110 protein-coding genes (1 of these 110 cut by a window edge) are annotated in these 111,705 nt (G+C 63.1%); 54 read left to right on the top strand and 56 right to left on the bottom strand.

The annotated features are described in order from the left end of the window. The 3 genes in view from AC0L2D_RS01490 to cobO are tightly spaced (at most 1 nt apart) and all read left to right on the top strand, a layout consistent with a single transcriptional unit that may run on beyond the window. Positions 1-311: the 3' portion of a CbtA family protein gene (locus tag AC0L2D_RS01490; protein WP_024501349.1), read on the top strand. 460 nt of this gene lie to the left of the window's left edge; only the last 311 of its 771 coding nucleotides appear in the window; its start codon lies off the left edge, out of view; the stop codon is at positions 309-311. Continuing rightward, positions 304-819 carry a bifunctional adenosylcobinamide kinase/adenosylcobinamide-phosphate guanylyltransferase gene (gene cobU, locus AC0L2D_RS01485; protein WP_473540185.1) on the top strand — a complete coding sequence of 172 codons (516 nt, stop codon included), beginning with the start codon at positions 304-306 and terminating at the stop codon, positions 817-819. The genes AC0L2D_RS01490 and cobU overlap by 8 nt, the downstream gene beginning before the upstream one ends. Position 820: 1 nt before the next feature. Further along, positions 821-1,435: a cob(I)yrinic acid a,c-diamide adenosyltransferase gene (gene cobO / locus AC0L2D_RS01480; protein WP_473540184.1), complete on the top strand. Its 615-nt coding sequence runs from the start codon at positions 821-823 to the stop codon at positions 1,433-1,435. Positions 1,436-1,471: 36 nt separating this feature from the next. Here cobO and cbiB read toward each other — a convergent pair whose 3' ends face one another. After that, a complete protein-coding gene (gene cbiB / locus AC0L2D_RS01475; protein ID WP_473540183.1) occupies positions 1,472-2,443 on the bottom strand; it encodes an adenosylcobinamide-phosphate synthase CbiB in 972 nt (323 codons plus the stop codon). On the opposite strand from cbiB, the gene cobD reads away from it, so the two are divergent. Continuing rightward, on the top strand, positions 2,442-3,491 hold the full coding sequence (gene cobD / locus AC0L2D_RS01470) for a threonine-phosphate decarboxylase CobD (RefSeq protein WP_473540182.1): 1,050 nt from the start codon (positions 2,442-2,444) through the stop codon (positions 3,489-3,491). The two genes, cbiB and cobD, sit on opposite strands and share 2 nt — an antisense overlap. After that, positions 3,488-3,997 (top strand): tyrosine phosphatase family protein, encoded by a 510-nt coding sequence (locus tag AC0L2D_RS01465; protein ID WP_063172408.1) that lies wholly within the window; start codon positions 3,488-3,490, stop codon positions 3,995-3,997. The genes cobD and AC0L2D_RS01465 overlap by 4 nt, the downstream gene beginning before the upstream one ends. A gap of 103 nt (positions 3,998-4,100) precedes the next feature. On the opposite strand, the gene AC0L2D_RS01460 is transcribed toward AC0L2D_RS01465, so the two are convergent. Then, complete coding sequence (locus AC0L2D_RS01460; RefSeq protein WP_063168225.1) at positions 4,101-4,904, bottom strand: creatininase family protein; 804 nt, start codon at positions 4,902-4,904, stop codon at positions 4,101-4,103. Between the two features lie 54 nt (positions 4,905-4,958). Next, positions 4,959-5,342, bottom strand: a complete 384-nt coding sequence (locus AC0L2D_RS01455; RefSeq protein WP_024501344.1) for a RidA family protein — start codon at positions 5,340-5,342, stop codon at positions 4,959-4,961. Between the two features lie 264 nt (positions 5,343-5,606). Here AC0L2D_RS01455 and AC0L2D_RS01450 point away from each other — a divergent pair, with 264 nt between their 5' ends. The 7 genes from AC0L2D_RS01450 (at position 5,607) to AC0L2D_RS01420 (ending at position 12,347) form a co-directional block, all read left to right on the top strand. Beyond that, a complete protein-coding gene (locus tag AC0L2D_RS01450) occupies positions 5,607-6,611 on the top strand; it encodes an ABC transporter substrate-binding protein (RefSeq protein WP_063172407.1) in 1,005 nt (334 codons plus the stop codon). 11 nt (positions 6,612-6,622) lie between these two features. After that, positions 6,623-7,450: an ABC transporter ATP-binding protein gene (locus AC0L2D_RS01445; RefSeq protein ID WP_064993741.1), complete on the top strand. Its 828-nt coding sequence runs from the start codon at positions 6,623-6,625 to the stop codon at positions 7,448-7,450. After that, positions 7,437-8,288: an ABC transporter permease gene (locus AC0L2D_RS01440; protein WP_063172405.1), complete on the top strand. Its 852-nt coding sequence runs from the start codon at positions 7,437-7,439 to the stop codon at positions 8,286-8,288. The genes AC0L2D_RS01445 and AC0L2D_RS01440 overlap by 14 nt, the downstream gene beginning before the upstream one ends. A 195-nt stretch (positions 8,289-8,483) precedes the next feature. Beyond that, positions 8,484-9,776 (top strand): cytosine deaminase, encoded by a 1,293-nt coding sequence (locus tag AC0L2D_RS01435; RefSeq protein ID WP_473540181.1) that lies wholly within the window; start codon positions 8,484-8,486, stop codon positions 9,774-9,776. Beyond that, positions 9,776-11,179, top strand: coding sequence for an FAD-binding oxidoreductase (locus AC0L2D_RS01430; RefSeq protein ID WP_473540328.1), 1,404 nt, complete (start codon positions 9,776-9,778; stop codon positions 11,177-11,179). The genes AC0L2D_RS01435 and AC0L2D_RS01430 overlap by 1 nt, the downstream gene beginning before the upstream one ends. Beyond that, the gene (locus AC0L2D_RS01425; protein WP_473540180.1) at positions 11,179-11,760 is read left to right on the top strand and encodes an NAD(P)H-dependent oxidoreductase; all 582 of its coding nucleotides are present in this window, start codon (positions 11,179-11,181) and stop codon (positions 11,758-11,760) included. Before AC0L2D_RS01430 ends, AC0L2D_RS01425 begins: the two co-directional genes overlap by 1 nt. Continuing rightward, entirely contained in the window at positions 11,760-12,347 is a 588-nt protein-coding gene (locus AC0L2D_RS01420) for an NAD(P)H-dependent oxidoreductase (protein ID WP_064993738.1), read from the top strand. The genes AC0L2D_RS01425 and AC0L2D_RS01420 overlap by 1 nt, the downstream gene beginning before the upstream one ends. 48 nt (positions 12,348-12,395) lie before the next feature. Here AC0L2D_RS01420 and AC0L2D_RS01415 read toward each other — a convergent pair whose 3' ends face one another. From AC0L2D_RS01415 to AC0L2D_RS01395, 5 genes are read right to left on the bottom strand one after another with little or no spacing between them, the layout of a single operon-like run. Beyond that, on the bottom strand, positions 12,396-14,846 hold the full coding sequence (locus tag AC0L2D_RS01415; RefSeq protein WP_473540179.1) for a GcvT family protein: 2,451 nt from the start codon (positions 14,844-14,846) through the stop codon (positions 12,396-12,398). Further along, positions 14,843-16,024 carry a pyridoxal phosphate-dependent aminotransferase gene (locus tag AC0L2D_RS01410; protein ID WP_473540178.1) on the bottom strand — a complete coding sequence of 394 codons (1,182 nt, stop codon included), beginning with the start codon at positions 16,022-16,024 and terminating at the stop codon, positions 14,843-14,845. The genes AC0L2D_RS01415 and AC0L2D_RS01410 overlap by 4 nt, the downstream gene beginning before the upstream one ends. Continuing rightward, entirely contained in the window at positions 16,017-16,922 is a 906-nt protein-coding gene (locus AC0L2D_RS01405) for a homocysteine S-methyltransferase family protein (protein WP_473540176.1), read from the bottom strand. Before AC0L2D_RS01405 ends, AC0L2D_RS01410 begins: the two co-directional genes overlap by 8 nt. Next, positions 16,919-19,372, bottom strand: a complete 2,454-nt coding sequence (locus AC0L2D_RS01400; RefSeq protein ID WP_473540175.1) for a GcvT family protein — start codon at positions 19,370-19,372, stop codon at positions 16,919-16,921. Before AC0L2D_RS01400 ends, AC0L2D_RS01405 begins: the two co-directional genes overlap by 4 nt. A 20-nt stretch (positions 19,373-19,392) precedes the next feature. Continuing rightward, positions 19,393-19,935 carry a helix-turn-helix domain-containing protein gene (locus AC0L2D_RS01395; protein ID WP_032807957.1) on the bottom strand — a complete coding sequence of 181 codons (543 nt, stop codon included), beginning with the start codon at positions 19,933-19,935 and terminating at the stop codon, positions 19,393-19,395. Positions 19,936-20,160: 225 nt separating this feature from the next. Here AC0L2D_RS01395 and AC0L2D_RS01390 point away from each other — a divergent pair, with 225 nt between their 5' ends. Further along, on the top strand, positions 20,161-20,865 hold the full coding sequence (locus AC0L2D_RS01390) for a nitroreductase (protein ID WP_063170259.1): 705 nt from the start codon (positions 20,161-20,163) through the stop codon (positions 20,863-20,865). Positions 20,866-20,876: 11 nt separating this feature from the next. Here the strand turns inward: AC0L2D_RS01390 and AC0L2D_RS01385 are convergent, their stop codons facing one another. The 5 genes from AC0L2D_RS01385 to AC0L2D_RS01365 form a co-directional block, all read right to left on the bottom strand. Beyond that, positions 20,877-22,319 carry an MFS transporter gene (locus AC0L2D_RS01385; protein WP_027160524.1) on the bottom strand — a complete coding sequence of 481 codons (1,443 nt, stop codon included), beginning with the start codon at positions 22,317-22,319 and terminating at the stop codon, positions 20,877-20,879. 173 nt (positions 22,320-22,492) lie between these two features. Continuing rightward, positions 22,493-23,080, bottom strand: a complete 588-nt coding sequence (locus tag AC0L2D_RS01380) for a sarcosine oxidase subunit gamma (RefSeq protein WP_473540174.1) — start codon at positions 23,078-23,080, stop codon at positions 22,493-22,495. Further along, a complete protein-coding gene (locus AC0L2D_RS01375) occupies positions 23,073-26,066 on the bottom strand; it encodes a sarcosine oxidase subunit alpha (RefSeq protein WP_473540173.1) in 2,994 nt (997 codons plus the stop codon). Before AC0L2D_RS01375 ends, AC0L2D_RS01380 begins: the two co-directional genes overlap by 8 nt. Next, a complete protein-coding gene (locus AC0L2D_RS01370; protein ID WP_013531142.1) occupies positions 26,063-26,359 on the bottom strand; it encodes a sarcosine oxidase subunit delta in 297 nt (98 codons plus the stop codon). The genes AC0L2D_RS01375 and AC0L2D_RS01370 overlap by 4 nt, the downstream gene beginning before the upstream one ends. Positions 26,360-26,376: 17 nt before the next feature. After that, positions 26,377-27,636: a sarcosine oxidase subunit beta gene (locus AC0L2D_RS01365; RefSeq protein WP_063170258.1), complete on the bottom strand. Its 1,260-nt coding sequence runs from the start codon at positions 27,634-27,636 to the stop codon at positions 26,377-26,379. Positions 27,637-27,859: 223 nt separating this feature from the next. Here AC0L2D_RS01365 and AC0L2D_RS01360 point away from each other — a divergent pair, with 223 nt between their 5' ends. From AC0L2D_RS01360 to AC0L2D_RS01290, 15 genes are all read left to right on the top strand, one after another. Next, positions 27,860-30,346: a mechanosensitive ion channel family protein gene (locus AC0L2D_RS01360; protein WP_275952808.1), complete on the top strand. Its 2,487-nt coding sequence runs from the start codon at positions 27,860-27,862 to the stop codon at positions 30,344-30,346. A gap of 156 nt (positions 30,347-30,502) precedes the next feature. Then, the gene (locus AC0L2D_RS01355) at positions 30,503-30,766 is read left to right on the top strand and encodes a hypothetical protein (protein WP_023812335.1); all 264 of its coding nucleotides are present in this window, start codon (positions 30,503-30,505) and stop codon (positions 30,764-30,766) included. A 206-nt stretch (positions 30,767-30,972) separates the two neighbouring features. After that, a complete protein-coding gene (locus tag AC0L2D_RS01350; protein ID WP_013531146.1) occupies positions 30,973-32,406 on the top strand; it encodes a UbiA family prenyltransferase in 1,434 nt (477 codons plus the stop codon). Positions 32,407-32,408: 2 nt separating this feature from the next. Continuing rightward, complete coding sequence (locus tag AC0L2D_RS01345) at positions 32,409-33,761, top strand: FAD-binding oxidoreductase (RefSeq protein ID WP_027160519.1); 1,353 nt, start codon at positions 32,409-32,411, stop codon at positions 33,759-33,761. 124 nt (positions 33,762-33,885) lie between these two features. Beyond that, on the top strand, positions 33,886-34,335 hold the full coding sequence (locus AC0L2D_RS01340) for an EamA family transporter (protein WP_024501326.1): 450 nt from the start codon (positions 33,886-33,888) through the stop codon (positions 34,333-34,335). Beyond that, the gene (locus AC0L2D_RS01335) at positions 34,332-35,339 is read left to right on the top strand and encodes an NAD-dependent epimerase/dehydratase family protein (protein ID WP_027160518.1); all 1,008 of its coding nucleotides are present in this window, start codon (positions 34,332-34,334) and stop codon (positions 35,337-35,339) included. The genes AC0L2D_RS01340 and AC0L2D_RS01335 overlap by 4 nt, the downstream gene beginning before the upstream one ends. A 104-nt stretch (positions 35,340-35,443) precedes the next feature. Next, the gene (locus AC0L2D_RS01330; protein ID WP_473540327.1) at positions 35,444-36,874 is read left to right on the top strand and encodes an aspartate aminotransferase family protein; all 1,431 of its coding nucleotides are present in this window, start codon (positions 35,444-35,446) and stop codon (positions 36,872-36,874) included. A gap of 21 nt (positions 36,875-36,895) precedes the next feature. Next, entirely contained in the window at positions 36,896-38,128 is a 1,233-nt protein-coding gene (locus tag AC0L2D_RS01325; protein ID WP_473540170.1) for a hypothetical protein, read from the top strand. After that, positions 38,125-38,883, top strand: coding sequence for an FkbM family methyltransferase (locus tag AC0L2D_RS01320; protein WP_473540169.1), 759 nt, complete (start codon positions 38,125-38,127; stop codon positions 38,881-38,883). The genes AC0L2D_RS01325 and AC0L2D_RS01320 overlap by 4 nt, the downstream gene beginning before the upstream one ends. A gap of 154 nt (positions 38,884-39,037) precedes the next feature. After that, positions 39,038-41,599 carry a GcvT family protein gene (locus AC0L2D_RS01315; protein WP_473540168.1) on the top strand — a complete coding sequence of 854 codons (2,562 nt, stop codon included), beginning with the start codon at positions 39,038-39,040 and terminating at the stop codon, positions 41,597-41,599. Positions 41,600-41,693: 94 nt separating this feature from the next. Beyond that, entirely contained in the window at positions 41,694-42,542 is an 849-nt protein-coding gene (locus tag AC0L2D_RS01310; protein WP_473540167.1) for a DUF1194 domain-containing protein, read from the top strand. A gap of 78 nt (positions 42,543-42,620) precedes the next feature. Beyond that, a complete protein-coding gene (locus AC0L2D_RS01305; RefSeq protein ID WP_024501320.1) occupies positions 42,621-42,965 on the top strand; it encodes a peptidase inhibitor family I36 protein in 345 nt (114 codons plus the stop codon). Between the two features lie 154 nt (positions 42,966-43,119). Beyond that, the gene (locus AC0L2D_RS01300; protein WP_473540166.1) at positions 43,120-44,070 is read left to right on the top strand and encodes an ABC transporter substrate-binding protein; all 951 of its coding nucleotides are present in this window, start codon (positions 43,120-43,122) and stop codon (positions 44,068-44,070) included. A 107-nt stretch (positions 44,071-44,177) separates the two neighbouring features. Then, on the top strand, positions 44,178-44,951 hold the full coding sequence (locus tag AC0L2D_RS01295; RefSeq protein WP_013531157.1) for an ABC transporter permease: 774 nt from the start codon (positions 44,178-44,180) through the stop codon (positions 44,949-44,951). Next, positions 44,948-45,730: an ABC transporter ATP-binding protein gene (locus AC0L2D_RS01290; RefSeq protein WP_013531158.1), complete on the top strand. Its 783-nt coding sequence runs from the start codon at positions 44,948-44,950 to the stop codon at positions 45,728-45,730. Before AC0L2D_RS01295 ends, AC0L2D_RS01290 begins: the two co-directional genes overlap by 4 nt. Here the strand turns inward: AC0L2D_RS01290 and AC0L2D_RS01285 are convergent, their stop codons facing one another. The 4 genes from AC0L2D_RS01285 to AC0L2D_RS01270 all read right to left on the bottom strand — a co-directional run bounded on the left by AC0L2D_RS01285 (position 45,731) and on the right by AC0L2D_RS01270 (position 47,867). Beyond that, on the bottom strand, positions 45,731-45,910 hold the full coding sequence (locus AC0L2D_RS01285; RefSeq protein ID WP_473540165.1) for a type II toxin -antitoxin system TacA 1-like antitoxin: 180 nt from the start codon (positions 45,908-45,910) through the stop codon (positions 45,731-45,733). Positions 45,911-45,923: 13 nt separating this feature from the next. Further along, positions 45,924-46,862: a GlxA family transcriptional regulator gene (locus AC0L2D_RS01280; protein WP_348625597.1), complete on the bottom strand. Its 939-nt coding sequence runs from the start codon at positions 46,860-46,862 to the stop codon at positions 45,924-45,926. Between the two features lie 345 nt (positions 46,863-47,207). Further along, positions 47,208-47,342, bottom strand: coding sequence for a hypothetical protein (locus AC0L2D_RS01275; RefSeq protein WP_013531161.1), 135 nt, complete (start codon positions 47,340-47,342; stop codon positions 47,208-47,210). Between the two features lie 339 nt (positions 47,343-47,681). Beyond that, positions 47,682-47,867 (bottom strand): hypothetical protein, encoded by a 186-nt coding sequence (locus AC0L2D_RS01270; protein WP_013531162.1) that lies wholly within the window; start codon positions 47,865-47,867, stop codon positions 47,682-47,684. 221 nt (positions 47,868-48,088) lie between these two features. Between AC0L2D_RS01270 and AC0L2D_RS01265 the strand changes: the two genes are divergently transcribed. After that, on the top strand, positions 48,089-48,988 hold the full coding sequence (locus AC0L2D_RS01265; protein ID WP_013531163.1) for a LysR substrate-binding domain-containing protein: 900 nt from the start codon (positions 48,089-48,091) through the stop codon (positions 48,986-48,988). Positions 48,989-49,015: 27 nt separating this feature from the next. On the opposite strand, the gene AC0L2D_RS01260 is transcribed toward AC0L2D_RS01265, so the two are convergent. The 10 genes from AC0L2D_RS01260 to AC0L2D_RS01215 all read right to left on the bottom strand — a co-directional run bounded on the left by AC0L2D_RS01260 (position 49,016) and on the right by AC0L2D_RS01215 (position 58,125). Continuing rightward, complete coding sequence (locus tag AC0L2D_RS01260; protein ID WP_473540164.1) at positions 49,016-49,963, bottom strand: alpha/beta hydrolase fold domain-containing protein; 948 nt, start codon at positions 49,961-49,963, stop codon at positions 49,016-49,018. Positions 49,964-50,193: 230 nt separating this feature from the next. After that, positions 50,194-50,379 (bottom strand): hypothetical protein, encoded by a 186-nt coding sequence (locus AC0L2D_RS01255; protein WP_027160508.1) that lies wholly within the window; start codon positions 50,377-50,379, stop codon positions 50,194-50,196. A gap of 186 nt (positions 50,380-50,565) precedes the next feature. Beyond that, complete coding sequence (locus AC0L2D_RS01250) at positions 50,566-52,719, bottom strand: ASKHA domain-containing protein (protein ID WP_063168205.1); 2,154 nt, start codon at positions 52,717-52,719, stop codon at positions 50,566-50,568. After that, positions 52,670-53,644, bottom strand: a complete 975-nt coding sequence (locus tag AC0L2D_RS01245) for a methyltetrahydrofolate cobalamin methyltransferase (RefSeq protein WP_013531167.1) — start codon at positions 53,642-53,644, stop codon at positions 52,670-52,672. Before AC0L2D_RS01245 ends, AC0L2D_RS01250 begins: the two co-directional genes overlap by 50 nt. Positions 53,645-53,725: 81 nt before the next feature. Beyond that, entirely contained in the window at positions 53,726-54,817 is a 1,092-nt protein-coding gene (locus AC0L2D_RS01240; RefSeq protein WP_013531168.1) for a methylenetetrahydrofolate reductase, read from the bottom strand. Beyond that, entirely contained in the window at positions 54,814-55,440 is a 627-nt protein-coding gene (locus AC0L2D_RS01235) for a methylenetetrahydrofolate reductase C-terminal domain-containing protein (protein WP_013531169.1), read from the bottom strand. The genes AC0L2D_RS01240 and AC0L2D_RS01235 overlap by 4 nt, the downstream gene beginning before the upstream one ends. Beyond that, a complete protein-coding gene (locus AC0L2D_RS01230) occupies positions 55,433-55,735 on the bottom strand; it encodes a virulence factor (RefSeq protein WP_473540163.1) in 303 nt (100 codons plus the stop codon). Before AC0L2D_RS01230 ends, AC0L2D_RS01235 begins: the two co-directional genes overlap by 8 nt. A 204-nt stretch (positions 55,736-55,939) precedes the next feature. Then, positions 55,940-56,722 carry a formyl transferase gene (locus AC0L2D_RS01225; protein WP_024501312.1) on the bottom strand — a complete coding sequence of 261 codons (783 nt, stop codon included), beginning with the start codon at positions 56,720-56,722 and terminating at the stop codon, positions 55,940-55,942. A 93-nt stretch (positions 56,723-56,815) separates the two neighbouring features. Then, positions 56,816-57,391, bottom strand: coding sequence for a DUF4893 domain-containing protein (locus AC0L2D_RS01220; protein WP_013531172.1), 576 nt, complete (start codon positions 57,389-57,391; stop codon positions 56,816-56,818). A 104-nt stretch (positions 57,392-57,495) separates the two neighbouring features. Continuing rightward, positions 57,496-58,125, bottom strand: coding sequence for a DUF1638 domain-containing protein (locus AC0L2D_RS01215; RefSeq protein ID WP_013531173.1), 630 nt, complete (start codon positions 58,123-58,125; stop codon positions 57,496-57,498). 63 nt (positions 58,126-58,188) lie between these two features. Between AC0L2D_RS01215 and AC0L2D_RS01210 the strand changes: the two genes are divergently transcribed. Further along, the gene (locus AC0L2D_RS01210; protein WP_013531174.1) at positions 58,189-58,329 is read left to right on the top strand and encodes an entericidin A/B family lipoprotein; all 141 of its coding nucleotides are present in this window, start codon (positions 58,189-58,191) and stop codon (positions 58,327-58,329) included. 88 nt (positions 58,330-58,417) lie between these two features. Here the strand turns inward: AC0L2D_RS01210 and AC0L2D_RS01205 are convergent, their stop codons facing one another. Continuing rightward, on the bottom strand, positions 58,418-59,116 hold the full coding sequence (locus AC0L2D_RS01205; RefSeq protein ID WP_013531175.1) for a corrinoid protein: 699 nt from the start codon (positions 59,114-59,116) through the stop codon (positions 58,418-58,420). 272 nt (positions 59,117-59,388) lie between these two features. Here AC0L2D_RS01205 and AC0L2D_RS01200 point away from each other — a divergent pair, with 272 nt between their 5' ends. From AC0L2D_RS01200 to AC0L2D_RS01175, 6 genes are all read left to right on the top strand, one after another. Next, positions 59,389-60,963, top strand: coding sequence for a trimethylamine methyltransferase family protein (locus AC0L2D_RS01200; protein ID WP_024501311.1), 1,575 nt, complete (start codon positions 59,389-59,391; stop codon positions 60,961-60,963). A gap of 89 nt (positions 60,964-61,052) precedes the next feature. After that, positions 61,053-61,748 carry a hypothetical protein gene (locus tag AC0L2D_RS01195; protein ID WP_473540162.1) on the top strand — a complete coding sequence of 232 codons (696 nt, stop codon included), beginning with the start codon at positions 61,053-61,055 and terminating at the stop codon, positions 61,746-61,748. A gap of 102 nt (positions 61,749-61,850) precedes the next feature. Beyond that, entirely contained in the window at positions 61,851-62,528 is a 678-nt protein-coding gene (locus AC0L2D_RS01190; protein ID WP_013531178.1) for a FadR/GntR family transcriptional regulator, read from the top strand. Further along, the gene (locus tag AC0L2D_RS01185) at positions 62,525-63,823 is read left to right on the top strand and encodes a CynX/NimT family MFS transporter (RefSeq protein WP_473540161.1); all 1,299 of its coding nucleotides are present in this window, start codon (positions 62,525-62,527) and stop codon (positions 63,821-63,823) included. Before AC0L2D_RS01190 ends, AC0L2D_RS01185 begins: the two co-directional genes overlap by 4 nt. A gap of 110 nt (positions 63,824-63,933) precedes the next feature. Beyond that, positions 63,934-64,671 carry a dienelactone hydrolase family protein gene (locus tag AC0L2D_RS01180; protein ID WP_473540160.1) on the top strand — a complete coding sequence of 246 codons (738 nt, stop codon included), beginning with the start codon at positions 63,934-63,936 and terminating at the stop codon, positions 64,669-64,671. A 108-nt stretch (positions 64,672-64,779) separates the two neighbouring features. Further along, positions 64,780-65,958, top strand: coding sequence for a BaiN/RdsA family NAD(P)/FAD-dependent oxidoreductase (locus tag AC0L2D_RS01175; RefSeq protein ID WP_473540159.1), 1,179 nt, complete (start codon positions 64,780-64,782; stop codon positions 65,956-65,958). A gap of 2 nt (positions 65,959-65,960) precedes the next feature. Here the strand turns inward: AC0L2D_RS01175 and AC0L2D_RS01170 are convergent, their stop codons facing one another. The 6 genes from AC0L2D_RS01170 to AC0L2D_RS01145 are packed head-to-tail and all read right to left on the bottom strand — an operon-like array spanning position 65,961 to position 68,315. Then, complete coding sequence (locus AC0L2D_RS01170) at positions 65,961-66,368, bottom strand: DUF1801 domain-containing protein (RefSeq protein WP_013531182.1); 408 nt, start codon at positions 66,366-66,368, stop codon at positions 65,961-65,963. Positions 66,369-66,408: 40 nt separating this feature from the next. Then, positions 66,409-66,801 carry a VOC family protein gene (locus AC0L2D_RS01165; protein ID WP_013531183.1) on the bottom strand — a complete coding sequence of 131 codons (393 nt, stop codon included), beginning with the start codon at positions 66,799-66,801 and terminating at the stop codon, positions 66,409-66,411. Between the two features lie 39 nt (positions 66,802-66,840). Continuing rightward, entirely contained in the window at positions 66,841-67,281 is a 441-nt protein-coding gene (locus tag AC0L2D_RS01160; protein WP_473540157.1) for a DUF1801 domain-containing protein, read from the bottom strand. Positions 67,282-67,293: 12 nt separating this feature from the next. Beyond that, positions 67,294-67,515 (bottom strand): hypothetical protein, encoded by a 222-nt coding sequence (locus AC0L2D_RS01155; protein ID WP_473540156.1) that lies wholly within the window; start codon positions 67,513-67,515, stop codon positions 67,294-67,296. A 54-nt stretch (positions 67,516-67,569) separates the two neighbouring features. Then, positions 67,570-67,995 (bottom strand): SRPBCC family protein, encoded by a 426-nt coding sequence (locus AC0L2D_RS01150; protein WP_473540154.1) that lies wholly within the window; start codon positions 67,993-67,995, stop codon positions 67,570-67,572. Then, positions 67,992-68,315 (bottom strand): ArsR/SmtB family transcription factor, encoded by a 324-nt coding sequence (locus AC0L2D_RS01145; protein ID WP_013531187.1) that lies wholly within the window; start codon positions 68,313-68,315, stop codon positions 67,992-67,994. The genes AC0L2D_RS01150 and AC0L2D_RS01145 overlap by 4 nt, the downstream gene beginning before the upstream one ends. 156 nt (positions 68,316-68,471) lie before the next feature. Here AC0L2D_RS01145 and AC0L2D_RS01140 point away from each other — a divergent pair, with 156 nt between their 5' ends. The 3 genes from AC0L2D_RS01140 to AC0L2D_RS01130 all read left to right on the top strand — a co-directional run bounded on the left by AC0L2D_RS01140 (position 68,472) and on the right by AC0L2D_RS01130 (position 71,631). Beyond that, entirely contained in the window at positions 68,472-69,032 is a 561-nt protein-coding gene (locus AC0L2D_RS01140; protein WP_013531188.1) for an RNA polymerase sigma factor, read from the top strand. A 2-nt stretch (positions 69,033-69,034) separates the two neighbouring features. Then, the gene (locus AC0L2D_RS01135) at positions 69,035-71,149 is read left to right on the top strand and encodes a vWA domain-containing protein (RefSeq protein WP_473540153.1); all 2,115 of its coding nucleotides are present in this window, start codon (positions 69,035-69,037) and stop codon (positions 71,147-71,149) included. 212 nt (positions 71,150-71,361) lie between these two features. Next, entirely contained in the window at positions 71,362-71,631 is a 270-nt protein-coding gene (locus AC0L2D_RS01130; protein WP_024501300.1) for a hypothetical protein, read from the top strand. 15 nt (positions 71,632-71,646) lie between these two features. On the opposite strand, the gene bmt is transcribed toward AC0L2D_RS01130, so the two are convergent. Both bmt and AC0L2D_RS01120 read right to left on the bottom strand, forming a co-directional pair. After that, complete coding sequence (gene bmt / locus AC0L2D_RS01125; protein WP_063173709.1) at positions 71,647-72,669, bottom strand: betaine--homocysteine S-methyltransferase; 1,023 nt, start codon at positions 72,667-72,669, stop codon at positions 71,647-71,649. A gap of 132 nt (positions 72,670-72,801) precedes the next feature. Then, a complete protein-coding gene (locus tag AC0L2D_RS01120) occupies positions 72,802-73,659 on the bottom strand; it encodes a helix-turn-helix domain-containing protein (RefSeq protein ID WP_013531192.1) in 858 nt (285 codons plus the stop codon). 230 nt (positions 73,660-73,889) lie between these two features. On the opposite strand from AC0L2D_RS01120, the gene AC0L2D_RS01115 reads away from it, so the two are divergent. Together AC0L2D_RS01115 and AC0L2D_RS01110 are read left to right on the top strand one after the other, a co-directional pair. Then, on the top strand, positions 73,890-74,900 hold the full coding sequence (locus tag AC0L2D_RS01115; protein ID WP_024501297.1) for a fatty acid desaturase: 1,011 nt from the start codon (positions 73,890-73,892) through the stop codon (positions 74,898-74,900). 92 nt (positions 74,901-74,992) lie between these two features. Continuing rightward, a complete protein-coding gene (locus AC0L2D_RS01110; RefSeq protein ID WP_473540152.1) occupies positions 74,993-75,820 on the top strand; it encodes a phosphate/phosphite/phosphonate ABC transporter substrate-binding protein in 828 nt (275 codons plus the stop codon). Here AC0L2D_RS01110 and AC0L2D_RS01105 read toward each other — a convergent pair. The 4 genes from AC0L2D_RS01105 to AC0L2D_RS01090 all read right to left on the bottom strand — a co-directional run bounded on the left by AC0L2D_RS01105 (position 75,785) and on the right by AC0L2D_RS01090 (position 81,918). Continuing rightward, on the bottom strand, positions 75,785-77,140 hold the full coding sequence (locus tag AC0L2D_RS01105) for a M24 family metallopeptidase (RefSeq protein WP_027160491.1): 1,356 nt from the start codon (positions 77,138-77,140) through the stop codon (positions 75,785-75,787). The genes AC0L2D_RS01110 and AC0L2D_RS01105 overlap by 36 nt on opposite strands. 9 nt (positions 77,141-77,149) lie before the next feature. Then, positions 77,150-79,720, bottom strand: a complete 2,571-nt coding sequence (locus AC0L2D_RS01100; RefSeq protein ID WP_473540151.1) for a GcvT family protein — start codon at positions 79,718-79,720, stop codon at positions 77,150-77,152. Beyond that, a complete protein-coding gene (locus AC0L2D_RS01095; protein WP_473540150.1) occupies positions 79,717-80,202 on the bottom strand; it encodes an endonuclease domain-containing protein in 486 nt (161 codons plus the stop codon). The genes AC0L2D_RS01100 and AC0L2D_RS01095 overlap by 4 nt, the downstream gene beginning before the upstream one ends. A 138-nt stretch (positions 80,203-80,340) precedes the next feature. Then, positions 80,341-81,918 carry a trimethylamine methyltransferase family protein gene (locus AC0L2D_RS01090; protein ID WP_473540149.1) on the bottom strand — a complete coding sequence of 526 codons (1,578 nt, stop codon included), beginning with the start codon at positions 81,916-81,918 and terminating at the stop codon, positions 80,341-80,343. Between the two features lie 252 nt (positions 81,919-82,170). Here AC0L2D_RS01090 and AC0L2D_RS01085 point away from each other — a divergent pair, with 252 nt between their 5' ends. From AC0L2D_RS01085 to AC0L2D_RS01050, 8 genes are all read left to right on the top strand, one after another. Further along, the gene (locus tag AC0L2D_RS01085; RefSeq protein WP_473540148.1) at positions 82,171-83,346 is read left to right on the top strand and encodes an MFS transporter; all 1,176 of its coding nucleotides are present in this window, start codon (positions 82,171-82,173) and stop codon (positions 83,344-83,346) included. 110 nt (positions 83,347-83,456) lie between these two features. Next, positions 83,457-84,629: an MFS transporter gene (locus AC0L2D_RS01080; RefSeq protein WP_024501292.1), complete on the top strand. Its 1,173-nt coding sequence runs from the start codon at positions 83,457-83,459 to the stop codon at positions 84,627-84,629. 66 nt (positions 84,630-84,695) lie between these two features. Beyond that, a complete protein-coding gene (locus AC0L2D_RS01075) occupies positions 84,696-86,768 on the top strand; it encodes a prolyl oligopeptidase family serine peptidase (protein WP_473540147.1) in 2,073 nt (690 codons plus the stop codon). A 68-nt stretch (positions 86,769-86,836) separates the two neighbouring features. Continuing rightward, positions 86,837-86,977, top strand: a complete 141-nt coding sequence (locus AC0L2D_RS01070) for a hypothetical protein (protein WP_063172368.1) — start codon at positions 86,837-86,839, stop codon at positions 86,975-86,977. A 48-nt stretch (positions 86,978-87,025) separates the two neighbouring features. Continuing rightward, entirely contained in the window at positions 87,026-88,405 is a 1,380-nt protein-coding gene (locus AC0L2D_RS01065) for an aspartate aminotransferase family protein (RefSeq protein WP_473540146.1), read from the top strand. Between the two features lie 142 nt (positions 88,406-88,547). Beyond that, complete coding sequence (locus AC0L2D_RS01060; RefSeq protein ID WP_473540145.1) at positions 88,548-88,913, top strand: hypothetical protein; 366 nt, start codon at positions 88,548-88,550, stop codon at positions 88,911-88,913. Positions 88,914-88,919: 6 nt separating this feature from the next. Further along, positions 88,920-89,165, top strand: coding sequence for a cytochrome c oxidase assembly factor Coa1 family protein (locus AC0L2D_RS01055; protein WP_275953161.1), 246 nt, complete (start codon positions 88,920-88,922; stop codon positions 89,163-89,165). Between the two features lie 193 nt (positions 89,166-89,358). Further along, positions 89,359-91,794, top strand: coding sequence for a GcvT family protein (locus AC0L2D_RS01050; RefSeq protein WP_473540144.1), 2,436 nt, complete (start codon positions 89,359-89,361; stop codon positions 91,792-91,794). 327 nt (positions 91,795-92,121) lie between these two features. Here the strand turns inward: AC0L2D_RS01050 and mmsB are convergent, their stop codons facing one another. Together mmsB and AC0L2D_RS01040 are read right to left on the bottom strand one after the other, a co-directional pair. Continuing rightward, the gene (mmsB, locus tag AC0L2D_RS01045) at positions 92,122-93,006 is read right to left on the bottom strand and encodes a 3-hydroxyisobutyrate dehydrogenase (protein ID WP_473540143.1); all 885 of its coding nucleotides are present in this window, start codon (positions 93,004-93,006) and stop codon (positions 92,122-92,124) included. A gap of 25 nt (positions 93,007-93,031) precedes the next feature. Further along, positions 93,032-94,198: an isobutyryl-CoA dehydrogenase gene (locus AC0L2D_RS01040; protein ID WP_013531207.1), complete on the bottom strand. Its 1,167-nt coding sequence runs from the start codon at positions 94,196-94,198 to the stop codon at positions 93,032-93,034. 144 nt (positions 94,199-94,342) lie between these two features. Between AC0L2D_RS01040 and AC0L2D_RS01035 the strand changes: the two genes are divergently transcribed. Both AC0L2D_RS01035 and AC0L2D_RS01030 read left to right on the top strand, forming a co-directional pair. Further along, entirely contained in the window at positions 94,343-94,957 is a 615-nt protein-coding gene (locus AC0L2D_RS01035; protein WP_127365795.1) for a dimethylsulfonioproprionate lyase family protein, read from the top strand. Then, positions 94,957-96,429 (top strand): cobyric acid synthase, encoded by a 1,473-nt coding sequence (locus tag AC0L2D_RS01030; protein ID WP_473540142.1) that lies wholly within the window; start codon positions 94,957-94,959, stop codon positions 96,427-96,429. The genes AC0L2D_RS01035 and AC0L2D_RS01030 overlap by 1 nt, the downstream gene beginning before the upstream one ends. Before the next feature lie 12 nt (positions 96,430-96,441). On the opposite strand, the gene AC0L2D_RS01025 is transcribed toward AC0L2D_RS01030, so the two are convergent. The 4 genes from AC0L2D_RS01025 to AC0L2D_RS01010 form a co-directional block, all read right to left on the bottom strand. After that, complete coding sequence (locus AC0L2D_RS01025; protein ID WP_473540141.1) at positions 96,442-96,861, bottom strand: VOC family protein; 420 nt, start codon at positions 96,859-96,861, stop codon at positions 96,442-96,444. A 72-nt stretch (positions 96,862-96,933) separates the two neighbouring features. Further along, entirely contained in the window at positions 96,934-97,764 is an 831-nt protein-coding gene (locus AC0L2D_RS01020; protein WP_473540140.1) for a helix-turn-helix domain-containing protein, read from the bottom strand. 101 nt (positions 97,765-97,865) lie between these two features. Next, the gene (locus AC0L2D_RS01015; protein WP_013531212.1) at positions 97,866-98,036 is read right to left on the bottom strand and encodes a hypothetical protein; all 171 of its coding nucleotides are present in this window, start codon (positions 98,034-98,036) and stop codon (positions 97,866-97,868) included. 51 nt (positions 98,037-98,087) lie between these two features. Next, positions 98,088-98,873, bottom strand: coding sequence for a TSUP family transporter (locus AC0L2D_RS01010; RefSeq protein WP_013531213.1), 786 nt, complete (start codon positions 98,871-98,873; stop codon positions 98,088-98,090). Positions 98,874-99,018: 145 nt separating this feature from the next. Here AC0L2D_RS01010 and AC0L2D_RS01005 point away from each other — a divergent pair, with 145 nt between their 5' ends. Then, on the top strand, positions 99,019-99,450 hold the full coding sequence (locus AC0L2D_RS01005) for a TerB family tellurite resistance protein (protein WP_064993702.1): 432 nt from the start codon (positions 99,019-99,021) through the stop codon (positions 99,448-99,450). A gap of 21 nt (positions 99,451-99,471) precedes the next feature. Here AC0L2D_RS01005 and AC0L2D_RS01000 read toward each other — a convergent pair whose 3' ends face one another. From AC0L2D_RS01000 to AC0L2D_RS00980, 5 genes are all read right to left on the bottom strand, one after another. Continuing rightward, positions 99,472-101,094 carry an ABC transporter ATP-binding protein gene (locus AC0L2D_RS01000; RefSeq protein ID WP_473540139.1) on the bottom strand — a complete coding sequence of 541 codons (1,623 nt, stop codon included), beginning with the start codon at positions 101,092-101,094 and terminating at the stop codon, positions 99,472-99,474. Then, positions 101,091-101,960, bottom strand: a complete 870-nt coding sequence (locus AC0L2D_RS00995; RefSeq protein WP_473540138.1) for an ABC transporter permease — start codon at positions 101,958-101,960, stop codon at positions 101,091-101,093. Before AC0L2D_RS00995 ends, AC0L2D_RS01000 begins: the two co-directional genes overlap by 4 nt. Beyond that, complete coding sequence (locus AC0L2D_RS00990) at positions 101,957-102,904, bottom strand: ABC transporter permease (protein WP_027160478.1); 948 nt, start codon at positions 102,902-102,904, stop codon at positions 101,957-101,959. The genes AC0L2D_RS00995 and AC0L2D_RS00990 overlap by 4 nt, the downstream gene beginning before the upstream one ends. A 13-nt stretch (positions 102,905-102,917) precedes the next feature. Then, the gene (locus tag AC0L2D_RS00985) at positions 102,918-104,396 is read right to left on the bottom strand and encodes an ABC transporter substrate-binding protein (RefSeq protein WP_224621881.1); all 1,479 of its coding nucleotides are present in this window, start codon (positions 104,394-104,396) and stop codon (positions 102,918-102,920) included. 161 nt (positions 104,397-104,557) lie between these two features. Next, positions 104,558-105,838, bottom strand: a complete 1,281-nt coding sequence (locus tag AC0L2D_RS00980; protein ID WP_063168179.1) for an acetylornithine deacetylase/succinyl-diaminopimelate desuccinylase family protein — start codon at positions 105,836-105,838, stop codon at positions 104,558-104,560. 8 nt (positions 105,839-105,846) lie between these two features. On the opposite strand from AC0L2D_RS00980, the gene AC0L2D_RS00975 reads away from it, so the two are divergent. Both AC0L2D_RS00975 and AC0L2D_RS00970 read left to right on the top strand, forming a co-directional pair. After that, the gene (locus AC0L2D_RS00975; protein ID WP_127224121.1) at positions 105,847-106,053 is read left to right on the top strand and encodes a hypothetical protein; all 207 of its coding nucleotides are present in this window, start codon (positions 105,847-105,849) and stop codon (positions 106,051-106,053) included. A gap of 4 nt (positions 106,054-106,057) precedes the next feature. After that, a complete protein-coding gene (locus tag AC0L2D_RS00970) occupies positions 106,058-106,486 on the top strand; it encodes a L,D-transpeptidase (RefSeq protein ID WP_013531220.1) in 429 nt (142 codons plus the stop codon). Between the two features lie 60 nt (positions 106,487-106,546). Here the strand turns inward: AC0L2D_RS00970 and AC0L2D_RS00965 are convergent, their stop codons facing one another. The 5 genes from AC0L2D_RS00965 to AC0L2D_RS00945 are packed head-to-tail and all read right to left on the bottom strand — an operon-like array spanning position 106,547 to position 111,455. Further along, a complete protein-coding gene (locus tag AC0L2D_RS00965) occupies positions 106,547-107,536 on the bottom strand; it encodes a lipid A biosynthesis lauroyl acyltransferase (RefSeq protein WP_473540137.1) in 990 nt (329 codons plus the stop codon). A 4-nt stretch (positions 107,537-107,540) separates the two neighbouring features. Then, on the bottom strand, positions 107,541-108,569 hold the full coding sequence (locus AC0L2D_RS00960) for a zinc-binding dehydrogenase (RefSeq protein ID WP_013531222.1): 1,029 nt from the start codon (positions 108,567-108,569) through the stop codon (positions 107,541-107,543). Positions 108,570-108,605: 36 nt separating this feature from the next. Further along, on the bottom strand, positions 108,606-109,883 hold the full coding sequence (locus AC0L2D_RS00955) for a beta-ketoacyl-ACP synthase (RefSeq protein ID WP_473540136.1): 1,278 nt from the start codon (positions 109,881-109,883) through the stop codon (positions 108,606-108,608). 43 nt (positions 109,884-109,926) lie between these two features. Next, the gene (locus tag AC0L2D_RS00950) at positions 109,927-111,117 is read right to left on the bottom strand and encodes a beta-ketoacyl-ACP synthase (protein ID WP_064993697.1); all 1,191 of its coding nucleotides are present in this window, start codon (positions 111,115-111,117) and stop codon (positions 109,927-109,929) included. A 56-nt stretch (positions 111,118-111,173) separates the two neighbouring features. Then, positions 111,174-111,455, bottom strand: coding sequence for an acyl carrier protein (locus tag AC0L2D_RS00945; protein WP_010909964.1), 282 nt, complete (start codon positions 111,453-111,455; stop codon positions 111,174-111,176). Between the last annotated feature and the right edge of the window lie 250 nt (positions 111,456-111,705).

The following is a 111,705-nucleotide window of genomic DNA, read 5'->3' as shown; positions in this document are numbered from 1 at the left end:
ATCTCACCCAGCGCCAGATCTGGTGGTGGGCAACGGTGGCGGCAACCGCTGCCGGTCTCGGCCTGATCGCGTTCCGCAAGTCGCTGCCGCTGGCGATCCTTGCCGTCCTTTTGATCGTCGCACCGCATGTTGTCGGGGCACCGCAGCCCGACAGTTACGAGACGGCGATTCCGGAAGGGCTGCATCACCAGTTCGTGGTGGCGGTGACCGTGACCAATCTGGTGTTCTGGCTGGTGCTCGGCGCGGTTGTCGGCGTGGTGCGCGGCCGCTTCACCGGCACCGCGACCAGCCTGCGCGACAGCTTTGCCTGATCGCAAGACACTGACCTTCCTCATCGGCGGTGCGCGCTCCGGCAAGAGCGCGCGCGCCGAAATTTTGGCGACCGCCTTGCCGCCGCCCTGGACCTATATCGCCACGGCGCAAGCCTATGATGACGAGATGCGTGAGCGCATCGCGTTGCACCGGTCGCGGCGCGGCGAAGGCTGGACGACCATCGACGCACCGCTCGACCTCGCCGACGCGCTTGCCGCCTTGCCGGACGATCGGCCGGTGCTTGTCGACTGCCTGACGCTGTGGCTGACCAACCATATGCTGGCCGAACACGATTTCGAGCTGGAATGCCGGCGGTTGGCGCAGGTGCTGTCGCGGCCGCGCGGACCCTGGTTCGTGGTGTCCAATGAAGTCGGCCAAGGCATCGTGCCGGACAATGCACTGGCGCGCCGCTTTCGCGATGCCGCCGGCCGGCTCAACCAGCAGGTCGCGGCGATTGCCGATACGGTGCTGCTGATGGTGGCGGGGCTGCCGCTCAAGGTGAAATGATATGACCGATATCGACAATAAGGACGAAGAGCGCCACCGCGCCAAGATGGCCAAGCGCAAGGCGGTGCAGGATGCCGAGGTGGCGAGCAAGACGGTCGAGAAGGGATTGCTCATCGTCAACACCGGCCCGGGCAAAGGCAAGACCACGGCCGCCTTCGGGCTGGCGCTGCGGATGCTCGGCTACGGCAAGCGCGTCGGTGTCGTCCAGTTCATCAAGGGCAAGTGGCACACCGGCGAGAAGGACGCCTTCGCCGCCTTCGGCGACCGTGTCGTGTGGCACGCGATGGGCGAGGGGTTCACCTGGGAAACCCAGGATCTGAAGCGCGACATCGCTGCCGCCGAAGCCGCCTGGGCCAAGGTGCTCGAACTGATGGCCGATCCGTCGATCAGCCTGCTGGTGCTCGACGAATTGAACATTGCGCTGCGCTACGACTATCTCGATCTCGACAGAGTGGTTGGCGCGCTAAAAGCGCGGCGCGAGGGCCTGCATGTCGCTGTCACCGGCCGCAACGCCAAGCCGGCGCTGGTCGAGGCCGCAGACCTCGTCACCGAAATGAGCGTGACCAAGCATCATTTTTCCGCCGGCGTGAAAGCGCAGCAGGGGATCGAGTTCTGAGTGTTCCTCAACCTCCCCAGACGGGGGAGGGTGAGGTTAGGTCACAACGATGACAACGACCGAAACCAACCCGAACAGAGCGATCAGCAGATAGTCGGCGACGCGATAGAGTTTCAGCGCCTGCCTGATGTCGAGGCTGTCGGCTTCACGCCGCCCACCTTCGCCCATGAAGACGTCGTCGACCAGCACGCCGCCATAGAAGCGCGGGCCGGCGAGCGCCAGGCCGAGCGCACCGGCCATCGCCGCTTCCGGCCAGCCGGCATTGGGTGAGCGGTGTTTTTTCGCGTCGCGCCGCACCGCATGCCAGGCTTTTTTCGCATCAGCGCCTTTGACGAAGAACGCCGCCAGCACGATCAGAAGCGCCGTCAGCCGCGACGCCGGCAGGTTGATCCAGTCGTCGAAGCGCGCCGCCGCCCAGCCGAACGCCTCGTGGCGCGGGGTGCGGTGGCCGATCATCGAATCGGCGGTGTTGGCGGCCTTGTAGGCGGCGCCGCCGGCCAGGCCGCCGACGCCGGTCCAGAAGGCAGGGGCGACGATGCCGTCGGAAAAGTTCTCGGCCAGGCTCTCGATCGCCGCGCGGCAGACACCGGCCCTGTCGAGCGTTTCAGGGTCGCGACCGACGATCCGCGAAACGGCAAGGCGGGCCAAGGCGAGGCCGCCGGTGTCGAGGGCGTCAGCCACCGCCTCGACATGCTCATAGAGGCTCTTCTGCGACAGCAGCGACGTTGCCAGAAGGGCCGTGATGACCAGGCCCATGGGAACGAACCAGAACAGGATCTGTACGCTGAAGCCGATCACCGCCGGCACCAGCACGATGACCAGCAGCGCCTGGACACCGCGCTTGCGACGCAGCGCGTCGGGATCAGTGGCGCGGTTGAGCCTGCGGTCGAGAAAGGATATCAGCCTGCCGAACCACGTCACCGGATGGCCGATGGCGCGAAACAGCCAGTCGGGGTAACCGAGGGCGAATTCGACGACCAATGACAGGAAAGCGATCAGGACTGACATGAAGCTTCTTAATGGGGCGGTTGTGGACCATGGTGGAAGTCTTGGCCGCGCGAGGGTGCTTTTCCCCAACGCCCTTCTGCCTTTCGTCGACCTCTCGACCGGTATCAATCCGCACTCCTATCCGCTTTTCGACCTGCCCGCCACCTCGCTGTCGCGGTTGCCGGAAGCCGCGCGCACACGCGACCTGACAGAGATCGCGGCCAGCACCTACGGCGCGCCGTCGCCAGCCAACGTCGTGGCGGCGCCGGGCACACAGATCCTGTTGCCGCGCGTTGCGTCGCTCATTTCGCCCGGCAAGGCGTTGGTGCTGGGTCCGACCTACGCCGAACATGCCCGCGCTGCCGCGATCGCCGGGCATCAGGTGACCGAGGTCGATAATTTCGAAGCGTTGGCGGACGCCGACCTCGTCATCATCGTCAATCCGAACAATCCGGATGGACGTGTCATAGAGCGCGACCGGTTGCTGGCTCTGGCCGCCGGATTGCGCGCCAAGGGCGGACTGCTGGTCGTCGACGAGGCGTTCATGGATGTCGGCCCGCGTCAGCACAGCCTCGCGGGCGATGTCGGTCAGGGCGGCCTCGTCGTGCTGCGCTCGTTCGGCAAGTTCTTTGGCCTGGCCGGGCTGCGGCTCGGCTTTGCACTTTCCGATACTGCGACGGTCGACCGGCTGGATACGCAGTTCGGACCATGGGCCGTCGCCGGCCCGGCGCTGGAATATGGCGTCTGCGCGCTTGCCGACATCGGCTGGCAGGACCAGATGCGGGCATCTCTAACCGATGCATCGGCGCGTCTCGATGCGCTTTTCGGCCGCTTCGGCGTTCCTGTTGCGGGCGGAACCACACTGTATCGTTTCCTCAGTCTGACCAATGCCGCCGATTTGTTTGCAGCGCTCGGCGAGCGCGGCATCCTGCTTCGCCATTTTGCCGACCGGCCTGACGTTCTGCGCGCCGGCCTGCCGGGCAGTGAGGAGGAATGGCAGCGGCTCGAATCCGCACTTGCCGAATGGGCGTCGCGGCGCAAGCATCAATCGAAGGGTTCCAAACAATGATCCATGTCTGCTCGCTGGCAAAGATCGAGGAAACGGTGGCCAGGACCGGCGCCGACCGCATGCTTTCGCTGCTCGCCGCCGGAACGGAGGTGGTGCGGCCGGCCTCGATCTCGAGGGAAAACCACCTGCATCTGGTCATGCACGACATCGCGGTGGCGCAGGACGGCATGACCATGCCGGGCGAAGACCATGTCCGCAATCTGCTCGATTTCGCGCGCCGGTGGGACCGGGCAAGGCCGATGCTCGTGCATTGCTATGCCGGCATCAGCCGCTCGACGGCTTCGGCCTTTATCATCGCGGCAGCACTGGCGCCGAAGCGTGACGAGGCCGAATTGGCGCGGACGCTGCGGGCGCTGTCGCCTTCGGCAACGCCCAATCCGCGACTGATCGCCGTGGCCGATGCGTTGCTTGAGCGCAACGGCCGCATGGTCGAGGCGATCGAATCGATCGGGCGCGGCGCGGACGCCTTTGAAGGCACGCCCTTTGCGCTGAGGATCGACAGCTAGCTTTGCCCCCATATCGTTGTTCGTCTGATCCGCCTCCTCCATCGCCTCGTTTGTTCAAGAGGACCTGGAATAGCGATGACAGCGCTTGCCACTGGTTTGGAGGCTACGTCAACCACTCCGCGAGCTTCGCCTTGCGCACATCTTGCAGCAGGCTGATGAAGCCGTCGGCCTGATATTCTGCCGTCAGCCGGCCCTTCTCCGCCGTCGCGATGCTGGCGTCGCCGACGACGCCGTTCGGGTTGAGATCGCTGGCGATCCAGGCGAAGGCGTGGGTGCCGGTGTGGCGCAGCAGCGAAAATTCCTTTTCGGCCTTGGCGACATTGGAAACGAAATTGTCTGATTTGCCCATGTCCACGAGGTCCGGCCGGAAATGCAGCATCAGCGAGGTCTCGACATCGCCGCCATGGATGCCGTGACGGTCCTCCAGTTCGGTATACATGCCGGCCGGACGGCCAAAACGCTGCCAGCTGGTCTTCACCGCCAGCATCTTTTCGCGCACGCGCAATTCGCGCGTGACGATGCCCATGATCTCCTCGTTGCCGCCATGCGAATTGACCACGATCAGCTTGCGCACACCGGCGCGCGCGATCGACAGGCCAAGCTCGGTCCAGGCTTCGATCAGCGTGGTTGCCGGCAGAGTGAGGGTGCCCGGCGCATGCAGGTGTTCGTTGGACTTGCCCACGGCCTGCACCGGCAGGATGCGGATGTCGAGATCGTCGGGCAGGCGCGAAATGACCGTGTCGAGCATGCCGTTCATGATCGACGTGTCGGTCGAAACAGGCAGATGCGGCCCATGCTGCTCGATCGCCGCCACTGGCAGCACGGCGATGGTCGCCTCGGGATCGATCGAGGCGTATTCGGTGGTCCGGTAGTCGCCCCACCACACGCGTCTTTTGGGTACGGTCATGTCATGCCTCTTCAATGCTCAGGCAGACCTAGCGCGGGACGGGCGGCCTGTCGATCACCCCGCCGCGATGGCCTCGATTTCGACCTTGAATTCGGGCCGGGCAAAGCCGGAAACAATCATCAATGTCGACGCTGGCGCGGGGCTCGAAAACAGCCGGTCGCGGACGTCCATATAGGGCCGCAGATGCGCGCGGTCGGTGACATAGGCGTTGATGCGCACGATATCCCTGAGACCCAGGCCGGCTTCGCCGAGAATCGCCGCGATGTTTTGAAAGCAGAGTTCGGCCTGCGCTCCGGCGTCTTCGGGAATCAGGTCGTCGGCGGTGATGGCGACCTGGCCCGAGCACAGCACAAGCCGCTTGCCGGCCGGCACCTCGACGCCGTGACTATAGCGGGCAAAGGGCGGCTTGATGGACTTCGGGGTGAGGAATTTGAACATGGCAATCTCCTGGATGCCGCCACCTAAAGCCGGACTCATTACACCTTCAAGATGGCGGTGCATGTTGCCCGGGCGATTGTGGACAGCCGTTCAAAAAATAGGCACGATGCCTTCCGTACAGCATGACCCGTTCGCGCTTGGCATGGCAACGTCTTTCAAGCGGGCGGTCCCGGCGCCAGACGCCGGTGGCATGTGTCTTGCTTCTTGAATCTTTGGTGTCGAGCCTGGCGCGTGGCGCGCCGGAGCAAACAGAGGGTGGTGTCGATGTACGGAAAACAGAAGATCTCGGTGGCGGTTGTGGCCCTGCTTACAGCCAGCACGCTGGGTGCGGCTGCGAATGAGAAAGTCACCTTCGGCACCAACTGGTTGGCCGAGCCGGAACATGGCGGATATTACCAGTCCGTGGCGGACGGCACCTACGCCGCCTGTGGCCTCGACGTCACCATCATGCAGGGCGGTCCGCAAGTCAGCGGCCGGCCGATGCTGCTGGCCGGCAAGATCGATTTCTACATGGGCGGCAATCTGCTGTCGGCCTTCGATGCGGTCCAGCAAGGCATACCGATGCGCGTGGTGGCGGCGGATTTCCAGAAGGACCCGCAGGTCATCATGTCCCACCCCGGCGAGGGGCTCGACAAATGGGAGGACCTGAAGAACGCCGACCAGTACATATTGGGCGACGAGGGCGTGCAGACCTTCTTCCAGTGGATGGTCATCGAACTCGGCTTCGACGCCTCCAAACGCGCGCCCTACACCTACAACACCGCTCCCTTCCTCGCCAACAAGAAGTCGATCCAGCAGGGCTACGTCACCTCAGAGCCGTTCGCGGTCCAGAAGGAAGGCGGCTTCGTGCCGAACCAGTTCCTGCTCGCCGACTATGGCTGGGACACTTATTCGACGACGATCGAGGTGATGCAGGACACGATCGACAAGAAGCCGGAGGTGGTCCAGTGCTTCGTCGATGGCTCGGCCAAGGGCTGGTACAAATATCTCTACGGCGACAACAAAGCCGCCAACGACATGATCAAGAAAGACAATCCCGACATGAGCGACGAGCAGATCGCGTTCTCGATCGAGCAGATGAAGAAGTTCGGCCTGGCCGATTCCGGCGACACCGAAAAGCTCGGCATCGGCGCCATGACCGACGCGCGGATCAAGAGTTTCTACGACAAGATGGTCAAGGCCAAGGTCACGCCAGCCGGCATCGACATCAAGAAGGCCTACACGCTGACCTTCATCAACAAAGGCGTCGGGCTCGAGCTGAAGAAATAGGCCGCCCCGGAATGATAAGGGAAAAAGTGGCGCAAGCGCCGGCTGCGTCGGGTGCGGCCCCGACGCTCCTGGCGCTGAAGGGCGTCGGCAAGGTGTTCTCCAACGGCGTGACGGCGCTCAGCGACGTCGACCTGACCATCCGGGAAGGCGATTTCGTCAGCCTGCTCGGGCCGTCGGGTTGCGGCAAGTCGACGGCGCTGCGGCTGATCGCCGGCCTGTCGACGCCAACTTCCGGCGTGCTCGATTGGCGCGGTGGCGGCTCGCTCGACCGCTCGAACATCGGCTTCGTCTTCCAGGAGCCGACGCTGCTGCCCTGGGCCAATGTTTTCGACAATGTCTGGCTACCGCTTCGGCTGAAAGGCATTTCGCGCGCCAAGGCGACACCGGCGGTAACGGAGATGTTGGCGCGGGTTCACCTGACCGGCTTCGAAAACGCGGTGCCGCGCGAACTGTCAGGCGGCATGAAGATGCGCGTATCCATAGCGCGCGCCATGGTGACCAAACCGCGCGTGCTGCTGATGGACGAACCGTTCGCGGCACTCGACGAGATCACCCGCTTCAAGCTCAACAACGATCTCCTGGAACTGTGGCAGGACGAACGGTTCACCGTCGTCTTCGTCACCCACAGTGTCTTCGAAAGCGTGTTCCTGTCCAACCGCGTCGTCGTCATGGCGGCGCGGCCGGGCAGGGTGTTCGACGAACTCGCCATCGAGGCCTCCTATCCGCGTGACGAGGCGTTTCGCACCTCGCCAGACTATGCGGCACTGTGCCGTCAGGCCTCCGACGTGCTGGTCAAGGCCATCAACTCAACAGCAGGCGCGCATTATGACGGTCATTGACGAGCGGATGCTCCAACTCGATCCCGAGGAAGCACGCCGCGTGCGCCAGGCGCGGTTCGAACGGATCGGCCGCTGGGTGCTGCCGCTGGCGATCATGATCCTGGCGATCTGGCTGTGGGATCGCATCTGCGTGTGGAACGAGATCCCGCAATATATCCTGCCGCGTCCCGGCGTGGTGCTGTGGACGCTCTACAACGATGCCGGCCTGCTGTTTTCCTCGCTGCTGGTCACCTTGCGCATCACCTTTCTCAGCTTGGCTCTGGCGGTCATAGGCGGGGTCGGGCTGGCGGTGCTGTTCGCGCAGTCGAAATGGGTCGAGATGTCGTTCTTCCCCTTCGCCATCGTGCTGCAGGTGACGCCGATCGTGGCGATCTTTCCGCTGATCAACATCTATGTGAACGACCAGACGACCAAGCTTCTGCTGTGCGCCTGGATCGTCGCCTTCTTTCCGATCCTGTCCAACACCACGCTTGGCCTCAACTCCGTCGACCGCAATCTGCGCGACATGTTCAAGCTCAACGGCGCGACGCGATGGCAGCAATTGCGCTATCTCAGGCTGCCGGCGGCGATGCCCTATTTCCTCGGCGGGTTGAAGATCGCCGGCGGCCTGTCGCTGATCGGCGCCGTGGTGGCCGAGTTCGTCGCCGGTACCACCGGCCAGTCGTCCGGCCTTGCCTCGCGCATCATCGAGGCCGGCTACCGGCTCAACGCGCCGCGGCTGTTCGCGGCGCTGTTCCTGATCTCGCTGACCGGCATTTTAATCTTCCTCGTGCTGTCGCTGATATCGCATCTCATCTTGCGGCGCTGGCATGAAAGCGCGCTGAAGCAGGAGCGCTAGGGTGTGTGACGTGATTGATATGTTGGTGCGAGGCGCCCCCCTCTGTCCTGCCGGACATCTCCCCCTCAAGTGGGGAGATTGGCCGCTGTCACGATCTTCGCCAATCTCCAACATTGAAAAAAATGAGCCGGCACGGACGCTGCCAATCTCCCCCCTTGAGGGGGAGATGCCCGGCAGGGCAGAGGAGGGCAACGCTTGATACCAACCTCCGGCTCTTACCATCTCGCCAATGTTCGCCTTCATCGCTCACTGACGCCAGGCCTTTCCGCGCCCTTCGATGCTGACGGCTTCGGGCTTGCCGACATCGCTGTGGCCGACGGGAAGATTTCCAGCATCACCGCGCATGGCCGATCCGCTGATGCGGTCGACCTGGGCGGCCGTATAATCCTACCGTGCTTCGTCGACTGCCACACGCATATCGACAAGGGCCATATCTGGCCGCGAAAGCCCAATCCCGACGGCACGTTCATGGGCGCGCTGAATGCCGCCGGTGCCGATCGTGTGGCACGCTGGAGCGCCGAGGATTTGGCGCGGCGGATGGATTTCTCGCTGCGCTGCGCCTACGCCCATGGCACAAGGGCGCTGCGCACCCACATCGACAGCGTCGCGCCGCAGGAGGAAATCTCCTGGCCGGTGTTCGAGGCGATGCGCGAGGAATGGCGCGGCCGCATCGAGTTGCAGGGCGCCTGCCTGCTCGGCATCGAAGGCGTGCGCGACAAAAAGTGGTTCGACAGGCTGGCAAAGAGGGTTGCCGCGGCAAAGGGCGTGCTCGGTGTCGTCACCTATATGGCGCCGGACCTCGAAGAGCTGCTCGACCACGTCTTCGCGCAGGCCATCAAGCATGGCCTCGATCTCGATTTCCATGCCGACGAGACCAACGACATTTCCGCCATATCGCTGAAGAAGATCGCCGAGGCCGCTCTGTGGAACGGTTTCGAAGGAAAGATCCTCGTCGGCCATTGCTGCTCGCTGGCGCGCCAGCCGGATCTCGACGTGCTCGACACGCTGGACAAGGTGGCGAGAGCGGGGCTCGCCGTCGTCTCGCTGCCGATGTGCAATCTCTATCTGCAGGACCGGCGCGCCGACGGCACCACGCCACGCTGGCGTGGCGTGACGCTGCTGCACGAGATGAATGCGAGGGGCATTCCGGTGGCGGTTGCTTCCGACAACACGCGTGATCCCTTCTATGCCTATGGCGATCTCGACATGCTGGAGGTCTACCGCATGGCGACGCGCATCCTGCATTTCGATCATCCGGTCGCCGACTGGCCGCAAGCGGTCACCGCGACGCCGGCCAAGGTGATGCGGTTTGATGGCTTCGGCACGCTGGCTGCCGGCGGTGATGCCGATTTCATCGTGTTCAAAGGCCGAAGCTGGACGGAATTGCTGTCGCGGCCCGAATCGGATCGCATCGTGGTGCGCGGCGGCAAGGTGATCGACCGCCAATTGCCAGATTATGCCGAACTCGACGAACTGATGGTGGAATGATGGATGTTTCGGCGCTCAAACGCGATCTCGAAGGCCTGAAGGTCGACGACAATCCGGCCATCGTCCAGCAGAAGAGCCGTGACTTCTACTGGTACAGCCCGGTGCTGAAGCAGCAGCTCGACCATGTCACCGGCGACCTGATCGTGACGCCGAAGAACGAGGCCGAACTGATCCGCGTGCTTGCCGCCTGTCATCGTCATGGCGTGCCGGTGACACCGCGCGGCAGCGGCACCGGTAATTACGGCCAGGCGATGCCGCTCTCCGGCGGCGTCGTGCTCAACCTTGCCGAGATGAACGAGATCAAGTCGATCGCTCCGGGTCGCGTCGTGACCGGGCCGGGGGCGATCCTGGCCGATATCGACAAGGCAACGCGGGCGCATTCCGGGCAGGAACTGCGGCTATCGCCCTCCACCTACAACACAGCCTCGATTGGCGGCTTCATCGCTGGCGGTTCGGGCGGCGTCGGCTCGATCAATTTCGGCGGGTTGCGCGATTTCGGCAATGTGCTTCGGCTGCGCGTGGTGACCATGGAGGCCGAGCCGAAAGCGCTCGAGCTCACCGGCGCGGATCTGCACAAGGTGACCCATGCCTACGGCACCAACGGCATCATATCGGAAGTCGAGATGCCGCTGACCGCGGCTTATGACTGGATCGACGTCATTGTCGGCTTCGACGCTTTCATGGATGCGGCCCGCTATGGCAATGCGCTGGCGTGTCAGGACGGCATCCTGACCAAGCTGATCACGCCGATAGCGGCACCCGTGCCGCAGCTCTATTTCAAGCGGCACCAGAATTTCCTGAGCGACGGGCAGAGCATTTGCGTCGTCATGGTGGCGCAGCATGGGCTGGACGCTTTTCTTGCCTTCACCCGGCGTGCCGGCGGCGAGGTGATCTACAATGCGGCCACGGCGACGCCGGATGAGAAAAAAGGCCTGCCGCCGGCCTATGAATTGGCTTGGAACCACACCACGCTGAGGGCGCTGCGCGTCGACCCTTCGATCACCTATCTGCAGTCGCTCTATCCCTTTCCCAACCAGCTGGCGCTTGTCGAGAAGATGGATGCGATGTTTCCGGGCGAGGTTTTCTCGCATCTCGAATTCGTGCGGCTGGACGGCAACATTACCTGCTTCGGCCTGCCGCTGGTCAAGTTCACGACCGAGGCGCGGCTCGACGAGATCGTGCGCCTGCATGAAGCGAACGGTTGCCCGATCTTCAACCCGCATCGCTACACGCTGGAAGAGGGCGGCATGAAGCAGACCGACGCGGTGCAACTCGCCTTCAAGCGCCAGACCGATCCGCAAGGGCTCCTCAACCCCGGCAAGATGATCGCCTGGGAAAACCCCGACTACGACTACCGTTCCGGGCGGACTTTTTTGTTCAAGGGGCTGCAGAAGGTAGGATGATGAACATCCTCGTCCTCTACGCCCATCCGGTCGAGACCAGCTTCAATGCCGGCCTGCACCGGATGATCGTCGAGCGCCTGACGGTGGCGGGCCATACGGTCGACGACTGCGATCTCTATGCCGAGGGTTTCGATCCGCGACTGACGCGCCAGGAGCGGCTGGACTACCACAACCCACGTGGCCCCGCCGACGCTGTCGCGCCTTATGTCGAGCGCCTGCTGCGCGCCGATGCGCTGGTGCTTTCCTATCCCGTCTGGAATTATGGCTTTCTAGCGATCCTGAAAGGCTTTTTCGATCGCGTGTTCTTGCCCGGCGTGTCGTTCAAATTGGTCGACGGCAAGGCGCAGCCGTCGCTGCACAACATTCGCAAGGTTGCGGCGGTGACCACCTACGGCGGCAGCCGGTTCCGCGCCCTGCTGATGGGCGATCCGCCGCGCAGGCTGATCAAGCGGATGCTGCGCGCCACCGTCAAACCGGGCGCGCCGGTGACCTACCTCGCGCACTACGCGATGAACCTGTCTACCGACGGCTCGCGCAAGGCTTTCACGACCAAGGTCGCGGCCAGCATGGATGCCTTCTGATGCGCGCGCTGGTGGTCTACTGCCATCCGGTACCCGAGAGCTTTTGCGCCGCCATCCGCGACACTGCCATCGACGTGCTGATGCGACGAGGCTGGGAGGTGCGGCTGCTCGACCTCTATGCGGAGAAATTCGACCCGGTGATGGGCTGCGGCGAGCGGCGCTCCTACAATGACCAGGCGCCGCAGGACCCGGCACTGAAGCCGCATTTCGAACTGCTCAACTGGGCCGAAGCGATCCTGTTCGTCTATCCGACCTGGTGGTACGGACTGCCGGCGATGCTGAAGGGCTGGCTCGACCGGGTGTGGGCAACGGACGTCGCCTTCAAGCTGCCGGCCGGCAAGGGACGGATCAAGTCGCTGATGACGCATGTAACCAAGGTCGGCGTCATCACCACCTGCGGCGCCCCGACCTGGTGGAGCGTGGTCGTCGGCCAGCCGGGACGCAAGACCCTGCTGCGCGGCATGCGGGCGCTGTGTGCCACGCGCTGCCGGACCTTTTTCTTGGCGCACTATTTGATGGATGCCTCGACACCGGCGACAAGGGCGGCGTTTCTGGCGAAGGTGCGAGGGAAGCTGGAAAGGTTTTGAGAGGGCGACTTTCCTTCCTTCCCCCACAAAGGGGGAGGCGAAAAGGCACTACATCCTCGTCCGCTCCGATTTCGGATCGTACATCGGCTTCAGCGAGGCTTCCGCCGCAAAACGCTCGCCGGCGATTTCGATCTCATAGGACGACGCCAGCACATCCGCCTCGCTCTCGCCCTCGCAAGGCACATAGCCCAGCCCGACTGCGCCGCCGAGGTGATGGCCGTAATTGCCAGACGTTATCGGACCAACGATCTTACCGTCGCGCAGGATCGCCTCGTTATGGAAGAGCAGGGGTTCCGGATCCTTCAGCCGGAACTGTACGAGCCGGCGTGACAGGCCGGCTTCCTTCTTGCGCAGCACCGCATCACGGCCGATGAAGTCGCCCTTGGCGGTCTTCACTGCGAAGCCGAGGCCGGCTTCCAGCACATTGTCCTCGTCGGTGATGTCATGGCCGAAATGCCGGAACGCTTTTTCGATGCGGCAGGAATCCAGCGTGTGCAGGCCGCAGAGTTTCAGGCCGACATCCACACCTGCCTCCTCGACCACCTCGAAGACATGGGCCGCCTGGTCGGTCGAGACATAGAGCTCCCAGCCGAGTTCGCCGACATAGGTGACGCGGTGGGCGCGGGCCAGGCCCATGCCGATTTCGATCTCCTGGAACGTGCCGAACGGATTTTTCTCATTGGAGAAATCGTTCGGGCTGACCTTCTGGATCAGCTTTCTCGCGTCCGGGCCCATCAGGCAGAGCACGCTTTCGGCCGCCGTTACGTCGGTGACGACGACGAACTCGTCGGCGACGTGCTTGCGCAGCCAAGCCAGATCGCGCTGCAGCGTGGCGCCTGGGACGACGAGAAAGAACGCCGTCTCGGACAACCGCGAGACCGTCAGGTCACTCTCGATGCCGCCGCGCTGGTTGAGCATCTGGGTGTAGACGATCTTGCCCGGCGCGACATCCATGTCATTGGCGCATAGTCTTTGCAGGAAAGCACAGGCGTCGCGGCCCTCGACACGGATCTTGCCGAACGAGGTCATGTCGAACAGGCCGACGCCATTCCTGACCGCAAGGTGTTCCTCGCGCTGGTTGTCGAACCAGTTCTGGCGCTTCCAGGAATAGCGGTATTCGCGCTCCTGGCCCTCGCGGGCGAACCAGTTGGCGCGCTCCCAGCCGGCGACTTCGCCGAAGACAGCGCCGCGCGCCTTCAGATGCTCGTGCAGCGGCGAGCGCCTGACATTGCGCGACGTCGCCATCTGACGATAGGGGAAATGATCGGCATAGAGCAGGCCAAGCGTTTCAGAGACGCGCTCCTTCAAATAGCGGCGGTTCTTCTGGAACGGCTGGGCGCGGCGGATGTCTACTTCCCACAGGTCGAAGGGCGCTTCGCCGTCATTGATCCACTGCGCCAGCGCCATGCCGGCGCCGCCGGAGGAGACGATGCCGATCGAGTTGTAGCCGGTCGCCATCCAGTAGCCGGACAGTTCCGGCGCCTCGCCGAGATAGTAGCGGTCGTCGGGCGTAAAACTCTCGGGACCATTGAAGAAGGTGTGGATGCCGGCGGTCGCCAGCATCGGCATGCGGTTGACGCCCATTTCGAGGATCGGCTCGAAATGCTCCATATCCTCCGGCAGTTGGTCGAAGCAGAAATCTTCACGGATGCCGTCCATGCCCCAGGGCTTTGCCACCGGCTCGAAAGCGCCCAGCATCATCTTGCCGGCGTCCTCCTTGTAGTAGGCACACTCGTCGGGCACACGCAGCACCGGCAGGCGGGTGAGGCCGGGGATCGGCTCGGTGACGAGGTAAAAATGCTCGCAGGCGTGCAGCGGGATGGTGACGCCGTTCTGCGCTCCCAGTTCGCGCGCCCACATGCCGGCGCAGTTGACGACGATGTCGGCCTCGATCGTGCCTTGCTCTTCGCCTTGTGTCCAGGACACGCCCGTGACGCGGCCGGCCTTGCTGTGGACCTTGGTGACCTTGACGTTCTCGACGATGGTCGCACCGCGCTGGCGCGCGCCCTTGGCCAGTGCCATGGCGATGTTGGCGGGGTCGCACTGGCCGTCGAGCGGCAGATGCACGGCGCCGACGACATCGGAAACATTGAGATGCGGGTACATCTCGCTGACTTCCCTGGGCGAAATCTCGCGCACGTCGACATCGAAGGCACGCGCCAGCGACGCTTGCCTGTAGATCTCGTGCTTGCGCTCCTCGGTCAGCGCCACGGTGATCGAACCGACCTGGCGCATGCCGGTGCCGACTTCGGTCTCTGCTTCCAGCTTGACGTAGAGGTCGGCGGAATATTTCGCCAGCCGCGTCATGTTCTGCGAACCGCGCAGCTGGCCGATCAGGCCGGCAGCATGCCATGTCGTGCCCGACGTCAGCCGCTTGCGTTCGAGAAGCACGATGTCGGTCCAGCCAAGCTTGGCCAGGTGATAGGCGACCGAACAGCCGGAAACGCCGCCGCCGACGATGACCGCTCTTGCTTTGGCGGGAACTGCCTTGGCGATCATGCTGCCTCGCGACGGTAGCTGGAAGCAAAGCGGCGCAGCCGACGTGCTGCCTCCTGCAGCACGGGTTCGGGTTGGCAGAGGCTGATGCGAATGTGGCCGGCGGCCGCCTCGCCGAAGCTGGAGCCGGGCATCACGCCGACCTTTTCCTTGTCGAGCAGGGCCCAGGCGAATTTCTCGTCGTCCGGCTCGACGACCGAGATGTCGAGCATGATATACATGCCGCCCTCCGAACCGCGCACGGTGACATCGTTCATGCCCCGCACGGCGTCGAGCAAGACGGTGCGGCGTGCCGCGTAGCGTTCGGCGATCTCCTTGACGCCGTAACGGTTCTCCAGCGCCTCGGAACAAGCGATCGAGATGAAGGCCGGCAGGCCGTAGGTCGTCACCAGATTGAGATTGATCATGAGCGTGATCATCTGCTCCGGTCCCGTCAGCCAGCCCATGCGCCAGCCGGTCATGCCGTGGCTCTTGGACATCGAATTGATGACCAGCGTGCGCTCGGCCATTCCTGGCAGCGAGCGCGGCGAGACGTGCTCGCCGCCGCCGAGCGTCCAGTAGACTTCGTCCGACAGCAGCCAGAGGTCGTGCTCCCGGCAGACTTCTGCCAACCGTTCCAGCCGCTCGCGCGAATAGACCGCGCCGGTCGGATTGTTCGGCGTGTTGATCAGGATGGCGCGCGTGTTCGGCCGGATTGCCGCGCGGATCATGTCGGCACGCGGCTGGAAGCCATCCTCGGCCGGTGTCTCGACGACGGTGAAATCAGCGCCAGCGGCGCTGAACGTGTTGGGATAGGTGGCATAATAGGGCGCCACGACGATGGCGTGATCGCCTTGGTCGAGCACGCCCTGCACGGCCGCGTAGAGTGCGGCCTGGCCGCCCGGCGTGGCGATCACCTGATCCGGCGATGTCTCGACGCCGGTGCAGGCGCTCGAGGCCGCGGCCATCGCCTTGCGCAGGCGCGGCAAGCCGGGAAGCGGGGTGTAATGATGATTGCTGCCGCGAACCGCGGTCACACAGGCTTCGATGGTCTGCGAAGGCGTGTCGAAATCATGGTCGCCAACCGACAGCATGATGATGTCTTCGCCGGCCTCCTTGCGCGTCCAGGCGGCGAAATGGACTTCCCAGCCGTCCTTGCCCGAAGGCACGATGCCGGAAATGCGCGATGATGGTCTAGGCATGCAAAACTCCCGAAATTTCGTAGCCGGCCTGTTCGAGCCGGTCGCGCAGGGCGGCGATGTGCGGTGGTCCGACTTCGCAGCAGCCGCCAACGATGCTTGCGCCAGCCTCCACCCAGCCGATCGCCTGGTCGGCATAGGCATCCGGGCCAAGGTCGTGACGAGCGTGCAGCACATCGACGGTGCCGCCGTGCTTAAGTGCTTCGGTTGACGTGAAGCCATTGGCATATGCGCCGACCGGGCCGCCGAGGCCGATCATTTCAGGCAAAGCCGCGGCGATTGCTTCCGGCCGGCAGCAATTGACCAGCCGCGCGGCGACTGCCAGGCCGTCGAGCGCGCTTGCCGCGGTGGCAATGGCTTCGCCGCTGCGCAGCCGCGGCTTGCCGTGGTCAGCCAGCGTCCACGATACCCATACCGGCTTGCCGCTTTCCGATGCAGCGGTGACCGCTGCGCGGGCTTCGTCCGCCGACGCCATGGTTTCACACAGGAACAGGTCAACGCCATCGGCCTGCTCGGCAACGATGCGGCGGTAAATATCGAGCGTCTCCTCGAAGGAAATGGTCAGTGCCGGTGCATAGCTGCCGAAAAGCGGCGACAGGCAACCGGCGATGGCTGCATCGCCGGCCTCGTCGCGGGCCTGCCTGGCCAATTCGATGCCGCGCTTCTGCAATGGCTTGAAGAGGTCTTCCGCACCTTCGCGCGCCAGGCGTTCGGGTGTCGCAGAATAGGTGTTGATGGTGATGACACGAGCGCCGGCACGGATGAATTCCGCGTGCAGGTCGCGCACCAGATCCGGTTCGTCGATCAGCACCCTGGCCGACCATAGCGGCGTCGGCTCGGATTGGCTGCGGCGGACCAGTTCCTGGCCCATGCCGCCATCGGTGAGGATGATTTTCTTCATGCGCGCAGCCTTTCGTTCTTCGGATCCCACAGCGGTTCATCCTTCTGCACGATTGCCTGAAAGCGGTCACCGAAGATTTCGACCTCGACTGATGTACCTGGTTCGGCCAGGTCGGCGCGCAGCATGCCGAGCGCGATCGACTTGTCGATGCGATGGCCCCAGCCGCCGGACGTCGTCTCGCCGACGATCTTGCCGTCATGCCAGAGTGTAGAAACTGACGGAGCGTCGCAATCGCCGGGGTTTTCCACCACCAGCGTGACGAAGCGCTTCTTCACGCCTTGCTGCTTTTCCTTCAGCAGTGCCGCCTTGCCACGGAAGTCGGGCTTGTCCCATTTGACGAAGCGTTCGAGCCCGCCCTGCAGGATCGAATAGTCGGTCGACAGGTCGCCCTTCCAGGTGCGGTAGCCTTTCTCAAGCCGGAGCGAATCCAGCGCGTACATGCCGAAAGGCTTCAGCCCGTGCTGCTGGCCTGCGGCGCAGACGGCATCGAAGATGGCGGCGGTGTCGTCGATCCTGGTGTGGATTTCCCAGCCGAGTTCGCCGGCGAAGGAGACGCGCACGAGTTTGGCCCAGCGGCCGGCGATCTTCGTCTCCTGATGCGTCAGCCATGGCAGAGTGAGGTCGGCTTCGCAGACATCGGCGAGGATTTTTCGCGAGTTCGGGCCTGCCAGGATCTGGGTCGAGAATTCCTCGGTCCGGTCGATCAGCTTGAACGGTGCGTCCTTGGGCATGCGCGACTTCAGCCATTCGAAATCATGCCACTGCGCGACCGCCGCGGTGATCAGCGTCATCAGGTTCTCGTCGTGACGCACGACGGACATTTCAGTGACGATGCGGCCCTTGTCGTCGGCGAAATAGACGAGACCGATGCGGCCTGGCTTCGGCACCAGTCCGGTGACCTGCAGGCTCAGCCATTCGGCGGCACCTGGACCATCGAGATTGAAGCGCGAGAACCCAGGCAGGTCCAAAATGCCGGCAGCGTCACGCACGGCCAGGCATTCTTCGCGCACACGATGCTGCCATGGCCCGTCGCGGCGAAAGGTCAGCGTGGCTTCCTCGGAAATGTCATCGCCGTCCTGCGCGTACCAGGTGGCGCGCTCCCAGCCATTATAGGCATCGAAGCGGCCACCGAGCGCCTTGATGCGATCGTGGATCGGCGACAGCTTGCGGTCGCGGCCTTCCGGCCAGGCATGGCGCGGGAACTGGATGGCGTATTCGTTGCCGTAGATCTCCATGCCCTTGGCGACGCAATAGTCCGGCGCCGCGGCATAGGAAGTGAAGCGGCGCGGGTCGCACGACCACATGTCCCATTCGGTCCGGCCCTCGGTCACCCATTCGGCCAGCACCTTGCCGGCGCCGCCACCCTGGGCGATGCCGAAGGTGAAGACGCAGGCCTCGAAGGCATTGGGAACGCCAGGCATCGGGCCGATCAGCGGATTGCCGTCCGGCGTGTAGGGGATCGGCCCGTTGATCACCTTGGACAGGCCGGCCGTGCCAAGGATCGGCACGCGGGCGACGGCGTCGGCCAGATAATGTTCCAGCCGGTCGAGATCGTCGGGGAACAGCTGGAAGGAAAAGTCCTCCGGCATCGGGTCATTGTGGCTGGCCCAATGCGCGCGGCAATTGCGCTCATAGGGGCCGAGATTCATGCCGTTCTTCTCCTGACGCAGATAGTAGGAGGTGTCGACGTCGCGCAGCAACGGCAGTTTCTTGCCTTGTTCCTTCGACCATGCCGCGAGTTCGGGGATCTCCTCGAACAGGATGTACTGATGGCTCATCACCATCATCGGCACGTCGCGGCCGAACATCCGGCCGACTTCGGCGGCGCGGTAGCCGGCGGCATTGACGACGATCTCGCAGCGGATCTCGCCCTGTGCCGTCTCGACCACCCAGTCGTCGTTCTCGCGGCGCACGCCTGTGACCGGGCAGAAGCGGATGATCTTTGCGCCCATGTCGCGCGCACCCTTGGCCAGCGCCTGGGTGAGTTGCGCCGGATCGATGTCGCCGTCGCTCGGGTCGTAGAGCGCGCCTTTCAGCTCATGCGTCTCGATGAAGGGATAGCGACGCTGGATCTCGTCGACACCGACAATGTCTATGTCCATACCCTGGTAGAGGCCCATGCCCTTGGCGCGCTGGAATTCCTGCATGCGCTCGACCGAGTGGGCAAGGCGAAGCGAGCCGGTGACGTGATAGTTCATGGGGTAGTCGACCGCGTCGGCCAGCCCGCGATAAAGCTCGGTCGAATAGCGCTGCATGTTCATCAGCGACCAGGACGAGGAGAAGGTCGGCACGTTGCCGGCGGCATGCCAGGTCGAGCCGGAGGTCAGCTCGTTCTTCTCAAGCAGCACACAGTCGGTCCAGCCCGCCTTGGCGAGATGATAGAGCGCGGAGGTGCCGACGGCGCCGCCTCCGATGATCACCACGTGCGCCGTGCTCGGCAAACCCGCCATATTCTTCTCCAAACTTGAACTCAATAGACGGGTGGTGAAACCACCCAGATGACAATTGCCGGCTCGGCACCCGGATTGCGCCAGCGGTAGGGCTTGCCTTCGAAGCGAAAGGAGTCGCCCTCGCCAAGCCGATGCCAGACACCTCCGATCTCGATGTCGAACAGTCCGGACGCGACGTATCCGGCTTCCTCGGTCGGCCGCTGCGCCTCGGCCTTCAGTTCCGCGCCCGGCGCGAAGACCGAACGCACCATCTCGAAGCTACCGCCGAGATCGGGCGACAGAAGCTCCTCCACCAGGCCGGATTCGCTTGTGCCAAGCGTGCGGCGCCTGCCGGCGCGCACGACCACGCCGCGCTCGCTTTCGACAGGTACGTCATGGCTGAAGAACAGGCTGATCGGCACGCCGAACAGTTCGGCGAAGGCCCTGAGGTCACCGAGCGACGGCGTCGACAGGCCACGCTCGACCTGGCTGACCCAGCCGACCGAACGGCCTAGCTTCAGGCCGATCTCGGCGAGCGTCAGCCCGCGCGCCTTGCGCAGGGCCCTGATGTCGCCGGCCAGCACGCGTTCGTCAGGTCCCTGCAATGTTCTTGCGGTAGTCAAAGGCAAAACGCTCTCTTTATGAAAAATCACCGGCAAATTTCATGAGAAATCAAACTCATGAAAAAATCAAGCAGATTTTCACGGATGCACAAGATTTGCTTGCGCGATTTTGACGGTTCATGCAAAGGCTCCGCCGAGAGCGGCGAGTGGGGACGTCCGATCGAGACAAAGGGTAAGGGACGGCCCATGCTGGAAAATAACCCCCGAATCGAGGGCGATGCCGAGATTGTCGACGAGGCGATCCTGTCGCGCCGTTCGGTGCGCGCATTCCTGCCCGACATGGTCGAAGACGACACCATCCGCGCCATTCTGGCGGTTGCGGCGCGCGCCCCATCCGGCACCAACATGCAGCCATGGAAGGTCTATGTCACCAAGGGCGAGAGCAAGCAGCGGATATCGGACGCCATTCTCAATTCCGGCATTCGCGCCGAAAAAGCCGATTGGGACGAGTACCGGTATTATCCCACGCAGTTCTTCGAGCCGTACCTGACGCGACGTCGCGCCAACGGTTTCGGCCTCTATGGCGCGCTCGGCATCGGTCGCCGCGAGGTCGACAAGATGCGCGCCCAGCACGACCGCAACTTCGTCTTCTTCGACGCGCCGGTCGGCATGATCTTCACCATCGATCGCCGCCTCAACCAGGGCTCATGGATCGACTACGGCATGTTCCTGCAGAACATCATGGTGGCGGCGCGGGGCAGGGGTTTGCATACCTGCCCGCAAGCGGCGTTCGCGCCCTATCACCGGCAGATCAGGCCGGTGCTCGACATTCCCGACGAAGAGATCGTCGTCTGCGGCATGGCGCTTGGTTATGAAGATACGTCAAAACCTGAAAACGCCTTCCGCACCGACCGCGTGCCGCTGCAAGAGTGGGTGACGTTCAGCGAATAAGCCAGCCAGCCTCATTCCGTGTTCATCTGTGCGCCGTGGCCGCTGACATGGGCGCCGTCCTGGGGCGTCAGCTTGAGATAGGCGAGCAGCGCGCAGAGCGTGATGACGCCCTCGATCACGAACAGGATGCGGAAATCGTCGGCGACGGCGGGGCCGCCGCCCGCCAGAAACGACAATGCCGCGGCGGCCAGGCCGACGCTGATCGCCACCGCCAGCTGCCATAATATGTAATAGAGCGCGCTGAAACGGGCGAGCTGCTCGGGCGCGATGTCGGAATAGGCGAGGTTGCCGGTCGAGGCCCATTGCGCGGAGCGGAAGACGCCGAAGACGAAGATGTAAGTGAGCACGATCCACACCGGCGTCGTCGCCTGCATCAGCGCGAAGCCGGCAACCAGGGCGGCGACGATGGGCGTGTTGTAGACCAGCACGCGGCGAAAGCCGAAACGGTTGAGGACACGCGGCATGAAGAACCGCATGGCCACCGAGCCGACCGCGGCGACGAAGGTCAGCGATCCCGCCTGCACCGCGCTCATGCCGAAGCCGAGCTGGAACATCAGCGGCAGCAGGAAGACGACCGAGCTAAGGCCGATCGTGTCCAGCCCGCCGCCGGTGAGGAACGAAATGCGGAAGGTACGGATGCGCAACAGCTTGAGATCGAGCAGCGGATTGCGCACGCGCAGGCAGTAGAACGAGGCGATGGTCAGGATGACGAGCGCCAGCGCCAGTTCGCCGGCGATGATGCCGCCCGCGGCGTCCTTGGCGGCAAGCGAATCCATGCCGAAGACCAGCAGGACCATGCCGCTGCCGACCAGCAGGAAGCCCGGAAAATCGAACGGCGTGCGCACGGGCTTGGTCATCGTCGGAAACAGCGAGGCGGCAAGAATTGCCGCCGCCAGCGCGAACGGCACGTTGATGAAGAAGATCCAGCGCCAGGAAATGTAGGTGGTCAGCGCACCGCCGACGAGCGGACCGACCAGCGGGCCGGACTGGCCGGCCAGCGAGATGTACATGTTGATCTTGAGCGTTCGGCTGCGCGGAAAAGTCGACAGGATGACGACCTGGCCGAGTGTGCCCATCAAGGCGCCGCCGAAGCCTTGCAACGCACGCGCACCAACCAGCGTCCAGATGTTGTCGGACAGCCCGCAAAGCGCCGACGAGGCGGCGAACACCAGCAAGGCAAAGCAGTAGACGTTGCGCAGGCCGAAGCGGTCGGCAGCCCAGCCGCCAAGCGGCATCGAGATGATCAGGCTGGCGACATAGACGGTGATCAGCAGGCCGAGCTGGCTGGGCGGACGGCCGAGGCTTTCGCTGATGCCCGGCAGCGCGGTCACCACGACATTCTGGTCGAGGCTGGTCATGAACACGCCGCAGGCGACCGTCAGCGGCAGCAGGAGCAAGGCTCTGGCCGGCACATCGGCGCGGTCCGTGGCGCCGGCGGATAGTTCTGCGGTCATGGAGATGTTCGAACCAAACGAATGTGCCGACTCTTGAAGAAGGGATTTCATATCCCTGGGCCGGTTGGGCGGCCGCGTTTTCGCACCATGGGCGCCTGCGGCCTGATTCTCTAGCGGCAGAAACGGCTGGCGTTGATGCCAGAAGCAGGAGCGATGCGACCGTTCGGCGCCGCCTATTGCACCTCGTAGCCGACTTCCTTGCTGGCGTGGCAGAGCGCCTTCCAGAACGAGCGTGCAAACGAGCGGAAGACATAGATGTCGAACTGGTCGGCGCCGGTGCGCTGGATCTGGGCGAAGACGTCGTGATGAGCGGTCGAGCGGCCGGCGCCATTGGGAAAGGCCGGCAGCGAAAAGTCGATGGCGAAGAATTTCGCCAGCACCCATTCGGCCTTCGGCCCGGCAATGCGGATGGCGGTGCGGCCGTGCGAGAGATCGGTCACCGTGCCGATGGCCGAGGTCACCACCTTGGCAAAGGCAGCGGCCAGCCCTTCGGCCTCGTCGGCAACGGTGAACTTCCCCGGCGCGAAGCCGAACACTGACTTGACCCCGTCGCTCACTCCGCCGCCGGCGCCATCGGGAAGCGCCAGCCCGGTGACGGTGCGGATGGCTGCGATCAGCCTCTTCTCCTCGCCCGGCCAGGCGGCGAGTTGCACGATCGAGCCCGGCCTCGTCTCGGTCAGGATGATCTCGACGCCATGCTCGAAATTGCCGTGCGAGCCGACGTGAAATTCCGGCTCAAGCGGGGATTGGTGCTCAACCATGCATGCGGCTCCCGTCCGGATCGAAGAAGTGGTTGGAGACGATCTCGACCGGTCCGAACCGGTTGCGCAAGGGATCGGAGACGTGGGCGCGCGTGCCGTGCCGTGCCTTGCCGCCCTCGATCAGCGCCAGCGCGATATGTCTGCCGAGCGCCGGCGAATAGCAGCAGGCGGTGATATGGCCGATGGAGTCGTGCGGATTGGCTTCGTCAACCTCCTCGACGATGTGGGCGCCACCGTTGAGCGGCCGGTTATCGAGGGCGATCAGGCCGACCAGTTCGAGGCGGTCCGATGCGATCAAGCCTTCGCGGTCCATCATCGCCGAGCCGATGAACGGCTTCTTCTTCGACAGCATCCAGTCGAGATGCAGGTCGCGCGCCGTGGTGCGGCCGTCGATCTCGGCGCCGGTGACATGGCCCTTTTCGATGCGCATGGTGCCCAATGCCTCAAGACCGTAGGTGACCAGCCCGAACGGCTTGCCGGCTTCGACAAGCGCTTCCCAGACATGGGTGCCATGGCCGGCGCCGGAATAGACCTCGAAGGCCATTTCACCGGAGAAGGACAGCCGGCAGATCATCACCGGCACGCCTGATATTTCGCCGCGCACGATGCCCATGAAGGGCAAGGTGGCGTTGTCGACCGACGTGCCGGTGACACAGGCGGCGAGGATCTGCCTGGCCTTCGGGCCGCCGATCGCGGCACCTGCCCATTCGTCTGTCACCGAGGTGACGTGGACTTTCAGCTCCGGCCAGATCACGTCGAGGAAATATTCCAGATGCTGCATCACCTTGCCGGCGTTGGCCGTGGTGGTGGTCATCAGAAAATCCTGCTCGCCGAGCCGCCAGGTGGTGCCATCGTCGAAGGCGAGGCCGTCCTCACGCAGCATCAGCCCGTAGCGGGCCTTGCCGACGGCCAGCGTCGAAAACATGTTGGTGTAGACGCGGTCGAGGAATGCGGCGGCATCAGGGCCTTGCACCGCGATCTTACCCAGTGTCGAGACATCGACGATGCCGGCGCTTTCGCGCGTCGCCTTGGCTTCGCGCACATAGGCCTGCTCGACCGTTTCGCCTGAAAGCCCATAGATCATCGGCCGGTACCAGAGGCCGGCGGAATACATCGTCGCGCCATTGGCCAGATGCCAGTCATGCATCGGCGTCAATCGTTCTGGCTTCAGGTCGCCAAAACGCTCGGCAGCCAGCGAGCCGATCGACACCGGAGCAAAGGGCGGCCGGAAGCGTGTCGTGCCGACCTCGGGGATCGGCTTGCCCAGCGCCTCGGCCATGATGGCAAGGCCAGGCACGTTGGAGCTCTTGCCCTGGTCGGTCGCCATGCCGAGCGTGGTGTAGCGCTTGAGATGCTCGACCGAGACAAAGCCTTCCCGGTGAGCCAGCCGCACGTCCTCGGCCGTGACGTCGTGCTGGAAATCGACAAAGCTCTTGCCCTTGGCCCTGATCTCGAACACCGGGGCGGGGTCGGGATCGCCAGGCACTGCTTCGACGGTCGGCAGCATGGACGGTGTGCTCTGCCCGCCTGCGGCGGCGAGGCCGGCGGCGCGGCCTTCGGCGATGGCTTCGGCCGTCGAGAAGCTTCCGGTGAAGGCGCCTGCGCCGATCCAGCTCTGTGTCGGCTTTGGCGGCAGGAAAGCTTGCCGCGCGGCGTTCCATTCCGCCTTGGCGCCGGCCTGGCTGGCCAGATGGATGGTCGGCGACCAGCCGCCGGACATCAGCAGGCAATCGGCATGGATACTGCGTGCATCACCGATGAGTGCCCCATTGGCCATGTCGAAGCGCTGCAGCTTGAGGCCGGACAGCGCCTTGCCGCCTTCGGTGGCGACGACGGCATGGCCGGCAAAGATCTCTGCCTCGGCTTCCGCGGCCAGCTTGCGCATCTCCGGCGAAAGTTCCGGCCTGACATCGGCGATGGCGACGACCGCGGCGCCGGCCTTCTTCAAGGCGACAGCCGCCCGATAGGCGCTGTCATTGTTGGTGAACAACGCGATCCGCTCGCCCGGCAGCACGCCGAATTCGTTGGCATAGCGTTCGGCTGCATGCGCCAGCATCACGCCTGGCCGGTCATTGCCGGGGAAGATGAGCGGCCGCTCGAACGCACCAGTGGCCAGGACCACGGATTTGGCGCGGATCGCCCAATAGCGATGACGCGGCTCGCCCTTGCCGGGGTGCTCCTTATGGTCGCTGACCCGTTCGAGCGCGGCAAGCGTGTTGTTGTCGTAGTAACCCCACACCGTGGTGCGCGGCAGAAGCCGGACATTGTCGCGGCCTGCGAGCTGGGCGACGGTGCGCCGCGCCCAATCGGCGGCAGGCGCGCCATCGATCGTTTCCTCGGACCAGTTGGCCGAACCGCCGAAATGCGGCTCGAGATCGGCCAGCATGACGCGCGCACCCTGATCGGCGGCGGCCTTGGTGGCCATCAGGCCGGCAGGGCCGGAGCCGACGACCAGCACGTCGCAAAAGGCGTTCATGCGTTCGTAGCGGGCCGGGTCTTTCGCCGATCCGGCACTGCCGAGACCGGCTGCGCGGCGGATGAAGTGTTCGCAGAACATCCAGAAACGCGTGCCCTTGAGCGGGCCGAACACCGGTCCCATGAAGGTCTTGTAGTAGAACCCGGCCGACAGGATCTTGCCGCCGAGCTGGTTGACGGCGTTGATGTCCCAGGCAAGCGAGGGAAAGCGGTTCTGGCTGATGGCAACCAGCCCGTCATGGATCTCGACCATGGTCGCTGGAATGTTGGGCTCGCGAACCTCGCCCTTCAGCACTGTCACCAGCGCGTTGGGTTCCTCGACGCCTGCGGTGAGCAGGCCGCGTGGGCGGTGGTATTTGAACGAACGCCCGTACAACGTGACGCCCTTGGCCAGCAGGGCTGACGCCAGCGTGTCGCCGGCATGGCCGGTGTAGGCCGTGCCATCGAAGGTGAAGCGGATGGTTTTCAGCCGGTCGATGCGGCCGCCGGTGTCGGCGCGGCGCGGGCTCATGCCTTGTCCTCCGCCTTGTGGCGGGCGGCCGACCCATGATCGCCGCGCGCAAAGGCAACGCTGGAAATCTCATGCGTCAGCGTGTTGCGCACGACCTTGAGATGCGCGCGGCAGCCGCCGGAATGTTGCCAGATCTCATTGTGGTCGCCGGCCGGATTCAGCCGGTCATAGACATAGGCGTTCCACGCCTCGAAATTCTGCGAGGCGGGGTCGGGACGCTCACGATTGCCGTCACCCTGATAGGTGAACTCGATGACGTCGCGCGGGCCGCAATAGGGGCAAGTGATCAACATTGGACTCTACCTATTGCCTAATGCAGCCGCGGGTTTGCACCCTGGCCCTTGTCGTCGATCACCAGCCCGCGGTGGAAGCGGTCGAGCGTGAAGGGCGCGTTGAGGTCGTGCGGCTGGTCCTTGGCGATGGTCCAGGCGAAGCACCAGCCGGAAGCCGGCGTCGCCTTGAAGCCGCCATAGCACCAGCCGCAGTTGAGATACATGCCGGGCAGGGGGCCGGCGGTGATGATCGGCGAGCCGTCCATCGACATATCGCAAACACCGCCCCAGGAGCGCAGCATGCGCACGCGCGCGAGGCCCGGAAACAACGCCAGCATTTCGCTCATCACCTCGTCGACGACAGGCAGATTGCCGCGCTGGGCGTAGCTGTTGTAGCCGTCGATGTCGCCGCCATAGATGAGGCCGCCCTTGTCCGACTGCGACATGTAGAAATGGCCCATGCCGAAGGTGACGACCGTGTCGATGAAGGGTTTCAGCGATTCCGTGACGAAGGCCTGCAGCACATGGCTCTCGATCGGCATCGTCTCGATGCCGGCCATCTGCATGACGCGTCCGGTGCTGCCGGCGACCGCCACGGCCACCTTCCTGGCGCGGATGTCGCCGCGCGAAGTGGTGACGCCTGATATGCGGTCGCCGTCGCGCAGGAAGCCGGTGACCTCGCAATTTTCAATAATGTCGACGCCGCGCCTGTCGGCGCCGCGCGCATAGCCCCAGGCCACCGCATCGTGGCGGGCGGTGCCGGCGCGGCGCTGCATCAGGCCGCCGACCACCGGGAAGCGAGCGCTGTCGGAGATATCGAGCGCCGGAATCAGGCGTTTGATCTCAGCCTTCGTCATCAGTTCGGCATCGACGCCGAGATGGCGCATGGCGTTGCCGCGCCTTGCATAGTCGTCGAACTGGGCCGGCGTGTGCGCCAGGTTCAGGCAGCCGCGCTGCGAGAACATGACATTGTAGTTGAGCTCGTGCGACAGGTTCTCCCACAGCTTCATCGAGTGTTCGTAGAAGCGGGTGTTGGCAGGCAGCAGATAATTCGAGCGCACGGCCGTGGTGTTGCGGCCGACATTGCCGGAACCGAGCCAGCCCTTTTCCACAACGGCGACATTGGTGATGCCGTGTTCCTTGGCAAGATAATAGGCGGTCGCCAGCCCATGACCGCCGCCACCGATGATGATGACGTCATAGGACGCCTTCGGGTCAGGCTTGCGCCATGCCGGCTTCCAATCCTTGTTTCCCTTGAGCGCGTTCGCGAGCAGCGAAAAGGCCGAGTACTCTGCCATTGATGTCATCCGGTTCGGGCGATGCGGCAGACTATAGAGCAGGCCGCATCCGCAAAGCCAATATTGCGCCATCGCCTTTCGACTGGCCGACGCCCGGGATGGGATCACTCGGCGTGAGTGATCGGTTGGGCTCGCGATACGACGGCTTGCCCCATGATAGGGCCGTCTTTATCAAGGACAGGCTTTCAAATTGCCTTTGCCGCCGATGAGTCGCCAACAAATCATGCTTTTCCGATTGCTTCGTCTCATCCTGGTACTCACGCTGGTCGTTTCGGCGCCGCTTTCGTTTGAGGCGATGGCGCAAGCGCTCGGCCAGGGCTCGGCCGGTTTGGTCGCCGATCAGCAAAAGGTCATCCAGGATCTAACGGCCAAGACGGACGATCTCGAGAAGAAGATACAGCAGGACGGTGAGGACGATGCCTCACTCGTGGAGATCCGTCTGCAGCTGGAGGACCTGTCGCGGGCGGCACTCACCAGTGCGCTGGTATTCCGCTCGCGGCTCACCGAGATCAACAATCGCATCGAGGTGCTGGGTCCTCCACCGGCGGCGGGCCAGCCGCAGGAGCCCGACATCGTGACGGGCGAGCGTCAGGCGCTTGCATCGGAAAAGGCCGAGATCAACGCGGTCGTTGCCAGCGCACAGAACCTGTCGATCCGCATCAGCGGGCTGATCGACAAGATCGGCAATATGCGCAGCGAGCTGTTCCGCAATCTTTTGACCAAGCGCTACGTGCTGTCGGATGCGCTGAGCCCGCAGGTGTTTTCCGACGCCCGCGACGAGTTCGGCAATCTCTACAAGGCGGTGTCGTCCTGGTTGAGCTTTGCCTTCAAGTTCAAGTTCCAGGCGATCCTGGCGGCAACCTTCGTGGCGCTCGGGCTGGCCCTGGTGCTGCTGGTCGGCGGCAGGCGCCTGTTCGGGCGGGTGTTCGAAGCCGACCCCACCAATGAGGACCCATCCTATCTCAGCCGCCTTTCGGTGGCCTTCTGGTCGACCTTGCTGCCGACGCTGGCGGTTGCCGCCTTTCTTGGATCGACGATTTTCTTTTTCAATTATTACAATGTGTTGCGCGGCGACATTGGGCTCTTCCTCAACGCGCTGGCGACCGTCATCGGCGTGGTGTTCTGCGTCAACCGGCTGACCAATGCGGCGCTGGAACCGCGGCTGCCGAACTGGCGCCTGATCCCGGTCGAAACCGGGCCGGCGCGCTGGCTGGTGCGCCTGGCCACCGCCATGGCCGTGGTCATCAGCGTCAACACCTTCCTGTCGGTGATCAACGACAAGATGGGTTCGCCGCTGTCGCTGACCATCGCCCGCAGTTTTGTCGCCACCATCATCGTCGGCATCATCCTGATCCTGATGGCGATGCTGAGGCCGTTCAAGGCGCGCGACGGAAGCTGGCGGCCCTGGCCGGCATGGCTGCGCTACCTATCGCTGGGCCTTGGCCTATTCACCATCATAGCCGCCTTGCTCGGCTATATCGGCCTTGCGCTGTTCGTTTCGCTGCAGGTCGTCGTCACCGGCACAGCCTTGATCACCGCCTATATCGGCTTCCTGTCGGCGCAGGCGATCGGCGAGGAGGGTGCTTTCGCCAACACCTCCGTCGGGCGCTGGCTGTCGGCCAATTCCAGCTACGAGGATACGGCCCTCGACCAGCTCGGCCTTGTCGTCAGCGTTGCCATCAATGTGATGATCGTGCTGGTGTTCCTGCCGCTGATCCTGCTGATGTGGGGTTTCCAGCCCGGCGATATCCAGGCTTGGGCCTACAAGCTCGCAACCGGGATCAACATCGGCTCGGTGACGATCTCGGTCACCGGCATCCTCTCCGGCATCGTCGTCTTCGTCATAGGCTATTTCCTGACGCGGTGGTTCCAGGGCTGGCTCGACGGCTCGGTCATGGCGCGTGGCAAGGTCGATACCGGCGTGCGCAACTCGATCAGGCTGGCGGTCGGCTATGCCGGCGTCGCGCTGGCGGCACTGGTCGGCATCTCGGCGGCGGGCATCGACCTGTCCAGCCTGGCACTGGTCGCCGGCGCTCTTTCCCTCGGTATCGGCTTTGGCCTGCAGAACGTGGTGTCCAATTTCGTTTCCGGCCTGATCCTTCTGGCCGAGCGGCCGTTCAAGGTGGGCGACTGGATCGTTGCCGGCGATGTCAGCGGCACGGTCAAGAAGATCAGCGTGCGCGCCACCGAGATTGAAACCTTCCAGCGTCAATCGGTGATCCTGCCCAATTCGAACCTGATCAACAACGCCGTCGGCAACTGGACGCACCGCAACAAGCTCGGCCGCGTCGACATCAAGGTCGGCGTCGCCTATGGCAGCGACGTCAAGCAGGTTCATGCCGTCCTGCTGGAGATCGCCCGCAGCCACCCAATGGTGCTGAAGAACCCCGAACCCTTCGTGCTGTTTTCCAATTTCGGCCCTGCCGCCCTGGAATTCGAAATCCGCGTGTTCCTGGCCGACGTGATGAACGGCAACATCGCGCAGAACGACATCCGTTTTGCCGTCCTCGAAAAATTCAGCAGCGAACACATCGAGATCCCCTCGACGCCGCGCGCCGTGGTCGAGGCCCACAAGCCCAAGGCCTGGCCGACGGACGACGACAAGATCGAGGCCGACTTCGCCGAACAGGAGCAGATAAGGGCCGAAGCCGAGGCGGAGAAGAAGCGACTGGTCAAGTCTCGCAAAACCAAGAAGCCGGACCCGGACTAGGCTCGGACTCCGTCGACCTCAATCCTGCCCGGAATCGATTGCGGCATGAATGGGGCATTCAGTTGCGGTTCAGCTTCCATCTCATATAAGCTCCATGCAAAGGCGAAAATGCCTTGCCAAATGCAACAGAGGCGGTGGGAACACCGATATTGCACCATGTGGAAGTCTCTCGTCGCTGCAGTCGCCCTGGTCGCCGCCATCGGCTCGGTCCATGCCGCGAGCGCGGTCAACAAGGACGCCGAGACCCGCACGCTGGTCGTAACGGAGGGCGGCAGCAAGACCGACCTTGCGCTGGCCGGTGGCGAAACGGTTGAGTTCTGCCCGAACGGCTGCTTCGTCACCTTGCCCAATGGCGATCTCGAAGCCCTGACCGGTTCGGAAACCGTCGAGATCTCGGGCGGTGTCGCCCGCATCAAGTAATCTTGGCGTCACGATTGTAGAGGCCGGGCATTTGCCCGGCCTTTTATCGTTTCCGGTAGCGGTTGTTTAACAATGACACCGGAAATACCGCCATGGCAGCCGTCTGCAACCGTGCGTTTTAACGTTCGCTACGCCATCGCCCGCTATACCAGCCTCAAGACGCCGAAAAGCGGCGCGCAACTCTACGCGGGCAGGGCAGGACGGACATGGATGCGCGATCGGACAGGAACGCAATACCGCTTGCGGTCGATCTCGACGGCACGCTGATCGCAACCGACCTGTTGTGGGAAGGGCTGTTCATCCTTCTCAAGAAGAACCCGCTCTATATCTTCCTCGTACCGTTCTGGATCGCCGGCGGGCCGGCGCGGCTGAAGCAGGCGATCGCGCAGCGCATCGACATCGATCCGGCATCGCTGCCCTATCGCGAGGTGCTGCTTTGCCGCCTCCGGACCGAGCACGCCGAGGGCCGCAAGATCGTGCTGGCGACCGGTACGCCGCGCAAGTTCGCCGACGCCATCGCGGCCCATCTCGGCATTTTCGACCAGGTGCTGGCCACCGATGGTCTCGCCAACCTCACCTCGGGCAGGAAGCGCGCCTCGCTGATCGCAGCCTATGGCGATGGCGGTTTCGACTACGCCGGCAACAGCCGCCATGACCTCCAGGTCTTCGATGCCGCACGCAACGCGATCGTCGTCGCGCCCGACCGCCATGCCGCGCGCTGGCAGGCGGCACATGGCGCCGAGACGGTGCCGGCGCCGAAGCCGACTTTGCGGACCATCGTCAAGATGCTGCGCGTGCATCAGTGGCTGAAGAATTCGCTGATCGCAGTGCCGATGGTGCTCTCGCATGAATATTTCAACACCGACATGATCTGGGAATGCCTGCTGGCATTCGTCTCGTTCAGCGCGGTGGCATCGGCCATCTACATCCTCAATGATTTCTTCGACCTCGCGCTCGACCGCAAACACCTCACCAAGCGCAACAGGCCGTTCGCCAGCGGCGCGCTGTCGATCCCGTTCGGACTTGGGGCGATCGCGGTGCTTCTGGCGATCGGCATCGGCACCGGGCTGTTCCTGTCGCCCGAATTCATGGCTGTGCTCGGCGGCTACATGGTCGTCACCACCGCCTATTCGCTGTCGTTCAAACGCATGCTGCTGGTCGATGTGCTGACGCTCGCCGGCCTCTACACGATCCGCGTCCTGGCCGGTGCGGCGGCGACCGGCGTCGACGTCTCGTTTTGGCTGCTGGCCTTCTCCATCTTCTTCTTCCTGTCGCTGGCGCTGGTGAAGCGCTTCGTCGAACTGCGCACCACCGCCATTCCGCCCGGCGAGCGCATTGCCGGTCGCGGCTATCGCACCGAAGACCAGGAGATCGTCGCCCAGGCCGGCATGGCCTCGGCCTTCTCCTCGGCGCTGGTGCTGGCGCTCTACATGGACAGTGTCGCGGTGCGGGAACTCTATCCGCATCCATGGCTGATCTGGCCGCTGGCGCCGATCGTGCTCTATCTTACCATGCGCGTCTGGATCCTGGCGCGCCGCAACGAGATGCATGACGATCCGGTCGTCTTCATCATCCGCGACTGGCGCAGCCAGATCGTGGTGCTGATCGGTGCGGTGATGCTGGTCATCGGGGGCTGGTAGGCATGGCCGCCGGACGTTTCCCAAGCTTTGGCCTTGCCACGCCGCCGGCGCCGCGCGCCATCGGTGCCGACGAGGCGATCGCGCTGCTGAAGGGCGGTCAGGCCAAGCCGGCGTCGCTGCTTGCCTATGGCAATGGCCGCTCCTACGGCGATTCCTGCCAGAACGGGGCCGGAGCGGTCGTCGATATGCGATCGCTGAACCGGATCCACGCCTTCAACGCCGAAACCGGTGTTCTCAAGGCGGATGCCGGCGTGCTGTTGTCCGACATCATCGCCCACGCTGCCCCCTACGGCTTCTTCCCCGCCGTTGTGCCAGGCACGCAATTCGTCACGCTCGGCGGGGCTATCGCCAATGACGTGCATGGCAAGAACCATCACCGGCGCGGCACCTTCGGCTGCCATGTCGAGAGCTTCACGCTGCTCAGGTCCGATGGAAGGACCCATCGCTGCTCGGCGACAGACAATGCGCGGCTGTTTGCGGCGACGATCGGCGGCATGGGGCTGACCGGCCTCATTCTGTCGGCCTCGATCCGGCTGATGCGGGTGCATTCCCTCGACATCGTCGAAAGGGCGACGCCGTTTCGTGACCTCTGCGAATTCTTCGACCTGGCCGCGGCGGCCGATCAGGCCAACGAATATGCGGTCGCCTGGATCGACCAGCTTGCCGGCGGTCGCAACAGCGGTCGCGGCCTGCTGCTCACTGGCAATCACGCCGAGCACGGCTCGCATGCCGCTTCGCGCGCCGGCGGCAATTTCTCGGTGCCGGTCCAGCCGCCGTTCAACGTGCTCAACCGGCCGTTCCTGACCGCCTTCAACGCTGCCTACAGGTGGAGGAAGAGCCGGGCAACGGTGCCGCGCCAGGCCGGCTACCAGGGCTTCTTCTTCCCGCTCGACGGCGTGCGCGATTGGAACCGGCTTTATGGGCCGAAAGGGCTGTTCCAGCACCAGAGCGTGGTGCCGGAACAGACGGCGCGCGAGGCCGTGCCGGCATTGCTGGCGGCTGCAAGGCAAGCCGGGCAGGGCTCGTTCCTCACGGTGCTGAAACGCTTCGGCTCCATCCGCTCGCCGGCGCTGCTGTCGTTTCCGCGTCCCGGCTACACGCTGACACTGGATTTCCCCAACAGGGGCGCCGCGACGCTGACATTGCTGCGGGAGCTCGACCGCATCACGGTCGAGGCCGGCGGCGCGGTCAATCCGTACAAGGACGCCCGCATGGGGGCCGAAATCTTCGCTTCGTCCTTTCCCGAATGGCAGCGGCTGGAAGCGCTCCGCGACCACGCCTTCATGTCCGACTTCTGGGCGCGCACCGCGAAGAGATTGGATACGCGGCGAGGCTCGGTCGAGGCTGCCGAATAGATAAAATCCGAATAATTATTGGTTAACAGATGGTTAATAGCGCGATTCACTCAAAACAATGTTGGGACTTCACCAAATGTTTGCGGGTTTGTAGTAGGAAGCGTGAAGGGGTGGCTTGGAACTCATGAAATACATCGTCTTCATTCTCTTTACAGTCATGACCAATGCCGCGGCGCAGCTGATGCTGAAGCAAGGCATGATGTCGCTCGGACCGATCTCGTTCGAGGGCGTCAATCCGCTCGTCAAGCTGCTGCAGATCGTCTTCAGCCCCTGGGTGTTCCTTGGCCTGTGTACCTTCGTCATCTCGATGGCCTCGCACCTCTATGTGCTGTCCAAGGTCGAGCTCTCCTTCGCTTATCCGTTCCTCAGCCTCGCCTATGTTGCCGTCGCCATCTTCGCTTATTTCGTCTTCCGCGAGGACCTTAATGGCTGGCGGATCGCCGGCATCGCCTTCATCTGCGTCGGCACGGTGCTGATCGCGCAAAGTGGCCGGGATTTGGGTGGGCAAGGGCATGAGGACCAGGCCGCTTCCATCACGCCCGACAAGATCCAAGCAAACGAGATCGTTCGATGAGACATATGATTTTCGGCGGTGACGGTTTCGTCGGCCGCCATCTTGCCCCGAAGCTTGTGGCCGATGGTGAAGAGGTTGTCGTCGCCGACATCGTCAAGAGCGACCTGCCGCATTACCGCAGCGTCCGCTTTATCCAATGCGACGTCACCGATCCGGCCTCGGTCGCCGCGATTGGGCTGAAGGCCGACGACATGGTCTACAATTTGTCGGCCAAGATGCTGTCGCCGATCCAGGTGCGCGCCAAGCGGCATGACTTCTTCTTCCCTGTAAATTTCCATGGCACCGAGCACATCATGCAGGCCATGGACGGAGCCGGTGCGTCAAAACTCGTCCACTACACGACCGACATGATCTACGGCCACACGGTCACGCAGCCTATGACCGAGGAGCACCCGGTGGCGCCGCTGGGCGAATATGGCTGGTCGAAGCAGAAGACCGAGGAGCTGGCGGCCGAGTGGCGCAAGCGCGGCATGTCGATCTCGCTGTTTCGCCCGCGTCTGATCATCGGTCCCGGCCGGCTCGGCATTCTCGAAAAACTGTTCAAGCTGATCGACTGGAATTTTCCGGTGCCGATGATCGGTTCGGGCAGGAACCCTTATCAGTTCATCTCGGTGTTCGACTGCGCCGAAGCCGCCCGCGCGGCCTGGAAGGCCGGCGTGCCAAACGAGGCCTATAATCTGGGTTCGCTCAATCCACCGCCGGTCAAGAAGCTGCTCGGCGATCTGATCAGGCATGCCGGCTCGAAATCGATCCTGATCCCGACACCGGGCTGGGCAGTCAAGCGCACGCTGGACCTGCTCGACCTGATGAACATGCCGATCATGGACCCAGAACAGTATCTGATCGCCGACGAGGAATGCGTGCTCGACGTGTCCAAGGCCGGGCGTCAGCTCGGCTGGGCGCCGCAATATCGCGACGAGGACATGCTGATCGCCGCCTATAGCGAGTACCGCGCCAAGAAAGCCGGTCTCGCGGTCGCCACCACACATGTGCCCGCCGAATAGCGGCTCGCAAAACAGCTTTCGTTGCGCACGATTGCGGTCGTGCGTGCAGACAGGAGATTGAAATGACCGTCATGGCCAAGCCCGAACAGACGAATGCGCGCACCATGGTCAGTGCGCCGGCGCTGTCGCCCGCCACCATCGCCAAGCCCAACCTGATCAGTGTCGAGCAGGCCAAGGCGATGGACGTCGCAGAGATGACCGACCTGTTCAAGGCGCATCTCAACCCCGGCCAGCTGCACTTCATGAAGCTGCTCGGCTTCCACAAGATCAAGATCGAGCGTGCCGAAGGCATGTTCTACATCGACCAGAACGGCCGCAAGATCCTCGACTTCTTCGGCGGCTTCGGTTCGCTGGCCTTTGGCCACAACCATCCGCGCATCCTGGAAGCACGCAAGAAATTCCAGGAGGAGAAGCGCCAGGAAATCGCTATCGCCTTCATGTCGCAATATGCGGCGGCACTTGCGCACAACATCGCCAAATGCTCGCCCGGCGATCTCGACATGGTGTTTCTGGGTTCGTCCGGCTCGGAAGCGATGGAAGCGGCGGTTAAGCTCGCCGAGCGCGCCGCCGGTCCGAAGCGGCCGAAGGTCGTCTATGCCGAGAATTCCTTCCATGGCAAGACCAAGGGCGTGCTCGGCATCACCGACGGCCAGCTCTACCGCGCCGACTTCAAGGTGGCCGAAAACACGGTCCGTATCCCGTTTGCCGACATCGAGGCGGTCGAGCGCCTGTTCCGTTCCGACCCGGAGGTCGGCGTCATCGTGCTGGAAACCATCCAGGGCGGCGGCGGCATCATCCAGGCGCCTGCCGAATATTGGCAGAAGCTGCGCGCGTTGTGCGACCAGTATGGCGTGCTGTGGGTCGCCGACGAAGTGCAGTGCGGCTACGGCCGTTCGGGCCGCTTCTACGCCTTCGAACATTACGGCGTCGTTCCCGATGTGACGGCGCTGGCCAAGTCGCTCGGCGCCGGCAAGGCGGCGGTCGGCGCGATGATTGCGCGGCGCGAGGTCTACATGAAGGCCTATGGCACGCCGAAAACGGCGATGATCCATGCCATGGCGACCTTCGGCGGAATGGGCGAGGCCTGCGTCACCTCGATCGAAGGGCTCAACGTGCTCTACGACGAGGGCCTGATCGACAATGCCGCCGTCACCGGCGACTATTTGCTGCAGCGCCTGCAGGCGCTCAGGGAAAAGTACCCCAAGATCATCAAGGATGTGCGCGGCAAGGGGTTTATGGTCGGCCTGGAGTTCCACGACTTCTCGCAGACCTTGCCGATGGTGCTGCGGCCGATCGTCAGCGTGCTCGACGACAAGCTGAAGGGCTCGCTGTCGGGCTTCGTCGGCGCGCTGCTGCTGCGCGACTACGGCGTGCTGGTCGCCTTCACCGAGTACAACCGAAACGTCATCCGGCTGGAGCCGCCGTTGATCTGCCAGCGCGAGCATGTCGACCGCTTCGTCGATGCCTTCGACAGCCTGCTGTCGCGCGGCATCGTGTCGATCGTGAAGGATTTCGTCAAAAGCCAGGTTCGTTAAGCGAGTTCGCTGGGTACAACGATGCTGACCAAGTCGCCCGCTCCACAAAACCCACTCGACCGGCTCACCGGAGCCGGCCTGGCGTGGGGCGAGGGGACTTATGCGCGGCTGGCGGCACCGATCGGCGCTGCGGCCTTCGCGCTCTACATCCTTTTTACAGCGTTCACGGCATGGGTGATGCCCGACGCCAACTGGGACATGCTGCCCTATCTCGCTATATCAGAGGAAGGCACCTATCCCGATGCACAGGCGCTGCACGACTATGCCTACAACACAGTCAAATCGGGCGTTTCGGCAAGCGATTATAAGGCGCTGACCGATGATGGCGGCGGCTTCCGCAGCCACATGACAGAAAATGCCGCCGATTTCCATTCGCTGCTCGGCATGTACCGGATCAAGTTCCTCTACGCCGAGGTCCTGTCGACGATGAGCGCGGTGATGTCGCCGGTCGAGGCGATGCGCCTGGTCTCAGTGGTCTCGGTTCTGCTGTTCGGCGCGATCGCCCTGATGTGGCTGCGCTCCGAGGGGGCACTGGCCTTGGCGCCTGTGGTCGGCGCGGTGCTGATCATGGCCGATTTCGGCGATGCGGCGCGCGCTTCGACGCCGGATCTGCTCACGTCAGCGCTGCTGCTCGGCGGGCTCTATGCCTATGTCCGCGGGCGCGAGATGGCGACCGCGATCCTGCTCTTCCTCGCCTTCATGGTGCGGCCGGACAACATTGTTTTCCTTGCTGTTTTTGCCGTGCTGCTGGTCGCCTTTCGGCAGAAATCGTGGGGCGCGCTGGCCGGCTTTGCCGCTTCCCTCGTTGCCTATTTTGCCATCTCGCACTGGGCGCATCATCCCGGCTGGTGGCCGCATCTGTGGTTCTCCAGCATAGAGCAGCATTACAATATGGACGGGTTCGAGCCGCCATTCTCCATCGTTGCCTATCTCAGGGCATTTGCCACCTCGCTGCTGCGTGCCGTCAGCCTGAACAGCTGGGTCGGGGTGTCGGTGCTGGCACTGGCCGGCTGGCTTGCCGCCGCCCGCGCCGGCTTCCGCCTCGACCGCCGCGCCGGCATCCTGTTTGCGGCACTGGTGCTCGGCGCGCTGGCGAAGTTCACCGTCTTCCCGATCCACGACACGCGCATCTATTTCCCGCATCTGATCCCGCCATTCCTGCTGCTGGCGACGCCGCTCATGGCGTTGTGGGCGGCCGCGGCTCGCGGTCAGAATCGCGCTGCCATGCAAATCATTCCTGGAGACAAGTCATGAGTTCGCTATCCAGCCTGGCGCGCGTTGCCCTGTCGCTCGGTCTTCCCAGTGGCGTTCTCGACCGCGGACCATCGCTGCGCGGCACGAAGTTCCTGGCCAAGGCGGCGCTGAAGGCGCGGTTCGGTGGGGCAGGGCGGCCGTTCCAGATGGTCAATGTCGGCGCCTGCGACGGCGCGCTGTTCGACGATGTGACGCCGTGGCTGCACCGCATAGCTGGCGCACGCGCGATGCTGGTCGAGCCGATCCCGTACAATCAGAAACGGCTGCGCGCCAATTATCCCGACACCGGCCGGTTCATCATTGAGCCGGTGGCGGTGACAAAGGCCAAGGGGACGATCACCGTCCACACCTTCGATGCCGCCGCGCTCGAGTCCGGCACGCTGCCCATCGAATTCATCGGCTGTTCGTCGGTCACCGACACCAATCTGATGTCGGGCAAGAATGCCTGGGGCGAGGCCGACGCCAACTTCAACAAGTTCGCCCCGCACCTCAGGGACATCGAGGTGCCATCCGAGATCTTGCAGACGCTGCTCGACCGCAACGGCATCATCCATATCGATGCCTTCCTCGTCGATTGCGAGGGCGCCGACTGGATCGTCTTCGAACAGCTCGACCTCAAGCGCTACCGCCCCGGCATGATCAAGGTCGAGGTTGGCGCGCTGCCGGCCGCCGAGATCGGCCAGGTCGTGGTCAAGCTGAAGACATCAGGCTATCAGGTCGGCTTCCAGGCCGAAGACATCTGGGCCTTCGCCTGAGTTAGCCACCGAAAAGCGAACCGCCCCAGGCGCCCGATGTGAAGCATTCTGCCGTCTGGTCGCTCGGCTTTTTGCCAATGTCGCAAACAGGCTTCAATCGCCCTGCCGCTCCGCCCTATAGTCCGCCCGCTTTATCACTTTGGAGTCGCGGGCAATGGCAGAGTTTCCGAAAAAGGCGAGGGTCGTCATCGTCGGCCTGGGCGGTATTGTCGGCGCATCGATCGCCCATCACCTGATCGAACGCGGCTGGGATGACATTGTCGGCATCGACAAATCAGGCATCCCGACCGATATCGGCTCGACGGCGCACGCCTCCGACTTCTGCTACACCACCAGCCACGATTTCCTGTCGTGCTGGACGACGCTCTACTCCATCGATTTCTACGAGAAGATGGGTCATTATGCGCGTATCGGCGGCCTCGAGGTCGCGCGTGTCGGCGACGACAGCCGAATGGAAGAAATCAAGCGCAAGATCGCCTCCGCCAAGGCGTTTGGCACGCGCGCCCGCCTGATCGAGCCGGCCGAGATCAAGGAAAAATTTCCGCTCATCGAAGAAGCGATTGTCCAAGGTGGTCTTTGGGATCCCGATGCCGGTCTGGTCATCCCGCGTTCGCAGACGGTCGCCGGCAAGCTGGTCGACCAGGCGGAAGCGTCGGGCAAGCTCAAATCCTTCGCCAACACATCGGCCCGGTCGCTGGTCGTCAAGGACGGCCGCATATCAGGCGTGGTGACGGACCGCGGCACCATTGAGGCCGACTATGTCGTCGTCTGCGCCGGGATTTGGGGCCGGCTGATAGCGGAAATGGTCGGCGAAGACCTGCCGGTCATGCCGATCGACCATCCGCTGACCTTCTTCGGCCCCTACAACGAGTTCGCCGGCACCGGCAAGGAGATCGGCTGGCCGCTGCTGCGCGACCAGGGCAACTCGGCCTATATGCGCGACACCGGTGATCCCAAGACCGCCGAGGGCGGGCAGATCGAATGGGGTTATTACGAAGAGACCAATCCGCGCCTTTGCCACCCGCGCGACCTGCTGGAGAAGGACCAGGCGCGGCTTTCGCCGTCGCAACGCGATCTCGACATGGAACAGATCCTGGCGCCGCTCGAACGCGCCATGGAACTGACGCCGATCCTCGGCGAACTCGGCTATAATGAGAGCCATTCGTTCAATGGACTTCTCCAGGTAACCGCGGATGGCGGCCCGTCGATGGGCGAAAGCCAGAAGGTGCGGGGTCTGTGGTATGCCGTTGCCATCTGGGTCAAGGATGGTCCCGGCATGGGCAAGCTGATCGCCGACTGGATGACCGACGGCCGCACCGCAATCGATCACCATGCCATCGACTATGCACGGTTCTATCCGCACCAGACCAAGGAGCAGTTCATCTGGGACCGCTGCACCGAGACGGCGATGAAGGTCTACAATCCGGCGGTACATCCGCGCGAGCCGTTCTCCAAGGCCCGCAATATCCGGCGCTCGCCGTTCTGGGAGCGCGAGAAGGAACTCGGCGGTTATTTCATGGAACTCGGCGGCTGGGAGCGCGCCCACGGCTATGCCGCCAACGAGCATCTCCTGGAGAAATACGGCAACCGGGTGCCGGTGCGTGAGAACGAATGGGACAACCGCCATTTCTGGCGCGTCTCCAATGCCGAACATCTCGCCATGAGCGAGGATTGCGGCATCGTCAACCTGTCGCATTTCGCCATGTACGACATCGAAGGTCCAGGCCATGTCGCGCTGCTGGAATGGCTGTGCGCAGCCAAGATTGGCGGCGACAACAACATCGGCAAGGGCATCTACACCCACTTCCTCGACGAGGAAGGCATGGTGCGGGCCGACTTTACCGTCATTCGCATGGCCGACCGCTGTCGTTTGATCGACGGCGCGGACGCTGGCCCGCGCGACTTCCAGTACATGCGACGCACGGCACAGGACAAAGGTTTCGACGTCACCATCACCGACGTGACCGAGAACTATGTGACCATCGGCATCTGGGGGCCGAACGCCCGGGCGACCTTGCAGAAGGTGGTCGAAAACCCGGACGGGCTCTCTGTTGAGAACTTCCCATTCGCGGCGATCAAGCCGGTCCGGATCGGCGGCAAGGACGTCACCGCTTTCCGCATCTCCTATGTCGGCGAGCAGGGCTGGGAACTGCATATGCGCTACGAGGACGGTCTCGCTGTGTGGGACGCGCTGCGCTCGACCGGCGTGATGCCTTTCGGCGTCGAGACCTATGCCAACACGCGCCGCATGGAAAAGAGCCTGCGCCTGCAGAACGCCGACCTTCTGACCGAGTACAATCTGCTCGAAGCGGATCTCGCTCGTCCAAAGGTCAAGGAGAACGATTTCTGCGGCAAGGCGAAGCACGTCGAATACCGCGCCCGCGAGCACCAACCGGCCATGCTGTGCACGCTGGTGATGACCGAGAATGTCGATTCCAAAGGCGTTGCCCGCTATCCCGTCGGCACCATGCCGGTGATGGATCCGAAGACCGGCGAGACGCTGGTCGACGAACTCGGCCGGCGGTCCTTCACCACCTCGATGGCCTATGGCCCGACCATCGGCAAGAATATCGGTCTTGCCTATCTGCCGTGGGCGTACGCCCAGGAAGGCCGCAAGCTCACGATCGAGTATTTCGGTGAGACATATCCGGTCGAAGTGGCGGCTGTCGGCTACAAGCCGCTCTACGATCTGGAGAATTTGAAGCCGCGCAGCTGATTGCTAGCCGGCGCAAAGGGCATGAAGGCAAAAGCCTGGCCATCGGCCGGGCTTTTCTCTTTTTAAGCCGACGGTTTTCGCTTACCTTCGCGGCATGTCTGCTTTTGCCTGCGCAAGACATTTCCTTTCAGGCTGCGCCGCGTTCGCACTGACGCTCTGGTTGACGCCTGCGGCCCAAGCTGACGAGCCCGTCGATATCGAGCTGGTGCTGGCCGTCGATGTCTCGCTGTCGATGTCTCCGGACGAACTCGAGATCCAGCGTCACGGCTACGCCGCGGCACTGACGCACGACAATGTGCTGCAGGCCATTGCCGATGGCGCTTATGGCAAGATCGCCGTCACCTATGTCGAATGGGCCGGCACCAACTGGCAGCGCGTCATCGTGCCGTGGACGGTGATCGCCAGCCGCACCGACGCCGAGCGGGTGGTTGCGCAACTATCCGCTCAGCCGCCCAACAGCGCGCGGCGCACCTCGATCTCCGGAGCGCTGGAGTTCGGCAACGACCTGTTCGCCGAAAGCGGCTACCAGGGCACGAAGCGGGTCATCGACATTTCGGGCGATGGCCCCAACAATCAAGGCGCGCCGGTCAACCTGACCCGCGACGATCTGATCAAGCAAGGCATCGTCATCAACGGCCTGCCGCTGATGACGCGAGGCGGTTTTTCCGGCGCCTACGACGTCAGCAATCTCGATCGCTACTACAGCGACTGCGTCATCGGCGGACCCGGAGCCTTCATGATTCCGGTCAATGACTGGACGCAGTTTCCCGAAGCCATCCGTCGCAAGCTGGTGCTGGAACTCGCCGGCCCGGCCTCGCCGCAATGGGCGGCAGAAGAAGCCACGCATCCGCCGGTGGTATTGGCGCAGGACAAGCCCGCCACCGACTGCCTGGTCGGCGAGAAAATGTGGCGCAACCGCAGCTGGATGTTTGACAGCCGCTAGGCGACCGAAGCATTGGCAAATTGGCCGGACCGCGCTATCCAGTCGGAGGGGCCGCGGCAAAAACCGAGGAAACATCAGATGAAACGTCTAGCCATCCTGACTGCTGTCGCGTCCGTGCTTTTTGCCGACGCCGCCAGCGCCCAATACAATGATGAGCCCGCCTGCATGATGTTCGAGCACGCGAATTTTCGCGGTCGGTCCATCGGTATGGGCCCCGACGATTCCGTGAACTTTCGCGGCGGCCAGTTCTGGAACGACCGTGTGTCGTCGGTGATTGTGCGCCGGGGTTGCACACTCATTGCCTATGAGGACTCCCGGATGGGTGGCCGCTCGATCGAGATCCGGCGCCGGATCCGCGATTTCGGCGGCAGCGACTGGAATGACCGTATATCGTCGGCGGAGTGCACCTGCGACGATTATTGAGGCCATTTTGGATTAGCCACGATGGATTTCTGGTGGTGGTAGCCATTGGCCGACAGCAGAGCCGGGCCTGCCGGTTGCCTCACCAAGCTGTTCATTGACAAGCCGATTGGCGTCTGTGAGACAATTCCCCAGCAAAAACAAAAGGGGAACCGACATGAACAGGATCGCCGTTCTTACCGCAACTCTGACACTTGCCGCCGGCCTGTCCGCACCGGCGATGGCTGCCACCTCGGTCACTATCGGCATCAGCGGCTGGACAGGCTTCGCGCCGCTGACGCTTGCGAAGCAGGCGGGCATCTTCGAGAAACACGGACTCGACGTGACCCTGAAAAAGGTGCCGCAAGCGAGCCGGCCGCTCGCCATCGCCAGCGGCGACCTGCAATGCGCGGCCACCACGGTGGAGACCTGGCTGGTGTGGAACGCCAGCGGCGTCACCACCAAGCAGATCTTCCAGCTCGACAAATCCTACGGCGCCCACGGCATCGTCGCCCGCAACAACATCAAGACAGTCGCCGATCTCAAGGGCAAGAACGTCGCGTCATCGGCGCCGGGCACGTCGCCCTATTTCATGCTCGCCTGGGTGCTGAACAAGAACGGCATGTCGACGAAGGACGTCACCGTCGTCAATCTGGAGCCTGATGCGGCGGCGCAAGCTTTCCTCGCCGGGCAGAACGACGCCGCCGTCACCTACGAGCCGTTCATCTCGGCGGTGCGCGACAAGTCGGACCAGGGCCATATCCTGGCGACGACGCTCGACTACCCGATGGTGCTCGACACGGTGGGCTGCACACCCGAATTCCTGAAAACCAATCCGGATGCCGCCAAGGCGCTGGCCGACAGCTATTTTGATGCACTCGACCTGATCAAGAGCGATCCGCAGAAATCCTACGAGACCATGGGTGCCGACGTGAAACAGTCGGCCAAGGAATTCGAGGATTCGGCGAAATACCTGAAATGGGCCGACCGGGCGGAGAACAAACAGTTCTTCACCAAGGAATTCCAGGACTTTTCCAAGACCGCCGGCGAACTGCTGCTGCAGATGGGACTGATCAAGGAAGCGCCCGACGTCACCACGTTGGCTGACACCAGCGCGGTTTCGAACTGATCGTTCGGCCTTTGACCATCAAGCGGCGGCGCCTGGCGCTGCCGCCTTCTCTTGGACAAAGCGCGATTTGAGCATGGGGACCATTTGAAAATGGCGACGATTTGACGATGCGCCCCTTGCATCCAGTCTCGCCGGGCATCCGAACCGTGCTCGGCATTTCCTTCTTCGTGCTTTTCGTGGCCTTCTGGGCTTGGATCACGCTAGGCGGCCACGTCAACCGCATCTTCCTCGCCGATCCGCTGTCGATGCTGCGGGATGGCTGGCGGCTTTTGGTCGAAGACCGTTTCTGGCTCGACGTTCTGATCACCATCTGGCGCGTCTTCGGCGGCTTCCTGCTTGCCTCGGTCGTCGCGGTGCCGCTTGGCATCGCGATGGGCGCCTGGAAGCCGGTGGAGGCGTTTCTGGAGCCTTTTGTCTCCTTCGCCCGCTACTTGCCTGCGTCGGCATTCATCCCACTGCTCATCTTGTGGGCCGGCATCGGCGAGCTGGAAAAACTGCTGGTCATCTTCGTCGGCTCGGTGTTCCAGATCGTCCTCATCATCGCGGTCAAAGTTGGCGGCACACGACGCGATCTGGTCGAGGCCGCCTACACGCTGGGTTCCACCAACAGCGGCATCGTCAACCGGGTGATAATGCCGGCCAATGCGCCGGAGATCGCCGAGACGCTGCGGCTGGTGCTCGGCTGGGCCTGGACCTATGTCATCGTCGCGGAACTGATCGGCTCGTCATCCGGCATCGGCTACATGATCATCAACAGTCAGTCGCGGCTGGCGACGGGTCAGATCATCTTCGGCATCATCGTCATCGGACTGATCGGGCTGTTGTCCGACTTCGCCTTCAAGGCCTTCAACCGCTGGCTCTTTCCGTGGAGCCTGGCGTGAACAAGCTTCTCATCGAGGGCGTTTCGCGCACCTTTGCCGGCGTGCGCGGCGGTCAGCCGGTCAAGGCGCTGATGCCGATCGACCTGGCGGTCGCCGCCAACGACTTCATCACTATTCTGGGGCCGTCCGGCTGCGGGAAGTCGACACTGCTCAGGATTGTCGCGGGCCTGGAAGCATCGAGCGAGGGCCGTGTGCTGCTCGACGGGAAGGCGGTGACCCGGCCGGGGCCGGATCGCGGCATGGTCTTTCAATCCTACACGCTGTTTCCCTGGCTGACTGTGGCGCAGAACATCGCTTTCGGCTTGCGCGAACGCGGAATGCCCGAAAAGGAGCGGGACGGGGTCGTCGCTTCCTACGTCAATCTCGTCGGCCTGAAAGGGTTCGAGAACCATTGGCCGAAGCAGCTCTCCGGCGGCATGCAGCAGCGCACGGCGATCGCCCGGGCGCTGGCTAACGATCCGGAGATCCTGTTGCTGGATGAGCCGTTCGGCGCGCTCGACAACCAGACGCGCGGTCTGATGCAGGAACTGCTGCTCGGCATCTGGGAACGGCGCCAAAAGACGGTGCTGTTCGTCACCCATGACATCGAGGAGGCGATCTTCATGGCCTCGCGCGTCATCGTGATGACGGCGCGGCCCGGCCGCATCAAGTCGGATGTCGCCATCGACCTGCCGCATCCGCGCCATTACACGCTGAAGACCAGCCCGGAATTCTCGGCGCTGAAAGCGCGGCTGACCGAGGATATTCGGGTCGAGGCGATGCGCACGGCGCAGGCGTAGTCAGACCGACACAGCCTGATCATCTGAAAAGATACTTGGCTCGCTCAACAGACGCTTGAGGCGAGGAAGATCACGTTTCGGGGCGTCCAGAGCCGCCTTGAACGCTACCCATTTTTCGACATCGAGAGGAAAGATGCGCCGGTCGGCCAGCCTTTCGGGTCGATTCGTTCTCGTACTCACGTGACACCTCTGCTCAGGCGGCCAGCAGCTGCTTGCGGTCGACGCGCTCCTGCTGCGGCGAGCGGGCGTAGAGTTCGCGGTAGCATTTGGAGAAATGCGAGGCCGAGACGAAGCCGCAGGCGACCGCCACCTCGACCACTGGCATCGAGGACTGGATCAGCAGGTGCCGAGCGCGGTCGAGCCGGATTTCGAGATAATAGCGGGCGGGGGAGCGGCCCATCTCGGTGCGGAACAGCCGCTCGATCTGGCGGCGCGACAGGTCGACATGATCGGCAATCTCGATCAGTGACAGCGGCTCCGACAGATTGCCCTCCATCAGTTCGATGATGGTCAGCACTTTCGAGTTCTGGACGCCGAGGCGGGCGCGTAGCGGCAGGCGCTGGCGGTCGGTGGGGCTGCGCACGCGGTCGGTCAGCACCTGCTCGCAGACGCGGTTGACGAGGTTCTCGTCAAAGTCGTCGCCGATCAGCTTCAGCATCATGTCGAGTGCGGCAGTGCCACCGGCGCAGGTGTAGATGTTCTGGTCGATCTCGAAGAGGTCGGCAAAGACATTGGCCTTCGGGAACGCCTCGGAAAAGCCCGGCAGGTTCTCCCAGTGGATGGCACAGCGCTTGTTGGACAACAGGCCGGCGGCGGCGAGAATATGCGCGCCGGTGCACAGGCCGCCGACGGCGACGCCGCGATTATATTCCTCGCGCAGCCAGGCGAAGGCGGACTTGTTTTGGTAGCGCTCGACATTGATGCCGCTGCAGACGATGGCCATGTTCGGCCGATCGGGGCCTGCCATCTTCTTGCGTTCATCCTCGAGCGACGTGTTGACCGCGCATTCGACTCCGTTCGAGGCGCGCACCGGCTTGCCGTCGATGCTGGCGAGGCGCCATCGATAGGCCTCGTAGCCGAGCATGCGATTAGCCGAGCGCAGCGGGTCGAGCGCGGTCGCAAAGGCGATCATGGTGAAATCGGGAATAAGGAAGAATACAAACGACCGCTTGATCGGATGCTTTACGGCGTTCAAGGGAACCTCACACAGCCATGGCGCGAACAGGATGTCGCGAATAGCATAGCGACATCAGGAAAAACCATGTCTGTCAATCGGCTACGCCGCTACGACAAGATTAAATTTGCGACATGGGTCGCAAATGGGCAATCGGCGTGCAGCGGGGCCCGGAAGTGGCACGAACTGTTCAAGGGACAGGCAGCGTACAGCCTGTGCGCAGAACAAAAACACCGCTCTGGCTGGAGCCAGGCGGCGTTGTAGTTTTAAAGCAGCGGCAGGGATGCGCTGCCTGGAAAATCTTCAGGCGACGAAGCCGAGGCGCGCCGCATTCATGGCGCCAGTCTGGCCGGGCATGGTGTTGGCGAGACGCTGACGCTCGAGAGCGGTGGTCAGGTTCATTTCGCGGCGGGCAAAGAGGCGGGCAAAAAGCTTCATAATCATCTCCATTCGGTTGCTCAGACGGGTCGCCTTCGCTTGATGGAGTGGGGCAGCTCGTTTGCTGGCGCTGATATAGGCTTGTGTAAGCAGAAACTAAATCGCAAAAGCGAACCGCTTGATATGAAATGCGACATCGATTGCGACAGATTTGGGCAAGGTGCCCAAAATTTACGATCATTTACAAGGCATTAAGTGAAAACAGGAGCTGCTATGCGGCTTTCTCATATGCGTCATGCGTTGGTGACATGGCTCCAAAACTCATTTGAATACAAATAAAATAGAGAAGGCCTGCCGGGCGGTTCGCGCGGCAGGCCTTCAGCACATAGTACACACGATCTACTTTGCTCCAGCCCAGGATCCGATGCCATTGCGAGTACCGGTCTTGGTGTCGGAAGCCTCAGGCCAGCCGATATCCTTCTGCAGTTCGATCGGCAAGGAACGGATGGCGCGCTCGGTCTGGTAGCGGGCGCGTGCCGCGCTGAATTCGGTCGCGATGCGACCAAGAGACGACAGGATAGACATTTCTTTCTCCTTTGGTGGCTGGCGGGTGCCAGACAGCGCGTTGGTTACGTCGGGTTTGTTTCAACTTCATTTCGTGTCGAATGCAGGTCTGTGTCGGGGTCGTTTCATGTCTGCTTGTGGCAGCTGCCTCATTCGATGGAGTTGACTATCCTCCCAATCTGATGTTCAATCAAACGAAATGGAATGATGTTTTGTATCAGAAAAATTGAAGGTCGGTTGCCATGAACGCCCCGCTCAATCATCCGCTGCCACTGCTCGATCTCGACGTTTTGCGCACTTTCGTGGCGATTGCCGAGACCGGCAGCTTCACCACCGCCGCCAATGCCGTCTTTCGCACGCCGTCGGCCGTCTCCATGCAGATCAAGAAGCTGGAGGACATTCTCGGCCGCTCCGTGTTCGCGCGCGACGCCCGCTCGGTGTCGCTGACCACGGACGGCGAGATGCTGCTCGGCTATGCCCGCCGGCTGCTGTCGATCAACCGCGAGGTGGTGTCGAAGTTCATCATTCCCGAGATTGTCGGTGTCGTGCGGCTTGGTTCGCCGGACGATTACGGCGAGCGCGTGCTGCCGCATGTGCTGAAGCGTTTCGCGCAGTCGCATCCGTCGATCGCCGTCGACGTCACCATCGACCAGAGCAGCAATCTGCGCCGGCGCATGGACGACCGGGCGCTCGACATCACGCTGCTGACCAATTCCTACAAGACCAGCGCGCTCGGCGCCGAGGTGCTGCTGACCGAGCCGATTGTCTGGGCCGGCGCCAAGGGTGGCTGCGCGCATTTGCGCGAGCCCTTGCCGGTGTCGCTTTGGGAAGAGGGCTGCGCCTGGCGCGCCGGAGCGCTCGATGCGCTTGGCCGCGAGGGCCGCAACTACCGCATCGCCTATATGAGCGCGCACACGGCCGGCCAGCGCGCCGCGATCATGTCCGATCTCGCCGTGGCGCCGCTGCCGAAGTCGTTTCTCGGCAACGACATGGTCGAACTCTGCCCGAAGGACGGCATGCCCGACATCGGCACCTACAATCTGGCGATGGTGGTGGCGCCGGACGCCAGCGCGCCGGTCAAGGCCGTCGCCGACCACATCCGCGCGACCTTCGAAGTGTTCCGGGAAACCGGCAAGTTCTGACCGGCTGGTAAGGACGACAATATAGAGCTACTCCGCCGCTTCGGCGGGGCGCTGTTCAGGCCTTAGTCTCGTGTCTTGCACGATCCGGCTCTCCCCGAGAAATTCGACGATGCGCTCGCGGGCGCGCCGGGCCTCCGGCATGTCGATCAGCGGCCAGACGTGGAACATGCCTTCCTCATAGACAAGATCGATTTCAACGCCGGCGGCGCGGGCTTTTTCCGCGAAGATCAGATTGTCGGGCGTCAAAAGATCGCGCGAGCCAGTCAAAAGCAGTGTTCTTGGCAGCAATGACAGGTCTCCATAGACCGGGCTGATATGCCAGTCGCTGGGATCGATGCCGGCACTGTACAGACGAATCGCCTCTCGTCCGCCAGCTATGCCCAGCCAAGGGTCGTTGCGTTCCGCCTCGAACACTGCGGGATTGGTGAGCGACACGTCGAGACCCGGCGAAATGAGCACATGTCGTGACGGCAGGGGCAGTCCTTCTTCGGCGGCCATCATGGTCAGCACCACAGCCATGTTGCCGCCGGCGGAATCGCCCATGAAGACGATGTCCTCGGCCTCCGTCTCGGCGAGCATCTGCCGGTAAACATCGCCAACCATTCCGAACATGGCGTGGAAATCATGTTCGGGGGCGATTGGATAGATCGGCACCGTGATTGCGTAGCCCAACCGATCCGCCATGTCGGCAATCAGGTGCCAATGATAGGGCGTGATTTCAAAGACATAGGCGCCGCCGTGCAAGTAGAGAATCCGCTTCTGTTCGCCGGACTTGGGTGGGATTTCGTATACGGGGAAGCCACCGACCGTATGCATCTCGATATCGAGACGCTGGTGTAGCGAGGCGGGCGGCCGGTGGTTCTCGGTCTTGCGCGCGGCTGCGATCCAGCGCTGCAGATTTTCCGGACTGGCAAATGCCTGCTTACGGCTGTGCCGCAAAACAAAAGACACGACATGGCTTTTCAAACTTGGCATGCGAATACACGAACTTCGGCCAAAGCCGACTAAGAGAACCCCCTAAATCGAAAGATTGTGCCGTGGCTGAAAATGTCAAGATTTGCGCCCGCGTCTACACGGCGGTTTGATCCGCGCCGCAGTCGTCAGCGACGCGGTAAAAGTGCGGCTCGCAGCCGGTTGCTGGTGGTCGCCGGAGACATGCGAGGTCCGGCGCATGCCGAGCAATTTGCATTTGTCGGCGAAGGTCATCAGCGCGCGGCGCTCCAGATAGCGTTGCTGAGGGATGCCCTTTCACTGGATCGCGGCGACACCGGCCAGCCGATGTCCTTCTGGATTTCGGGCGGCAGGCTGTTCAGCAGGCGCCGCGCCTTGCTGCGGTCATGGGCTTGTCTGATGGCGGTGCCATAGCGGCTCAGGCTTTCGAGCATTGACATCGTTGTCTCCCCTGGAGCGTTGCAGCGGCTGAAAGATATTTCCTGCCTGCCGTTCGATGCCGGTTGAATGCGCCTGCCATGTATCTGGCGAATTTCACGAAAACAGCGTTTTGGTTTCCGGATCAGACGATCCGGAAACATTTGCATGCAAATGAGTTTCGAAAGGTGTTGGCGGGGGCGGGCCGCTTATTCCCGTCCACGCCTCCGCCCCTCGTGGCCTTCGCGCGAACGCCGGCGCGGAGCGGCGTCGCCGGCAACGCCATCCTCGCTGACCGTCTTGCGCGGCGGCAGTTTCACCGCTGCCGACAGTTTCGGGAACGGATCGACCTTGTTGGGCAGCGCCATGGCGTAGACGAAATGCTCCTGGAATTTCGGTTCCAGCGCCGTCTCGATCTTCTCGATCTTGCTGACCGTGTCCTCGATCTCGCGGCGGTAGCCGCGATTGAGCAGCGCCATGCGCGCGCCGGCACCGGCGGCGTTGCCGACCGCCGAGACCTTGTCGAGGTCGCAATCCGGGATCAGGCCCAGCACCATGGCGTATTTCGGATCGATGAAGGAGCCGAAGGCGCCGGCGAAATGGATGCGGTCGACATGCTCGGTGTTCTGCTTTTCCATCAACAGCTTGGTGCCGGCATAAAGCGCTGCCTTGGCAAGCTGGATGGCGCGCACATCGGTCTGGGTGATGGTGATCTTCGGCCCATCTTCCGTCAATGCGGCGGAGCCGTCCTTCAGCACATAGGAGAAGGTGCGGCCGTTGGCCGTAACGCGCGGCGAGCGCGCCGAAAGCCCGCCGTCGATGACGCCGTCCTCGGAAATGATGCCGGCGAGATACATCTCCGCCACCACTTCGATGATGCCGGAGCCGCAGATGCCGGTGACGCCGGTCGCCTGGACGCTTTCCAGGAAGCCCGGCTCGTCGGACCACAGTTCAGAGCCGATGACGCGGTATTTCGGTTCAAGCGTATCGGGATCGATGCGTACGCGCTCGATGGCGCCGGGCGCTGCTCGCTGGCCGCCGGAGATTTCGGCGCCCTCGAAGGCAGGGCCGGTGGGCGAGGAGGCCGCAACCACCCGCTGGCGATTGCCGAGCACGATCTCGGCATTGGTGCCGACATCGACGATCAGCATCATCTCGTCCTGGCGATGCGGGCCTTCCGACAGCGTCACCGCCGCCGCATCCGCACCGACATGGCCGGCGATGCAAGGCAGCATATAGAGCCTGGCGCCCTGGTTGAGCTTGAGGCCGATGTCGGATGCCTTGATGTGCACCGCGCCCGAAACGGCGAGCGCGAAGGGGGCACCGCCAAGCTCGGTCGGATCGATGCCGAGGAACAGATGGTGCATGATCGGATTGCCGACGAAGACGCTGTCCAGGATGTCGTTGCGCTGGACATTGCCTTCGGCGCAGACCTTGTCGACGAGACCCGAGATCGCCTCGCGCACGGCGACCGTCATGCCCTCGCGGCCGTCCGGGTTCATCATCACATAGGAGACGCGGCTCATCAGATCCTCGCCGAAGCGGATCTGCGGGTTCGAGGTGCCCGACGAGGCGGCGACGCGGCCCGACAGCAGCGACACCAGATGCATGGCGATGGTGGTCGAGCCGATATCGCAGGCCAGCCCATAGGCTTCGTTCTTGAGGCCGGGCCAAAGTGCTACGACGCGCGCTGTCTCAGAGTCGGCATCCTTGTAGATGGCGGCGGTCGCGGTCCAGTTGCCCTTGCGCAGGATGCCTTGCACCTGCGGCAGCAGATAAAAATCGAAATCGAGGCTTTTCAAACCCCAATCGTGCATCAGCGCGATCTTCAGCCGGTCGAGATCACCAAGCGGCTTGTGCATGTCGGGTTCTTCGATCTCGACATAGCACATGCGGATCGCCGCATCGCGGGCGATGACCCTGGTGTCGGCATCCTTGCGGATGGTCTGCGCGTTGATGACCGTATCCTGCGGCACGTCGATGACGAGGTCGCCGAGGATTTGCGCCGAGCAGGAGAGGCGACGCCGTTCGGGTAGGCCGCGGACGCGCTCATAGCGCTCTTCCTTGGCGCCCTTGGGCGTGATGTGGTCGTTGGACGAAATGATCTTGTGCTTGGCGAAATTGCCTTCCTGCACTTCGATCTGGCAACGCCCGCAAGTGGCGCGTCCGCCGCACACACTTTCGACATAGACGCCGAGCTGGCGCGCGGCATCGAGCACCGGGGTGCCGACAGGAAACCGCCCGCGCTTGCCCGACGGCATGAACAGCACGAGCGGGTCGGTGATGTTTGCAGGTGAATTCACGATTGCGCGCTTATCCTCGGCCCATCCGGGCTTCACGGCCGCCACGGCGGCGACCGCCATTGCCGGCGCCGTCGCCCGGCGCATTGACTTGCGTCGGGGCGGCAACGGCCTGGCCGCCTTCGGCCGGCTTATAATCCTTGTAGGTGCGGATCCAGTTGGTGCAGTTTTCGTCGGTGCCGTTCAGCACATTGGCGCCGCGCACGGCTTCCATTTCCTGCGGGCGCACCGGGTTCATGATGGCCGAGGTCATGCCGGCGCCGATCACCATCGGGATGAAGGCGGCGTTGATGCCGTGGCGATGCGGCAGGCCGAAAGAGATGTTGGACAGGCCGCAGGTGGTGTTGACCTTGAGTTCTTCACGCAGGCGACGCAGCAGCGCGAAGACCTGGCGGCCGGCATCGCCCAGCGCGCCGATCGGCATCACCAGCGGGTCGACGACCACGTCATGCGCCGGAATGCCGAAATCGGCGCAGCGCTCGACGATCTTCTTGGCGACGGCGAAACGCACGTCCGGGTCCATCGAAATGCCGGTCTCGTCGTTGGAGATGGCGACGACCGGCACGTTGTACTTCTTGACCAGCGGCAGGATGGCTTCGAGCTTTTCTTCCTCGCCGGTGACGGAGTTGACGAGCGGGCGGCCCTTGGCAACCTTGAGTGCGGCTTCGATCGCGGCGGTGACGGAACTGTCGATCGACAGCGGCAGGTCGACCAGCCCTTGCACGATCTCCAGCGTCTGCACCAAAAGGCCGGGTTCGGTCTCGTTCGGATTGACCGAGGTGACGCCGGCATTGACGTCGAGCATGGTGGCGCCACAGGCTGCCTGCTCCAATGCGTCCCTGATGACGGTCTCGAAATTGCCCGCGATCATCTCGGCGGCCAGCTTCTTGCGGCCGGTCGGGTTGATGCGTTCGCCGATCACGCAGAACGGCTGGTCGAAGCCGATGATGATTTCTCGTGTCGCCGAAGCGACGATGGTACGGGTCATAAATTCTCTCCGCTGTGATATAAAGATTTCTTTATATCGTTGTCTGGTTTCGTTCAAGCGAATGGGTGACCGTCCGCGCCGTCAGTGCGCGGTCTTCACCATGTCCACCTGCGTTTCGGTAATGTCGTCGTGCAAGATGCTGTCGAGCCGGTCGGCGACAAGCTGATCGTCGCGGCGGATCTCACGTTTCCATGGCTGGCGGCCCTTCAGCACGCCCGATTCATCGACGATCTCGGCAACATATTCTTCCTGTCGGTAGGCCATCACGTGAACGCCGGAAACACCTGATATTTCCTTCACCTCGTTGATGATGTCGATGCAGAGCTGCTTGCCCTCCTTCTTCTGGTCCTGGGCGCCTTCCAGCCGCTTGATGACAGAATCGGGAATATGGATGCCCGGCACGTTCGAGCGGATCCACTTGGCCGTCTTGGCCGAGGCGAGCGGCCCGACGCCAACCAGGATGAAGCATTTTTCGGTATAGCCGAGGTCGCGCACCTTTTGCATGTAGGTGCGGAACATGGGCACGTCGAAGCAATACTGGCTCTGTACGAATTGCGCGCCGGCGGCGATCTTCTTGCCCAGCCGGTGCGGGCGGAAGTCGATCGGCGGCGCGAACGGATTGATCGCAGCACCCAGGAAAAGCTGCGGCGGCGTCGTCAGCTTGCGGCCGGACAGGAACTTGCCGTTGTCGCGCATGATGCGGCAGGTTTCCAGGAGCGACATGCAGTCGAGATCGAACACCGGCTTGGCGCCGGGCTGGTCTCCGGCCTGCACGCCGTCACCTGTCAGGCACAGCATGTTGGCGACGCCCATCGCAGCCCCGCCCAGTACGTCGCCCTGGATGGCGATGCGGTTCTTGTCGCGGCAGGCGATCTGCATGATCGGCGCATAGCCCATGCGGGTCAAAAGTGCGCAGATGCCGACCGAGGACATGTGGCAGTTGGCGCCCGATGCATCGACGGCGTTGATGGCGTCGACCCAGCCGTCGAAGATTTTCGCCCTGTTGTAGACGTCTTCCGGATCGGCGCTGTCGGGCGGGTTGAGCTCCGTCGTCACAGCGAACTCGCCGCGCCGCAGTACGCGCTCCAGCCGACCGCGCGAGGTGTGGCCGGGCAGGGGTTCGAGCGGCAGGTGGATGCCGGCCGGGTTTTCGTCGCGCTGGCGGCCGATCATGCCGACGCCCCGGTGCTGGCCGCCTCATTCTTGGCGGCAGCGGCGGCTTCGCGCGCGGTGGCCGCCTGCGCGGTCACCCGCAGCCAGGCCGAGGTTTCACGCAGCGACTGGTCGACCGGCTTCTGCACGGTCAGGATCCTGTCGCTGTGCACCATGTTCTGCGAGCCTTCCCAGGCCTTGACCCAGACGCAGGGCATATCGGGCTCGACCTCGCAATTGCCGTTGGCGCGGACACCGCCGCAAGGGCCGTTGCGCAATTGCTTGGGGCAGTTCATCGGGCAAGACATGCCTGTCGAGGACAAGATGCACTGGCCGCACATGCGGCAGTCGAACATGAAGCCCTTGACGCGCTTCTCGACAAATTTGATCGGCCCTTCGACACGGCCATAGCCTATGCCTTTCCATAAGGGATGGAGGAGCAGGAACATGTCGGCGAATTTGGCGTAGAACCATTCGAGTAATCGCGAGTGCCGCACCGACCATAATCTGACCGCGAAGGAACGCTGCACGCGCCGCTGCGGCGATACGTCGGCCGGCTTATAGTCGGATTTCGGCGCTGCCTTCTTGACCAGAGTGGCCTGGGTAACAGCCGGCCTCTCCTTGGCAGGAATGGTTTCAGACATTTTCTTTGCCGCCCGCCTTGACCAGAGCGACCAGCCGCTCGCGGTCATATCTCGTGTCGATGTCGTTGAATGCCTTCTCGACTTCGGCTTCGAGGTCGTCGCCGACCGGAATGGGATCGGCTTTGCGCCATTCGGCCAGATAGTCGTCTGTGCCGCCGGCGCCGGTGCGCATGGCGCACATGTCGATCGCCTCGGTAAAGCGCAGCGGCAGTTCGCGCTTGGCGTTCTGCCGGCCCCTCTTGACGATCACCTGGGCAGGGATGTCGCGCCAGTAGACGACGATCAGATCGGCCATGAATTCTCACTCCTCGAACTATCGAGCATTGCCGCAAGCGCAGTGGGGCCGCTTGTTATGGGACGACGCGCGCGCATTCAAAAGCGACGCATTTTGATGTCGTAAAATGAAAGGTGGGTTTATTCGTTTGCGGCGTGTGCCGGCGCCCGGTTCAGCGCGTCGGAAACGCTGGCGCGCAGTATGCCGTCCAGGACGAAAAACGCGCTACCAGATGCCAGTTCTGAGGCCCGTCCAGACGTAGAACCAGATCGTCGGATGATACCAGAGTTTCGAAGGCAGGCCGGGATCGATCGTCGTGAGTTTTCCAGCCAGTGCATCGCTGACAGCCTCGACGCAGATGTCGCGCGAGAACGCCGTCTGGCGTAGCGCGTGACTTGAGATGGTGTCGCCTTTTTTCGATCTGCCGCGCGCCTGCTTCAGCACGCCACCAGTGTCGACGCCAGCGTCGACGAGGTGGACAGTCGTGCCGAAATTCTCCGCATCGCCTGATACCAGAGCCCAGTAGCCGCCATTCATGCCGCGATATTTCGGCGTGATGCCCGCATGGTAGTTGAGCACCGGGCAGGGCATTTTGCTCAGCATCTCAGCCGAGATTAGTCGGCAACCGTTGAGCAGCACAACGCCTGGCCGGATCTTCTGGATCGCCTGCAGGCACTCAAGCCCATTGGCCGAGGCTACCTGGATGATCTCCTGGCCTGGTCGCGGCTCAACCTCCAGCTTCTCCTCGGCAATCAGTCGCGCGCTATGGCCGGCCAGGAATCGCTTGCCCAACCTACTCAGTACCATCGTGCCAAGCTGGCCGATGGCGGAAATCCAGCCTTGGCGGCGAGCCCGGCCACGCAGCAATTGCTTTTTGGATTCAGGCGTTTCGAGGACGACGCTGACAGGACCTACGCGGTCGGCGATTGCATTGATCATAGCCCAGACATGCTGGCCGCCTCCGGTGACGACCACGATCGGACGCGTATTGGATTCTGATGCTGCCATGGATCTTGCCCCCTCCAAGCAACCGTTCTCGACAATAGACGGGATGCTAGGGTGTCCGGGTTAATCCTTGGTGATCAGCTCTTCGATACACAGTCAGCGCTTGAATTCGATGATATCGAGCTTCGATTCATAGTAGGGCGCCGGAAATTCGATGCGCCATTCCTTGGCGCTGTTGCGGAAGGCGTAGCCGACCTGGTCGGTTTGCGGACCGCTGCCATAGGGCTTTGCCGGATCGCTGTTGACATAGAAGGAGCCGAGATAGATCGCGCGTTTCTCGCCATCGTCGAAGAAACGGCCCCTGGTGCGCTGCGAGCCGCTGATCTTCTCCAGCCGCCAGCCGGAACCGTCATCGGTCACCTTGCACTTGAACCAGCCATAGATGACGAGCGGCAAAGGTCCGCCGGCCTTGATGGTGCGGCACTGCCAGTTGCCGGTCAGGTCCTTGTCGGAAAAGGCCACCAGCGGCTTTGCCAACAGGGCATCGAGTTGCTTGACCTCGGCCGGGTTGCCTGTCTTCGCCTCGGCAAGGGCTGCCTTGCGGGTCTCGCCATATTTGTCGAGCCGCGTCTTGTCGGCCGGGGTGATGAGTTTCTGTATCTCGCCGTCGGCATGGGCGGGCAGGGCCAAACAGAGGAGGCCGAGTGCAGCTATCAAGAGGCGAGGGGTCATCAGTGCGTTTCCATGGCTGGCAGTCTGTTTGCTTGTGGCGCACACCTTACCCGTCCACGGCGGCCTGTCATCTAGCCTTGAGTCATCGCGGGGCAAGAATTGCTTCAGGCGCCTGCAGCCGCCTGCGCCATCCCGGCCGTCAGGTCGCCATAACCGGTGGCGCGGCGTTCATAGACGAGACCGAGCATTCTGGCGGCTTTTTCGGCGACCTTGTCGAGTTCCGGATCGTTGGTCTGGGCGAGGTAGATCAGCTTCTCGTAATTGCCGAAATAGTCCTTGATCAACTCCGGGTGCTTGTCGAGGCCGAGCGGTTTCATGAAGAAAGCGTCGAACTGCCGGCAGAGGAAGTCGGTCATGTAGAACGACATCATGTCGTCGTCTGCGACTTTCGCATAGGCCTCCATGCCCTGGTAGAAGGCGAAGCAATGCGGGCCGGCCATGCGCTCGACGCCATGCTTCTCGCAGATGCGGTCGAGCAGACCGCCGGTGCCGCAATCGGCATAGCCGACGAAGATGTTGCTGTAGCCTTCCGTCTTGGCTTTTTCGATCGCCTTGTCCATGGCCGGTGCGATGCGGTCCGGGTAGAAATGGAATTCCGCCGGCAGGCAGGTCAGGTCGAGGTGATCCAGCCCGAGCTGTTCCTTGACGGCCAGAACTTCGCGCGCAATCATCCCGCAGGCGATGACGAGCAGCCTGTCGTCTTGATTCGGTTTCGTTTTTTGCGTCTTGGCCATGGAACCAGTCGAGCGGCCTTCGTTGTTGTGGCGCTAATTTATCTGTTGAGGGAGACACCGTCCATGAAACTGCTGCGCATCACGCCGATTGCCATCCTGGCCTGCGCCTTGGCCCTTGCGGCCTGCGCGAACACCGTCCGTGGCGTCGGCAGGGATGTCAAATCGACGGCCAAGGCGGTCGAGGACACCGTCACCAAGCCCTGATCCGCACGCGGCCACCTTATCATCTGGTAACAAAAAAGCCGCGCTGCAAGGGCGCGGCTTCTCCTGTCGTCCAGGCCGAATTGGCCAATCAGGCCGAAGCGCGCACATTGTGCTTGCGCTTCATGAAGTCCTTGGCGGTCTCGACCGCCACCGCCGCGTCGCGGCAATAGGCATCGGCGCCGACGGCCTTGCCGAATTCCTCGTTCAGCGGTGCGCCGCCGACCAGCACGACATAATCGTCGCGGATGCCCTTTTCCTTCATCGTGTCGATGACGACCTTCATATAGGGCATGGTCGTGGTCAGCAGTGCGGACATGCCGATGATGTCGGGCTGGTGCTGTTCGATCGCATCGAGATATTTCTCGACCGCATTGTTGATGCCGAGATCGATGACGTCGAAGCCAGCGCCCTCCATCATCATGCCGACAAGGTTCTTGCCGATATCGTGGATGTCGCCCTTGACGGTGCCGATAACCATCTTGCCTTGCTTGGGCGCGCCGGTGGCGGCGAGCAGCGGGCGCAGGATGAACATGCCCGCCTTCATCGCATTAGCGGAAAGCAGCACTTCCGGCACGAACAGGATGCCGTCGCGAAAATCCTCGCCGACGATGCGCATGCCTTCGACCAGCGCCTCGGTCAGCACCTTGTAAGGCGCCCAGCCGCGCTCGAGCAGGATGTTGGTGCCTTCTTCGATCTCTTCCTTCAGCCCGTCATAGAGATCGTCGTGCATCTGCTGCACCAACTCGTCGTCGGAAAGTTCGGAAAGGATGATCTCGTCGTCGGACATTTGTATCGAGCTCCTGCCGGCATCGCGACCATGTCGCAAGGCACATATCTTCGCGTTCATACCTAACCCGCTGAGGGCATGTATCCATAGCTGATTTGCGACTTCCCGCAAAAGGAAAGCGACCGTAACTCTCTTGGAATTCTTGTCGATTTTGCGACAGGCGTTGGCGCTGGCGGGCCGTTTCGAATAGGGTGCATGGCTACGATCTGGCAAGAAGCGGCGAGAGCAGCCGCTATGGATTCCAGACAAGAACAGATTCAGGGAAGAACACCATGAGCGAACACGCGGCAGTCGATCAGGAAGCGTCAAACGCGCGACGTGGGCGCGGCGCCAGCGGCGGGGCTGCTGCCCGGCGGGCCGCGCGTTCGGGCGGAGGCCCGGGCACGCAGCTCACCTACATCAAGCGCAAGATCAACGTTTACGAGGTGCTGGACGAGGAAGGCCTGGCGCTGATCGAGAAGAACACCGACACGGTGCTCGAGGAGATCGGCATCATCTTCCGCGACGATGCAGAAGCGCTGCAACTGTGGAAAGAGGCCGGCGCCGACGTCAAGGGCGAGCGCGTGCATTTCCCGAAGGGGCTGTGCCGTTCGCTGCTCAAGACCGCACCGTCCGTCTACACCCAGCACGCCCGCAATTCCGAGCGTTCGGTGCAGATCGGTGGCAATGCCACCGTGTTCGCGCCGGTCTATGGCCCGCCCTTCGTGCGTGACCTCGACGGTGTCAGGCGCTACGCGACGATCGAGGATTTCCAGAATTTCGTTAAGCTCGCCTATATGGCGCCGTCGATCCACCATTCGGGCGGCACGGTATGCGAGCCGGTCGATGTGCCGGTCAACAAGCGCCACCTCGACATGATCTACAGCCACATCAAATATTCCGATAAGCCGTTCATGGGCTCGGTGACCGCGCCGGAACGCGCCGAGGACACCGTCGCCATGGCCAAGATCGTGTTCGGCGACGATTTCGTCGAGAACAACACGGTGCTGACCAGCCTGATCAACGCCAACTCGCCGATGGTGTTCGACGAGACCATGCTCGGTGCGCTGAAGGTCTATGCGCGCCACAACCAGGCCTGCATCGTCACGCCGTTCATCCTCGCCGGCGCGATGAGCCCGGTGACGGTTGCCGGCACGCTGACGCAGGTTCTGGCCGAAGTGCTGGCCGGCGCGTCGTTCACGCAGCTCATCCGGCCAGGCGCGCCGGTGCTGTTCGGCACCTTCGCCTCGTCGATCTCGATGCAGTCCGGGGCGCCGACCTTCGGCACGCCGGAGCCGTCGCTGGTGTCTTATGGCGCCGCACAGCTGGCGCGCCGTCTCGGCCTGCCGTTCCGCACCGGCGGCTCGCTCTGCGCGTCCAAGGTTCCGGATGCACAAGCGGCTTATGAAAGCGCCAACACGCTGAACTCGACCATCCTGGCCGGCACCAATTTCGTGCTGCACTCGGCCGGCTGGCTCGAGGGCGGGCTGGCCTCCTGCTACGAAAAGTTCATGATGGACATCGACCAGCTCGGCATGACGCAGAAATTCTCCGAAGGCGTCGACCTGTCGGAAAACGGCCAGGCGATGGACGCCATCCGCCAGGTCGGGCCGGGCAGCCACTATCTCGGCTGCGACCACACCCAGGCCAATTTCCAGACCGCCTTCTACCGCTCCAACATCGCCGACAACAATTCCTACGAGCAGTGGCTGGCCGAAGGCGAGAAGACAGCGCCGCAGCGCGCCAACGAACTCGCCCGCCGCTGGCTGGAAAGCTATGAGGCGCCGCATCTCGATCCGAGCATCGACGAAGCGTTGAAGGACTTCATCGCCAAGAAGAAGGGGTCGATGCCCGACGCCTTCACTTGAAAGGAGCCCGAGTCAGGCGGGGCTAAAGTCGCCAACATCATCCACAAGGAAGTCTGGCGGAGCGCGTTCTCCGATCCGGACAAGAAGGGATGATTACGCCCGCCGGCAGCGTTGACCGCATTGCTGCGGCGCTTCTCGCCAACGGCCTTGTTCTTCGCGGCGGCTTCAATTTTACGCCAAGCGATGTGCCGCCAACGGGATCATCGGGTGCGCCGGCAGCGGCCGTCCTGCTGGTGGGGCAGGCGGGCGCGGCACCCTGGCCGCATTTCCTGCGTTGGTGGGAGCAACAGCCACAGGCAATCGCCAATCCGCTCGACACATGGTCGCGCGAAGTGATCGGCGCCGTGGCGCAGGATTTTGGCGCACGGGCGATTTCTCCGTCGGACAAGCCCTATCTGCCGTTCCAGCAATGGGCGATGCGGGCGGAGGGGCTGAAACCGTCGCCGCTCGGCATCCTCATGCATCCGCGCTACGGGCTATGGCATGCCTACCGCGGTGTGCTGCTGTTTGACGACGAAATTCCAGTTCAAGTTGCCGAGGCAGCGCCTCACCTTTGCGATAGCTGCGTCGAGAAACCCTGCCTGAAATCCTGCCCGGTCGACGCCTATTCCGCGCAAGGATTCGCTTATCAATCCTGCCTCGCGCATGTGGGGGGAGCGCATGGCGAACCCTGCCGCAGCGGCGGTTGCCTCGATCGCAATGCGTGCCCCGATGGCGCGGGGTATCGCTATCCGCCGGAGGTCCAGGCGTTTCACATGGCGAGCTTCGCACGAGCCACCAGCTGATCCGTTCCCATTCCGTGGTGCTCGTTGGCTTCGATGAGCATCTTGACGGCAGCTAGAAGCAGGCCTATTCATCAAGTCATCTGATGACTTATGAATAGGCCTATGCAACCCGCCACCAGAACCAATCTCACCGATAGCGCCACCAGCAGCCTGCGTGCGGAGATCGTCAGCGGCCGCTGGGGCGTCGGCGAGCGCATTCCCAATGAGGCAGCCCTGACCGACCTTCTGTCGGTCAGCCGCGGCACGGTGCGCGAGGCGGTGCGGGTGTTGGTCTCGCAAGGATTGCTGGATACGCGCCAGGGCTCGGGCACATATGTGCGCTCTACCGTCGATGCCTCTGCCGCGCTCGACCGGGTCAAGCGCACCGGCCTGCGCGATCAGTGGGAGGCGCGGGCGGCGCTCGACCTGGAGGCGGCACGGCTCGCCGCCATGCGCCACACGCCAGCCGATCTTGAGACGATGCGGCAACTGCTTGCCGAACGCGGCACCGTCGCGGGCGGCGGAAGCGATGCCTTCATCCGGCGCGATCTCGCTTTCCACAAATCGGTTGTCGCGGCGTCCGGCAACAAAGCGATGATGGAGCTCTACGACTTCTTCACCGCCGCCATCACCGAGACCATCCATGCCACCATCGACGGCGATCTGCCCGAGCCGGACCACCAGGCGCATGCGGCTATCGTCGACGCCATTGCCGCGAGCAATCCCGAGCGCGCCGTTGCCGCCGTTCGCGCCTTCATGGCGCCGGTGCTTGCCCAACTTGAAAGACTGCTTTCGCAATGAACCAGAGTTTTCGTCAGCCTGACCCGACGGCGCAATCCGCCGCCATCGAGGGTCTGGAACTCATCGATGCCGAGGCCGACAGCCTGCCCGTGCCGCAGCCGCCTGAACTGCGCAGCCGTGCGGCGCGCATCGTGCTTGGCGCGAGCCTTGTGCTGATCGCCTTCAGCCTGCGGCCGCTGTTTTCCAGCCTGTCGGTACTGCTGCCCGAGGTGATGCAGGCAACCGGACTCTCGACGACGGGCGCCAGCCTGCTGACGACGCTGCCCGTTCTGTGCCTGGGTCTGTTCGCGCCCTTCGCGCCAAGACTTGCCCAGCGCTATGGAGCCGAGCGCACTTTGCTCAGGGCGCTCACCTTGCTGGTGCTGGGAACCGGCCTGCGCTGGTTCGGTACGGTTCCCCTGCTGTTTGTCGCCACCTTCCTTGCCGGCGGCGCCATTGCCATCGGCAATGTGCTGCTGCCGGGCCTGGTGAAGCGAGATTTCGCCGACAAGGCCGCCGTCATGACCGGGCTCTACACCATGGCGCTCTGTGCCGGCTCGGCGGCCGCCGCCGGCTTCACACTGCCGATCGAGCATTTTGTCACCGGTTCATGGTCCGGGGCACTTGCTGCCTGGGCGGTGCCTACACTGGTCGTGCTTTTGATCTGGATTCCGCAGGCGCTGGGCAGCCGTCGGCAGGTCAGTCATCGGGGCTTTCGCGTCGTTGGTCTCTGGCGCGATCGCCTGGCTTGGCAGGTGACGCTGTTCATGGGCCTGCAGTCGGCACTTGCCTATTGCATCTTCGGTTGGCTGGCGCCGATCTTGCGCGAGCGTGGCTTCGATGCGGCCACCGCCGGCGCCATGGTTTCGGTGTCTGTCATGGCGCAGGTCATCACCTGTCTCGCCGTGCCGTCCTTCGCGATGCGGCTGAAAGACCAGCGCGGCATCAATGTGGCGCTCGTTGCCACGGCGGTGATCGCGCTGCTCGGCATTCTGTTCGCACCGACCTCGACCGTGCTGTTCTGGGCGATCCTGCAAGGCATCGGGCAGGGCGGCCTGATCGCGGCTGCCATGAGCCTAATCGTGCTGCGTTCGCCGGATTCGCATGTCGCCGCGCATCTTTCAGGCATGGCGCAAGGCGTCGGCTATGTGCTGGCGGCATTCGGCCCGCTGCTGGTGGGCCTGATCCGCGACTGGACCGGCAGTTTTTCGGGAACGGCGTTCCTGTTCGTCGCGCTCGGGCTTGGCGTAGCCATTATGGGGCTCGGTGCCGGCCGCGCGCTGCATGTCGGTGCGCGGACGGTGCGAGAAGGCTAGCAATAGCGTCACGCAATCCCGCACGAAATTTTGACTGCCATGCTCAGGGAGCGCCTTGCCGTATAGGCTTGCGCGGATATGTATCGCGCATCTGTCGAACGGAGCGAGCGATGACGAAACACGACCTTCAGATCAAGACCAGGGATGGTGTTGCCAATGCCGGGCTTTTCCGCTCGGCAAACGCATCTCCTGCCAAGGCCGGCGTCATTCTCTATCAGGACGCCTTTGGTCCGCGGCCGGCGCTCGACAGTATGGCCGAGCGACTGGCGAACGAAGGCTATGCGGTGCTGGTGCCCGACCTGTTCTACCGCAATGCACCCTACGGGCCGTTCGACGCCAAGACCGCCTTCGCCGAGGAAAAGACCAAAATCCCGCTGATGGCGCTGGTCACCGGCACGACGCAGGAGATGACCATCCGCGACAGCGGTGCGTTCCTCGATGCGCTTGCTGCCGAGGGCATCACCGGGCCGATCGGCACCATCGGCTATTGCATGGGCGGCGGTCGATCATTGAATGCGGCTGCAACCTATCCCAAACGGATAAAAGCGGCCGCAAGCTTCCATGGCGGCAATCTGGCCGGCGACGCCGCCGACAGCCCGCATCGCAAGGCAGCCTCGATCAAGGCGCGCGTCTATGTCGGCACATCCGGCGTCGACAGGAGTTTCCCGCCGGAACAGTCGGCGCGCCTGGCCGAGGCGCTCAGGGTTGCGGAAGTAGATCATGTCATCGAGAACTATGCCGGTATGGCGCATGGCTGGTGCGTGCCCGATCATAGCGTTTTCAATGCCGCGGGCGCCGAACGCCACTGGAAGCGCTTGACGATGCTGTTCGCAGAGACGCTGATCTGAGCCTTTGCTTGGCTGTTCTTGCCTGTTGGCTGTCCGCCCCGTTCGCGGTATCAGGCAGCACAAATGCGCTGCGCCGGATGAGTGGGCCGAGCGGGAACGAACAGCCTGATGCAATCCTATGATGTCGTGATCATCGGCACGGGTGCCGCCGGAATGATGTGCGCCGTGGAGGCGGCCAAGCGCGGCCGTTCTGTGCTGATCCTCGATCATGCGGCGGCGCCTGGCGAGAAGATCCGCATCTCCGGCGGGGGCCGGTGCAATTTCACCAACATCCATGCCAGCCCGAAGAATTTTCTGTCGGGCAATCCGCATTTCTGCATTTCGGCGCTCAGCCGCTATACGCAACGCGATTTCATCGCCCTCGTCGAACGCCACCGCATCGCCTATCACGAAAAGACGCTTGGGCAGTTGTTCTGCGACGGCTCCGCACGCCAGATCATCGACATGCTGGTCTCGGAAATGCAGGACAAGGGCGCCGAACTGGTGCTGTCGACCAGCGTTGAGGATGTCCGCAAAATCGTGGAGGGGTTTGTGCTCACTCTCTCCACGGGCACGATTGGCTGCCAGTCTCTGGTCGTGGCCTGCGGCGGCAAGTCGATCCCCAAGATGGGGGCGACCGGTTTCGGCTACGAGCTTGCCGAACGGTTTGGGCTTGCCATCGTCGAAACGCGGCCGGCGCTGGTGCCGCTGACCTTTGACGCAAACACGCTCGAAGGGCTCGCGCCGCTGGCCGGCAACGCCGTCGACGCGGAAGTCGCCTGCGGCAAGACGCAGTTCTCCGAAGCGATGCTGTTCACGCATCGCGGCGTCAGCGGACCATCCATCCTGCAGATCTCGTCCTATTGGCGCGAGGGCGACGAAATCCGCATCGCCATGCTGCCGGGAGTTGATGTGGCGGACCTCATTCGTAGTGCCAAGCGCGGTAATGGGCGGCAGGCGGTGCAGACCGTGCTGGCAAATCACCTGCCGAAGCGGCTGGCGCAGTCGATCGCCGAACGAACCGGCATCGACGGCAACCTCGCCGATCTTGCGGACGCCCAGATCAAAACCATAGCTGCCGCAGTCAATGACTGGCGCATCAAGCCTGCCGGTTCTGAGGGCTACCGCACCGCCGAAGTGACGCTGGGCGGGGTCGACACCAACGGGCTGGACCAGAAGACGATGCAGGCGAAATCCGTGCCGGGCCTGTTTTTCATCGGCGAAGTCGTCGATGTCACGGGTTGGCTGGGCGGCTATAATTTCCAGTGGGCATGGTCGTCGGGCTGGGTGGCAGGCCAGGCAGCATAGACTTACTTCCGTGGCTCCGCCCCAGTAGCTGCCGGCGCCTTTTTCTTCTTTTTGGCCTTGTTGTAATCGATGGCGGCGCGGACGAGCTCTTTCAAAGCGCTCTCATTGAGCGTGTCGCCCTTGAACACATCGATAGCCCGCCACACCTTGCCGCCAAAACCATTGTTGAACAGCCTGTCGGGATCCGGCAGGCTGGCGCCATGGGAAAAGGTCAGCTTCACCTTGTCCTTGTGGGCGTTGCCGACCACGATGTTGCCGTCGAGGCACCATACCGGGCTGCCCATCCACTTCCACTCCTCGATGATGTCCGGGTCGGCTGCAAGGATGGTCTTGCGGATGTCGGCGAGCGTCTCGCCGCGCCAGTCCGAGAGACCGGCGATCAGCTGGTCGATCTGTTGCGAGGGGGTCATTTGGTGTCTCCTGTGCGTCGACGCGTTCAACCGCTGCCTGTCACCAGCGCGCCAGTTGGGTAATCTGAACGAGGTTGCCGCAGCTGTCGTTCAGCTGGGCGATGGTTGAACCGGTCACCTCGGTCGGCGGCATGGTGAACGCGCCACCCTTCGCCTTGATGCGCTCGTAGTCGCCCTTGACGTCGTCGGTGAAAAACATGACCGCAGGCTGACCCTGCTGGAAGATGGCTTCCTGATAGGCTTTGGCGGCCGGGTTGTCGTTGAGCGCGAGCTGCAGTTCGGTTCCATCAGGCTCTTCAGCCGAGGTCACTGTCAGCCAGCGATAGGGCCCGTTGCTGAAATCGGCCTTCTTGGTGAAGCCCAGCACGTCGGTGTAGAAGCGCAATGCGTTTTCCTGGTTGTCCACATACACGCTGGTCAGCTTGATCTTCATCGCTCTTTCTCCTCTGTCGTATTCTTGCGTCTGTGGCCGCTACGGGGTCCAGCCGGGCAGGGCGGCGGCCTGCTTGATCCATTCCGCCATTTGCGCCTCGTCGAACCGGTCTTCGCGGATGTCGATCCAGCGCACATCCTTGCTCTTGGCCGTGCCGCCTGGTGGGATCGGTTGCAATGAGATGCCACTGAAAAAGGTCATCTTCACATAGTGGGTGAATACATGGAAACTCGCGAACCAGCCCTGGCCTTCGATGCCGTAGAACGGTGAGTTCCATCGCACGGCCTTGCGGACGTCAGGCACGTTGCCCGCGATGAGCGCGTCGAGGCGCTCGCCCAGGCCGCGCTTCCAGTCCGGCATCGCAGCGATATAGGCCTGCACCGGGGCGTCGCCGTCGCCCTTGGCGATTTGCGGGTTGCCGCCGGAGAGCAGCACTGGCGCAGCCTTGGCTTCGGTCGATTGTCCCTGCGTCTTGGCCACTCTGCCCCACTCCTACCCGCCGGCACGCTGCACGCCGCGTCGCTTGGCGGCATAGGGCAGCACGAACATGTACAGGCCGCTGAGCAGCAGCAGGAGGAGCGGCAGGAGCGGCGAGTAGACCACCCAGGCGGGAGGCTGCCTGAATGCCATGGTGGCGAAGTTGGCGATGACGGTCAGCGCAAAGATGATCGACAGCCAGCGATGCATTTGCCGAACCCACTTGTTCCAGTCCAATAGATCCTCCTGTCAAAACAGCCGGTGCGGACCACCGATCCGCACCTGCGGGTTTCAATCTATCCGCGCCAGGACCTGACTCAGATTTGCAAAGTACTGCCGCCACCCGCTCGTCGCGCCCCGATACGCCTGCTCCTGATCCGGCCGGAAGCCGGACTGTTCCATACGCAACCGGGTGCCTGTGCTGGTTGGCACGAGGGTCCAGGTGACGACACTCTCAAGGCCATAGGCCTGCCACGTGTAGGACAGTGTCTTGTTCAACTCGACGGCTGTTACCTGACAGTCCACAACGACGCTTACGTCAGGTTGCGGTTCCTTCCGCAGCTTGAAACGGTGGTCCACGACTGGCTTGAAGTCGTTCTTCATCAGCCATTCCTCGATCAGATGCGGTTGGGTCAGCGCGCGCCAGATTTTTTCCGGCGGATAGGGGATCTCACGTTCGACGATGACAGAGCGCGTTTCGGTCGCAATGTTGGTCATTGGTCCATTCTTTTGAGCAAATTTTCGAGATCGTCGAACCGGCTCTGCCAGAACGCGTTCATCTGGTTCGTCCAGTCGGTCAGTGGGGAAAGTGCTGCCAGTTGGGCGCTGTAATGGGTCTGCCGTCCTTGATGGCGATCGCGCACCAGCCCGGCCTGCTTGAGCACGCCGAGATGCTTCGACACTGCAGGTTGAGAGACCCCCGACTGAGCCGTCAGGGCGCCGACCGTCTGCTCGCCTTGCCGGCACAGGCGCTCGAAGATCGCGCGACGCGTCGGATCGGAGAGCGTTCTGAAGAGGACATCGTGAGCATTCGTCATCCGGGATCGATAACCCTGTGGCTATTGATTTACGTATAACTGTCGAGATATGGATATGTCAAGCGGGGGTGTTGGCGGTCCCGATCCGGCGGTTTCCAAAAAAATCTTTCCATTGCCCCAAGGATTAGCCATTAGCCTTCGTCCAACAGGCAAATGATGGCGATGATGCTGGATGAGAGCGAAGCCTCCGACGCCGAACTGATCGGGCGGGCGAAGGGCGGAGACAGGAGGGCCTTCAGCACATTGCTGGAAAGGCACTATGACTTCGTCTATCGCGCCGCCTATCGCTGGTGCGGCAGGAAGGCCGATGCCGAAGACATCGCCCAGGAAGTCTGCGTCAGGCTGGGCAAAGCGATCCGCGACTATCGCGGCGGCGGCGCCTTCACCACATGGCTCTATTCCGTGACGATGAACGCCGCGCGCGACGTGATGCGAAAGTCCGCCCGCGAGACCGTCAAGACCGAGGCCTATGGCGTCCATGCACTGATCTCGGGCGAGGCGTCGGTCGAACCGGAAGACCCTGCCGAAGCGTTATGGGCGGCCGTCCGGCGATTGCCGGACAAGCAGCGCGACGCAGTTTTGCTGGTCTATGGCGAAGGGTTGAGCCATGCGGCCGCGGCCGAGGCGATGACAATCTCGGAGACGACGGTTTCCTGGCACATCCATGAAGCGAAGAAACGGCTGAAGACGCTGATGCGCGCGGCCGGGGAAGTGTGACCATGGTTGACGACAACGAACTCAGCAGACTGCGCGATATAGCAGCGCCGGCGCCCGCCAAGGATGCCAAGGCACGTGCTTTCGAAGCCGCTCTGCGCGCATACGATCAGGAAAATATTTCTGCCGTTACCCAAGGATCGGCCGGCGGGCTTCGTCTCACAGAGCGAGCACAAAAGCTCTGGAGCGAGATCATGCAAAAGAAACTCATTGCCACGCCGGTTCTTGCCGGGCTCGTCGCCCTGCCGATCGCCGGATACGCCACCTTCCATATGCTGAGGGAACAGCCGCCGAAATTCGGCGGCGACGAGAAAATCACCGAGACGCTGGCCGACAAGCCGGCGACCGTGAAGCCGACGCCCGCCGAGCCGAAGCCGGCTCGCAGCGAGCTGGAGAAAGACAAGAAGGCCGACGCCGATGTGGAAAGCCGCGACGCGGCCGATGCGCTTGTGGCGCCGGCCTCGCCGCAGAAATCCGAATCGACCGTTGCTTCCGGCGCGGCACAACAGAATGCACTGGAGCGCGGTGTGCTGGCCGAGCCTGCGCCACCGGCACCGACAGGCGAATTCGCATTGGATGGCGCCGTAAGTGCGCCCAGCACGTCGCGGGCCCGCATGCCGGCCGAGTCCAAGCTGATGGCGCCGCAGCAGCCGTCGACCTTGCCGGCCGACCAGATGCAGCCGCAACCGGAAAACCGCGACCGCATCGAGGATTTCAAGACCAATCCGGTGCATGCGGCACTCGAGGATCCGGTCTCGACCTTCTCGATCGACGTCGACACAGCCTCCTATTCCTTCGTGCGCAGCTCGCTGAAGCAGGGCACCCTGCCGCAGGTCGATACTGTTCGCGTCGAGGAGATGATCAACTACTTCCCCTATGACTGGAAGGGTCCGGAGTCGGCATCGACACCATTCAACTCGACCGTCAGCGTCATGCCGACGCCGTGGAACACGCATACCAGGCTGATGCATGTCGCCATCAAGGGTTTTGACGTCAAGCCGACCGAGCAGCCGAAGGCCAATCTGGTCTTCCTGATCGATGTCTCGGGCTCGATGGACGAGCCGGACAAGCTGCCGCTGCTCAAATCGGCTTTTCGGCTGCTGGTCAGCAAGCTGAAGGCCGACGACACCATCTCGATCGTAACCTATGCGGGTGACGCCGGCACGGTCCTGGAGCCGACCAAGGCGTCCCAAAAGGACAAGATCCTCAGTGCCATCGACAATCTGACGCCCGGCGGCAGCACGGCCGGCGAGGCGGGCATCAAGGAAGCCTACAGGCTGGCGCAGAAATCCTTCGTCAAGGACGGCGTCAACCGGGTGATGCTCGCCACCGACGGCGACTTCAATGTCGGCCAGAGCGACGACGACGATCTGAAGCGGCTGATCGAAAAAGAGCGCAAGACCGGTGTCTTCCTGTCGGTGTTCGGCTTCGGCCGCGGCAATCTGAACGACCAGATGATGCAGACCATCGCCCAGAACGGCAACGGCACCGCCGCCTATATCGACACGCTGGCCGAAGCCGAGAAGGTGCTGGTCGAAGATGCATCGTCGACGCTGTTCACCATCGCCAAGGACGTCAAGATCCAGGTCGAGTTCAATCCGAACAAGGTCTCGGAATATCGCCTGATCGGCTACGAGACCCGCGCCTTGAACCGCGAGGATTTCAACAATGACCGCGTCGATGCCGGCGATGTCGGCTCGGGCCATTCCGTCACCGCGATCTATGAAATCACGCCAAAGGGCAGCGGCGGCGAACAGATCGACGCGCTGCGTTATGGCCAGGCGTCGGTGGACAATGGCGGCGTTGCCAATGCGGACGAATATGCCTTCGTCAAGATCCGCTACAAGCTGCCGAATGAAGACGTCTCGAAGCTGATCGCCACGCCGGTGACCTCGGCCAACGAGATCTCGTCTTTCGACCAGGCCAGCACCGACCAGCGCTTCTCCGTCGCGGTCGCCGCCTTCGGCCAGAAGCTGCGCGACGAGGATGCGACCGCGAAGTTCGGTTACGACAAGATCATGGAGATCGCCACTGCCGCTCGAGGAGCCGACCCGTTTGGGTACAGGTCCGAGTTCCTCTCGCTTGTGCGCCTTGCCTCGGCGCTGGGCGGTAATCGGTAGTGGTGATGACGGCCGGTTTCTTTCAGATGGGATCGTTCTGACAGGGGAAACCGACCGCGGGCGGGTGAGGCATGCCGGCGAGGGATTCATTCCCTTGCCGGCCTTTTTTCGGAGAATCTCCAGGTCGTTAAATTGCGCGGCATTTCCGGTAGCGGATCGCAACCCCCTGCTTGTTACGCAGGACAGGTGTACCGGGCTTGAGGGAGCCGAAATTGCAGATCAGGACTATCGCCAACTCGACACCGCCGGCACGAGATGCTTCGGCGGTTTCATCGGCCCCATCATCGGAATCCAGGCGTATCAGTGACGATGTCGCGCAGGCGCGCCACACCGCCATGTCGGCGCTGACCAATGACCGCTTCCGCATCATGCTGGAGCAGATAACCGATCCGGTTTCATCCGGCGCGCTGATGACGATGCACAGCGACAATGTGGTCGACTTCAAGTCGGCGCAGTCGAGCTACGCCGACAATAGCGAATAATCGAAACCGATAAGCTCAGGCCCGGCTGCGGCGGCGCTCGCGGCGGGCTTCGCTGGTCTCGGCGGTATTTTCCGTCGCCACCTTGTTGCGCATCGGACCGATGCGCTCGACGATCGCGGCAACCGTCGGACGATCCGCCTTGGTGTGCGCGTCGAGCGCCTTGCGCATGGCGGCAAGGTGCTGGAACGAGGTGCCGCAGCAGCCGCCGATAATTTTGGCGCCGCCATCGACGGCGAGCCTGACATAGTCGGCCATCAGTTCGGGTGTGCCGGAATAATGGATTTCGGTGCCGCGGAATTCGGGAATGCCGCAATTGCCCTTGACGATCACCGTTGCCTCCGGCTTCGCCTCGGTCATGTCGAGCAGCGAGGCCAGGATGTCGGACGCGCCGACGCCGCAATTGGCGCCGACGCCAAGCGGCGCCTGCGACAGCCCGTCGGTGACGCCGTGGATATCCCTGGGTAGCAGGCCCATCATGGTGCGGCCGGCGGTGTCGAAGGAACCGGTATAGGTGTAAGGCAGGCCGACGCGGATGGCAGCCTCGGCGGCGGCGCGGATCTCGTCGGGAGCAGACATCGTCTCGATCCAGGCGACTTCGGCGCCGCCTTCCTTGAGACCCTCGATCTGCTCGGCGAAGGCGTCGACCGCCTCGTCATAGGTCATGGCGCCGAGCGGCACCAGCAATTCGCCGGTCGGGCCGACCGAACCGGCGACGATCACCTTGCGGCCGGCCTTGTCGGCGACAGCACGGGCGATCTCGGCGGCGCGCTTGTTCAGCGCATGCACACGGTCCTGCGCATGATGCAGCTTCAGCCGGTGGCGGGTGCCGCCGAACGAGTTGGTGAGGATGATGTCGGCCCCGGCATCGACGAAATTCTGATGCAGGCTGGTGATGGTGTCGGGCGCCGTCTCGTTGAGCAGCTCGGGCGCCTCGCCGGCTTCCAGCCCCATGGCGAACAGGTTTGTGCCGGTGGCGCCATCGGCCAGCAGCACGCCCTTTTCGGCCAGCAGAGCATCGATCGGGTTGGTGGTCGTCATCGGATTGGCTTTCATGTTTCGAAGTCGAAATAAGGATATAAAGAAGTCTTTATGTGTAGTCAATGGAATGGCGGCAACGCGGCCACCAACGCGGAGGCCGGTTTCCGTCCGAAGGATCATTGTTGCCGAAGATCAGACAGTGCCTGTTGGGAACGACATGCCGGCCAGTCTGTGCGCGAAGCCGGACGCCTCGTGCGCATTGATGTCGGCGGCCCGGATCAGATTGTCGAAGTGCTGGATCAGCGTCTGGATCGGCTGAGTGGCGTTGAGCACCAGATACATGTCGCCGACATAGATGGCGGCGCGATAGGGTCCGAAGATGGTGTAGGGGATCGAATAGCGCATCCGCCCGTCATAGAGAAACAGCCGGAAGGTCGGGTAGAGGTCGTCGAGCAGCGTCGCCATGTGCAGCAGCTGGGCGCGCCGGTCGGCTTCGGGGAAACGGTCCCAGACACCCAGCCCGCGGGCAAATATCTCCAGCGTGTGGCGCGGCATGCAGACTTCCATGTCGGTCTCAGGCCGCCTGTTGTAGTCGATGCGGTATTGCGTTTCGCCGGCCTGCGCCAGGCGGCTCTTGTTGGCGATGCCGGCTTCGTAGTCGACCAGCGCTTCGGTGCGCAGAAGATCGGGAATGCCGGCAGGCACGTAGCGGATCTTGGTGCCTGCCGCCTCGGCATGCCATTTGGCCAACAGCGTGCGGTCGAAACCATCCGGTGCCTCTTCGATCTCCAGGCTTTCGCGGATTTCGCCGGTGAGACCTTCGTCCTGGCTGAGGCCGAGGAGCCAATCGAGCGACACCTTGAACTCGGCGGCGATGTTGAGCAGTGTTTCGGCGCGGGGCAGGCGCGTCGAGGCGCCCGACAGCAGTTGCGACAGCGCCGAGCGGTCGATGCCGACCGCGGTTGCGAAGGCCGACTGGTTCAGGTCGGAGCGTGTCAAGAGCATTTTCAGTCGCTCGCGGAAGATCGTCGACAGATCGCGCTTGTCCATGTCCGTGCTCCACCTGGATTGAGGAAAAATTTGCGCCGGAACCGCTCCGAGGGTGGCGTTAGGCGTAAATGAATCCCTAAGTATGTTTACAATGTATAACATGTGCGGTCAAAAATGCGCAATCGCAACAGTTTGTGCACTTTGTCTCGTTGAGTGGAATCATTTCTCCTGACACAATGCTGTCAGGAATCAATTGGGATTCCGGCGACTGAGGGGCAGTGGTCGATAGCATGACGAGCAAGAGCATCAGGCGACACAGCGTACGGGCCATTGAGTGGCCAACCGTGGTACTCGCCTTCTTCTGCTACGCGACATGGCTCGCCACCGGTTTCCTGCTCTGGCCTTCCTATCCCGTCCTGGCGCTCGCCGTCCTCGCCTTCACCGCCGCATTGCAGTCGTCGATCATGCACGAAGTGCTGCACGGGCATCCGACGCGCAACGCGCGGGTCAACGAAGCCTTCGTGTTTCTGCCGATCGGTCTGGTCTGGCCGTTCCGCCGCTTCAAGACCATTCATCTGCGTCACCACGCCGACGAGCGGCTGACCGACCCGCTCGATGACCCGGAAAGCTATTATCAGGCGCTCTGGCAGCATGACGAGCTGCCGCCGACGATGAAATTCCTGCTCAAGATCAACAACACCATGGCAGGCCGCTTCGTGCTCGGCCCGTGGCTGTCCTGCGTCGGCTTCTTCATCGACGATGCCAAGCAGGTGATCGCCGGCGACAAGCCGATCCGCAAGGCCTGGCTGCTGCATGCGATCGGCCTGGCCGTCGTGCTGCCGATCGTTCAGTTCGGCTTCGGCATCCCGCTGTGGCTTTACATTCTGGTGCCGGTCTGGCTCGGCCAGTCGCTGATCTCGATCCGTACGTTCGCCGAGCATCAATGGTCGGAACATCCGGAAGGCCGCACGGTGATCGTCGAGCGCTCGCCGCTGTCGTTCCTGTTCCTCAACAACAATCTGCATTTCGTCCATCACAAGACCCCGACCGTGGCCTGGTACAAGCTGCCCAAGCTGTTTCGCGACCGCCGTGAGGAATGGCTGCGGATGAACAATGGCTATGCCTATCCGAATTATTTCGCGCTGGTCAAAGCCTATGCGTTCAAGGCGAAAGAGCCGATCGTGCACCCGGTGCTGCGGCGTGCGCCTGAGCCGGGCAGGGCCTTCAAGCCGCGCATCAGGGCGCGCAGCATCAGCGGGCTCGGCAGTGCGCCGGTTCCCGCCGAGCCGCCCAAGGAATAATTCCGGCCTACCCGGGAATCCGTGTCGGCCAATTCTGATTGGACGCCGCGTTTTCGCGATCCTTTTTCCAGACATGATGATTTGATATCGGCATGAGTGAATTGGTTGCGGCGTTGCCGATGTATGATTGGCCCGAAGTGCGCGATGAGGTCGACGCGCAATGGGTGCTGCTGCGCGATGCGTTTCGGCAAAAGGGGATCGACGCGCCGGAAGCCATCGTGCGGCGCAATGGCGACCTGCCGCCGGTGCCGGGCGGAATTCGCGATGCTGCCGGTGCATTGATCGCACCCGATCCCGCGACATTGCCGCCGGATGAACTCGATTTCCATAGATTGTGGCTGCATCCGTTGCTGCTGTTCGCGCAGACCTGCTGGGGGCCGATGGAACTTGGCCTGTCCAGGCATGTGCAGGTGGTCGGCCAGCCGAGCTATGACGCCTATGAAGGCGGGCAGGGCGAGCTCTATTCGAGCGCTCTGGTGATGCGGATAGGCGAGGGACCGGAAGTTCGATCGCCTGCGGATGGCAGCGCTCTCATCCCGCTCGATCTGATCCGCGGCAAGCGCTTCACCTTCAACAGCCTCGATTCCATGTCGGGCATCATTGCGCTGACGCGCGACCTGCAAGCGGCCGGCGAAGGCTTGGACATCTTTTCGTCGCGTAGCGAGAGCGGCGGTCACCGCGCTTCAATCGTCGCCATTGCCGAGGGCTGGGCCGATGTTGCAGCGATCGACTGCGAAAGCTGGGCGCTGGCGCAGCGCTTCGAGCCAGCAGCGCGGAAAGTCGCGATCGTCGGCTGGACCGGACGGCGCAAAGGCCTGCCGTTCATCACGGCGAGGGCAACACCGGAAAAGACAGTCAGGGCAATGCGAGAAGCGCTTGCCGGACTATCCGAGCAGCCTCGTATCGAGCGGGTAGGTTGAGAGCTGTTCGTTGCCGGTCTCGGTGATCAGGATCTGCTCTTCGAGCTTGACGCCTTCGCGCCCGCCAAGCCGGCCGATATAGCTTTCCACGCACAGCACCATGCCAGGTTCCAGCACGCCGTCCGGCGTGTCCGATGTCCAGTCGCTGGCATGCGGCAAGGTCGGGTATTCATCGGCCAGACCGACGCCGTGATAGAGCACGCCGTAGCGCGTCGGGAAGCAGTCACCCGGCGGCACCGCCGAGGCTTCGACGAGGTCGCGAAACGAGATGCCTGGCTGCATCAGAGCCGTGTTGTGTTCGATCTGGTCGGCGGCGATGCGGAACAGGGCGCGCTGTTCATTCGACGGGTTTGCATCGCCGCACAGCCAGGTGCGCGACAGGTCGGCGCAGAAGCCGTAGGGGCCGATCAGGTCGGTGTCGAAGGCGACGAGATCGCCAGCCTCGATCTTTCGCGAAGAGCATTCCTGGAACCACGGATTGGTGCGCGGGCCTGACGTCAGCAGTCGCGTCTCGATCCACTCGCCGCCGCGCGCGATGTTGCCACGATGCAATTCCGCCCATAGCTCATTCTCGGAAATGCCCGGCTTCAGCGCCTGTTCCATCTCGCCCATCGCCGCTTCGCAAGCGACAATCGCCCGGCGCATGGCGAGGATTTCGTCCGGCGATTTGATCAGCCGCGCGTTCTCCATCACTGCTTCGCCATTGCCGATGGAAATGCCGAGGCGAGCCAGTTCCTCGACGCCTTCGGGATTGATGTGGTCGACAGCGATGCGGCTGTTGCCGCTACCATGTTCCCTGACCAAATCGGCTATTCCGGCGGCCCAACGGCGGACCTTTTGCTCGGTCAACTCACCGCCATAGAGATACATCCACGACACCGCCGGCCGCACCTCGTTGACGACGCCGGAATGGTCGGACAGGTGCTCGCAGGAAAAATAATCGAACAGCACCACCGGGCCTTCAGTGGCGACAAAGCAATGCCGCGTCGGATTGTGCGCCACCCAAAGCTGCATGTTGGTGCTGTCGGTGGCGTAGCGGATGTTGACGGGGTCGTAGAGCAGGGCGCCGGCATAGCCGCGCCGCTTCAGCTCGGCGCGGATACGCTCCAGCCGGTATTTTCGCATCGCCGCCAGGTCGGGCGCGGCAATGCCTGCCGCCGCCCACTCAGCCTCGGCCTGCGGGCCATAGCCCAGCACATGCTGGTTGAGCGAACCCGCCTTCTGGCGGGAGGCGTCGCGCAAAGCTTCGATCGAGCCCGGCTCGAACGGCATGATCTTGCGGTGGCGGCCAAAGCTGCCCTTCGGCCCCGCGCTGTCCATCGTCGAACCTCAGGTCCGCATCTTCTCGCCGCTCGGATCGAAGGGCGCTTCGACATTGATGCGGGCCGGGCGCCGGTGACCGAGGATCTCGATCTCGAACAGCCCGGCACTTTCGTCCTCGGCAAGCGCTGCGGGGATATAGCCCTGCGCCATCGACTTCTGCACATAATGCGCATAGCCGCCCGACGTGACCCAGCCGACCACGCGCCAGTCGCCGTCGACGATGCCGCGCACGGCGGATGCGCCTTCGGCAGCCTTGGAGCCACGTATTTCCTTGCCGCCCTTGTCGAAGCGCGGCGCGCCATAGCCATGCGGCTTTTCCACCGTGCCGTAGTCCTTGCTGACCTTGGCCCAGATCGGCTCGTCGCCCATGACATCGGCGTCGGCGGCATCGACGATGAAGGAGACGCGGCGCAGCTTTGGCCCCTCGGCCTGTTTCTTGGCGGCGGCCTCGCGGCCGATGAAGTCATTCTTCTCGAGCTTGATGAAGCGGTCCATCGCGCCTTCGAACGGTCCATAGATCGGCCGCAACTCGCGGAACCAGGTCGGAAAGTTCTTTTCGAGGCGCATGGAGAGCAGAGCGCGCATGCCGAAATCGACAAGGCCGAATTCCTCGCCGGCGTCCTTGATTGCTTTGTAAACCAGGCGTTCGTAGGCCGGCGCCATCCAGATTTCATAGCCGAGGTCGCCGGTGTAGGTGATGCGGTTGACCATGCAGGGCGCCCCGCCAACAGCCATCTCGCGGAAATCCATGAAACGGAAGGCTTTTGTCGAGACGTCGACATCGACCAGTTTCTGCAGCAGGTCCCGTGATTTCGGCCCGGCGATCGACAGGCCGACCAGCGTCTGGTCGAAGCGGTGGATGCGCACCGTTCCGTCCTTCGGCAGGTGCTTCTCGAACCAGCGCATGTGGTATTTCTGCGCCGCCGAAGAGCCCCAGATCATGAAGCGGTCTTCTGCCGCCTTGGCGATGGTGAAGTCGCCGATCAGCTTGCCGAACTCGTTGAGCATCGGCGTCAGCACGATGCGGCGGGTCTTCGGCATGCGGTTGGTCATCAGCCGGTTGAGGAAATCCTCGGCCGCGGGTCCCGAGACTTCGTATTTGGCAAAATTGGCGATCTCGGTGACGCCGACGCGCTCACGCGTGGCGCGCACTTCCTCGCCGATCGGCCCAAAATCGTTGGAGCGATGGAAGGAGACGATATCCCTGGGTTCCTTGCCTTCAGGTGCGAACCAGAGCGGGGTTTCGAGGCCCCAGCTGTCGCCCATGACCGCGTTGTTGGCCAGCATCGTGTCGTAGAGCGGCGTCGTCTGCGCCGGACGTGCCGCCGGCAGTTCCTCATTGGGGAAGCGGATGGAGAAGCGGCGCGAATAGTTTTCCCGCACCTTGGCGTTGGTGTAGCGCAGGCCGGCCCATTCACCGAAGCGTGTAACATCCATGCCCCAGACATCGAAGCCAGGATCGCCATGCACCATCCAGTTCGACAGCGCCAGACCGACGCCGCCGCCTTGGCTGAAGCCGGCCATCACGGCGCAGGCGCACCAGAAATTGGTCAGGCCCTGCACCGGGCCGACCAGCGGGTTGCCGTCCAGTGCGAAGGTGAAGGGGCCGTTGATGATCTGCTTGATGCCGGCCTTCTCGATGCCGGGGAAATGCTTGAAGCCGATTTCCAGCGACGGCGCGATGCGGTCGAGGTCGGGGGGCAGCAATTCATGGCCGAAATCCCACGGCGTGTTGACCGGCGACCATGGCTTACAGGCTTTTTCATAGGTGCCGAGCAGGATGCCGTTGCGCTCCTGGCGGGTGTAGATCTCGCCCTTGAAGTCGAGCACGCCGATCATTTCGCGGCCGGTCGACTTGTTGAATTCCTCGACCTCCGGCATCGGCTCGGTGAGCAGATACATGTGCTCCATGGCAAGAACCGGCAGCTCGACGCCGACCATGCGGCCGATCTCGCGCGCCCACAGGCCGCCGCAGTTGACGACATGCTCGGCTTTCACCGTGCCCTGTTCGGTGACGACATTCCAGGTGCCGTCGACCTCCTGCGTCAATTCCACGACGCGGTTGCGCAGCACGATCTCGGCGCCGAGTTTTTTCGCCGCCTTTGAATAGGCGATGGTGGTGCCGGACGGGTCGAGATGGCCTTCGACCGGATCCCACATGGCGCCGACGAAATTGGTCTCGTCCATCAGCGGGAACATCGCCTTGGCTTCGGAAGGGGTGATCAGCTCTGTGTCCATGCCGAGATAGCGGCCCTTGGCGTGGGCAAGGCGCAGGAAGTCCATGCGCTCGGGCGTATCGGCCATCATCACGCCGCCGGTCAAATGCAGCGAGCAGGACTGGCCGGATATCTCCTCGATCTCCTTGTAGAGCTGCACCGTATAGGCCTGCAACTTGGCGACGTTGGGGTCGCCGTTCAGCGTGTGGAAGCCGCCCGCCGCGTGCCAGGACGAGCCGGATGTGAGTTCAGAGCGCTCGATCAGCATGATGTCGGTCCAGCCGGCTTTGGCCAGGTGGTAGAGAACCGAGCAGCCGACGACGCCGCCGCCGATGACAACCGCTTTTACGTGAGATTTCATCTGGATAGGTCCGTGTTTGAAGAGATTGAATCGGGTGAGCGGGGTGTGAAAACAAAGCGGAGATCGGATGCGGCCGTGTTCTCGGCCAGGCTGCCATCAAGCGCGGCGAGGATGGTTTCACAGGCCGGAGTACGATGTTTCAGGACGTCATGGTTCCAAACACGCAGGATCGAATAGCCCTGGGCACGCATGAAATCGTCGCGGCGGCGGTCATATGAGCTGCCGGCGTGTTGGTGTCCGTCGACTTCCACGACAAGCCAATTTTCGCGGCAAGCGAAGTCCGCGTAGTATGGTCCGATAGAGAACTGTCGCGTGAACTTGTAGCCGCCAAGCTTGCGGGCCTTTAACTCAAGCCAAAGCAGCGCTTCGGCCTGGTTGTCACCTTGCCTGAGTTTTCTGGCTCGCGGGGTAGTGCCCGTTTTGCGACGGCTACGGGTTTCATGAGCGCCTTCCCCCACTCCGTCGCCGCTTCGCGACGCCACCTCTCCCCCCTCCGGAGGGAGAGGAAGGGTGCCAGCGTGCATAAGCTCGCGCCTTTCCTCTCCCCCGTCGATCGGGGGAGAGGTGTCGAGCGCAGCTCGACGGAGTGGGGGTCGACCGTTCATCAACAATACTGTCGATCAAAAATCGGTCGGCGCGCCGCCTTCGGACCGGCGCTTGGCGACGAAGGCGTTGAGTTCCTCGCGGACGGCCGGGTCCATGAAGGGCTCCTCATAGGACGCCAGCCGCTCCTTCCAGACCTTGTTGGCCTTTTCGAGCGCCGTCGGCGAGCCGGCTTCCGCCCAGGTCTCGTAATTGCGCCAGTCGGAGAGGATCGGCGAGTAGAAGGCGGTCTTGTAGCGGTCCTGCGTGTGCTGGGTGCCGAAGAAATGGCCGCCCGGGCCGACCGACTGGATGGCGTCGAAGCCGAGTGCCTCTTCGGAAAGGTCGAGCGGGGTCAGGAATTCGGCCACCATCTGCAGCAGGTCGATGTCCAGGATGGTCTTCTCGTAGGAGCAGCGCAGGCCGCCCTCGAGCCAGCCGGCGGCATGCATCATCAGGTTGCCGCCGCCCTGGATGGCACCCCACAGCGAGAATACGCTTTCATAAGCCGCCTGCGCGTCGACCGTGTTGGCGGCGCAGGTGTTGGAGGTGCGGTAGGGGATATTGTAGCGGCGGGCAAGCTGGCCGCCGACGAGCTGCGCCTTCATGTATTCCGGCGTGCCGAACGCCGGTGAACCGGACTTCATGTCGACATTGGAGGTGAAGCCGCCATATCCGACGGGGGCGCCCTTGCGCACCATCTGGGCGAAGGCGATGCCGGCAAGCGCCTCCGCGTTCTGCTGCACCAGTGCGCCGGCGATGGTGACAGGCGCCATCGCACCCGACAGGGTAAACGGCGTCACGACGACGACCTGGCCCTTGCTCGACATCTGGATGATGCCTTCCATCATCGGCACATCGAGTTTCAGCGGCGAATTGGTGTTGATGATGGTGAAGACGGACGGCTCTTCGAGCATCTGCTCGTGGCTGATGCCGCGCGCGATCCTGGCGATCTCGATGCCGTCGACATTGCGCTCCTTGCCGAGCGAATAGATGTGGAACACCTTGTCGGTGAGCACGCTGAGATCGCGGATGCATTCGAGATGGCGGACGGATGGATGGATATCGGTCGGCTCGACCGGGTAGCCGCCCGTGCAGTTCAGAATGTTGTGCATCTGCGCGAGCTTGAGGAAGTTGCGGTAGTCCTGCTGGTTGCCGGGCCGGCGGCCGCGATCGATGTCGGAGCAATTGGGCGCCGACGCCATCATCGAGACGATCACATTGTTGCCGCCAAAGCGCACATTGTGCGCAGGATTGCGGGCATGGATGGTGAATTCCGACGGGCAGTGCGACACCAGGTCGAGGATCATGTCGCTGTCGAAGCGCACCCGCTCTGAGCCGTCACGCACGTCGGCGCCATGCGCCTTCATGATGCTGCGGGCCTCATCATGCAGCACGTCGACGCCGATTTCCCGCAGCACGCGCAGGGAAGCGAGGTGAATCGATTCCAGCTCGTCGTCGGACACCAGCCTGGTTGGCGCCAGCGGGTTCTTCAACTGGCGAAAAGCCGGCTGCTCGAACGCGGCCGAGCCGCCGGCGCGCTTTCCAGCGCGGCCGCCGCGACGGGCGCGGTCGGTGGCCAATGCCGGTTCTGAGGGTTGTAGGGCGGCGGTCATGATGGTCCTCGTGGGATGCGATAGCGGGCGGCATAATGGACCGGCGGCTGTCCGGCCATTGCGGAGGCGACGACCACTAGGGCGAGGGAAGCGACATGCCGGAACGGCAGGTGCCCGGCCGCGACATCGGCTTGATCAGGTTGCCGCGTTGGAGCAAGCGGATTTCGGTGGCCGGCCCTTTCCTTCCGGGGATCGAACCGATAGCTACTTGGCTTGCCGGCCTGATGGCCAGCAGTTCATCTGGATGGCAGCATGGTCGCGACCGGCTCGAGCGAAGGCGAAGCAGGAACGCAATGGGCAGCGCTTGCCGGCGTCACCGCGGCACTTGCCATGTTTGGCGCCGCGCAAGGGCTGAGCTCGCCGCTGTTCACATTGCTGATGCAGAAGCAAGGCATGTCGCCGGCGCTGATCGGCCTGTCGGCGGCGATGATGCCGCTCGGGCTGATCCTGTCGGCTTCCTTCGTGCCGGCGGCGGTGCGGCTGGTCGGCGGGCGCAACCTGGCGGTCGGCTGCTCGCTGATCGGCGCGCTCTGCTTCGTGGGCATCGGCTATCTGCAGGACTGGGTGGCGTGGTTCGTCATCCGCTTCATCATCGGCGTGGTCATCAATCCGCTTTATATCCTTGGCGAGGTGTGGGCGCTGTCGCTGGCACCGCCGTCGCGGCGCGGCCGGGTGATGGGCGTGTTCAACACGCTGATGGGCGCCGGTTATGCCGCCGGACCATTCGCGCTGACCCTGCTCGGTACGTCGGGCTGGGCGCCTTTCATGGTCGGCGTCGCCGGCTTCGCGCTCTGCGCGGTGATCCTGCACGCCGTCTCGTCAAAGCTCACCGGCTTCGAGGATGACGGCCAGCCTGCCAGCGGCCTTGTCGGGTTTGCCAAAATGGCGCCGGCGCTGCTGCTTGCCGTGCTTGTCTCGGCGGCGGTCCAGCAGAGCACCTATGCGCTGGTCCCGGTCTTCGGCGCCAGCTATGGCCTGGCGGAAGCCGTTCTGGCCTCGCTGGTGATGGCGCTTTCCCTCGGCAACATCCTGCTGCAGATACCACTCGGCCTTCTGGCGGAGCGTTTTGGCGGCCGCGCCATGATCATCGTCTGCGCACTGGCAACAACCGTTTGCGCGCTTTTGCTGCCTCTGCTGATCACAACGCCGTTGATCTGGGTGGTGCTGCTGGTGATGGGCGCGGTCGGTTACGGCGTCTACACCATGGCATTGGTCGAACTCGGCAGCCGGTTCAAGGGCTCTGTGCTGGTCGCCGGCAACGCTGCCTTTGCGCTGATGTGGGGCGTTGGTGGCATCGTCGGCCCTCCTGGTGCGGGCCTGCTCATGCAAGGCATCGGCCCACTTGGGCTGCCGGTGGTTATTGCCGCTCTCGACGCGGTGCTGGTGATGTTCGCGCTGTACCGCTCATCCATGCGCCGAGCTTCCTGATAAGCCCAACCTCCTGACAGGCACTGTCTGGAGCAAGCAGTTTTCGCCCGCCAGGGGCTTACCTCTGCGCAACTCAATCGCTAATCCTGCAGCCCGACAGCGGTGCGTACATGAATTTGGTTGAATCGAACAAGGACGAGACGATGCAATGGGCGGCGATCACCGGTGTGATCGCGACCGTCTCGGTGTTCGCCATCGCGCAAGGGTTGTCCTATCCGCTGCTGAGTTTCATCCTGCAGCGCCAGGGCGTTTCGCCAGCGATGATCGGCTTGTCGGCGGCCATGACGCCGATTGGCTTCATTCTGTCATCGCCGTTGATCCCGGCGCTGGCCCGCCGATTCGGGGCAGGGCGCACCGCGCTCACCTGTGCGGCCCTTTCGGCTGTCGTGCTGGCGCTGATCGGCTGGACGCAAAATGTCTATTTGTGGTTTCCCCTGCGCTTCCTGATCGGCGTCGTGACCAATCCGCTCTATGTGCTGAGCGAGATCTGGGTGATCGCGCTGGCACCGCCGGCCCGACGCGGCCGCGTCATGGGTGTCTATTCGACGATCATCTCGGCCGGTTTCGCGACCGGGCCACTGTGCCTGCTTGCAGTCGGCACTGAGGGCTGGCCGCCCTTCCTCGTCGGCATTTTCGCCTTCGTGCTGTGTGGCATTTGCCTGGCCTCGGTGCTGCCGCGTTTGCCCAAGGTCGACGAGGCCGGGCACCAGGTTTCCGTCCTGGGTTTCGTGCCGCTGGCGTGGCTGCTTTTGTTCGCCGTCATAGTCGCCGCCGGCTTCGAACAGGGTGCGTTGGCGTTGCTGCCGGTCTATGGCACCCATCACGGCATCACCGAAACCCGCATGTCGGCGCTGCTGTCGGTGATGATCGCCGGCAACATCGCCATGCAGGTGCCGCTCGGCCTTTTGGCGGAAAGGCTTTCCGCGCGCCTGGTGCGGCTTGCCTGCGTCGCGATCACGGTGCTCGGCTGCGTCCTGCTTCCGCTTCTCATCGAGTCGCCGCTGATCTGGCCAATGATCTTTGTCTGGGGCGCGGTTTCCTACGGCATCTACACGATGTCGATCATCGAGCTCGGCGAACGCTTCACCGGCTCCGCACTGGTCGCCGGCAATGCGGCCTTTTCCTTGATGTGGGGCGTCGGCGGCATCGCCGTGCCGCCGCTGGCGGGGGGCGCCATGGATGTTATGGGCGCCGGCGGACTGCCGATCACGCTTGGGCTGCTGTGCCTGGCGCTGGCCATTGCGAGCCTCGCTGGTCGGCGGAAAGCCTCAATTGTGCGCTGAACATGGTGAATATCGACGGCCTGTCGGCGTTGGCTTTTTCAAAGCAACGCGTTTATCGGAGACCTCATGACCAAGCCTGCCACCCAGACGCCGAATTCCGCCCCCACGACCGACGATCCCTTTCTCTGGCTGGAGGACAGGACGGCCAAGCAGTCATTGGACTGGGTACATCGCCAGAACGAGATCACGGTTGGCGAATTGCAGGGCGATCCGTCCTATCAGGCGTCGTTCCAGACCGCGCTCGACCTGATGACGGCCGAGGACAACATCGCGGTCGGCGCGGCAAAAGCCGGCCATGTCTACAATTTCTGGCAGGACAAGACCAATGTGCTCGGCCTCTGGCGCCGCACGTCGGTCGCTTCCTACAAGACCGAGAAGCCCGACTGGGAAACGATCATCGACTTCGACCAGCTTGCGGCGAAGGAGGGGATAAAATGGGTTTTTGGCGGCGCAAGCCGACTCTATCCGGACTTCAACCGTTGCCTGGTGAGTATGTCGCCGGATGGCGGCGACGCCAGCGAGATGCGCGAATTCGACATCGCGACCAAGTCGTTTGTCGAGGGTGGGTTTCGTGCACCCGCTTCCAAGTCGGGTTTCAGCTGGCTGGATAAGGACACCGTGATTGTTTCGGCCGCTTTCGACGAGGCCGACAAGACCGAGTCCGGCTATCCGCGAGTCATAAAGCTGTGGAAGCGCGATACCAAGCTGGAAGACGCGACGCCGATCTTCGAGGCGCAGAAAGAGGATCTCGCCGTTGGTGCCGCTGTCGAGTACGACGGTGACAGACGCTATCTGGTCCTGGCTCGAACGCTGAATTTCTTCGCTTCGCACATCTTCCTTCGGCTGCCTTCCGGCGAAAACAAACAGCTGCCGCTACCGGACGACATGACCGATACGGCAATATTCAGGGATCAGCTCGTGTTCGGCGTGCGCAGTGCATGGACGGCGCCCGACGACACGGTTTGCAAGCCCGACGGTCTTTATTCGGTCGATATTGCACATTGGGTCGCAACCGGCGCGATCGGGCCTGTCGAAACCTTGTTCGAGCCGGCATATCGCGTTTCCATAGCCGGCATTGCCCGCACGCGGGACCGGTTGTTCGTCAGCCTGATGGACAATGTGCGCGGCAAAGTCGTCGTCTGCGAGCGCATGGATGGCAACTGGTCGCTGAAACCGGTGGCGCTGCCCGAAAATGGCAATGTCGGCATCAGTCATGCCGAGCAGTTCGGCTCGAGCGTGTCCTTCTCCTTCACCGATTTCCTGACCCCGAGTTTGATCATCTGGTCCGACGACAATGGCGAGACGCTCGCCACCGTGAAGTCGCAGCCGGCGCGTTTCGATGCCTCGCCGCTCATCTCGGAACAGTTCGAGGCGCGCTCCAAGGACGGCACGATGATCCCCTATTTCGTCGTCAGGCGGCGCGACCAGAAAGGTCCGGTGCCGACGCTGCTTTACGGCTATGGCGGCTTCGAAGTGCCGCTGCTGCCCGGCTATGCCGGCGTGCGTGGTAAGCTGTGGCTGGAGAAAGGCAATGCCTATGTGCAGGCATGCATCCGCGGCGGCGGCGAGTTCGGCCCGGCCTGGCATCAAGCGGCGCTCAAGGGCAATCGCCAAAACGGATTCGACGATTTCGCAGCGGTCGCGCAGGACGTCGTCAAGCGCGGCATCGCGACAGCAAGCTCGCTCGGCATCCAGGGTGGTTCGAATGGCGGCTTGCTGACCGGCGTTTCCTTGACGCAGCATCCTGAGCTTTTCGGCGCCGTCATCATCGAGGTGCCGCTGCTCGACATGCTGCGTTACGCCGAATTGCCGCCTGGCGCCTCGTGGATGGCCGAATATGGCGATCCGTCGAAACCCGAAGACGCGAAGTGGCTTTCAGCCTACTCGCCCTACCAGCATGTCGACGCCGCTGCCGCCTATCCGCCTGTGCTGCTGACCACATCGACCGCTGACGATCGGGTCCATCCCGGCCATGCGCGCAAGATGGCCGCCCGCCTGCAGGAAGCCGGCCATGCCAGGACGCTGTTCTTCGAGGAGACCGAGGGCGGCCATGGCGGGCGCGGCGACCGCCGGACGCAGGCGGCGCAGACGGCGATGAAATATGTCTTCCTGCAAAGGGCGCTGACAGCCAAGGCCTAGAGTCATTCAGTTATGGGCCAAGCAAAGGGTGGTTCTCCTCGAGCAGCCTTTGCTCTAAGGTGGCTTCCATGGCTCTCGTCAGGATGTTGATTGACGCATTTGAGGCTCGCGCATTGCGGGTCGCGGTGACGCCGTCACCGCGCACGCTGCGCGCCGAGCTTTTGCGGCTGTGCGCCCGCATCGGCTATTCGCCACCTCTCTTCCTCTGAAGCATTCGCCCCGGCTTGGCCGGATAGAATCCAGAGGAAAGATCAGACATGACCTATCAGAATTATTCGCTGAAGCAGCTTCAGCAGATCGACGCCGCGCATCATCTGCATCCGTTCACCGACCACAAGGAAATGCGCGGGGCCGGGTCGCGCATCATCACCCATGCCAACGGCCCTTTCATCTACGATTCCGAGGGGGCTGAAATCCTCGACGGCATGGCCGGGCTGTGGTGCGTCAACATCGGCTATGGCCGTGACGAGCTGGCCGAGGCCGCCTATGCCCAGATGAAGGAACTGCCTTACTACAACTCCTTCTTCAAATGCTCGACGCCGACGCCAGTGCTGCTGTCCAAGAAGCTGGCGGAGATCGCGCCGAAGCACGTCAACCAGGTATTCTACGGCTCTTCCGGGTCGGAAGCCAACGACACCGCGCTGCGCCTCGTGCGCCACTATTGGGTGCTGGAGGGCAAGCCGGAGAAGAACCGCATCATCTCGCGCAAGATGGCCTATCACGGCTCGACCGTTGCCGGCACCTCGCTCGGCGGCATGGATGGTATGCACAAGCAGCTCAACGGTGCGGTGCCCAACATCGTCCATGTGATGATGCCCTATGCCTATGAGCTGGCGCTGCCTGGCGAGAGCGATCATGATTTCGGTCTGCGCGCGGCCGGGGCTGTCGAGGAGGCGATCCTCGGCGCCGGCGCCGACAAGGTTGCCGCGTTTATCGGCGAGCCGATCATGGGAGCCGGCGGCGTGAAGATACCGCCGGCGAGCTATTGGCCGGAAGTGCAGCGCATCTGCCGTAAATACGATGTCCTGCTGATGCTGGACGAAGTCATCACCGGTTATGGACGCACCGGCGAATGGTTTGCCGCACAGACACTCGGCATCGAGCCAGACACGATCACCACGGCCAAGGCGCTGACCTCGGGCTATCAGCCGCTGTCGGCATTGCTGGTTGGCGACCGCATCGCCTCGACGCTGGTCGAGAAGGGCGGCGAGTTCAACCATGGCTACACCTATTCCGGGCACCCGGTGGCCTGCGCCGTGGCGCTGAAGAACCTCGAGATCATCGAGCGCGAAGGGCTGGTCGACCGCGTCCGGAACGACACCGGCCCTTACTTCGCCAAGGCGTTGCAGGAGCGCATTGCCGGACATGATCTGGTCGGCGAGGTCCGTTCGATCGGACTGATGGGCGCGATCGAGATCGTCAAGGACAAGGCGACCAAGGAGCGGTTCCTGCCGGCTGGAAGTGCGGCGGTGACCGTGCGGGATCACGCCATCACGAATGGCATGATGCTCCGCGCCACCGGCGACACGATGATCCTGTCGCCGCCGCTGATCTGGACCCGCGATACGATCGATATGGCCTGCGACCGCATCTCGAAGGCGCTGGATCTGGCGCAAGCCGATCTTCGCAAGCGGTAGAACTCGACCCCTCGGCTGGGCGCTCTTCGGCGGGCGCGCCCAGCCTTGAGACCATGCCGAAGCGGCGAGGGAACGAATCCCATCACAAGCGCGTAGTGTGTGGGGCAGCGGCTGATTCGGCCGCCACAAGGGGTTTGTTTCCATGAGAAAAACCGGCAAGAGCCGACGGACGCGAGAAGCGGCCAGCATCGGCGGCGACCTGATGCTGGCGCCGCTGGTGGCGATGATGCGGCTGCCGTTGATGGCCATGGATGGCGGGAGCCGCCAGCCATGGAGTACGGAGACGGCGCGTGCGGTCAACGAGAAGACCGCCGCTATGGCCGAAGGCGCGTTTGCGGCACAAATGTCTTTCCTGCAATCGGCATCGCGGTTCTGGCCGGAAGTCTTTTCCGGCCGCACGCCGTCGCTGTTCAACGGGGTTGCGGCGGAGCGCTCGATCAGCGCCGCGCTGAAGCCGGCAAGCCGTGCCGTGAAAGCGAATTTTCGCCGGCTGTCCAACAAGACCTGACCGGGGTTGCAAACCGACAGTTTCTGGGTCGGCGGCCATCTCAACGTCAATGCGAATGGGGCTGGTGAGGCCCAGTTCGGCATTCCGGTCCACGGCGCCAGGGGCAAGGGCACGGCCTATTCGACGGCTGTCCGGACAGCCGGCACGTGGAGCCTGCGCCTGCTGGTCGTCAGGGTCGAGGGAGCCGATGCGCCGATCGTGCTGATCAACGAAGATCATGTCCCGATCCCGAATGCTGCAATCGGAATATAGCTGGGCAAAACGCAAAAAAGCGGCCTGAACGCGGGCGCGACAGCTGACAGTTCGGCCGGCTTCGTGGCCCAACAGTCGGGTGACCACTGCAGCGTTCCAGACAAGGAAATATGCTGAAAAGCCGGATGCTGTCTGACAGTATGCGCATGCGTTCATGTGGACCGGTGGCAATTTCAGACAAGGGCATGCACATATGGTGAGCTCCTTCCGTGCGGTCGTGGTCGGTGGCGGCTGTGTGGGCGCCGGCATTCTCTACGGCCTGGCAAAGCGCGGCTGGACCGATGTGGCATTGCTGGAGCGAACACAGCTTACGGTCGGCTCGACATGGCATGCCGCGGGGCTCATCCCCTCTTACGCGCGCAGCCGCAATGTCGGCCGCATGATCGCCAGATCGATCGCGATCTATGAAGGCCTGGAGGCGGAGACGGGCCAGAACGTCGGCTGGCACAAATGCGGGCAACTGCGCATTGCCAACACGCGCGACAGGCTGGACGAGTACAGAAGCTACATGGACGTTGCCGAGGTCCAGGGAGTGCGGGCCCGGATCGTATCGCCCGCGGAGGCGCGAGAGATCTGGCCGCTGCTCGACAACAACACCATGCTGGGTGCCCTCTACCATCCCGATGACGGCCACATTGCACCCGCCGATGTCACCCAGGCCATGGCCAAGGGTGCACGCGACCTCGGCGCGAAGATCCATCTTGATACCGAGGTGGTGGGTTTCGAGCGGATGCCGAGCGGCGAGTGGAGGGTCAAAACCTCACGCGGCGAGATCGTCTGTGAACATGTCATCCTTGCAACAGGCAATTACGCACGCCAGACAGGCGCCATGCTGGGCCTGGACATTCCCGCGATTCCGATCCTGCACCAGTATTGGATCACCGAGGCGGTTCCCGAAATCGTGGAACGCAAACGGCTTGGTCTTCCGGAGATGCCGATCCTCAGGGACGAGGGTTACGAGGGCTATCTGCGCGAAGAGGGAGACGGGCTGATGTTCGGTCCCTATGAGCGCACCGAGCAGCTCAAGCTGTTCGCCGAAAACGGCGTCCCGGAATGGTTCGGCGCCGATCTGCTCGATGAAGATTTCGATGCCGTTTCCTGGAACTGGGAGCGCGCCACCGAACTGGTTCCCGCGCTCGGGCGCGCCGGCATCAAGCGCAATGTGCGAGGACCTTTCCAGATGACGGCCGATGAACTGCCGCTGATGGGGCAGGCGTGGGGCCTGGAGAATGTCTGGCTCGCCGAAGGGGTGCCGGGGGGCATCCTTTGGGGTGGTGCGATTGGCTACTACCTCTCCGAACGGATCGTGGAGGGTGGCAACAGCATCGACACGGCGGAGCTGGATCCCCGCAGATTCGGCCGATATGCCAACAAGAACTGGACCCGGGCCAAGGTCCGGGAAGCCTGGGGCACCCACGCCGTACAGCACTATCCGGGCCAGGACATGCCGGCGGCGCGACCGCAGAAAACGGCCCCGTCCTATGACCGCCTAAGTCAGCTTGGCGCGGTATGGGACGTGTTGAACGGCTGGGAAATGCCGAGCTGGTTTGCGCCCGCGGGTGTCGAGGCGCGCAATGTCTACAGCTGGCGCTGGACCCCCAAGGGGAACCACGTCGCCGCAGAGGTCCAGGCTGTCCGCCAGGCCGCCGGTCTGGTCGAGATGACACCAATGACCAAGTTCGAGGTCGGCGGGCCGGGCGCCGAGGGCTGGCTCAACGGAATCCTGGCCAACAGACTGCCGCGTCCCGGTCGTGTCGCTCTTGCCCATCACCTGACGCCGGCTGGCGGCGTGCAGGCCGAGTATGTGGTGGCGCGGCTGCAGAGCGACCTGTTCTATCTCATATCGACGCCGCGCGCCGAGCGCTGGAACCTTGACGATCTCGGTCGGCTGTTGCCGGAGGACGGCAGCGTGCATCTGCGCAACGTCACGGAGGATCGCGGCAGCTTCACGGTGGTTGGGCCGAAGGCGCGCGACATACTGCAGCCGCTGACGGAGATCGACCTCTCCAACGAGGCCTTCCCATGGTTCAGCGTACAGTCCGGCACCGTCGGCATGGCCAGCGACGTACGGCTGCTGCGTGTCAACTATTCGGGTGAGCTGGGATGGGAACTCTATCATCCACTCTGCTACCAGCGGCATTTGCTGGATGCGCTTCTGGCATCGGGAGAGGCACACGGGCTGAGGCTGGTCGGACTTCAAGCGCTGGAATCGCTTCGTCTCGATAAATCCTACCGGGCCATGTACCGCGATATGAACCCCGAATTGTCCGCCTGGGAAAGCGGCCTCGAGCGCTTCATCAGCCTCGACAACAGGGACTTCATCGGCCGGGCGGCACTGGTCGCGAAACAGCAGCAGGTTACACGCCGGATCGCCACACTGTCGATCGACACGGATGGTGCGAGCGCATTCGCCTTCGAGGGCGTTTACCGCGAAGGCGAGCTCGTCGGCCACATCACCTCGGCGGGCTATTCCTACACTTTTGGTCACGACATAGCACTTGCGCTGCTGCCCCTGGAACTTGTGTCGCCCGGTACCGAGCTCGAGGTTTCGATCCTCGGCGAGCGCCGCGCGGCAAAGGTGATCGCCGACTCGCCCTATGATCCGGAAGGCGCCCGCGGGCGCATGTGAGGTATCCCGGAGTACAGTTTCCGGTTCATCGATGTCTCAACCGTGCTGCAGGGTAAAACGCAAAAACCGCGCTCCATCGGGAACGCGGTTTTGCCAGATACGCATGGCGCTTCGCTACGCAAACACTTTGCGAAACTTATGGCACTTGTCGAAACTTACGGGCTCCGGTACGCGAGACCTGATCCGGAGCGCCGGACGGATGAGATGTCCGCCTCACAGTCCGTTTTATAGGGACATCGTTACCGCGGAGTTATCGAGAGCTTAAGCAAATCTAAATTTTCATTTTTTCCACCGAAGGAAACCGGAAAAATCCGCCAAATTCGCGGGTTACGCCGGGCTACCCCTGAGAAAATTAATTATGCCGGAGAAATCGACGCCGCCATGTCCCTGGGCGTTGAACAAGGCATAAAGCTGAGCCGCTTCGGCACCAAGCGGCGTTACAGCACCCGCACCTTGCGCGGCTTCCTGGGACAATTTCAGGTCTTTCAGCATCAAGGCGGCTGCAAATCCTGGGTTGTAGTCCTTGTTTGCGGGCGAAGTCGGCACCGGGCCGGGCACCGGGCAGTAGGTGGTCAAGGACCAGCACTGGCCGGAGGAGGTCGAGGCGACGTCGAACAGCGCCTGATGCGACAGGCCGAGTTTTTCGGCCAGAACGAAGGCTTCGGCGACACCGATCATCGAAATGCCGAGGATCATGTTGTTGCAGATCTTTGCTGCCTGGCCGGCGCCGTCGCCGCCGCAATGGACGATGCGGCCGGCCATCGGCTTCAGGATCGGCTCGGCGGCAGCGAAGGCATCATCGGAGCCTCCCGTCATGAAGGTCAGCGTGCCGGCTGCGGCACCCCCGGTGCCGCCCGAGACCGGTGCATCGATCGACGACAGCCCGTGCTTCCTGGCGACGGCATGGGCTTTGCGGGCTGACTCGACGTCGATGGTCGAGGAATCGATAAAGAGTGCGCCTTGCCTGGCCTTGGGCGCGATGTCTTCGTAGACGGAGAGGACATGCTTGCCTGCAGGCAGCATGGTGATCACCACGTCGGCATCCTTCACCGCGGCCAAGGCATTCGCCATAATCGTCACGCCATGTTCCTTGGCGACGGTGAGGTTTTCCGGAACGAGGTCGAAACCGTTCACCGCATGCCCGGCCTTGACCAGATTGGCGGCCATTGGATTGCCCATATTGCCGAGGCCGATGAAGGCGATCGTCGTCATTGTCTGTCTCCCAGAGTTGCTGACTTCAACGGCCAATCAGCGCGCGAGCGATGATGACGCGCATGATCTCGTTGGTGCCTTCGAGGATCTGGTGCACGCGCAGGTCCCGCACCAGTTTCTCGATGCCGTAGTCGTGCAGGTAGCCGTAGCCGCCGAGCAGCTGCAGTGCGTCATTGGCGACATTGAAGCCGGTGTCGGTGACGAAGCGCTTGGCCATCGCCGACCATTTGCCGGCATCCGGCGCCTTGCGGTCGAGCTTCGAGGCGGCGGCATAAAGGAAGATACGCGCCGCCTGCAGCTCGGTCTCCATGTCGGCCAGCCTGAATTGCAGCGCCTGGAATTGATTGATCTTCGAGCCGAAAGCCTTGCGCTCGGCGGTGTAGGACAGCGCCTTGTCGAGCGCCGACTGCGCGCCGCCCAGCGAACAGGCGGCGATGTTCAGCCGGCCGCCGTCGAGCCCGGCCATGGCGATGCCGAAGCCAGCGCCTTCGTCGGACAGAAGGTTCTCCGCCGGCACCTTGCAATCCTCGAAGATGACCTGGCGGGTCGACTGCATGTGCCAGCCCATCTTGTGCTCGTTTGCCCCAAAGGAGAGGCCCGGCGCATCTCTGGGCACGACGATGGTGGAAATGCCTTTCGGCCCGTCCGCGCCGGTGCGCACCATGACGGCATAGACATCGCTGTCGCCGGCGCCGGAGATGAACTGTTTGGTGCCGTTGAGCACATAGTCGCCGCCGCTTTTCACCGCACGGGTCTTGAGCGCCGCGGCATCGGAGCCGGAGCCTGGCTCGGTCAGGCAGTAGCTGGCCAGCCATTCCATCGAAGTGAGCTTCGGCAGGAAGCGCTGGCGCTGTTCGTCATTGCCGAAACGGTCGATCATCGAGGCCACCATGTTGTGGATCGAGATGAAGGACGAAAAGGCCGGATCGGCGTGCGACAGCGCCTCGAAGATCAGCACGGCGTCGAGCCGGCCAAGTGCCGAGCCACCGACATCGTCCCTGATATAGATGCCGCCGAGCCCGAGCGGGCCGGTCTCGCGGATCACGTCGGCCGGGAAATGCTTGTTGCGGTCCCAATCGAGCGCATTCGGCGCGACACGGTCGGCAGCGAAGGCCTGCGCCATCTCCTGGATGGCGCGCTGCTCCTCGTTGAGTTCGAACTGGCTGGTGCTCGCATCGACCGCGGCGTCCATGGCGTGCTCCCTGTGTGCTGGCCAGCTAGCTCGCTGGCCTGTTGTTTTTGGCTTTGCGCGCGCACCAATCTAGACCAATGATGCCGCCGCGCAACCCGATCCCCTGCGGAGCGGCTGTGCATCAATGCATGTCCGGAGCAAGATGTGACGACAAAATTCGATGAACTGCTGGGCCGGTTCCACGCATACCTAGCGACCGTGGATCACGTCCTGATGCGCGATGCCGTGGCCCGGATCGGCTGGGACATGCCGGCTCGCACGCTGGAGCCGCGTCCGCTTGCCTGCCTGCGCCATCTCGATCGCGCCGCCGAACTGGCGCCTCCGGATGCCAAGCCGCTGGTGCAACTGCTTGCCGAACGTCGGAATGATTTCCGCTGGGGGCAGACTTATGGCGAGGCGGACTTCGGGAAAGAGTTCATCGAGAATTACGGCTGGCTGGAAGTGTTCGGCACACGTGGCCACTTTGCCAATGACGCGGCCGCCGCCGGCCTGCTGATCCTTGGACCAGATATCGTCTATCCCGACCACCATCACGTCGCCGAGGAAATCTACATTCCGCTGACCGGCGGCACCGAATGGCGCATGGGCGAGAGCGGCTTTTGCATGCGTACGGCCGGCGAGGTCGTCCATCACGCGTCCAACGTCAATCACGCCATGCGCACCGGCAAGGAGCCATTGCTGGCGCTGTACATCTGGCGCGGCGGGCCGCTGGCGCAGAAATCCGACATCACCGGAACCGTGGCGCAGGGCAGGGACTGATGGCCAAAGCGATCATGCTGCAAGGCACGGGTTCCGACGTGGGCAAGACCGTGCTGGTCGCCGGCCTCTGCCGCGCGGCAAAAAAGCGTGGGTTGAAGGTGCGGCCGTTCAAGCCGCAGAACATGTCGAACAATGCCGCCGTCGCCGACATCCCCGGGGATAAAGCCGGCGGCGGCGAGATCGGCCGCGCGCAATGGCTCCAGGCGATCGCTTGCGGTGTCGCACCATCGGTCCACATGAACCCGGTGCTGCTGAAGCCGCAGACCGATGTCGGCGCGCAGGTCATCGTGCAGGGCAAAATGTTCGGGGAAGCGCGGGCGCGCGACTACCAGGCGATGAAGGGCCGGCTGATGGACGCCGTTCTGGACTCCTGGGGCAAGGTCGGCGAGGGCGCCGATCTTGTCATCGTCGAGGGCGCCGGCTCGCCGGCCGAGATCAACCTGCGCAGCCGCGACATCGCCAATATGGGCTTTGCCACGCGCGCCGATGTGCCCGTGGTGCTGGTCGGCGACATCGACCGCGGCGGCGTCATCGCTTCGGTAGCCGGCACGCATCTGATCCTGCCGGAGGAGGACCGGCGCATGATCGCCGGCTATCTCATCAACAAGTTCCGCGGCGACGTTTCGCTGTTTGACGACGGCCTGAAGTCGATCGAGACATTCACGGGCTGGCGCTGTTTCGGTGTCGTTCCGTGGCTGAAGGCGGCGGCACGCTTGCCTTCGGAAGATTCGGTGGTGCTGGAGCGGCTGGCGTCCGGCGAAGCGCGCGCGTTGAAGGTGGCGGTGCCGATGCTTGGCCGCATCGCCAATTTCGACGATCTCGACCCGCTCAAGGCTGAGCCGCAGGTCGAGGTGGTGTTCGTGCCGCCGGGAAAGCCGCTGCCCGCCGATGCCGGTCTGGTGGTCATTCCAGGCTCGAAGTCGACAATCGGCGATCTCTTGAAATTCCGCGAGAACGGTTGGGATCGCGACCTTCTTGCGCATCGCAAGCGCGGCGGCCATGTCGTCGGTATCTGCGGCGGCTTCCAGATGCTCGGCCGTATGGTGCGCGATCCCGACGGCATCGAAGGCAGCGTCACCGAAGCCGAAGGGCTCGGCCTGCTCGACATCGAAACGGTGATGGAGCCGGAAAAGACGGTGCGCAACGTCAGCGCCCGTTCGGTGCCGTTCGACCTGCCGCTCGAAGGCTATGAAATCCATCTCGGCCGCACCACCGGGCCGGATACGCTGAGGCCGTCTGCAGTCATCAATGGCATCGATGACGGGGCAGTGTCGGCCGATGGCAAGGTGATCGGCACCTATATGCACGGTCTGTTTGGCGCCGACGGCTTTCGCGGAAGATTCCTCGAAAGCCTCGGCATCAAGGGCGGCGGCATCGATTACCGAGCCGAGGTCGAGCGGGCGCTGGACGAGGTCGCAGCCGAGCTGGAGACCCATCTCGACTGCGACGCGATCTTTGCACTGGCGCGGTAATTCGCGGTTGGCTCAGCCCTTGTCGCCTGCCTTCGGCCAGTAGGTGCCGAAGGACCAGACGTTGCCTTCCGGGTCGCGGCAGATGAACTCGCGGCTGCCATAGTCGCGGTTGATCAATTCCTGGATGATCGTGGCGCCTGCCTTCCTGGCCTTGGCATAGGCGGCATCGGCATCATCGACGGCGATGTAGATCGACTTGCCGCCGCCTGAGCCAGGTTCGCCGACCATCTTGCCGTAGTCGTCGTCGCGCGCGGTGCCCAGCATGATCATCGAAGAGCCGAAAACCAGTTCGGCATGGTGCACGACGTCGCCTTCGCCATAGCGGGCCCGGACGCTGAAGCCGAAGGCTTCGCCCAGCCAGTCGATCATCTTTGCCGCGTTCCTGTAGCGCAAGGCGGGGTAGAGGCGGGGCGCTTCGGTGGTGGTGGTCATGTCGATCTCCTTCAGTGGGGTTTGTCGATGCCCCACTGTGGGTAAAGGCCGTTCCGGCGTCTTGAAGAAATGTTACCTGGCCGAGATTCCGGTTGGTGTCTCGCCGGCGAGGTCGCGGAATTCGCGCACCAGATGCGCCTGGTCGGCATAGCCGCAATCGGCTGCGATATCGGCCCAGTCGACGGCCTGCTGCCTCGACAGGCCGAGCGCGCGGTTGAAGCGGACGATGCGCGACAGTGTCTTGGGGCCCATGCCGATGGCGTTGGAAAAACTGCCGGCGAGATGTTTGCGGCTCCAGCCCAGCCTTTCGGCGATCGATGCAATGCGGGTCCGGCCGCCGGATGTGATGATGCGGTCATAGGCCCAGGCGATTTCAAGTGGCGTCTCGGCGGCATTCTCGAGACGGGCGGTGACGAAGGCTTCGGCCATGTCGAAACGCGTCGTCCAATCCGGCGCATTGCCCAGCCGTTCACGCAGCGCCAAGCCCTGAGCGCCAAGCACGCCGTCGAGGACGACCATGCTGTCTGTCAGTTCGCTCATCGGCAGGCGGAAGAAACGGCGTGCGCCAAGCGGCGTGAAGTTGACCTGGACGCAGCAGGCGCCGCCGAAGGATTCGATCACCACCGGTCCGGCAAAGAGGCCGGCGGCGAAACTGGCGAAGCGGTCATTGTCGCCGGGCGCCTTGCCGAGGCCGATGGCGAAGGGTTCGGCGAAGCTGATGACCAGCGGTACGGTGAGCGACGCATATTCGACGTTGCGCATATGGCCGGGCGCCATTTCGCGATAGCCGCAAATGTCCGACACAATGCCCTGAAGTCGAGGATCGGGCAGGCGCCGGCGCATCTCAAACCGCCCGGCGACGGACCGGTTCTGCTCTTGCTGGGGTTGCATCTTGACTGGCATCGGCCATCCTCGCGCCAGTCAAATCTAACAGACCAAGGGCCGGAATCAAAAGCGCCCGGCTTTTGGCCGGGCGCTCCTCGTCCCCACTTCAAGGGAAATGGTCAGGCGCCGCGCATCAAGCAGCCGCCGGCAAGCACGATGAAAGCAATAAGCACGATCCACACCGATGCGAGTGGAATGAATGAGAGAACGCCAAGCGCGGCGAGAACGCCGATGATGGCGATAACAACGGAGATGATAAAAACGATCTGGGTAGGTGCGCTAAGATTCATGTCTGCCTCTCCAACATGATTCGAACAGCGGCATCCTATCAGGGCGCGGGATCACACACCAATCAAGGCCCGCAGCGGGTTCGCCGGGTCAGCCAGCAACTTCACAGCAAGCGCCAGGCATACGATCACCAGCAGCGGCTTGATCAGTCTTGCGCCGATGCGCATGGCCAGGCTGGCGCCGACGCGAGCGCCGAGGAACTGGGCGACGCCCATCATCAGACCGATCTTCCAGTAGACGACGCCGAAGGCCGCGAAGACGATGAAGCCGCCGATGTTGGAGGCGAAGTTGAGCAATTTGGTATGCGCCGTCGCCTTGAGCACGCCGTAGCCGGCAAGTGCCACGAAGGCCAGCATGTAAAAGGAGCCGGCGCCTGGCCCGAACAGGCCATCGTAGAAGCCGATGGCGGGCACCAGGGTCAATCCAAACAGGAACGGCGACAGGCGCTCGGCGCGGTCGACATCGTTCATGTTGGGCTTGAACGCGAAGTAGAGCGCGATGGCGATCAGCACGATGGGCAGGGCAGCCCGCAGTATGTCACCCGGCACGATCGTCGCCAGCAAGGCGCCGATGGCGCTGCCGACAAGGGCCAGAAGCGCCGACGGCAATTGCCGGCGCAGGTCGACATGACCCTTCGACGCGTAGTGGATGGTCGCCGAGCCCGAGCCGAACATGCCTTGCAGTTTGTTGGTGGCGAGCGCCTGGACCGGCGTGAAGCCGGCAAGCAGCAGCGCCGGCACTGTGATCAGCCCGCCGCCGCCGGCGATCGAATCGACAAAGCCCGCGGCAAAAGCGGCGAAAGCGAGCATGGCGACGGTCTGGATGCTAAGGTCGATCATCTGATGTATGGGGGTGTCCGGCTGGCTGAAATATCGGGCGTTCGACCACGGCCGCCCTGTTTGCGCAAGATCGATTCCGCGCTACCTCTATCCCAGCGCATCGCGCCTGGATTGTTTGTGTAGTTAACCCGGAAAGAGGCTCCTGATGGCATTCGCATTGCTGGACCAGATACGTCAGATATTCGACGGCGACCCCGGCGTGCGCAAGGTGGCGGACGATCCGGTCCTATCGGCGGAACTGCTGATGCTGTTTCGCATGATCCTGGCCGACGGGTCGGTCAGCGAGAGCGAAATGGTTGCCTTCCGGCGCATCTGCAAGGATGCCTTCGGCATTCCGGAAAGCAGCATCGACAGCGTCATCGAATATCTCAACGAGTTCGGCTACGAGACCAATGGCTCGCAGGCGATTGCACTGTTCCGCGATCTCGACGTCGAGCGGCGCCGGCAATTGGCCAAACATATGGCGGAGATCGCCAAGGCGGATTCGCAACTGGCCGAGAGCGAGATCCGCCTGCTGCGCCGCACGCTCGACCTGCTCGATATCAATCCGGTCGATGTGGTCAAGACGCAGGAGTGATCGGGCCGCCTTCTCTCCTGATCAGCCTTGCTCCCGCAGCCGCTCCGCGATCGCCCGGTGCAAGTCAGGGGCGGCGGTGACAAGCGCCTTGGCAGCCTCGGACTGCGGGTGGTCGAGCACTTCGCTCGTCTTGCCGCGCTCGACGATCTTGCCGTCATGCATGACCAGCACCTCGTCCGTGATGGCGCGGGCCACGGTCAGGTCATGGGTGATGAAGAGGTAGGCGATGCCGAGCTTCTGGTTGAGCTCTGCGAACAGATCGAGGATCTGGGCGCGGATCGAGACATCGAGCGCCGAGACCGGCTCGTCGGCAACGACCAGCTTGGGGCGGGTGATGATGGCGCGGGCGATCGACAGGCGCTGGCGCTGGCCGCCGGAAAATTCATGGGGGTATTTGTCCATGTCGCTGATGCCGAGGCCGACTTCGTGCAGGGCATGCGCCACCATCTCGCGGCACTCGGCGCGCGTCGGCTTTTTCTCCAGCACATGCAGGGGTTCGGCAACCAGTTTTTCCACCTTCTGGCGCGGGTCGAAGGAGCCATAGGGATCTTGAAAAACGACCTGCATATCGCGTCGCGCCGGCTTCAGCTCGGCTTCGCTCTTGCCGGTTATGGTCCCGCCGCGGAACCGGATCGAGCCCGATGTCGGCCGATCCAGCGCCAGGATCATGCGGGCGAGCGTCGACTTGCCGCAGCCGGAGCGACCAACCAGTGCCACTGACTGACTCGGCGCCATCGACAGCGAGACGTCGTCGACGGCGCGGATACCAGGCGCGCGCTTAAACAGCCAGGTGCGCCGGCCGGGATAGTCGCGGGTCACGCCCTCGACCTGAAGCAAAGGGCGGCCCGTCTCGATGCCATGCGGCCTGGCGCGCGCCGGCACATGCATCGAGGCCTGCGCCAACTGGCGCGTGTAGGGGTGGAGCTGTTCGGATAGCGTGCGTGCGGTGTCGCCGGCTTCCATCACCTCGCCGCGGCGCAGGATGGTGATGCGGTCAGCCATCTCGGTCACCACGGCGAGGTCATGCGAGATCAGGAGCAGGCCCATGCGGCTCTCCGCGACGAGGTCGCGCAAAAGGTCGAGGATTTGTGCCTGCAGCACCACGTCGAGCGCCGTCGTCGGTTCGTCGGCGATCAGCAGCTTCGGCTTCAGCGCGCAGGCGATGGCGATGACGACGCGCTGGCGCTGGCCGCCCGACAGTTCGTGCGGATAGCGCGACAGCGGGAATTTCGCTTCGGGCAAGCCGACACGGTCGAGCATTTTTCGCGCCCGGTCTTCGGCCTCGGCGCGGCTGGCCCTGGTGTGCCAGCGTATGCCTTCGGCAACCTGTTCGCCGATGGTCTTGACCGGATTGAGCGCGGTCATCGGCTCCTGGAACACCATGCCGATGTCGTCGCCGCGCAGCGCACACATCTGGTCCTCGGTTGCTGCCAGGATGTCGATGCCGTCGAATGTGACACATCCGCTGGCGCGCGCGGCATGGGGCAGAAGCTGCATCACCGTCAGCGCGGTCATCGATTTGCCGGAACCGGATTCGCCGACCAGCCCCATCACCTCACCAGGCGCGACGGAAAGCTCCACACCCTTGAGGATCTGCGTGTCGCCGATGGTCAGCGACAGGTTCTCGATGTCGAGCAGGCTCATCGCTGCCGCCGCGATTTCGGATCGAGGATGTCGGCGATGCCGTCGCCCAGGAGGTTCAGCCCCAGCACGGCGACAACGATCGCCATGCCCGGAAAGATCGCCATCCATGGCGCCACCACCATGCGGGTCTGCGCGTCGAACAGCATGCGGCCCCAGCTCGGCATTGGCGGTTGCGCACCCAGGCCGAGATAGGAAAGCCCGGCCTCGGCCAGGATGCCCAGAGCGAACTGGATGGTGCCTTGCACCAGAAGCAGCGTGGCGATGTTGGGCAGCACATGTTCGATTGTGATCTGCGTGCTGCTCTTGCCGGCGGCGCGTGCGGCGAGAATGAACTCGCGCGGCCAGATCGCCAGCGCGCCGGCCCGGGCGACGCGCGCAAAGACCGGGATGTTGAAGATGCCGATGGCGATGATGGCGTCGACGGCGCCCGGCCCGAAGATGGCGGTGATCATGATCGCCGACAGCAAAGCCGGGAAGGCGAAGACGAGGTCGTTCAGCCGCATCAGCGCCTCGTCGACGAGGCCGCCGCGTGCCGCGGCAAAGGCGCCGAGCGGCACGCCGACCCCCATGCCAATGCCGACCGCGACCAGCGCCACGGCAATCGAATTGCGGGCGCCGACCATGACCATCGACAGGATGTCGCGGCCGAAATGGTCGGTGCCGAACCAGTGCGCCAGCGAGGGCGCTTGCGTCTTATCCGATATCACCAGTTTCGTGACGTCATAGGGCGTCCAGGCATAGGAGACGACAGCCATTGCCAGGATCAGCAGGGTGATGACGAAACCGGCAACGAAGGCGGTATTCCCGAACGCCTTGCCCAGGATGCTGCCGAACGTCTCTTCTGATATGTCGATGTGCAGTGTCATTGCCGGCTTCTCAGGCGCGGATCGACGACCGCATAGGAAAGGTCGACCAGCAGATTGACGGCGATGACGGCGGCGACCAGCAGCATGACGACGCTTTCGACGACGATCAGGTCGCGCTGGGTGATCGCCTGGAACACCAGCCTGCCGAGGCCGGGCAGATAGAAAACATTCTCGATGATGATGGTGCCGGCAAGCAGGAAGGCGAACTGCAGGCCCAGAATGGTCAGCACCGGAATCATGGCGTTGCGCAGCGCGTGCCGCCACAGCACAGCTCGGTAGGGCAGACCCTTGGCGCGGGCGGTACGGATATAGTCTTCGTTCAGCACCTCGATCAGCGCCGAGCGGGTGACGCGCGCCAGAATCGCGGCTTGCGGCAAGGCAAGCGCCACTGCCGGCAGCAGCAGCGACTTCAAGGCTGGCCAGACGCCGGCACTCCAGCCGGGAAAGCCGCCAGCAGGAACCAGCCGCAGCCAGACGGCGAAGACATAGATCAGCATCAGCGCGAACCAGAAATTGGGCACGGCGACGCCAAGCTGTGCGGCGCCCATGGAAATCGTATCACCGGCCCGTCCACGCCGGCTGGCGGAAAACAGGCCGACGGGAATCGCGATGAGGGTGGAGAGCGCAAGCGCAATCAGCGCCAGCGGTAGCGAGACGGCCAGCCGCTCGCGCACCAGACCGATGACCGGCACCGAATAGGTGTAGGAGCGGCCGAAATCGAGGCTGAGCAGGCCGCCCGCCCAGTGCAGATAGCGCCAAGCTAACGGCGCGTTGAGGCCCATCTGGTTGCGCAGCAACTCGACCTGGTCGGCGCTGGCATTCATGCCCAGCATTAGCCGCGCCGGATCGCCGGGCAGGATCTCCAGGACGGCGAACACCACCATGGAAGCCAGCACCAGCGTGGCGATGGCGATGGCGAGGCGTTTTAGGAGGTAGGCGGTCATGGAAGGTGAGGGATCACTCGCTCCACTTCACCTTGGTCAAATCATTGGCCTGGATCGGGGCGTTTTCCCACAGGCCTTGCAGCCTGGCGTCCCAGACGCCGATCTTCGGCAATTCATAGAGGAAGCCGACCACCGCATCGTCGGCCAGGATCTTCTGCGCTTGCCCCAGCAATTCCTTGCGCTTGGCTTCGTCGGAGGTGACGCCGAGATCGGCAATCACCTTGTCGAAGGCCGGGTTGTCGTAGTTGAAGTAATAATCCTTGCGCGAATAGATATCGATGTCGTTGGGCTCGGTGTGGGAGACGATCGTCAGGTCGTAATCCTTCTTGGTGAACACCTGGTCCAGCCACTGTGCCCATTCGACCGGAATGATTTCCAGATCGATGCCAACGTCGCGAAGCTGCGAGGCGATGATTTCGCCACCGAGACGGGCATAGGTGGGCGGCGGCAGTTTCAGCGTCGCCTTGAAGCCGTTCTCGAGGCCTGCCTCTTTCAGCAATTCCTTGGCCTTGGCGACATCATGCGGGTAGCGGCCGGTGAGGTCGACATAGTCCTTGTTGGCCGGCGACATATGCGAGCCGATCGGCTGGCCGAGGCCGGCCGAGGCGCCGTCGATGATGGCCTTGCGGTCGAGCGCGTAAGAGATCGCCTGCCTCACCTGCAGCTTGTCGAAAGGCGGCTTCTTGTTGTTGATCGACAGGATGGTCTCACCCTCGGTCGCGCCGATCACCACCTTGAAGCGCGGGTCGTCCTTGACCTGGGCGACGCTGTCGGCATCGAAGAACGGGAAAGCCTGGATGTCGCCCGAGAGCAGCGCCGGCACATAGGCCGCGGCATCCGGCACGATGCGAAACTCGGCCTTGTCGAGCGACGCCGGCGTGCCCCAGTAATTGTCCGATTTGACCAGCGTGATCGACGATCCCTTGGCCCAGCTCTGGAACTTGAACGGGCCGGTGCCGATCGGTTTTTCCTTGTTGGTGTCGGCAGATTCCGGCGCCACGATCACCGCGTCGCCCCAGCCCATATTGTAGAGGAACGAGCCCTGCGGGTTCTTCAGCGTGACCTTGACGGTTGCCGGATCGACGACGTCGACCTTGTCGATGGCGGCGAACAGGCCCTTTTGTGCGTTGACGGAGTTGTCGGCTCGCGCCCGGTCGAGCGAGAATTTTACGTCGGCGGCATCGAAGTCGGTGCCGTCATGGAATTTCACGCCGGTGTGCAGCTTGAAGGTGTAGACCTTGCCGTCATCGGAAATGGTCCAGCTTTCGGCTAGATCCGGCAGCACCTCGCCATTCGGCCCGATGCGCGTCAGGCCTTCGAACACATTGGCATAGAGAACCTCGTCGATCGCTGCGGCGGCACCCGCGGTCGGATCGAGATGCGGGGGTTCGAGCGGAATGCCGATGACCAGGTCGGTTCGCGCGGCGAACGCAGAGGTGCCGGCGGCCAGCGACAGCACCGCGGCCGCCAGAATGGTTTTCCACAATTTCATCGTGCAACTCCCCATGCGTTCAGACACGTGCTCGAACCCGAGCGATAGAAGCGTGATTTCGCCACGGAGTAAATTGCGTTTCGTTCTGCCCCTTGGCGTGGCCGGGAATGTTTTTATCCTGGCGACCGCATCGGCAGTCGAAGCTTGTCGCGGTGCGCACCTTATCCCGTGGCTGTGCCGCGCAGCAGCACGTTGAGCCCTATCGCCATCACCTTGGCCGATTCCACCATGTCCGATATACCGACCCATTCGTCCGGCCGGTGGGCGAGGTCGAGAATGCCAGGCCCATAAGCGATGCAATCATAGATATGGCCGATGCGAGCTATGTGCTTCTGGTCATAGGTGCCGGGCGAAATGACGTAGTCGGGTTCGCGGTCGAAGATCGCCATGATGCCTTGCGCAACTGCCTTGACCACCGGCGCGTCGCGCTCGGTCATCAGCGGCAGCACTTCCATCAGGTCGCGGATTTCATAGTCGAATTTTGTCCGCTCGCGTTTCAACCGGTCGAGAATGCCGGTCACTTCACCTTTGACGGTGTCGAGATCTTCCTCGAGCAGGAAACGGCGGTCGATGGTCATCCGGCAGGAGTCGGGCACGTTGGGCGACGGCAGGCCGGGCCGGAAATCCTCGGTCTGGCCGCCATGGATCGAATTGATGTTCATGGTCGAGCGTTTTGCTCCTTCGGGCACGACCGGCATGCGCGTCATCTTGCGGTCGAGCGCGGGAAACAGTTCGTCCTCGAAAGCCCGCAGCACGGCGCCCATGTGGCGCACCGCATTGTCGCCGAGAAACGGCATCGAGCCGTGCGCGATCTCCCCCTTGGTCTCGATCTCCGCCCACCAGACGCCACGATGGCCGAGGCAGATGCGGTCCTTGTTCAGCGGCTCGGGAATGATGACATGGTCGACCCTGGGTTTTGAGAAATAGCCGAGCCTGGCCAGATGCGCGACGCCGCCGAAGCCGCCGGATTCCTCGTCGACGGTGCCGGATATTTCGATGGCGCCGGGAAAATCGGGGAAGACCTCCAGGAAGGCCTCGGCTGCGATGATCGAGGCGGCAAGGCCGCCCTTCATGTCGCAGGCGCCGCGGCCATAGACCCTGCCGTCCCTGACGATGCCGGCAAAGGGATCGACGGTCCAGCCATCGCCGGCTTCGACCACGTCGATATGCGAGTTGAAGTGGACGCAGGCGCCCGGCGACCTGCCTTCGGAACGGGCAACGACATTGACGCGCGGGTAGCGGTCGGTGTCGCCGGGCGTGCCTTCGGCGCGGATGAACTCGGTCTCGAAACCGCTCTTCTTCAGCCGCGCGCCGAGATATTCGGCGCATGGCCGGTAGGCCTCGCCGGGTGGATTGATAGTCGGAAAACGGATCAGTTCGGCGGTCAGCGCGACGACGTCGTCGCGCCTGTCATCGATTGCCTGGAGGAGTCGCTGGTTCATGCGCAGAGTTGAGCAGCGATCCCAGCGGTTTTGCAAGCCCGCCGGCGATCAAGCCGGTGCGGCGTGTCGTTGCGGCAACTATTGCGGGAAATCGTTCAAATTCGCTGCTTTGGATTGGCGAATTGGTCAAGGTGTGTGTGTTAGCCCGTGCATCTGCCATTAAAAAGATGAAAAACAATCAGGCAGGCAGGTTAGGGGCAATCAAAGGGGTTTGATCGCATGAAAAAGACAGTTCTCATGGCAACCATGTTTGTTGCAATGCTGTTCGGTGCTTCGGGGCAGGGCTGGGCAGCCAGCCTCGTTGCAAATATAGACGTGTCGTCGCAGACGATGACCGTCAGATATGGCGCGTCGGTTTACCGGTGGAGTGTCTCCACCGCCCGCACCGGCTATTTCACGCCGCGCGGCACCTATCGGCCGCAGCGCACGGCCAGGATGTGGTATTCGCGCAAATACCATATGTCGCCGATGCCCTATTCGGTGTTCTTCCATGGCGGCTATGCCATCCATGGAACCGGCGCCGTCAGGCAGCTCGGCCGCCCGGCGTCGCATGGCTGCGTGAGGCTGCACACGGCCAATGCCGCCACGTTCTATTCGATGGTGCGGGAAGTGGGTTTCGGCAACACGCGCATTGTCGTCACCAACTAAGGCGGTTCAGGTTCGCTGTTGTCTGCTGGCGCTGGGCTAGCCCCACGCCAGCAGCTCTGCCTAAGCGTTTGGGACCGCCTTTGCCTGCGGTCGCTTTCGACGCCCGCCGCTGATCTCCCACCTTTTGTGGAACCACATCCACTGGCCGGGATCTTCTCGCACCCAGCGCTCGACGACGTCGTTGAGACGCTGGGTGGTAGCACGGACATCGACGCTGCCGTCAGCGGTGCGCGGCAAGGTTAACTTGTCCTCGATTTCGAGCCGGAAGCGGTTGCCCGGCAGCCTGACGCAGCGCGCCGGATAGACGTCGCAGTCGTAGTGGCGGGCAAGGGTGGCCAGCACGCGATTGCTCTGGCAGGGACGGCCGAAGAATGTCGTCTCCAGTCCATTGGAGAATTTCTGGTCGACAAGGATGCCGATGTTGCCGCCGTTCTCCAGAACCCCGGCCAGGGCGAATGACGCGCCCGCCATGGATGGCAGCAACGAGCCCATGGTCGAGCGGCGCGTCGAGAGGATGTAGTCGGCGAGATAGGGATTGTTAGGCGGGCGAAACAGTGCAGTGATGTTCATGCCGAAAGTCGCGGCCGCCACCGGCAGCAATTCGAAATTGCCGAGATGGCCGGTAAAGACGATATGCGGCTTCTCTTCGCTGGCTATTTCGACGAAGTGGTCAGCTCCCTTGACCTCGACGCGGCCGGGCTCGCTGGCCGCGGGGTCGTAGTCGAAGAGGGCGTCGAGAAAGATGTATTCCGCGGCCAAGCGGGCCATGTTGCCCCACATGTCGGAGGCGATCACTTGGATTTCGGCTTCGCTCTTTTCCGGATAGGCCTTGCGCAGATTGTCGACGGCGACCTGATGGCGTCCCACCCGGGGGCCGACCAGGCGTGCGACGCGGTCGGCGAAATTCAGCGCACTGTCGGCCGGCAGCAGGCGCAGGACCGAGATGATCATCATCGCTGCCCGCGCCACCAGCCAGTAATTGAGCTGGCGCAGTTGCCTGCCGTAACGAAATTTGAGGTCCCGGCGGAACTTCTTGAATACAGAGGTCAAGGCTCTAGCCGACGCGCAGGATGATCTTGCCGAAGACGTCGCGGCCTTCCATGCGCTTCAGCGCGGCGTCGATACCGTCGAAGCCGACTTCGGTGTCGATGACGGGTGCGACCTGTCCCGCCGCCATTTTCTGCATGGCGTTGGCCATGTTTTCCATGCGGCAGCCAAAGGAGCCAAGCAGTTTCAATTGCTGCTGGAACAGCTGCATCAAATTGATCTGCGTCGACACGCCGGAGGTCGAACCGCAGGTCACCAGGCGGCCGCCACGCTTCAGGCACAGCATCGAGGCGGCGAATGTGTCGGCGCCGACATGTTCAAAGACGACGTCGACGCCCTTCTTCTTGGTCAGCTTGCGCACGACGCCCTCGAAACGGTCGTCGCGGTAGTTGATGACATGGTCGGCGCCGAGCGCCTTGGCCTTGTCGATCTTGTCGTTGGAGCCGACCGTAGTGATGATCGTGCAGCCCATCCGCTTGGCCAACTGGATGGCCGCCGAGCCGATGCCGGATCCGCCGGCATGGATAAGGATGGTTTCGCCGGGTTGAAGCCTGGCGTTGTCGAACAGCATGTGCTCGACGGTGCCGAAGGTGACGGGCGCCACCGCCGCCCCGATGTCGGTCACGCCGGGCGGGGCAGGGACCAGCAGGCGGGCCGGCAGATTGATCTTCTCCTGCGCGAAACCGTCGAGATGGAAACCGTGCACGCCCGAAACATGTTCGCAGAGGTTGTCGCGGCCTTCGCGGCAGGCTCGGCAGAGGCCGCAGGTGCGCGCGCCATAGATCGACACCAATTGTCCGGGCAGCAGGCTGGAAACGCCGGGGCCAACCGCCTCGACCTCGCCGGAGGCCTCCGCGCCGACGACCAGCGGCAGCTTGCGCTTGGCGAAGGCCATGCCGCGCCAGCCCCAGACGTCGATATGGTTCAGCGCTACTGCCTTGATGCGCAGCGTGACTTCGCCGAGTGCCGGCGGTGGAGGAGGCGGCAGGTCCACCGTCTCAAGACGGCGGTCCTCTATAAGTTGCAATGCGCGCATGGGGCCTGTCGGTTCAGTCTGGCTGAAAAAGGTCGCTTAGACCGGTTCCCGCGCCATGACAAGGCAAGTGTTCTGGCCGCCGAAGCCGAAGGAGCTCGACAGAACGGTGCTGACCTCGGCGTTGCGCTTCTTGTTCGGCACCACGTCGAGCACGATCGCGGGGTCGGGATTGTCATAGTTGATGGTCGGCGGAATGACGCTTTCGCGCATCGTCATCAGCGAGAAAGCCGCCTCGACAGCGCCCGCCGCCGACAGCGTGTGACCGATCATCGATTTGTTCGACGAGACCGGCATAGAGCCGATCCGCTCGCCGAACACCGTCGACAGCGCCAGATGCTCCATCTTGTCGTTTTCGGGCGTCGAGGTGCCGTGGGCATTGACGTAGTCGATCTCGTCTTCACCCAGTCCGGCATCGACGAGGGCGGCGCGGACCGCGGCGATGGCCGGTGAAGCGTCCGGTTTGGAGCGGGTGCGGTGGAAGTCGTCGGCCTTCTCGCCGCAACCGCCCAGGACGCCGAGAATAGTCGCGCCGCGAGCCAATGCCGTCTCAAGCGATTCCAACACCAGCGCCCCGGATCCCTCGGCCAACACGAAGCCGTCGCGATCCCTGGAGAAGGGTTTCGACGCCTTTTCGGGGATGTCGTTGTGCGTGGAGAGCGCCGAAAGCAATGAGAAACGGATCAATGCCTCGGCGGTCGCGGAACCGTCCGCGCCGATCGACAGCGCACGGTCGCATTCGCCGCGTCGGATCGCCTCGACACCGAGCTGAATCGCGGTGGCGCCTGAAGCGCAAGCCGTCGACAGCGTGATCGGCAGACCACGCGTGCCAAGGCGATCGGCAAGGCGGCCGGCGATCGAACCGAACTGGGTGGTCTCGAAAATATCCAGCTCTTTCAAGCTACGCGCGACCCGAAGCAGTCTTTCGGCGGCGGTGTCATCCTTGTCCTTGTCAGAATTGTAGAGCGAGAAGCGCTCGGCCCAGTCGAGTTCGACTGGCGGCGATGCGAGGAAGAGCGGTCCGCCGAAATCGCTGGAATCAAGACCGGCTTCGCTCACCGCTTCTAAGCCCGCAAGCTCGGCTAGCTCATAGGTGAGTGGGCTGGCGCCTTTCGAGCTCGACGGCAGGAAATCGACCATGCCGGAGATGCGGGTGTTCAATTGATCGATGGGAAAGCGGGTGATCGGGTGAATGCCCGACTTGCCGGAGGTCAGTGCCGCCCAATTGTCTGATTTGCCGACGCCAAGCGAGGTCACCACGCCGATGCCGGTGACGGCGACGATCGGCCTGCCCATGTGATCTCTGAGATTGGCCATCCGGGAGCCCTCTTATCGTTGCAGCATGGATCGTGGAGCCGCGTTACGCGGCATTGACCAGCGCCATGCCCTCGAATTGGTGATAGCCGATCGCCGTTGCAAGGACGGATTGGGGAACGCCTTCGAACGGCGTCTCGGCTGCGGCATCAAAAACAGGATAGGCGGCCTTGCGGTCGACAGCGAGTGCCGCCAGTGCCACGGCGAAAGGAAACTGTGCTTCCTTCATGTGCCCGGTCAGCGTCGAGAAGCCACGCGCGGCGATCGCCGGATTGGCATCGAGCGCTGCCTTCTCGGCTGTTGTCGCCGCATGCGCCCCCGATGCGCCCGACAGGGTCAGCAATTTGCCGTTCGGCAATGCAGCCTGCTTGAGCAGTGCGGCGATCTCGGCGTCGAGTTCTCCCCGTGGCCGCCGGGCGCGGCCGGAGACGACCGGTCCAAGTTCTGCATAGATCTTGCGGCCGCGGCTCATCGCGTGTTCGCGCTGCTCCAGCACCAGGAAGGCGCCGCCGGAGCCGGTCACGACGCCCCCGCCCTCAGTGCCCTGTCTTTGCCAAACCGGCTTCCATGGGCCGCGATGCAGATAGCCGGCGAGTTCATAGCCGAGCAGCATATCGGAATGTTCGGTCTGGAAGGCGCCGCCGACCAGGATATGCGTCGACTGGCCCGAGCGGATGCGTGCGGCGGCCGTTTCAACCGCGGCGACACCGGCACCTTCCTCGCCCATGAAGGTTCTGGACGAACCGGTGACCTTGTGGACGATGGAGATGTTGCCGGCGAGCAGGTTGGACAATTGGGCCAGAAACAGTGTCGGGCGCAATTCGGTGGTCAATTTCTCGTTGAGCAGTACATCGCGGTCATTGCGGCTTTCCGAAGCGGCGAGAATGGCGGCATCGACCGCCTCGTCGCGCTCGCCGCCGCCCGCCGCCACAACCATGTCCATGGTCGCGCAGAGTTCGTCATCGCCCTTGATGCCGGCGTCGTCCAGTGCAAGGCCGGCAGCATAGGTGCCGAGCCTCTGCCAGGTTTCCATCTGGCGCTGATCGCCACGCTTGGCGATCTGCAGGTTCCAGTCGATCTCAGGCAGCGGATGGACAGTATAGGGTGCAAAGCGCGTCGCTTCGAGCACCGGCCGCGGGCCCGGTTGCGCGAGCTTCTGCCAGTGGGCGTCAGGACCTTCCCCCAGCGAGGAGACAAGGCCGATACCTGATATGACGACGTCGCGGGGGCTGCTCATGTGCGGCTTTGTGGGTCAGGCGGCAGAGCGCGTCAAGATCGTGCGCTTAACTGACGTCAGGCGGTCTTGGCGGCGACCAGCGCGTCGATCTTGGCGCACAGGTTCTTCATGACGAAGTAATCGTCGGTCGAAGCCTTGCCGTCATTGACCTCCTGGGTCCACTTTTCCAGCGGCACCTTGATGCCGAATTCCTTGTCGATGGCAAAGACGATGTCGAGAAAATCGAGGCTGTCTATGCCGAGATCGTCAATCGTGTGGCTCTCGGGCGTGATGGTGTCGATATCGATCTCGCTGGTGTCGGCAATGATCTTGGCGACTTTGTCGAACGTGGTGGACAAGGGCTTTTCCTTCGGTTGCGGGCGGAATCTGTCCGCATCTTGTTTGGGCGCTGTCTAATCGGTTTTTTCCGGCAGGAAAAGGCCTGATACGCCGGGCGCAGATGGGTAGGGTTCCTTCGAAACGCAAGAAGGGGGGGGGGGGGGGGGGGGCGCGGGCGGGGGGGGGGGGGCGCCCGCGGCGCGGGCCGGGGGGGGGGGGTTTTTTATAAAAGATCAGAGATGTGGGGGGGAGGACAAAAGCGAGGAGCGG

The organism is Mesorhizobium sp. WSM4833 (assembly GCF_055811095.1).
This window is presented reverse-complemented; position numbering and strand designations above follow the sequence as displayed.

Excerpts from the sequence above, each read along its gene's own strand:
- AC0L2D_RS01215 (WP_013531173.1), bottom strand. The coding sequence starts at position 58,125 with ATGGCCAAGACGCAAAAAACGAAACCGAATCAAGACGACAGGCTGCTC.
- AC0L2D_RS01075 (WP_473540147.1), top strand. The coding sequence starts at position 84,696 with ATGACCAAGCCTGCCACCCAGACGCCGAATTCCGCCCCCACGACCGAC.
- AC0L2D_RS01280 (WP_348625597.1), bottom strand. The coding sequence starts at position 46,862 with ATGATCGCCTTTGCGACCGCGCTCGACCCGCTGCGCTCGGCTAATCGC.
- AC0L2D_RS01385 (WP_027160524.1), bottom strand. The coding sequence starts at position 22,319 with ATGACCGCAGAACTATCCGCCGGCGCCACGGACCGCGCCGATGTGCCG.
- AC0L2D_RS01115 (WP_024501297.1), top strand. The coding sequence starts at position 73,890 with ATGACGAGCAAGAGCATCAGGCGACACAGCGTACGGGCCATTGAGTGG.
- AC0L2D_RS01370 (WP_013531142.1), bottom strand. The coding sequence starts at position 26,359 with ATGTTGATCACTTGCCCCTATTGCGGCCCGCGCGACGTCATCGAGTTC.
- AC0L2D_RS01145 (WP_013531187.1), bottom strand. The coding sequence starts at position 68,315 with ATGACGAATGCTCACGATGTCCTCTTCAGAACGCTCTCCGATCCGACG.
- AC0L2D_RS01105 (WP_027160491.1), bottom strand. The coding sequence starts at position 77,140 with ATGGACAGCGCGGGGCCGAAGGGCAGCTTTGGCCGCCACCGCAAGATC.
- AC0L2D_RS01250 (WP_063168205.1), bottom strand. The coding sequence starts at position 52,719 with ATGGCGGTCGCCGCCGTGGCGGCCGTGAAGCCCGGATGGGCCGAGGAT.
- AC0L2D_RS01275 (WP_013531161.1), bottom strand. The coding sequence starts at position 47,342 with ATGAAGCTTTTTGCCCGCCTCTTTGCCCGCCGCGAAATGAACCTGACC.
- cobO (WP_473540184.1), top strand. The coding sequence starts at position 821 with ATGACCGATATCGACAATAAGGACGAAGAGCGCCACCGCGCCAAGATG.
- AC0L2D_RS01140 (WP_013531188.1), top strand. The coding sequence starts at position 68,472 with ATGGCGATGATGCTGGATGAGAGCGAAGCCTCCGACGCCGAACTGATC.
- AC0L2D_RS00980 (WP_063168179.1), bottom strand. The coding sequence starts at position 105,838 with ATGAACCAGCGACTCCTCCAGGCAATCGATGACAGGCGCGACGACGTC.
- cobD (WP_473540182.1), top strand. The coding sequence starts at position 2,442 with ATGAAGCTTCTTAATGGGGCGGTTGTGGACCATGGTGGAAGTCTTGGC.
- AC0L2D_RS01090 (WP_473540149.1), bottom strand. The coding sequence starts at position 81,918 with ATGACCGCCGCCCTACAACCCTCAGAACCGGCATTGGCCACCGACCGC.
- AC0L2D_RS01420 (WP_064993738.1), top strand. The coding sequence starts at position 11,760 with ATGCGCGCGCTGGTGGTCTACTGCCATCCGGTACCCGAGAGCTTTTGC.
- AC0L2D_RS00955 (WP_473540136.1), bottom strand. The coding sequence starts at position 109,883 with ATGGCCAATCTCAGAGATCACATGGGCAGGCCGATCGTCGCCGTCACC.
- AC0L2D_RS00985 (WP_224621881.1), bottom strand. The coding sequence starts at position 104,396 with ATGAAATTGTGGAAAACCATTCTGGCGGCCGCGGTGCTGTCGCTGGCC.
- AC0L2D_RS01200 (WP_024501311.1), top strand. The coding sequence starts at position 59,389 with ATGAGCGAACACGCGGCAGTCGATCAGGAAGCGTCAAACGCGCGACGT.
- AC0L2D_RS01455 (WP_024501344.1), bottom strand. The coding sequence starts at position 5,342 with ATGTTCAAATTCCTCACCCCGAAGTCCATCAAGCCGCCCTTTGCCCGC.
- AC0L2D_RS01245 (WP_013531167.1), bottom strand. The coding sequence starts at position 53,644 with ATGACCCGTACCATCGTCGCTTCGGCGACACGAGAAATCATCATCGGC.
- AC0L2D_RS01235 (WP_013531169.1), bottom strand. The coding sequence starts at position 55,440 with ATGTCTGAAACCATTCCTGCCAAGGAGAGGCCGGCTGTTACCCAGGCC.
- AC0L2D_RS01400 (WP_473540175.1), bottom strand. The coding sequence starts at position 19,372 with ATGGCGGGTTTGCCGAGCACGGCGCACGTGGTGATCATCGGAGGCGGC.
- AC0L2D_RS00995 (WP_473540138.1), bottom strand. The coding sequence starts at position 101,960 with ATGACACTGCACATCGACATATCAGAAGAGACGTTCGGCAGCATCCTG.
- AC0L2D_RS01330 (WP_473540327.1), top strand. The coding sequence starts at position 35,444 with ATGGTCAGTGCGCCGGCGCTGTCGCCCGCCACCATCGCCAAGCCCAAC.
- AC0L2D_RS01310 (WP_473540167.1), top strand. The coding sequence starts at position 41,694 with ATGTCTGCTTTTGCCTGCGCAAGACATTTCCTTTCAGGCTGCGCCGCG.
- AC0L2D_RS01390 (WP_063170259.1), top strand. The coding sequence starts at position 20,161 with ATGCTGGAAAATAACCCCCGAATCGAGGGCGATGCCGAGATTGTCGAC.
- AC0L2D_RS01265 (WP_013531163.1), top strand. The coding sequence starts at position 48,089 with ATGAACGCCCCGCTCAATCATCCGCTGCCACTGCTCGATCTCGACGTT.
- AC0L2D_RS01320 (WP_473540169.1), top strand. The coding sequence starts at position 38,125 with ATGAGTTCGCTATCCAGCCTGGCGCGCGTTGCCCTGTCGCTCGGTCTT.
- AC0L2D_RS01445 (WP_064993741.1), top strand. The coding sequence starts at position 6,623 with ATGATAAGGGAAAAAGTGGCGCAAGCGCCGGCTGCGTCGGGTGCGGCC.
- AC0L2D_RS01375 (WP_473540173.1), bottom strand. The coding sequence starts at position 26,066 with ATGAGCCCGCGCCGCGCCGACACCGGCGGCCGCATCGACCGGCTGAAA.
- AC0L2D_RS01030 (WP_473540142.1), top strand. The coding sequence starts at position 94,957 with ATGGCCAAAGCGATCATGCTGCAAGGCACGGGTTCCGACGTGGGCAAG.
- bmt (WP_063173709.1), bottom strand. The coding sequence starts at position 72,669 with ATGACGACCACCAACCCGATCGATGCTCTGCTGGCCGAAAAGGGCGTG.
- AC0L2D_RS01180 (WP_473540160.1), top strand. The coding sequence starts at position 63,934 with ATGACGAAACACGACCTTCAGATCAAGACCAGGGATGGTGTTGCCAAT.
- AC0L2D_RS01220 (WP_013531172.1), bottom strand. The coding sequence starts at position 57,391 with ATGACCCCTCGCCTCTTGATAGCTGCACTCGGCCTCCTCTGTTTGGCC.
- AC0L2D_RS01135 (WP_473540153.1), top strand. The coding sequence starts at position 69,035 with ATGGTTGACGACAACGAACTCAGCAGACTGCGCGATATAGCAGCGCCG.
- AC0L2D_RS00990 (WP_027160478.1), bottom strand. The coding sequence starts at position 102,904 with ATGACCGCCTACCTCCTAAAACGCCTCGCCATCGCCATCGCCACGCTG.
- AC0L2D_RS01260 (WP_473540164.1), bottom strand. The coding sequence starts at position 49,963 with ATGCCAAGTTTGAAAAGCCATGTCGTGTCTTTTGTTTTGCGGCACAGC.
- AC0L2D_RS01450 (WP_063172407.1), top strand. The coding sequence starts at position 5,607 with ATGTACGGAAAACAGAAGATCTCGGTGGCGGTTGTGGCCCTGCTTACA.
- AC0L2D_RS01300 (WP_473540166.1), top strand. The coding sequence starts at position 43,120 with ATGAACAGGATCGCCGTTCTTACCGCAACTCTGACACTTGCCGCCGGC.
- AC0L2D_RS01060 (WP_473540145.1), top strand. The coding sequence starts at position 88,548 with ATGAGAAAAACCGGCAAGAGCCGACGGACGCGAGAAGCGGCCAGCATC.
- AC0L2D_RS01150 (WP_473540154.1), bottom strand. The coding sequence starts at position 67,995 with ATGACCAACATTGCGACCGAAACGCGCTCTGTCATCGTCGAACGTGAG.
- AC0L2D_RS01460 (WP_063168225.1), bottom strand. The coding sequence starts at position 4,904 with ATGACCGTACCCAAAAGACGCGTGTGGTGGGGCGACTACCGGACCACC.
- AC0L2D_RS01195 (WP_473540162.1), top strand. The coding sequence starts at position 61,053 with ATGATTACGCCCGCCGGCAGCGTTGACCGCATTGCTGCGGCGCTTCTC.
- AC0L2D_RS01050 (WP_473540144.1), top strand. The coding sequence starts at position 89,359 with ATGGTGAGCTCCTTCCGTGCGGTCGTGGTCGGTGGCGGCTGTGTGGGC.
- AC0L2D_RS01255 (WP_027160508.1), bottom strand. The coding sequence starts at position 50,379 with ATGTCAATGCTCGAAAGCCTGAGCCGCTATGGCACCGCCATCAGACAA.
- AC0L2D_RS01170 (WP_013531182.1), bottom strand. The coding sequence starts at position 66,368 with ATGACCCCCTCGCAACAGATCGACCAGCTGATCGCCGGTCTCTCGGAC.
- AC0L2D_RS00960 (WP_013531222.1), bottom strand. The coding sequence starts at position 108,569 with ATGCGCGCATTGCAACTTATAGAGGACCGCCGTCTTGAGACGGTGGAC.
- mmsB (WP_473540143.1), bottom strand. The coding sequence starts at position 93,006 with ATGACGACGATCGCCTTCATCGGCCTCGGCAATATGGGCAATCCAATG.
- AC0L2D_RS01040 (WP_013531207.1), bottom strand. The coding sequence starts at position 94,198 with ATGGACGCCGCGGTCGATGCGAGCACCAGCCAGTTCGAACTCAACGAG.
- AC0L2D_RS01210 (WP_013531174.1), top strand. The coding sequence starts at position 58,189 with ATGAAACTGCTGCGCATCACGCCGATTGCCATCCTGGCCTGCGCCTTG.
- AC0L2D_RS01340 (WP_024501326.1), top strand. The coding sequence starts at position 33,886 with ATGAAATACATCGTCTTCATTCTCTTTACAGTCATGACCAATGCCGCG.
- AC0L2D_RS01190 (WP_013531178.1), top strand. The coding sequence starts at position 61,851 with ATGCAACCCGCCACCAGAACCAATCTCACCGATAGCGCCACCAGCAGC.
- AC0L2D_RS01465 (WP_063172408.1), top strand. The coding sequence starts at position 3,488 with ATGATCCATGTCTGCTCGCTGGCAAAGATCGAGGAAACGGTGGCCAGG.
- AC0L2D_RS01175 (WP_473540159.1), top strand. The coding sequence starts at position 64,780 with ATGCAATCCTATGATGTCGTGATCATCGGCACGGGTGCCGCCGGAATG.
- AC0L2D_RS01365 (WP_063170258.1), bottom strand. The coding sequence starts at position 27,636 with ATGGCAGAGTACTCGGCCTTTTCGCTGCTCGCGAACGCGCTCAAGGGA.
- AC0L2D_RS01020 (WP_473540140.1), bottom strand. The coding sequence starts at position 97,764 with ATGCCAGTCAAGATGCAACCCCAGCAAGAGCAGAACCGGTCCGTCGCC.
- AC0L2D_RS01230 (WP_473540163.1), bottom strand. The coding sequence starts at position 55,735 with ATGGCCGATCTGATCGTCGTCTACTGGCGCGACATCCCTGCCCAGGTG.
- AC0L2D_RS01430 (WP_473540328.1), top strand. The coding sequence starts at position 9,776 with ATGGATGTTTCGGCGCTCAAACGCGATCTCGAAGGCCTGAAGGTCGAC.
- AC0L2D_RS01360 (WP_275952808.1), top strand. The coding sequence starts at position 27,860 with ATGCTTTTCCGATTGCTTCGTCTCATCCTGGTACTCACGCTGGTCGTT.
- AC0L2D_RS01120 (WP_013531192.1), bottom strand. The coding sequence starts at position 73,659 with ATGGACAAGCGCGATCTGTCGACGATCTTCCGCGAGCGACTGAAAATG.
- AC0L2D_RS00950 (WP_064993697.1), bottom strand. The coding sequence starts at position 111,117 with ATGAGCAGCCCCCGCGACGTCGTCATATCAGGTATCGGCCTTGTCTCC.
- AC0L2D_RS01015 (WP_013531212.1), bottom strand. The coding sequence starts at position 98,036 with ATGAATCTTAGCGCACCTACCCAGATCGTTTTTATCATCTCCGTTGTT.
- AC0L2D_RS01185 (WP_473540161.1), top strand. The coding sequence starts at position 62,525 with ATGAACCAGAGTTTTCGTCAGCCTGACCCGACGGCGCAATCCGCCGCC.
- AC0L2D_RS01425 (WP_473540180.1), top strand. The coding sequence starts at position 11,179 with ATGAACATCCTCGTCCTCTACGCCCATCCGGTCGAGACCAGCTTCAAT.
- AC0L2D_RS01335 (WP_027160518.1), top strand. The coding sequence starts at position 34,332 with ATGAGACATATGATTTTCGGCGGTGACGGTTTCGTCGGCCGCCATCTT.
- AC0L2D_RS01025 (WP_473540141.1), bottom strand. The coding sequence starts at position 96,861 with ATGACCACCACCACCGAAGCGCCCCGCCTCTACCCCGCCTTGCGCTAC.
- AC0L2D_RS01085 (WP_473540148.1), top strand. The coding sequence starts at position 82,171 with ATGGTCGCGACCGGCTCGAGCGAAGGCGAAGCAGGAACGCAATGGGCA.
- AC0L2D_RS01010 (WP_013531213.1), bottom strand. The coding sequence starts at position 98,873 with ATGATCGACCTTAGCATCCAGACCGTCGCCATGCTCGCTTTCGCCGCT.
- AC0L2D_RS01355 (WP_023812335.1), top strand. The coding sequence starts at position 30,503 with ATGTGGAAGTCTCTCGTCGCTGCAGTCGCCCTGGTCGCCGCCATCGGC.
- AC0L2D_RS01080 (WP_024501292.1), top strand. The coding sequence starts at position 83,457 with ATGAATTTGGTTGAATCGAACAAGGACGAGACGATGCAATGGGCGGCG.
- AC0L2D_RS01070 (WP_063172368.1), top strand. The coding sequence starts at position 86,837 with ATGGCTCTCGTCAGGATGTTGATTGACGCATTTGAGGCTCGCGCATTG.
- AC0L2D_RS01315 (WP_473540168.1), top strand. The coding sequence starts at position 39,038 with ATGGCAGAGTTTCCGAAAAAGGCGAGGGTCGTCATCGTCGGCCTGGGC.
- AC0L2D_RS01325 (WP_473540170.1), top strand. The coding sequence starts at position 36,896 with ATGCTGACCAAGTCGCCCGCTCCACAAAACCCACTCGACCGGCTCACC.
- AC0L2D_RS01305 (WP_024501320.1), top strand. The coding sequence starts at position 42,621 with ATGAAACGTCTAGCCATCCTGACTGCTGTCGCGTCCGTGCTTTTTGCC.
- AC0L2D_RS01410 (WP_473540178.1), bottom strand. The coding sequence starts at position 16,024 with ATGCCTAGACCATCATCGCGCATTTCCGGCATCGTGCCTTCGGGCAAG.
- AC0L2D_RS01440 (WP_063172405.1), top strand. The coding sequence starts at position 7,437 with ATGACGGTCATTGACGAGCGGATGCTCCAACTCGATCCCGAGGAAGCA.
- AC0L2D_RS01405 (WP_473540176.1), bottom strand. The coding sequence starts at position 16,922 with ATGAAGAAAATCATCCTCACCGATGGCGGCATGGGCCAGGAACTGGTC.
- AC0L2D_RS01065 (WP_473540146.1), top strand. The coding sequence starts at position 87,026 with ATGACCTATCAGAATTATTCGCTGAAGCAGCTTCAGCAGATCGACGCC.
- AC0L2D_RS01295 (WP_013531157.1), top strand. The coding sequence starts at position 44,178 with ATGCGCCCCTTGCATCCAGTCTCGCCGGGCATCCGAACCGTGCTCGGC.
- AC0L2D_RS01165 (WP_013531183.1), bottom strand. The coding sequence starts at position 66,801 with ATGAAGATCAAGCTGACCAGCGTGTATGTGGACAACCAGGAAAACGCA.
- AC0L2D_RS01005 (WP_064993702.1), top strand. The coding sequence starts at position 99,019 with ATGGCATTCGCATTGCTGGACCAGATACGTCAGATATTCGACGGCGAC.
- AC0L2D_RS01345 (WP_027160519.1), top strand. The coding sequence starts at position 32,409 with ATGGCCGCCGGACGTTTCCCAAGCTTTGGCCTTGCCACGCCGCCGGCG.
- AC0L2D_RS01270 (WP_013531162.1), bottom strand. The coding sequence starts at position 47,867 with ATGTCTATCCTGTCGTCTCTTGGTCGCATCGCGACCGAATTCAGCGCG.
- AC0L2D_RS01240 (WP_013531168.1), bottom strand. The coding sequence starts at position 54,817 with ATGATCGGCCGCCAGCGCGACGAAAACCCGGCCGGCATCCACCTGCCG.
- AC0L2D_RS01205 (WP_013531175.1), bottom strand. The coding sequence starts at position 59,116 with ATGTCCGACGACGAGATCATCCTTTCCGAACTTTCCGACGACGAGTTG.
- AC0L2D_RS01100 (WP_473540151.1), bottom strand. The coding sequence starts at position 79,720 with ATGAAATCTCACGTAAAAGCGGTTGTCATCGGCGGCGGCGTCGTCGGC.
- AC0L2D_RS01000 (WP_473540139.1), bottom strand. The coding sequence starts at position 101,094 with ATGAGCCTGCTCGACATCGAGAACCTGTCGCTGACCATCGGCGACACG.
- AC0L2D_RS01110 (WP_473540152.1), top strand. The coding sequence starts at position 74,993 with ATGAGTGAATTGGTTGCGGCGTTGCCGATGTATGATTGGCCCGAAGTG.
- AC0L2D_RS01380 (WP_473540174.1), bottom strand. The coding sequence starts at position 23,080 with ATGGTTGAGCACCAATCCCCGCTTGAGCCGGAATTTCACGTCGGCTCG.
- AC0L2D_RS01350 (WP_013531146.1), top strand. The coding sequence starts at position 30,973 with ATGGATGCGCGATCGGACAGGAACGCAATACCGCTTGCGGTCGATCTC.
- cbiB (WP_473540183.1), bottom strand. The coding sequence starts at position 2,443 with ATGTCAGTCCTGATCGCTTTCCTGTCATTGGTCGTCGAATTCGCCCTC.
- AC0L2D_RS01415 (WP_473540179.1), bottom strand. The coding sequence starts at position 14,846 with ATGATCGCCAAGGCAGTTCCCGCCAAAGCAAGAGCGGTCATCGTCGGC.
- AC0L2D_RS00970 (WP_013531220.1), top strand. The coding sequence starts at position 106,058 with ATGAAAAAGACAGTTCTCATGGCAACCATGTTTGTTGCAATGCTGTTC.
- AC0L2D_RS01225 (WP_024501312.1), bottom strand. The coding sequence starts at position 56,722 with ATGGCAGCATCAGAATCCAATACGCGTCCGATCGTGGTCGTCACCGGA.